The sequence below is a fragment of the Pontibacter saemangeumensis genome (genome assembly GCF_039541895.1).
Classification (GTDB): domain Bacteria; phylum Bacteroidota; class Bacteroidia; order Cytophagales; family Hymenobacteraceae; genus Pontibacter; species Pontibacter saemangeumensis.
In genome coordinates this window covers 1-115,343 of record NZ_BAABHC010000029.1, presented here as the reverse complement: position 1 = coordinate 115,343, position 115,343 = coordinate 1, and the positions used below count along the sequence as shown (strand labels likewise).

General features: G+C 50.9%; 89 protein-coding genes (1 of these 89 running past the window's edge). 56 read left to right on the top strand and 33 right to left on the bottom strand.

Going from position 1 to position 115,343, the window contains the following annotated elements; genetic code table 11:
* Nucleotides 1-964 carry the 3' end of a valine--tRNA ligase gene (locus ABD920_RS18865; RefSeq protein ID WP_345161127.1) on the top strand. 1,673 nt of this gene lie to the left of the window's left edge, so the window shows 964 of its 2,637 coding nt (coding positions 1,674-2,637); the start codon falls outside the window, past its left edge; the stop codon is at nt 962-964.
* Between the two features lie 116 nt (nt 965-1,080).
* On the opposite strand, the gene ABD920_RS18860 is transcribed toward ABD920_RS18865, so the two are convergent.
* Complete coding sequence (locus ABD920_RS18860) at nt 1,081-1,686, bottom strand: hypothetical protein (RefSeq protein WP_345161125.1); 606 nt, start codon at nt 1,684-1,686, stop codon at nt 1,081-1,083.
* Between the two features lie 228 nt (nt 1,687-1,914).
* Between ABD920_RS18860 and ABD920_RS18855 the strand changes: the two genes are divergently transcribed.
* Entirely contained in the window at nt 1,915-2,646 is a 732-nt protein-coding gene (locus tag ABD920_RS18855) for an ROK family protein (RefSeq protein WP_345161123.1), read from the top strand.
* Nucleotides 2,647-2,866: 220 nt separating this feature from the next.
* Here the strand turns inward: ABD920_RS18855 and ABD920_RS18850 are convergent, their stop codons facing one another.
* The 3 genes from ABD920_RS18850 to ABD920_RS18840 all read right to left on the bottom strand — a co-directional run bounded on the left by ABD920_RS18850 (nt 2,867) and on the right by ABD920_RS18840 (nt 6,349).
* Nucleotides 2,867-3,382, bottom strand: a complete 516-nt coding sequence (locus ABD920_RS18850) for a hypothetical protein (protein ID WP_345161121.1) — start codon at nt 3,380-3,382, stop codon at nt 2,867-2,869.
* A gap of 180 nt (nt 3,383-3,562) precedes the next feature.
* Complete coding sequence (locus ABD920_RS18845) at nt 3,563-4,942, bottom strand: dihydrolipoamide acetyltransferase family protein (protein WP_345161119.1); 1,380 nt, start codon at nt 4,940-4,942, stop codon at nt 3,563-3,565.
* A gap of 147 nt (nt 4,943-5,089) precedes the next feature.
* Nucleotides 5,090-6,349, bottom strand: coding sequence for a competence/damage-inducible protein A (locus ABD920_RS18840; protein ID WP_345161117.1), 1,260 nt, complete (start codon nt 6,347-6,349; stop codon nt 5,090-5,092).
* Between the two features lie 66 nt (nt 6,350-6,415).
* Between ABD920_RS18840 and ABD920_RS18835 the strand changes: the two genes are divergently transcribed.
* Together ABD920_RS18835 and ABD920_RS18830 are read left to right on the top strand one after the other, a co-directional pair.
* On the top strand, nt 6,416-7,147 hold the full coding sequence (locus tag ABD920_RS18835) for a DUF4197 domain-containing protein (protein ID WP_345161115.1): 732 nt from the start codon (nt 6,416-6,418) through the stop codon (nt 7,145-7,147).
* A gap of 146 nt (nt 7,148-7,293) precedes the next feature.
* Complete coding sequence (locus ABD920_RS18830) at nt 7,294-8,574, top strand: erythromycin esterase family protein (protein WP_345161112.1); 1,281 nt, start codon at nt 7,294-7,296, stop codon at nt 8,572-8,574.
* Nucleotides 8,575-8,820: 246 nt separating this feature from the next.
* Here ABD920_RS18830 and ABD920_RS18825 read toward each other — a convergent pair whose 3' ends face one another.
* The 8 genes from ABD920_RS18825 to ABD920_RS18790 form a co-directional block, all read right to left on the bottom strand.
* Entirely contained in the window at nt 8,821-9,786 is a 966-nt protein-coding gene (locus tag ABD920_RS18825) for a calcium/sodium antiporter (RefSeq protein WP_345161110.1), read from the bottom strand.
* A gap of 129 nt (nt 9,787-9,915) precedes the next feature.
* Entirely contained in the window at nt 9,916-10,623 is a 708-nt protein-coding gene (locus ABD920_RS18820; RefSeq protein WP_345161108.1) for a YebC/PmpR family DNA-binding transcriptional regulator, read from the bottom strand.
* Between the two features lie 238 nt (nt 10,624-10,861).
* Nucleotides 10,862-11,494: an ABC transporter ATP-binding protein gene (locus tag ABD920_RS18815; protein ID WP_345161106.1), complete on the bottom strand. Its 633-nt coding sequence runs from the start codon at nt 11,492-11,494 to the stop codon at nt 10,862-10,864.
* Nucleotides 11,484-12,275 carry an acyl-ACP--UDP-N-acetylglucosamine O-acyltransferase gene (lpxA, locus tag ABD920_RS18810; RefSeq protein WP_345161104.1) on the bottom strand — a complete coding sequence of 264 codons (792 nt, stop codon included), beginning with the start codon at nt 12,273-12,275 and terminating at the stop codon, nt 11,484-11,486. The genes ABD920_RS18815 and lpxA overlap by 11 nt, the downstream gene beginning before the upstream one ends.
* Nucleotides 12,272-13,666 carry a bifunctional UDP-3-O-[3-hydroxymyristoyl] N-acetylglucosamine deacetylase/3-hydroxyacyl-ACP dehydratase gene (locus ABD920_RS18805; RefSeq protein WP_345161102.1) on the bottom strand — a complete coding sequence of 465 codons (1,395 nt, stop codon included), beginning with the start codon at nt 13,664-13,666 and terminating at the stop codon, nt 12,272-12,274. Before ABD920_RS18805 ends, lpxA begins: the two co-directional genes overlap by 4 nt.
* A gap of 184 nt (nt 13,667-13,850) precedes the next feature.
* On the bottom strand, nt 13,851-14,882 hold the full coding sequence (lpxD, locus tag ABD920_RS18800) for a UDP-3-O-(3-hydroxymyristoyl)glucosamine N-acyltransferase (RefSeq protein WP_345161100.1): 1,032 nt from the start codon (nt 14,880-14,882) through the stop codon (nt 13,851-13,853).
* Between the two features lie 296 nt (nt 14,883-15,178).
* Nucleotides 15,179-15,997, bottom strand: a complete 819-nt coding sequence (locus tag ABD920_RS18795) for a DUF2971 domain-containing protein (RefSeq protein WP_345161098.1) — start codon at nt 15,995-15,997, stop codon at nt 15,179-15,181.
* Nucleotides 15,998-16,246: 249 nt separating this feature from the next.
* Nucleotides 16,247-17,479 (bottom strand): HD domain-containing protein, encoded by a 1,233-nt coding sequence (locus ABD920_RS18790; RefSeq protein WP_345161096.1) that lies wholly within the window; start codon nt 17,477-17,479, stop codon nt 16,247-16,249.
* A 202-nt stretch (nt 17,480-17,681) separates the two neighbouring features.
* Between ABD920_RS18790 and porX the strand changes: the two genes are divergently transcribed.
* Genes porX through ABD920_RS18775 form a run of 3 tightly spaced genes read left to right on the top strand, consistent with a single transcriptional unit; the run spans nt 17,682 to nt 20,911 of the window.
* Nucleotides 17,682-19,244: a T9SS response regulator signal transducer PorX gene (gene porX, locus ABD920_RS18785; RefSeq protein ID WP_345161094.1), complete on the top strand. Its 1,563-nt coding sequence runs from the start codon at nt 17,682-17,684 to the stop codon at nt 19,242-19,244.
* Nucleotides 19,237-19,683 (top strand): tRNA (adenosine(37)-N6)-threonylcarbamoyltransferase complex ATPase subunit type 1 TsaE, encoded by a 447-nt coding sequence (gene tsaE / locus ABD920_RS18780; RefSeq protein WP_345161092.1) that lies wholly within the window; start codon nt 19,237-19,239, stop codon nt 19,681-19,683. The genes porX and tsaE overlap by 8 nt, the downstream gene beginning before the upstream one ends.
* Before the next feature lies 1 nt (nt 19,684).
* The gene (locus tag ABD920_RS18775) at nt 19,685-20,911 is read left to right on the top strand and encodes an alanine dehydrogenase (protein ID WP_345161090.1); all 1,227 of its coding nucleotides are present in this window, start codon (nt 19,685-19,687) and stop codon (nt 20,909-20,911) included.
* A 200-nt stretch (nt 20,912-21,111) separates the two neighbouring features.
* Here ABD920_RS18775 and ABD920_RS18770 read toward each other — a convergent pair whose 3' ends face one another.
* Complete coding sequence (locus tag ABD920_RS18770; RefSeq protein WP_345161088.1) at nt 21,112-22,011, bottom strand: flavin reductase family protein; 900 nt, start codon at nt 22,009-22,011, stop codon at nt 21,112-21,114.
* A 611-nt stretch (nt 22,012-22,622) separates the two neighbouring features.
* On the opposite strand from ABD920_RS18770, the gene ABD920_RS18765 reads away from it, so the two are divergent.
* The 23 genes from ABD920_RS18765 to ABD920_RS18655 all read left to right on the top strand — a co-directional run bounded on the left by ABD920_RS18765 (nt 22,623) and on the right by ABD920_RS18655 (nt 65,934).
* Nucleotides 22,623-23,408 carry a polysaccharide biosynthesis/export family protein gene (locus ABD920_RS18765; protein ID WP_345161086.1) on the top strand — a complete coding sequence of 262 codons (786 nt, stop codon included), beginning with the start codon at nt 22,623-22,625 and terminating at the stop codon, nt 23,406-23,408.
* Nucleotides 23,409-23,420: 12 nt separating this feature from the next.
* On the top strand, nt 23,421-25,757 hold the full coding sequence (locus ABD920_RS18760; RefSeq protein WP_345161084.1) for a GumC family protein: 2,337 nt from the start codon (nt 23,421-23,423) through the stop codon (nt 25,755-25,757).
* 74 nt (nt 25,758-25,831) lie between these two features.
* On the top strand, nt 25,832-27,328 hold the full coding sequence (locus tag ABD920_RS18755; protein WP_345161082.1) for a lipopolysaccharide biosynthesis protein: 1,497 nt from the start codon (nt 25,832-25,834) through the stop codon (nt 27,326-27,328).
* Between the two features lie 145 nt (nt 27,329-27,473).
* Nucleotides 27,474-28,448, top strand: coding sequence for a glycosyltransferase family 2 protein (locus ABD920_RS18750; RefSeq protein ID WP_345161080.1), 975 nt, complete (start codon nt 27,474-27,476; stop codon nt 28,446-28,448).
* 560 nt (nt 28,449-29,008) lie between these two features.
* Entirely contained in the window at nt 29,009-29,905 is an 897-nt protein-coding gene (locus tag ABD920_RS18745; RefSeq protein WP_345161078.1) for a glycosyltransferase family 2 protein, read from the top strand.
* A gap of 18 nt (nt 29,906-29,923) precedes the next feature.
* Entirely contained in the window at nt 29,924-31,063 is a 1,140-nt protein-coding gene (locus tag ABD920_RS18740; protein WP_345161076.1) for a glycosyltransferase family 4 protein, read from the top strand.
* 14 nt (nt 31,064-31,077) lie between these two features.
* Complete coding sequence (locus ABD920_RS18735) at nt 31,078-32,340, top strand: O-antigen ligase family protein (RefSeq protein WP_345161074.1); 1,263 nt, start codon at nt 31,078-31,080, stop codon at nt 32,338-32,340.
* Nucleotides 32,341-34,148: 1,808 nt separating this feature from the next.
* Nucleotides 34,149-36,125, top strand: a complete 1,977-nt coding sequence (locus ABD920_RS18730) for a T9SS type A sorting domain-containing protein (RefSeq protein ID WP_345161072.1) — start codon at nt 34,149-34,151, stop codon at nt 36,123-36,125.
* Between the two features lie 1,096 nt (nt 36,126-37,221).
* Nucleotides 37,222-39,873, top strand: coding sequence for a Kelch repeat-containing protein (locus tag ABD920_RS18725; protein WP_345161069.1), 2,652 nt, complete (start codon nt 37,222-37,224; stop codon nt 39,871-39,873).
* A gap of 462 nt (nt 39,874-40,335) precedes the next feature.
* Nucleotides 40,336-44,289: a malectin domain-containing carbohydrate-binding protein gene (locus tag ABD920_RS18720; RefSeq protein WP_345161067.1), complete on the top strand. Its 3,954-nt coding sequence runs from the start codon at nt 40,336-40,338 to the stop codon at nt 44,287-44,289.
* Between the two features lie 681 nt (nt 44,290-44,970).
* Nucleotides 44,971-49,566, top strand: a complete 4,596-nt coding sequence (locus tag ABD920_RS18715; protein ID WP_345161065.1) for an InlB B-repeat-containing protein — start codon at nt 44,971-44,973, stop codon at nt 49,564-49,566.
* 326 nt (nt 49,567-49,892) lie between these two features.
* Complete coding sequence (locus ABD920_RS18710; protein ID WP_345161063.1) at nt 49,893-50,765, top strand: hypothetical protein; 873 nt, start codon at nt 49,893-49,895, stop codon at nt 50,763-50,765.
* Nucleotides 50,766-50,838: 73 nt separating this feature from the next.
* Nucleotides 50,839-51,861: a glycosyltransferase family 4 protein gene (locus tag ABD920_RS18705; protein WP_345161061.1), complete on the top strand. Its 1,023-nt coding sequence runs from the start codon at nt 50,839-50,841 to the stop codon at nt 51,859-51,861.
* A 307-nt stretch (nt 51,862-52,168) separates the two neighbouring features.
* Nucleotides 52,169-53,209, top strand: coding sequence for a glycosyltransferase (locus ABD920_RS18700; RefSeq protein ID WP_345161059.1), 1,041 nt, complete (start codon nt 52,169-52,171; stop codon nt 53,207-53,209).
* The gene (locus ABD920_RS18695) at nt 53,175-55,370 is read left to right on the top strand and encodes a bi-domain-containing oxidoreductase (protein ID WP_345161057.1); all 2,196 of its coding nucleotides are present in this window, start codon (nt 53,175-53,177) and stop codon (nt 55,368-55,370) included. The genes ABD920_RS18700 and ABD920_RS18695 overlap by 35 nt, the downstream gene beginning before the upstream one ends.
* A gap of 45 nt (nt 55,371-55,415) precedes the next feature.
* Entirely contained in the window at nt 55,416-56,528 is a 1,113-nt protein-coding gene (wecB, locus tag ABD920_RS18690; RefSeq protein WP_345161055.1) for a non-hydrolyzing UDP-N-acetylglucosamine 2-epimerase, read from the top strand.
* Between the two features lie 193 nt (nt 56,529-56,721).
* Entirely contained in the window at nt 56,722-58,572 is a 1,851-nt protein-coding gene (locus ABD920_RS18685) for an alginate lyase family protein (RefSeq protein ID WP_345161053.1), read from the top strand.
* A gap of 4 nt (nt 58,573-58,576) precedes the next feature.
* On the top strand, nt 58,577-59,836 hold the full coding sequence (locus ABD920_RS18680; protein ID WP_345161051.1) for a glycosyltransferase family 4 protein: 1,260 nt from the start codon (nt 58,577-58,579) through the stop codon (nt 59,834-59,836).
* A complete protein-coding gene (locus tag ABD920_RS18675; protein WP_345161049.1) occupies nt 59,830-60,483 on the top strand; it encodes a sugar transferase in 654 nt (217 codons plus the stop codon). The genes ABD920_RS18680 and ABD920_RS18675 overlap by 7 nt, the downstream gene beginning before the upstream one ends.
* 172 nt (nt 60,484-60,655) lie before the next feature.
* Entirely contained in the window at nt 60,656-61,330 is a 675-nt protein-coding gene (locus tag ABD920_RS18670; protein ID WP_345161047.1) for a PglD-related sugar-binding protein, read from the top strand.
* A gap of 233 nt (nt 61,331-61,563) precedes the next feature.
* Complete coding sequence (locus ABD920_RS18665; protein ID WP_345161044.1) at nt 61,564-62,211, top strand: acetyltransferase; 648 nt, start codon at nt 61,564-61,566, stop codon at nt 62,209-62,211.
* Nucleotides 62,212-62,222: 11 nt separating this feature from the next.
* Complete coding sequence (locus ABD920_RS18660) at nt 62,223-63,374, top strand: DegT/DnrJ/EryC1/StrS family aminotransferase (RefSeq protein WP_345162361.1); 1,152 nt, start codon at nt 62,223-62,225, stop codon at nt 63,372-63,374.
* 610 nt (nt 63,375-63,984) lie between these two features.
* Complete coding sequence (locus tag ABD920_RS18655; protein ID WP_345161042.1) at nt 63,985-65,934, top strand: polysaccharide biosynthesis protein; 1,950 nt, start codon at nt 63,985-63,987, stop codon at nt 65,932-65,934.
* 106 nt (nt 65,935-66,040) lie between these two features.
* Here ABD920_RS18655 and fahA read toward each other — a convergent pair whose 3' ends face one another.
* The 3 genes from fahA to ABD920_RS18640 all read right to left on the bottom strand — a co-directional run bounded on the left by fahA (nt 66,041) and on the right by ABD920_RS18640 (nt 68,874).
* On the bottom strand, nt 66,041-67,312 hold the full coding sequence (gene fahA, locus ABD920_RS18650) for a fumarylacetoacetase (RefSeq protein WP_345161041.1): 1,272 nt from the start codon (nt 67,310-67,312) through the stop codon (nt 66,041-66,043).
* A 183-nt stretch (nt 67,313-67,495) separates the two neighbouring features.
* The gene (locus ABD920_RS18645) at nt 67,496-67,765 is read right to left on the bottom strand and encodes a NifU family protein (RefSeq protein WP_345161040.1); all 270 of its coding nucleotides are present in this window, start codon (nt 67,763-67,765) and stop codon (nt 67,496-67,498) included.
* 5 nt (nt 67,766-67,770) lie between these two features.
* Nucleotides 67,771-68,874, bottom strand: coding sequence for an Mrp/NBP35 family ATP-binding protein (locus ABD920_RS18640; RefSeq protein ID WP_345161039.1), 1,104 nt, complete (start codon nt 68,872-68,874; stop codon nt 67,771-67,773).
* A 312-nt stretch (nt 68,875-69,186) separates the two neighbouring features.
* Between ABD920_RS18640 and ABD920_RS18635 the strand changes: the two genes are divergently transcribed.
* The 4 genes from ABD920_RS18635 to ABD920_RS18620 all read left to right on the top strand — a co-directional run bounded on the left by ABD920_RS18635 (nt 69,187) and on the right by ABD920_RS18620 (nt 73,908).
* Nucleotides 69,187-69,603: a hypothetical protein gene (locus ABD920_RS18635; RefSeq protein ID WP_345161038.1), complete on the top strand. Its 417-nt coding sequence runs from the start codon at nt 69,187-69,189 to the stop codon at nt 69,601-69,603.
* Between the two features lie 93 nt (nt 69,604-69,696).
* Entirely contained in the window at nt 69,697-70,224 is a 528-nt protein-coding gene (locus ABD920_RS18630; protein WP_345161037.1) for an O-acetyl-ADP-ribose deacetylase, read from the top strand.
* A gap of 231 nt (nt 70,225-70,455) precedes the next feature.
* Complete coding sequence (gene dnaG / locus ABD920_RS18625; RefSeq protein WP_345161036.1) at nt 70,456-72,372, top strand: DNA primase; 1,917 nt, start codon at nt 70,456-70,458, stop codon at nt 72,370-72,372.
* A 267-nt stretch (nt 72,373-72,639) separates the two neighbouring features.
* The gene (locus tag ABD920_RS18620) at nt 72,640-73,908 is read left to right on the top strand and encodes a bifunctional 3,4-dihydroxy-2-butanone-4-phosphate synthase/GTP cyclohydrolase II (protein WP_345161035.1); all 1,269 of its coding nucleotides are present in this window, start codon (nt 72,640-72,642) and stop codon (nt 73,906-73,908) included.
* A gap of 102 nt (nt 73,909-74,010) precedes the next feature.
* Here ABD920_RS18620 and ABD920_RS18615 read toward each other — a convergent pair whose 3' ends face one another.
* Nucleotides 74,011-75,528 (bottom strand): hypothetical protein, encoded by a 1,518-nt coding sequence (locus tag ABD920_RS18615; protein WP_345161034.1) that lies wholly within the window; start codon nt 75,526-75,528, stop codon nt 74,011-74,013.
* A 232-nt stretch (nt 75,529-75,760) separates the two neighbouring features.
* Here ABD920_RS18615 and ABD920_RS18610 point away from each other — a divergent pair, with 232 nt between their 5' ends.
* From ABD920_RS18610 to ABD920_RS18595, 4 genes are all read left to right on the top strand, one after another.
* Nucleotides 75,761-76,486 (top strand): hypothetical protein, encoded by a 726-nt coding sequence (locus ABD920_RS18610; RefSeq protein WP_345161033.1) that lies wholly within the window; start codon nt 75,761-75,763, stop codon nt 76,484-76,486.
* A 99-nt stretch (nt 76,487-76,585) separates the two neighbouring features.
* Nucleotides 76,586-77,113, top strand: a complete 528-nt coding sequence (locus tag ABD920_RS18605; protein WP_345161032.1) for a Riean_0653 family protein — start codon at nt 76,586-76,588, stop codon at nt 77,111-77,113.
* A gap of 111 nt (nt 77,114-77,224) precedes the next feature.
* Nucleotides 77,225-77,830, top strand: a complete 606-nt coding sequence (locus tag ABD920_RS18600; protein ID WP_345161031.1) for a hypothetical protein — start codon at nt 77,225-77,227, stop codon at nt 77,828-77,830.
* A gap of 263 nt (nt 77,831-78,093) precedes the next feature.
* Nucleotides 78,094-78,765, top strand: a complete 672-nt coding sequence (locus ABD920_RS18595; RefSeq protein ID WP_345161030.1) for a hypothetical protein — start codon at nt 78,094-78,096, stop codon at nt 78,763-78,765.
* Between the two features lie 15 nt (nt 78,766-78,780).
* On the opposite strand, the gene ABD920_RS18590 is transcribed toward ABD920_RS18595, so the two are convergent.
* Together ABD920_RS18590 and ABD920_RS18585 are read right to left on the bottom strand one after the other, a co-directional pair.
* The gene (locus ABD920_RS18590) at nt 78,781-79,551 is read right to left on the bottom strand and encodes an ABC transporter permease (RefSeq protein WP_345161029.1); all 771 of its coding nucleotides are present in this window, start codon (nt 79,549-79,551) and stop codon (nt 78,781-78,783) included.
* Nucleotides 79,551-80,447 (bottom strand): ABC transporter ATP-binding protein, encoded by an 897-nt coding sequence (locus tag ABD920_RS18585; RefSeq protein WP_345161028.1) that lies wholly within the window; start codon nt 80,445-80,447, stop codon nt 79,551-79,553. Before ABD920_RS18585 ends, ABD920_RS18590 begins: the two co-directional genes overlap by 1 nt.
* Before the next feature lie 121 nt (nt 80,448-80,568).
* On the opposite strand from ABD920_RS18585, the gene ABD920_RS18580 reads away from it, so the two are divergent.
* The 4 genes from ABD920_RS18580 to ABD920_RS18565 all read left to right on the top strand — a co-directional run bounded on the left by ABD920_RS18580 (nt 80,569) and on the right by ABD920_RS18565 (nt 83,592).
* Nucleotides 80,569-81,318 carry a DUF72 domain-containing protein gene (locus tag ABD920_RS18580; protein WP_345161027.1) on the top strand — a complete coding sequence of 250 codons (750 nt, stop codon included), beginning with the start codon at nt 80,569-80,571 and terminating at the stop codon, nt 81,316-81,318.
* Nucleotides 81,319-81,500: 182 nt separating this feature from the next.
* Entirely contained in the window at nt 81,501-82,130 is a 630-nt protein-coding gene (locus ABD920_RS18575; protein WP_345161026.1) for an HAD family hydrolase, read from the top strand.
* A 46-nt stretch (nt 82,131-82,176) separates the two neighbouring features.
* A complete protein-coding gene (locus ABD920_RS18570; RefSeq protein ID WP_345161025.1) occupies nt 82,177-82,761 on the top strand; it encodes a DUF3267 domain-containing protein in 585 nt (194 codons plus the stop codon).
* A gap of 39 nt (nt 82,762-82,800) precedes the next feature.
* Nucleotides 82,801-83,592 (top strand): YdcF family protein, encoded by a 792-nt coding sequence (locus tag ABD920_RS18565; protein WP_345161024.1) that lies wholly within the window; start codon nt 82,801-82,803, stop codon nt 83,590-83,592.
* 109 nt (nt 83,593-83,701) lie between these two features.
* Here the strand turns inward: ABD920_RS18565 and ABD920_RS18560 are convergent, their stop codons facing one another.
* Nucleotides 83,702-84,223, bottom strand: a complete 522-nt coding sequence (locus tag ABD920_RS18560; RefSeq protein WP_345161023.1) for a cupin domain-containing protein — start codon at nt 84,221-84,223, stop codon at nt 83,702-83,704.
* 278 nt (nt 84,224-84,501) lie between these two features.
* On the opposite strand from ABD920_RS18560, the gene ABD920_RS18555 reads away from it, so the two are divergent.
* Nucleotides 84,502-84,915: a Dabb family protein gene (locus tag ABD920_RS18555; protein ID WP_345161022.1), complete on the top strand. Its 414-nt coding sequence runs from the start codon at nt 84,502-84,504 to the stop codon at nt 84,913-84,915.
* Between the two features lie 96 nt (nt 84,916-85,011).
* On the top strand, nt 85,012-85,800 hold the full coding sequence (locus ABD920_RS18550) for a PhzF family phenazine biosynthesis protein (protein ID WP_345161021.1): 789 nt from the start codon (nt 85,012-85,014) through the stop codon (nt 85,798-85,800).
* 83 nt (nt 85,801-85,883) lie between these two features.
* On the opposite strand, the gene ABD920_RS18545 is transcribed toward ABD920_RS18550, so the two are convergent.
* Nucleotides 85,884-87,641, bottom strand: a complete 1,758-nt coding sequence (locus ABD920_RS18545; protein WP_345161020.1) for a M14 family zinc carboxypeptidase — start codon at nt 87,639-87,641, stop codon at nt 85,884-85,886.
* 365 nt (nt 87,642-88,006) lie between these two features.
* Here ABD920_RS18545 and ABD920_RS18540 point away from each other — a divergent pair, with 365 nt between their 5' ends.
* Nucleotides 88,007-89,152, top strand: coding sequence for a DUF3800 domain-containing protein (locus ABD920_RS18540; RefSeq protein WP_345161019.1), 1,146 nt, complete (start codon nt 88,007-88,009; stop codon nt 89,150-89,152).
* Nucleotides 89,153-89,335: 183 nt separating this feature from the next.
* Here the strand turns inward: ABD920_RS18540 and ABD920_RS18535 are convergent, their stop codons facing one another.
* From ABD920_RS18535 to ABD920_RS18525, 3 genes are all read right to left on the bottom strand, one after another.
* Nucleotides 89,336-90,499, bottom strand: a complete 1,164-nt coding sequence (locus ABD920_RS18535) for a glycoside hydrolase family 43 protein (protein WP_345161018.1) — start codon at nt 90,497-90,499, stop codon at nt 89,336-89,338.
* A 256-nt stretch (nt 90,500-90,755) separates the two neighbouring features.
* Nucleotides 90,756-91,211, bottom strand: a complete 456-nt coding sequence (locus tag ABD920_RS18530) for a DoxX family protein (protein WP_345161017.1) — start codon at nt 91,209-91,211, stop codon at nt 90,756-90,758.
* Nucleotides 91,212-91,251: 40 nt separating this feature from the next.
* A complete protein-coding gene (locus ABD920_RS18525) occupies nt 91,252-91,866 on the bottom strand; it encodes a mechanosensitive ion channel protein MscS (RefSeq protein ID WP_345161016.1) in 615 nt (204 codons plus the stop codon).
* A 116-nt stretch (nt 91,867-91,982) separates the two neighbouring features.
* On the opposite strand from ABD920_RS18525, the gene surE reads away from it, so the two are divergent.
* Complete coding sequence (gene surE / locus ABD920_RS18520; RefSeq protein WP_345161015.1) at nt 91,983-92,759, top strand: 5'/3'-nucleotidase SurE; 777 nt, start codon at nt 91,983-91,985, stop codon at nt 92,757-92,759.
* A 134-nt stretch (nt 92,760-92,893) separates the two neighbouring features.
* Here surE and ABD920_RS18515 read toward each other — a convergent pair whose 3' ends face one another.
* From ABD920_RS18515 to ABD920_RS18475, 9 genes are all read right to left on the bottom strand, one after another.
* Nucleotides 92,894-93,205, bottom strand: coding sequence for a GIY-YIG nuclease family protein (locus ABD920_RS18515; RefSeq protein ID WP_345161014.1), 312 nt, complete (start codon nt 93,203-93,205; stop codon nt 92,894-92,896).
* A gap of 140 nt (nt 93,206-93,345) precedes the next feature.
* The gene (locus tag ABD920_RS18510) at nt 93,346-94,614 is read right to left on the bottom strand and encodes a TonB family protein (protein ID WP_345161013.1); all 1,269 of its coding nucleotides are present in this window, start codon (nt 94,612-94,614) and stop codon (nt 93,346-93,348) included.
* A gap of 348 nt (nt 94,615-94,962) precedes the next feature.
* Complete coding sequence (locus tag ABD920_RS18505; RefSeq protein ID WP_345161012.1) at nt 94,963-95,439, bottom strand: energy transducer TonB; 477 nt, start codon at nt 95,437-95,439, stop codon at nt 94,963-94,965.
* Nucleotides 95,440-95,550: 111 nt separating this feature from the next.
* On the bottom strand, nt 95,551-96,915 hold the full coding sequence (locus ABD920_RS18500; protein ID WP_345161011.1) for a TonB family protein: 1,365 nt from the start codon (nt 96,913-96,915) through the stop codon (nt 95,551-95,553).
* A complete protein-coding gene (locus tag ABD920_RS18495; RefSeq protein WP_345161010.1) occupies nt 96,899-97,297 on the bottom strand; it encodes a BlaI/MecI/CopY family transcriptional regulator in 399 nt (132 codons plus the stop codon). The genes ABD920_RS18500 and ABD920_RS18495 overlap by 17 nt, the downstream gene beginning before the upstream one ends.
* 141 nt (nt 97,298-97,438) lie before the next feature.
* Nucleotides 97,439-98,860 carry a RagB/SusD family nutrient uptake outer membrane protein gene (locus tag ABD920_RS18490; protein ID WP_345161009.1) on the bottom strand — a complete coding sequence of 474 codons (1,422 nt, stop codon included), beginning with the start codon at nt 98,858-98,860 and terminating at the stop codon, nt 97,439-97,441.
* Nucleotides 98,861-98,882: 22 nt separating this feature from the next.
* A complete protein-coding gene (locus tag ABD920_RS18485) occupies nt 98,883-101,969 on the bottom strand; it encodes a SusC/RagA family TonB-linked outer membrane protein (RefSeq protein WP_345161008.1) in 3,087 nt (1,028 codons plus the stop codon).
* Between the two features lie 293 nt (nt 101,970-102,262).
* Complete coding sequence (locus ABD920_RS18480; RefSeq protein WP_345161007.1) at nt 102,263-102,868, bottom strand: phosphoglycerate mutase family protein; 606 nt, start codon at nt 102,866-102,868, stop codon at nt 102,263-102,265.
* A 62-nt stretch (nt 102,869-102,930) separates the two neighbouring features.
* On the bottom strand, nt 102,931-103,518 hold the full coding sequence (locus ABD920_RS18475) for a GNAT family N-acetyltransferase (protein WP_345161006.1): 588 nt from the start codon (nt 103,516-103,518) through the stop codon (nt 102,931-102,933).
* A 251-nt stretch (nt 103,519-103,769) separates the two neighbouring features.
* On the opposite strand from ABD920_RS18475, the gene ABD920_RS18470 reads away from it, so the two are divergent.
* The 10 genes from ABD920_RS18470 to ABD920_RS18425 all read left to right on the top strand — a co-directional run bounded on the left by ABD920_RS18470 (nt 103,770) and on the right by ABD920_RS18425 (nt 115,260).
* The gene (locus tag ABD920_RS18470; protein WP_345161005.1) at nt 103,770-104,474 is read left to right on the top strand and encodes an SDR family oxidoreductase; all 705 of its coding nucleotides are present in this window, start codon (nt 103,770-103,772) and stop codon (nt 104,472-104,474) included.
* Between the two features lie 43 nt (nt 104,475-104,517).
* Nucleotides 104,518-105,636, top strand: a complete 1,119-nt coding sequence (locus tag ABD920_RS18465) for an NAD-dependent epimerase/dehydratase family protein (RefSeq protein WP_345161004.1) — start codon at nt 104,518-104,520, stop codon at nt 105,634-105,636.
* Nucleotides 105,637-105,681: 45 nt separating this feature from the next.
* Nucleotides 105,682-107,739 (top strand): GDP-mannose 4,6-dehydratase, encoded by a 2,058-nt coding sequence (locus ABD920_RS18460; RefSeq protein ID WP_345161003.1) that lies wholly within the window; start codon nt 105,682-105,684, stop codon nt 107,737-107,739.
* Between the two features lie 2 nt (nt 107,740-107,741).
* Nucleotides 107,742-108,752: an MDR/zinc-dependent alcohol dehydrogenase-like family protein gene (locus ABD920_RS18455; protein WP_345161002.1), complete on the top strand. Its 1,011-nt coding sequence runs from the start codon at nt 107,742-107,744 to the stop codon at nt 108,750-108,752.
* Nucleotides 108,753-108,754: 2 nt separating this feature from the next.
* Complete coding sequence (locus ABD920_RS18450; protein WP_345161001.1) at nt 108,755-109,798, top strand: Gfo/Idh/MocA family protein; 1,044 nt, start codon at nt 108,755-108,757, stop codon at nt 109,796-109,798.
* A gap of 34 nt (nt 109,799-109,832) precedes the next feature.
* Nucleotides 109,833-110,903: a glycosyltransferase family 4 protein gene (locus ABD920_RS18445; RefSeq protein WP_345161000.1), complete on the top strand. Its 1,071-nt coding sequence runs from the start codon at nt 109,833-109,835 to the stop codon at nt 110,901-110,903.
* Nucleotides 110,904-110,986: 83 nt separating this feature from the next.
* Nucleotides 110,987-112,129 (top strand): CgeB family protein, encoded by a 1,143-nt coding sequence (locus tag ABD920_RS18440; RefSeq protein WP_345160999.1) that lies wholly within the window; start codon nt 110,987-110,989, stop codon nt 112,127-112,129.
* Entirely contained in the window at nt 112,119-113,225 is a 1,107-nt protein-coding gene (locus ABD920_RS18435; protein ID WP_345160998.1) for a CgeB family protein, read from the top strand. Before ABD920_RS18440 ends, ABD920_RS18435 begins: the two co-directional genes overlap by 11 nt.
* Nucleotides 113,222-114,322, top strand: a complete 1,101-nt coding sequence (locus ABD920_RS18430) for a CgeB family protein (RefSeq protein WP_345160997.1) — start codon at nt 113,222-113,224, stop codon at nt 114,320-114,322. Before ABD920_RS18435 ends, ABD920_RS18430 begins: the two co-directional genes overlap by 4 nt.
* Nucleotides 114,323-114,435: 113 nt before the next feature.
* Entirely contained in the window at nt 114,436-115,260 is an 825-nt protein-coding gene (locus ABD920_RS18425) for a TIGR04290 family methyltransferase (protein WP_345160996.1), read from the top strand.
* Nucleotides 115,261-115,343: the final 83 nt, after the last annotated feature.

Genomic DNA, 115,343 nt, shown 5'->3' with positions numbered 1-115,343 from the left:
TGGCGTGCGCGCCGGCATGCTGTTCAGCTCGCCAGCTGGCAATGACCTGCTCTTTGACGAAAAACTGGTGGAGCAGGGCCGTAACTTCACTAACAAGATATGGAATGCCTTCCGCCTCATCAAAGGGTGGGAGGTAGACGAAAGCCTGCCGTGCCCGAACGAGACGGCGATCAGCTGGTTTGAGTCCCGCTTCAACGAGGCGTTTGTGCAGATCGAGGACCACTTCAGCAAGTTCCGCATTTCGGACGCGCTGCTGGCGGTATATAAACTGGTGTGGGATGATTTCTGCTCGAACTACCTGGAGATGATCAAGCCAGCCTATCAGCAACCCATCGACAAGCGTACGGTGGATGAAACCGTGCGGCTGCTGGAGAATGTGCTGAAGGTGCTGCACCCGTTCATGCCGTTCATTACCGAGGAGATATGGCATGAGCTGAAAACGCGCAAGCAAAAGGAGTTCCTGATCGTGGCTGCCTGGCCCAAGAAGGATAAATTCGACAAGGACATCATCCAGAAAATGGAGCACGTGCTGCATGTGGTGGGTGCGGTGCGCAACACCCGCAACTCCAAGAACATCCCAAACAACAAGCAGCTCGATTTATATATGAAAGTGGCGAACCAGGAAAGTTATATCTCCTTTATGCCTATCCTGCACAAACTGGGCAACCTGAACGAGGTCCGGTTTGTGGAAGAGAACCTGGAGAGCGGCGTGATCAGCTTTGTAGTGGGCAGCGACGAGTTCTTCATCCCGATGGAAGGCAACATTGACGTGGCCGCCGAGCGCGAGCGCCTCACAAAGGAGCTTGAGTACACCAAAGGTTTCCTCGCCTCGGTAGATAAAAAGCTGAGCAACGAGCGCTTCGTGAGCGGCGCGCCGGAGGCTGTGATATCTGCCGAGCGTAAAAAGAAGGCTGACGCCGAGGCCCGGATCAGCGCCATTGAGCAGAGCCTGGCGGGGCTGTAAAATAGACGCGAGATTCCGAAAGAGAAAGTGCGTTCTCCTATATGGCAATGGCCGCTCCCAATCCGGGGGCGGCCATTGTCATATAGGGTGCTATATAAAAAAGGGCAAGTGAAAAGCTACAGCTTGGTTTCTGCCTCCCGCAGCAGTTGAGCCACCTCCTTTTTATATCCCTCAATCACATCCGTTAAGCCTTCCTTTTTTGCAGCGTAGTTGATCTCCACCTGCTTCTCGCCCAGCCGGTAAGCCAGCAAGCCTTGCTCAGCCTCAGTCAGGTAATATAGCTTTAGGGGGGCATCCGCAGTTGAAACGGCATAGCTTCTGAAGGTAAAGTTGTTGGTGATATGCTGCTGCGTGGGTGTGCGGTTGTCGAGGTAACGCTGCGTTATTACGGTGTCTAAAAGAATGTTGCTCTCAATTTGGTAGATGGATTTGATCTCTCCTTCCTCAAAGCGCCATATATCAACCCGGTGCTCTCCTCTGCTTTGGCTGCTGTGGGCGGCGTTCGATAGGTCAAGATCGGCAGCGAGCCGGAAAAGTTGCAGGTCATTTGCCACCGTTTGCACCGACGGGGTCTGGGTGCTGTTGTCGCTGATGAAGTAGCGGCTGTCGCCGGTTAAATGGGCGAGGTCCTTTTCAAGGTCCTGCTGCAGGCGCAGGCCGGGCGCAACAGCCAACGCGTAGAAAAGGAGCAGCGGAAGCAGGGTGGAAAGAGATGAAAGCATGGCCATAGATCGTTTGCTTCCTGATACTCAAATGCTGTGCCTATTGTTATTCTGATAGAAGTTCCCCTATCATCCTGCCGCGCCGGAAAGTCGCCTGGCAAAAGTTTCTCCGCAACCTGCCATTTTTTTTCTTACATTGACTCTCTATCTACAGGCGCTACGCGTGGCACGGCACCGCCCTCAGCCTGGCTTTTGTCCCTTTACCGCTTCCTTTGCGTAAATCATCTTATGATGGAAACTATAGACCAACTCAGCATATTAAGTATCGACATCGGCGGCTCACGCATCAAGGCTACTGTTCTAAACCAGGCGGGGGAGCTGCAGACAAGCTATATAAAGACGGACACCCCCTCCATCGCCTCACCGGAAAATGTGCTGGACGCGATCAGCTACCTGGTAAAGTCTTTTCCTACTTATGATCGGGTGTCGGTAGGATTTCCGGGCTACGTGAAGGACGGCATCGTGATGACTGCCCCGAATTTGGGCACGCATCTCTGGCGGCAGTTCGACCTGCGGCAGGAGTTGGCAGCCCTGCTGCAGAAGCCGGTGAGGGTGGTGAACGATGCCGACCTGCAGGGCCTGGGGGTCGTGCGGGGGAAAGGGCTGGAGATCGTAATCACCCTGGGTACCGGCTTTGGCTCAGCGCTGCTGCATAACGGCTTCCTGCTGCCCCATCTCGAGCTGGCCCATCATCCCATAACCAAGCGAAAAGACTATGACCAGTACGTTGGCGAACTAGCTTTTAAAAGTGCAGGGGTAGAGAAGTGGAACATGCGGGTGCAGCGTGTGCTGCAGATCCTGAAAACCGTTTTCAACTACGACTATTTATATATAAGCGGCGGGAATGCCGATGAGATTCTCTTTAAGCTGGATGAGAACATCACGATCGTATCCAATGTAGATGGCATCAAGGGAGGGGCGATGCTATGGCAGGATGAATTCCTGGTGGCAAGTAAGTAAAAATTATTACTGCTGGTTCAAATCAGTCCCTGTCGGCTTAAAGTGAGTACAGGGGTAGCAAAGAGGCGTCTTCTTCTTCTGGCGCGCCATAACCAGTAAATGGGCCAAATAAAACCGCTTTGGCTCATCGTTCTCATAGCCGACTATATGCCGCTGAAGCCTATCCTGCTCTTTGATGCACGGTTATGTGGTTTAAGAAGGTACAGGATAGAAGATGCCCCTATAAAGGTGAGTTATCCACCACCGTCCAGTTGATGTTGCCGTTGCTGACCGCGTACTTCAGCAGCATATAGCCGCCGTTATGGCCGTCTTCATAGTACGCCATGGCGTAGCGGTCGTTCAGGATGCGGCTGTCGCGGATCGTCATGGTGCCGCCCATGGTGCCTTCTACAGGTATTAGCTCGCGCTGCTTGCGGCTCAGGTCGTTCATTAGATCTGTTTCCGGGTTTTTCAGCCCCTTGCGCTTCAGGCGCTGTATATCCGACGCACTCAGCGTGCCCAGTTCATCCACAAACGCTGCGCCGCCCGGAGGCACCAGGTTCATCGTGTCGGGAGGCAACACCATCTCTTCTAAGGAATCAGCCGCTTCGTCCTTCTGCGCCAGTTCCTCGTCAATCGCTTCCACCTGGCTGTCGGCAATAGCCAGGCGCCCTTCAGCCTCGCGCTGCTGCCAGTAAAAATAAAGGGCGAGGAAAAGGAAAAGGCCTGCCAGTATCCAGGGAAAAATGCGTTGCATAGGTTCAGCGGGTTTGTGAGTCAGTTTATAGATCGTTTCAGGTGGTGAAGATAGGCAAATGGGCAGGTTTTAAAAGGTGGGGAAACCAGAATTAATTTTGATCTGCCTCTAAAACAAAACTGCCTGCCCCTCTAAAGGAACAAGCAGTTTGTATACAAAACCAGTACTCTCTTATCCAGCTTATATCGCCTGGTTCACGTCGAAGTTCTCCAGGTAATCCGCCACGCGGCGCACGAACATGCCTCCCAGCGAGCCGTCTACGACGCGGTGGTCGTAGGAGTGCGACAGGAACATGAAATGGCGTATGCCGATCAGATCCCCTTCGGGCGTCTCAATCACGGCTGGCTTTTTCTTGATAGCGCCCACGGCCATAATCGCGACCTGCGGCTGCATGATAATCGGGGTGCCCATTACGTTTCCGAAAGAGCCCACATTGGAAACAGTGTAGGTGCCGCCTGACAAATCATCCGGCGTGAGTTTATTGATCCGGGCGCGGTTTGCCAGGTCATTGACTTTCTTGGCAAGCCCGCTCAGGTTCAGTTGGTCGGCATTCTTGATGTTCGGCACAATCAGGTTCCCGCTTGGCAGCGCCACGGCCATCCCAATGTTAATGTCCCGGTGGCGGATGATGTTGCCCCCGTCTACCGACACGTTGATCATCGGGAAGTCCTTGATCGCTTTTGCGATGGCATCGATGAAAATCGGCGTGAAGGTGAGGTTCTCGCCTTCGCGCTTTTTGTAGTCGTTCTTCCACTTGTTGCGCCAGTTCACCAGGTTGGTCACATCCGCTTCCACAAAAGAGGTCACGTGCGGCGCAATGCGTTTGCTTTCCACCATGCGGTCGGCGATCATCCGGCGCATGCGGTCCATCTCGATAATCTCGCTGTTGCCGCCGACAGAGGCCGCAGGCTTCACGGAGGCGGCCTGTGGCTGTGGTGCCGGTGTTGCGGCCGACGCAGTTTGCGCTGGTGCCGCCGGCTGCGGTGCAGGAGTTGCGGCACGGGGCTGGTCGGTTGCCTGCTGCGGCGTGGCTGAGCGGCTCTCGACATACGCCAAAATGTCTTTTTTAGAAACGCGGCCCTCACTGCCGGTGCCCGGTATATACTCCAGTTCCTGCATTGGGATGCCTTCCTCACGGGCGATGTTGAGCACGAGCGGGGAGTAGAAACGTCCGATGGCGGGCTGATCGAGGCGGGTCACTGCGCTGGGACTTTCTGTAGGCGCTGCGGCGGCGGATGCCACTGGGGCGGCTTCGGGTGTGGTGGCTGGCGCTGGTGTTTCGGTGGCAGCAGGGGCGGCAGGAGAACCGGTTTCCTCGCCGTTGGTTGCGATCAGGGCAATGGGGGCGCCCACGGCTACCACGTCTCCTTCCTTTACCAGGATCTCCTGCAGCACACCACCTTCCAGGGCGGGTACCTCGGTGTCCACCTTGTCTGTCGCCACTTCCAGCACCGACTCGTCCTGCTCTATGGTGTCGCCCACGCTCTTAAGCCATTTCAAAACGGTCCCTTCCATGATACTTTCGCCCATCTTGGGCATCACCATTTCTACAAGTGCCATATATGTCGTTGTTCGTTAATCGTTTAAGTTTTTCAGGCATGGAGGCAAAAAGCCCGGACCTGATTTTTCCGTTTTTTGAGAAGTGAGTCGTCACTTATTAAAAGCTGATTCCTCCTTCAAAACCCGAACAAAGTTAGAAAAATTAGCCTATTCCTCAACGGCAGCCGTTAAACTTTGGCGCACCAGGTTCAACACAGCCGTGCCGGTGTACTCAATGTTGAGCAGCCTGTCCTTGTTGAAGTGGAGCAGCCTCGTGACGGTTCTGTCCTTGTCGGCATAGGCAATCCAGATAGTGCCCACGGGTTTCTCGGCCGTGCCGCCGTCCGGGCCGGCAATTCCGCTGGTCGCCACGCCGATGTCAGTGCCGAACTTCTCCCGCACATGCTCGGCCATTTCCCGCACAGTGGCCTCGCTAACGGCCCCATGCAGCTGCAGGGTTTCCGGCTTCACGTGCAGCTCTCGTATTTTAACCTCGTTATGATACGCGATCACGCTGCCCCGGTAATAGGCCGAGCTGCCGCTGACGCTGGTGATCTTGTGTGCCAGGTAACCGCCTGTGCAGCTTTCGGCGGTGGCAATGGTAAGCCCCTGTTCCTTGAGCAGCTGCCCGACAGCCTCCTCCAGCTTTACCTCGCCATAAGCAAATATGTTGTTCGGAATGATGTGCGCCAGCTTGTTTACCTCTGCCTGCAGCTCCTGGTCCAGGAGCGCGGCATCGGTACCGGTGCCGGTCAGGCGCAGGCGCACGCCCCCCAGGTGCGGCAGGTAAGCCAGCTTTATATGTTCGGGCAGGCTGTATTCCCATTCTTCCAGTTTATCTGCGAGCATGGATTCTGCTATCCCCACCGTCTGCACCACTTTGTGGATGATGTGTGGTGTCCTGAAATAGGCCTTCAGCTGGGGCAGCACAATATCCGTCATCATGCGCTTCATCTCGAACGGCACTCCCGGCATCGACACGAACACTTTGCCTTCCTGCTCAAACCACATCCCCGGCGCAGTGCCCAGAACATTCCGGACCGGTGTGCAGGCCTCCGGGAGAAACGCCTGCTGGCGGTTCAGTTCGGTTACTTCGCGGCCCCGGTGTCTGAAGATTTCCGTCACGTCCGCCAGCGACGGTTCGTGCAGCTTCAGGGTGGTGTGGAAGTACGCCGTCAGCACGTGCTTGGTCAGGTCATCCCTGGTCGGGCCGAGTCCGCCTGTCATCAGGATGATGTCGGCTCTTGTGCGGGCGGCGTCCAGGGCCTGCACAATATGTTCGGCGCTGTCGGAGATTGAGGTGATCTGCTTCACCCGAACCCCGATCTTCGTCAGTTCCGTGCCCATCCAGGCAGAGTTGGTGTCCACGATATGGCCGAAGAGGATTTCATCCCCGATGGTGATGATTTCAGCGATAACTGCTTTCATGTTTAATTTGGTCTGATTTATGCGTAGGTTTGAAAAACTGCTTTAAGCTAAAGATGTTCCGCTGATATGAAAAAAATACTTTACACTTCTTTTATCGCCCTCACCCTTGGCGCCTCTGCCTGCACGGTGGCCGAAGTACAACGCACCGTGGATGGCGTGCTTGCCGGTACCACCGGCGCGCCCGTTACGCAAAGCGAGGTAGCCTCCGGCCTGAAGCAGGCGCTGGAGGTCGGCATCCGGAATGGCTCCGCCCAGGCTTCCCAAACCGACGGCTACTATGGGAACTCCCTCATCCGCATCCCCTTTCCTGAAGACGTACAGCGCGTGGAGAACACCCTGCGGAAGGTAGGGCTTGGCAGCGAGGTCGATAAATTTATTCTTACGCTGAACCGGGGCGCCGAAGATGCCGCCCAAAGCGCGGTGCCTATTTTTGTGAGCGCCATCAAGCAACTGACCATCGCGGATGCCTGGGCAATTCTGAGGGGAGACAGGGATGCGGCGACCCAGTACCTGAAGCGCACCACCTCGCAGCAACTCTATACTGCGTTCAACCCGATTATGGTTAAGTCGCTGGAGAAGACCAACGCCACCCGCTACTATACCGATATCGTGAACCAATACAACAAGATTCCGCTGACGCAGAAGGTGAACCCGGACCTGGACGATTACGCAACTCAGAAAGCGATTGATGGCCTGTTTGTGCTGGTGGCGCAGGAAGAAGCCAACATCCGTGAAAACCCGATTGCCCGCACTACCGAACTGCTGCGGAGGGTCTTTGCGAAAGAAAACCAGTCATAAGCCAAAAAAGCGTACTGGCCTCAGCGCCCGCTTTGCTTCTCTGAAGCAGGGCGGGCGTTTTTTTATGGAACATAAAGCCCAGATTGAAAGTACAATACAGCAAATCGCGGAACACAGCCCCGGCGCTACATTTAGCGGACACTACTATGGAAAACACATCTTTTAACTTTACGCGGATTACCAAGGAAAAGGACCTCGACGTGTTGATGGAGGAGATTGGCGATGCCCGGGTAGTGATGCTTGGGGAGGCCTCGCACGGCACTTCCGAGTATTATACCTGGCGCACGGCTATCTCGAAGCGGCTGATCCACGACAAAGGCTTCAACTTTGTGGCGGTGGAGGGTGACTGGCCGGAATGCTATGCCGTGAACCGCCTGGTAAAGGGCTATCAGAACGCTGAGAATAAAATAGCGGACGTGCTGCAGGTGTACAAGCGCTGGCCATCCTGGATGTGGGCCAACTGGGAGGTAGCTGCTCTGGTGGAGTGGCTGCGCGACCACAACCATATGAAGAATGTGCAAGAGAAAGCCGGCTTTTATGGCCTGGATGTATATAGCCTGTGGGAGTCGCTGGACCAGATCGTCAATTACCTCGAACGGACGGACGGACAGGTCGCCGAGGCTGCCCGCACGGCCATCAATTGCTTTGAGCCCTTTAACCGGGACCCGCAGGTATATGCGCAGGCCACCGCTTTTGTGCCGACTGACTGCGAGAAGGAAGTCATTGAGATGCTGAAGCGGGTGCAGTCGCACCGGATATACAGCGATGACCCGGAGAACGAGTTTAACACCAGGCAGAATGCCATCGTGGCCGTGAACGCGGAGAAATACTACCGGGCCATGGTACGGGGCGGCGGCAGTTCCTGGAACGTGCGCGACAGCCATATGATGGAGACCCTGGAGCGGCTGCTTGAGTTTCATGGGCCGGAGTCAAGGGCGATTGTGTGGGAGCATAACACGCACATTGGCGATGCCCGCTATACCGATATGGCAGACGATGGCATGTTCAACATCGGCCAGCTGGCCCGGGAGCGGTTCGGAAGAGACCAGGTGAAGCTGATCGGGTTCGGTTCCTACCAGGGCACCGTGATAGCCGGCAAATCGTGGGGGGCGCCTATGCAGAAGATGGATGTGCCGCCGGCTGTGGAAGGAAGTTGGGAAGATATGCTGCACCGCATCAGCACCGACGACAAAATCATCCTCTCCAAAGACCTGCGCGATGTGCCGGAGCTACAGCAGCGCATCGGGCACCGGGCCATCGGGGTGGTATATGATCCAAAGTTTGAGGCCTACGGCAACTATGTCCCCACCCTCATTCCGGAGCGGTACGATGCCTTCATCTACTTCGATGAAACCGATGCTGTTCACCCGCTCCGCATGAAATCACGCGGCGCCACAGAGCCGGACCTCTATCCCTGGAACTACTAAGGGCGGCGCAGACTCTCAATCAGGAAGCACATGCCAGGCACCGGTTGAGGGTGGCGGCTTTGATCAACTTGCAGCAGATAGCTTTTATAAAGAGCATCAGGCTATATATAATGTCACATCATATATAGCTACAGTAAAACGCCACTCCTCTTTCGTACAAAAGGGCGAAGCCATATATGGAAGAAGGTTTAGGCGAGCTGGTATCAGAACCAAGTGCTCAGGAAGCTTTGTCCCGGCACTCAAGGATTATCCCCTCATCACGAGGTATACCAGATAGGCCAGGTAAATGAGCAGGAATATCACCCCGTTCAGGCGGTCGATGGTGTTTCTCCTGCCGAAGGGCATCGCCAGGATGAGGAGGGTACTCGCAAAGATCATCATCACGATATCGGAATTGCTCATCACGTTAAACGGGAGCGGGCGGATAAGGGCGCTGACACCCAGTATCCAGAGAAGGTTAAAGATGTTGGAGCCAACCACATTACCCACCGCTATGTCGATATTGCGCCGGTAAGCGGCCATGGCTGAGGTGAACAGCTCCGGCAGCGAGGTGCCGATGGCCACCACAGTAAGCCCGATAAACGACTCGCTGAGCCCAAACGACTCGGCCATATATACAGCACCGTCTACCACCCATTTTCCTCCCAGAAACAAACACGCGATCCCTAATAGGATGAGCAGCACCGACTTCCAGACCGTCATAACAGCCGTTTCGGAAGAATGTGCCAGCACTTCCTCTTTATTTGTCTTGGCGACGTGGTAGATGTAGACCATAAACAGCACGAAGAAGAAGAGCAGGATGCCTCCGTCCAGGCGGCTTATATATAACTCTTCGCGGTTATGCAGCAGGGTGGCATTCGCAAGAAACCCTACCAGCAGCGTCGCGATGAGGGAAAAGGGCAACTCGTTTAAAATAGTGGCCTTCCGGATGGGCAGCGGGCAGATGATAGCAGAGACCCCTAGTATGAGCAGCAGGTTGGCCACATTGCTCCCGAACACATTTCCTATTGCCAACTCAGACTGCCCCTGCACACTTGAGAGAATGTTGACGATGAGTTCTGGCATGGAGGTGCCAAGTGAGACGATTGTCAGACCCACCACCATGTCGGAGATGCCGAAACGCTTTGCGATGGAAGTGGCGCCTGTCACCAGCACATCGGCCCCTTTTATCAGTAAGATGAACCCAACAATGAACAGGAAGTATATAAGCATAGCAGGAAGCCGGCATATCCGGCTTGATTATGTATGAAAGGGATGTGCGAAAGGTTTAAAAAAGATGGCTGCCCATCGCCTGAAGCTCTGAGCAGCCATATATACCGTAGGTACAGCGCGGTTGTAGAACTACTGCATGTTATGATAAACCGCCTGTATGTCGTCGTCTTCCTCGAGGCGCTCGATCAGGTTCATGACCTCCTCTTCCTGCTCCTCGGTCAGCTCGGTTCTGGTGGTGGGGATACGCTGCACATCGGCACTAATAACCTCCAGGCCTTTCTCCTCCAGCCCTTTCTGCATGTTCCCGAACTCCGTGAAAGGCGTTTCGATGATGATCTCGCCCTCGTGCTCATATATCTCCTCGGCGCCGAAGTCAATCAGCTCTAACTCCAGGTCCTCGAGGTTCACGCCCTCCGCCGGGATCTTGAAGATGCCCTTGCGCTCGAAAAGAAAGTCCAGCGAGCCGGTTTTGCCCAGCGAGCCGTGGCCTTTGGAGAAGTGCATGCGCACGTTGGCAACGGTGCGGTTCAGGTTATCGGTGGCGCACTCTATCACCACCGCAATGCCGTGTGGAGCATAACCCTCATATACTACTTCTTCGTAGTCTTTCTCTTCTTTGGAGGAGGCTCTCTTGATGGCCGCCTCAATGCGGTCTTTCGGCATGTTCACGCCTTTGGCGTTCTGGATGGCCGTGCGCAGGCGGGAGTTAGTGTCGGGGCTTGGGCCGCCTTCCTTCACCGCCATCACTATCTCTTTGCCGAGGCGCGTGAAAGCCTTCGACATTTTGTCCCAACGTTTAAACTTACGGGCTTTTCTGAATTCAAATGCTCTTCCCATGGTATGAGTTACGTGTGTAGTGCAAAGTTAGGCAGCTTCCGGGTAAATTGGTAGCGGTTTGATTGTTGATTGCCAGTTGTTAGTTGTTAAATGGCTAATTGTTTAATGGCTGAGCTTTTAAATTACTGCTTTCTGATTGTCTGTTTAGTTGATATAGCATTGTTAAAGAGCATGATGTATAGCCGCCTAACAATTTGACAATCAACAACCAGCAATCACCAAAACAACAAGCTAACGCTTACTTCCTGGCTGGAGGGTGAAAGTCAGTGATGTGCAGGCGATGCTGGCAGAAGCTGTACTCGTGCAGGATGTTGGAGGCTACAATGATGAGGCGGCCTTCCTGGTTCTGCGCCACGTGCTCCTGGTACCAGGCCACCCCTTCCTGGTCCAGGTTGGTGGTAGGCTCGTCGAGCAGCAGGAGCGTGGTGTCAGAGTAGATGGCCAGCCCCAGTTTCAGGCGCTGCTTCATGCCGGAGGAGAAATCCTTTACAAACTTGTTGCGGGACTTCTGCAGGCCCATGCGGTCTACCAGTTCGGGGTGGGAGAGGCGGTGACGCAGCGGCTTGAACCGGGTGTGGAAGTCGATGAGCTCCAGCAGCGTGAATTCCTCCACCAACTCCAGGTACGGGGCCGTGAGCGACAGGTGGCGGTACGCCTCTTCGGCTGCGATTGCCTGGCCGCCTGCTATATATAGGATTTCGCCCTCGCTGTGCAGGTTGTGCCCGGCAATGGTCGTAAGCAGCGTGGACTTCCCGGACCCATTATGCCCTAAAATAGCATAGGAGGTGCCTGCCTCAAATTTGTAAGTCAGGTTCCGGAAAATCCACTCGTAGTTATAGCGTTTACCTAAGTTGCTTAGGTTAATTTGCATCTTTGGCGAAGTAGCTCTTGATGATACCGCGGCCGGAGTTGCGCACAAAATTCAGTATCTCGTCGCGCTCTTTGCTTGGGGCGAGTTCCAGTTCGATCTTGTCGAGGGCTTCGGTATAGTTCAGGCCGCTCATGAACAACAGGCGGTACACATGCTGAATGTCGTTTATCTGCTCGCTGCTGAAGCCCCTGCGGCGTAACCCGATCGAATTGATACCGGCGTACGTAAGCGGCTCGCGCGCTGCCTTCACATAAGGCGGCACGTCTTTACGGATCAGGGACCCGCCGGACACCATGGCGTGCGCCCCGATCTTCACGAACTGGTGTGCAGCACTGGAACCGCCGATGATGGCATAGTCGCCCATCTCCACGTGCCCGCCCAGCTGCACGGCATTTACCAGGATGCAGTTGTTGCCGATGATGCAGTCGTGCGCAATGTGGGCATAGGACATGATGAGGCAATTGTTGCCCACAACGGTGCGCATCTTGTCGATGGTGCCGCGGCTGATGGTGACGCACTCTCTCACCACCGTGTTGTCTCCAATCACGGCGGTGGTGTCCTCGCCGGCAAACTTCAGATCCTGCGGCACAGAGGAGATAACCGCGCCCGGGAATATCTTGCAGTTCTTGCCGATGCGCGCCCCTTCCATGATGGTCACGTTCGGCCCGATCCAGGTCCCTTCCCCAATCTCCACGTTTTTGTAGATCGTGGAAAAAGGCTCCACTACAACGTTATGCGCGATCTTAGCCTCTGGGTGTATGTATGCTAATGGCTGGTTCATGCGTCTTTTTTTACTATGCTTGCCGACATTTCAGCTTCCATCACCAGTTGGCCTGCCACAAAGGCCTGACCGCTCATTTTGGCAATGCCGCGCTTAATAGGCGCCAGCAGCTCACATTTAAAGATGATTGTATCGCCCGGAACCACTTTGCGCTTGAAGCGGCACTTGTCTATTCCCAAAAAGTAGGGCCAGTAATCTTCCGGGTTTTCTACGGTGCTCAACACCAGAATACCACCCGTCTGAGCCATGGCCTCAATCTGGATGACGCCGGGCAGCACAGGGTTCCCGGGGAAGTGCCCCTGGAAAAACGGCTCGTTCAGGGTTATGTTCTTAACGCCGGTGACGGTGGTTTCGTCTAAGTGGATGATTTTATCGATCAGCAGGAAAGGGTAGCGGTGTGGCAGCGTGGCCGCAATCTGGTTAATGTCCATCACCGGCTTTTTCTTCGGATCATAGGTAGGCACGTTCTTGATGCTCGCCTCGCGTATCATCTTCTTCACCTTCTTGGCAAAGGCAATGTTCGCGGCATGGCCTGGGCGCGCTGCCAGGATCTGCCCTTTAATTGGCCTTCCGATCAGGGCGAGGTCGCCCATCAGGTCCAGAAGCTTGTGGCGCGCGGGCTCATTTTTGAATCGCAGGTCCGTGTTGTTCAGCACCCCCTCTTTTTTCACCTGCACCTTCGGCTTCTTCAGCAGCTCCGACAGGTAGGAAAGCTCTTCGTCCTTCACTACACGGTCCACGATCACGATGGCGTTGTCCAGGTCGCCGCCCTTGATCAGGTTCTGTTTGTAAAGCGCCTCCAGCTCATGCAGGAAAACGAAAGTGCGGCAAGGGGCAATCTCGCCCTCAAACTGCTCCATGTTGGTGATGGAGGCGTGCTGGCTGCCCAACACGGGGGAGTTGTAGTCTACCATGGCGGTCAGGCGGTAATCGTCTAACGGCAGGGCCACGATCTCCACGCCACGGCTCTCGTCTTTGTAGGTGATACCAGAGGTGATTTCGAAGTAATTGCGGAGCGCATTCTGCTCCTGCATCCCAACGCGTTGCAGCGCCCGCACAAACTCAATGGAGGAGCCATCCATGATCGGGGGCTCCGGGCCGTCCAGTTCAATCAGCACGTTGTCGAGCTGCAGGCCAACCAGCGCGGCCAGCGTATGCTCCACCGTGTTCACGCGCGCGCCGTTCTGCTCAATGGTAGTTCCCCGCGATAAGTCCACCACGTAGTCTGCATCGGCAGCCACAGTCGGCTGCCCGGGCAGGTCAATGCGCTGAAACTTGAAGCCGTGGTTAACGGGGGCAGGCTTGAAAGTCATGTTAGAAACTACGCCTGTGTGCAACCCAATACCCGATACGGTGACCGGTGCTTTAATGGTATGCTGTTTATCGTTCATGCACGTATCTTAGTCGTGTTAAGTGCTTGCCTCAGAATAACAACAGCGGCAGCCAAACTGCTGCCGTCGTTATAAAAAGCAGGGAAGGGGCTGTTAAACCCATTACCGTTGCAAACTTAAGATTTTATATAAGCTATTACCACTTTTTATTCGGAAAGTAGCTTTGGAAGGAGAGCCTGGCAGGTTAGTTGGTGCTTTTATCTTTCAGGAGGAGGTCGAGGTCGCGCTGCAGCTCCGGCAGTTTGCGGAAAACCGTCATGGCGCGCAGATTCTGCTTGTAATCGAAGGCCGGGGACCCCTGTATGATCGTGCCTGTCTCTTTCACGGATTTTGAAACGCCTGACTGTGCGCCCACGGTTGTTTTGTCGGCAAGGGATATATGGCCCACGATGCCCACCTGCCCCGCAATCACGCAGTTGTTGCCTATTTTGGTAGAGCCGGAAATACCGGTCTGCGAGGCGATCACGGTATGGCGGCCCACCTCCACGTTGTGGGCAACCTGCACCAGGTTATCAATCTTCGTGCCCTTTCGGATGAGCGTGGAGCCCATCGTGGCGCAGTCTATGGTGGTGTTGGCTCCCACCGAGATATCGTCTTCCAGCACCACGTTACCTATCTGCGGAATGGCTTTGTAGGTCCCGTCCGGCTGCGGCGCAAAGCCAAAGCCGTCGCTGCCCAGTACCGCGCCCGCATGTATGGTGCAGTTGCTGCCCACCACGGTGTTGGTATATAGCTTAACGCCGGCGAACAGGGTGGTGTTGTCGCCTATCTGCACATTATCGCCTATATATACCTGCGGGAAAATACGCACATTGCTTCCTATTTTGCAGTTATGGCCTATATATGAAAAAGCACCGCGGTAGTGGTTATCGCCTATCTGGCTTCCATCTCCCATAAAACATGGCTCTTCAACCCCGGTTTTGGAGGCAATCAGGGCCGTCTGGTAATACTGCAGGAGCGTAGAGAAGCTCGAATAGGGGTCTGTAACCCGTATAAGCGCGGCGGAAACGGATTTCTTCACTTCCAGCTTATCCGATACAATCACAGCGCTGGCGTTAGTGGAATACAGGAAGTGCTCATACTTTGGGTTCGATAGGAACGCAAGCGCACCCGGCCCTGCCTCTTCAATTTTGGCTAAAGTGCTGACTTTAGATAAGTTGTCTCCTTCTATTGTGCCCTGCAGCAGGTCAGCTATCTGTTGAACAGTAAATTCCATTTTGTAAAATTAGGGCAAAAACTTAAAAGGCTAATGCTTTGGGGCTGCAAACTTAACAAAAAACTCTGCCGCATTAACAGTAAGACAGCTTATATCCTATATAGGGTTGCAAGGGCAGGGGTAATCTTTAGAAGGTTTATATCTGAAAGCTAATGCAAGAGGCATTTGGGGCGGCACAGAGTGAGGCTCAGAAATAAATGCCAGCAGATTAATAAATTGCTATATACCGTAGGCACGAAGCCAAAGCTTGCAACATAAGCAGAGGGTAAACTATAACTTCCTAAGCTCATGACTTTTCAAAATAATGCATTGGGTTTCAGGAACCCATAGTCACTTCGGTTTGCTACCATGTTGAATACTTTTACATTCGAATACTGATTTATATGCAAAGCTGAAATAATTTTATCTTTGTCTTCTTCAGATACCCTGATGCCGAAGTGTAAAGTTAACAAGCAAGACTTTTCAAAAGGAATCAAGTTATCTGGATATTCTCTCATATTGAAATATATAGCCCTTATCTCTTTTTCATACTTCCAAACACTTGATTTCAAATAAGCCAAGTATATAAGCGGCTCAACGTTTCTGTCAAAGTGGTTAACAAAAATCTTCTTCTTAGTATACCTGACGGGCATAGGTAAGTACCCTGAGAAAGTATTGTATCTAAAGCCTATACAGACTCCTGTATGGTTTTTAGCATAGTGACTCCACAGCAGGTAATTTTTGTAGTCCTGAGAAAAACAGGCTACACCAAAATTTTCTCTATATTTTATCAAAGTGCGAGAAGCAATGTCTTGAAAGTGCTTAGGATTGATTGCTACTCTTCTGTTATACATGGACTCAAGTTCAACCTTATCAAGGTGCGGTCTACTCCTAAGCAGAAAGTTGATGAAGGCTTCGCGGTCACAATCAAAGTTGATGATTGAAGTATCCATATCAAACGGGTCGTTGAATGAAGATGGATTACTAAACCTTAACTTAGCTCCTTGTAAAATCAGTAAAGCAGATTCTGCTGACGTGTAGTGATAATGAGTTGTGGGTATCATAGAATTCAATAACCCTAACCTGCTGAAGCTCTCCTTAACTCGTTCAAAATGTTGATCGTTATTGTAAGCCATAGCTAATATTTCATCCTGCTTAACTTAATATGAACATATATGATTTACAGTTAATCAGTACACAAATTTTGCTTTATTTCAAGGCAAGTGTTTACAAAGTCCTACTTTAGCATATGCTGCATAATGTAAAGTCGAGCTTATGAGGTTAAAGGTTGTTAACGAGCTTGAATCCCTAACTAATATTTTAGCTTTAGGAGCAAGAAGGCCCTAATTATAAAATGGGGTGTAAGTGTAAAACAGCTCAACAGATTACAGCGCGGCCACCTCTTTTGGGTAACACACGTAGTATTTCTCCACCTTCGTGCTCAGCGCCCGGATGCTGGGCAGGTCAGAGGCCTCGGCCACATCCACCACATAGCCGGATTTGGTGAGCATGTTGATCGTCTGGCCTTCCACATCGTATGCGTTATTGCCTATTTTGCCGGATATCATCAGGTACTTTACCTCCTCCTCGTTTACCCCAAACCGCTCCTGCACCAGCTCACTTATGCCCAGCAGCATTTCCTCTTCAATGGGCTTACTGGAGATAATCACCTTAAAGAGCCGCCGGTTCAGGATGCTGTTTGCCAGGAAGGACAGCACCTTGTCGGGGTGCGAAGCCCAGAGTTTGATCCCACCCCATATATCATGGTCGTCCAGGCTCACGAAGCGTTCCAGGATGGTGTTATCCTGTTCAAAGTCCTGCATGGTGAGGTCGGAGGCCAGGAAAAAGCGGAGACAGGGGCTGGCAGCTACCTCCACGCCCTGCTGAAGCAGCTCGCGGGCCCGCTGCACGGCCCGCAGCACCATGTTCTCTGCGCTGATCACAGTTTTGTGCAGGTACACCTGCCAGTACATCAGGCGACGGCTCACCAGGAAATTCTCGATGCTGTAAATGGCTTTCTCCTCGACCACCAGTTGGTCATTGGCCACATCCAGCATCTTAATGATACGGTCGGCCCCGATCTTACCCTCGTATACGCCGGTGTAAAAGCTGTCGCGGTTCAGGTAGTCCAGGCGGTCCACATCCAACTGGCTCGATACCAACTGGTGGAAGAAGCGGCGCTCGTACTGATCGGTGAAGATAGCGATGGCTAAACTCAGCCTGCCGTCGAAGGCATCGTTCAGCATATGCATGATGTGCAGCGAGAGGTCCTCGTGGTGCACGTTTTTGAAGATGGCTGTTTCCAGCGCGTGCGAGAAAGGACCGTGTCCGATGTCGTGCAGCAGGATGGCGATCAGCGACGCCTCGAGTTCTTTATCGCTTATTTCGTTATTCTTACTTTTCAGCGTCTGCAGGGCCGTGTTCATCAGGTGCATGGCCCCCAATGCATGGTGAAAACGCGTGTGGAGTGCCCCCGGGTACACCATTTCCGTTAGCCCCAGCTGCTTAATACGCCGCAGCCGCTGGAAGTAAGGGTGGTTGATGATATCGAAGAGAAACTCGGAGGGCACGGTGATGAAACCGTAGACAGGGTCGTTGAGTATTTTTTTCTTGTTCACGGAAACAGTTGGTTTGATTGTTGAGTGCTATGTGTAGCTGGGCTGGTGCAGTATTTAACTGTATCTTTGGCGTATGGCCGGCCTTGTCCGGCGATATTAAAGTATACCAGAATGGCATCTGTTGCTGCCTTTTCCGTAAGTCTAAGTATATACACTTAGCGTTTCAACCGGGTGGCCATCTAACAATCAACTAAATTAAACTATGCAAAGATACGATATTTTATGGGCGGATGACGAGATAGATTTGCTCAAGCCACACATACTGTTCCTCGAGGACCGTGGCTATAACATCACGCCTGTCAACAGTGGCACCGATGCCATTGAGGTGTTTCAGGAGCGTACCTTCGACCTTGTGTTTCTGGATGAGAATATGCCCGGCATCAGCGGACTCGAAACCCTGACCGAGCTCAAGAACATCCGTCCGATGGTGCCTGTGATCATGATTACCAAGAGCGAGGAGGAGCACATCATGGAAGAGGCCATCGGTTCGCGCATTACTGATTACCTCATTAAGCCGCTTAACCCGAACCAGATTCTGCTATCGGTGAAAAAAGTGCTGGATAACAAGCGCCTGGTATCAGAGAAGACGAACATGAGCTACCAGCGCGACTTCCGCACGCTGGGCATGGCTTTTGGCGAGCGCCTCAGCCCGCAGGAGTGGGCCGATATATATAAGAAACTGGTATACTGGGAGCTGGAGATTGACGAGACGGAGAACAAGAGCATGGCCGACGTCATCAACATGCAAAAGGACGAGGCAAACTCCAATTTCGCCAAGTTCATAATGGAGAACTACGAGGAATGGATAAATAATGACTCGGACGACGCCCCGCTCATGTCGCACCAGCTGTTCAGGGAGCGCGTGTTCCCGATGATGAAGGAATCTGACCGGCCAGTGTACTTCCTGCTGATCGATAACCTGCGCTACGACCAGTGGAAAGTACTGGAGCCACTCATTTCCGATTACTTCACGGTGGACCAGGAGGAGATGTTCTACTCTATCCTGCCTACCACCACTGCCTACGCCCGAAACGCTATCTTCTCGGGCATGCTCCCCACCGAGATCGCCAAGAAATACCCGAACATGTGGGTGGGTGACGACGAGGAGGAAGGCAAGAACCTGCACGAGGCTGATTTCCTGGATATCCAGTTCCAGCAGAACCGCATGACGGAAAAGCACAGCTACCACAAAATAACCAACCCGGCCGCCGGAAAGGACCTGCTCTCCAAGTTCAGCAACCTCGACAACAACAAGCTGAACGTGATCGTGTACAACTTCGTGGATATGCTCTCGCACGCCCGCACCGACAGCAACATGGTGCGTGAATTGGCGCCGGACGAGTCGGCTTACCGCTCCATCACGAAATCCTGGTTCCTGCACTCGCCGCTCTTTGAGACGCTGAAGATGATTTCCGAGAAGAAAGGCCGCCTCATCATCACCACCGACCACGGCACGATCCGGGTAAAGCGCCCGTTCAAGATCATCGGCGACCGTAACACCAATACCAACCTGCGCTACAAGCACGGTAAAAACCTGGGCTATACCGATAAGGACGTTTTCACGGTGCGCAAACCGGAGCGATTTTTCTTGCCAAAGGCCAACGTTTCCACTACGTTTGTGTTCGCAATCGAGGATTATTTCTTCGCTTACCCGAATAACTATAACTACTACGTGAATTTCTACAAGGATACCTTCCAGCACGGGGGCATTTCACTGGAGGAAGTCATTATACCGTTTGTCACACTTTCTCCGAAGAATGGCTAGCACCGGAACGCATAAAGCAGAATTCAAGATGTCGTCGTTGGCTGATGTGCCGGCGGCGGCTTCTGTGCTTATAGCGGCAGCCGGGCAGGAGCTTATTCTCCTGTTTGAGGGTCCGATGGGTGCGGGCAAGACAACTTTGATCAAGGAAATTTGTTTGCAGCTGGGTGTACAGGAGAACGTCAGTAGCCCTACCTTTGCGCTTGTGAATGAGTACGAGGCCGCAGGCGGGAAACTTATTTACCATTTTGATTTTTATAGGATAAATGAGGAACGGGAGGCGCTTGACATCGGCGCGCCCGAATATTTCGAGTCGGGCAGGCTGTGCCTGATTGAGTGGCCCTCGATGATACCCCATTTGTTGCCGGAGCATTACCTGCTCGTAAAGCTGCAACCTGCTCTTGATGGCGAGGTGCGCACCATGACCATAAACCAAGTATAGTATGACGGAGAAGTTAGCCGTGGATTTAGCGAAGTTAGCTACAAGCCGCGCCCTTTACCCAAAGGAGTCGATGCTGGCAGTAGAAGAGAGGCGCCGCAGCTTGTTTATCGGCATTCCCAAAGAGTCTTCGTTCCAGGAGAACCGCATTGGCCTGACGCCCGACGCGGTAAAGCAGCTTACTGACCAGGGCCACCGCATCTTGCTGGAGACAGGCGCCGGCAGCCCATCCAAGTACTCCGACCATGAGTATTCCGAGGCAGGCGCCAAAATCGTTTACTCCCCCGAGGAGGTTTACGAGGCGAACATCATCCTGAAGATAGCGCCGCCGACCTACGAGGAGGTGGAGTACCTGCGGGCGGGGCAGACGCTGATCTCGGCGCTGCAGTTCGGCAACCTGACAGTAGACTATATAAACGCCCTGCTCAACAAGAAAATCAACGCTATCTCCTTCGAGCTGATCCGCGACAAGTCGGATGCCAAGCCGGTGGTGCGCGCCATGAGCGAGATTGCAGGCAGCACCGTGATGCTGGTGGCGGCGGAGTACCTGAGCAGCAGCAGCGACGGCAAAGGCGTTATACTGGGCGGCATTACCGGCGTGCCCCCCAGCAAGGTGGTGATACTGGGGGCAGGTACGGTGGCAGAGCATGCTGCGCGCGCCGCTTTTGGCCTGGGGGCCGAAGTAAAGGTGTTCGACAATCATATATATAAACTGCGCCGCCTGAAGCAGAACGTGGGTACGCAGCTGTTCACCTCCACGCTGGACAAAGCAGTGCTCTACCACGAGATAAAACAGGCCGATGTAGTAATTGGCGCCCTGGTGGCGGAAGAGGGGCAGATCACCTATATGGTGGAGGAGAGCATCATTGCGCAGATGAACCCCGGCTCTATTATAATTGACGTGTGCATTGACCAGGGGGGCTGCTTTGAGACTTCGGAGCTTACGTCTCATTCCCGCCCGGTTTACCGCAAATATGACATCATCCATTACTGCGTGCCGAACATTCCCTCTCGCGTGCCCCGCACAGCCTCGCAGGCGCTCAGCAACATCTTTACCCCCATCTTCACAGAGTTCTCCAAATACGGCGGCATCAACGAGGTGCTGTTCATGAACGAGCACTACCGCAGCGGCGTTTATATATACAAGGGCAGCCTCACCAATGGCCATATTGCCAAAAGATTTGGCATGCGTTATAAAGAGCTCGGGCTCATGATCGCGGTAAGAAATTAAACATCCTAAAGACACAGGACACCAAACTTATCTCTACACCCGCCCCGGTGGGTGTTTGTGTTTAACTGCGTAAATTAGCGTCTTTAAAATTGGCTAAGATCAAGGTGCATAAGGGAGCAGCATCAGAAGCCACCAAGTTGTAGGTCTGCTCCAGGGGGCCTGAAAGCTACAAAGCTATATAAGTCGCCAACTGTAAGAAGCTATATATAGCTGCTGAGCAACAGTACTTTCCATGCGTCCTGTACCTGGTTCTCATCCAAAAGTTTTTTTCCAAGCATTTCCAGCTCCTGCCGCAGTACCACCGGTTCGTGGCCGTGCTTTGCGAGGATATAAGCTACCAGCGGGTTTGTCCTGAAAGCGTCCACTTCCTGCCTTGCAGGTATTTTTTCAGTGTTGCCGAGCCGACCCAGGTTGTTGCCGGTAAGCAGGCTGCTGTTGCGGATAAACTCGGGAAGCTGGTCTACGCCCATACCCTTGGTGCGAAGCGGCTTAGGCAGTTCAAAAATGGCCTCTTTCGTGGCATGTAAATAGTAATCGCCGCCCATGCGGGCCACAGCATCCAGTTTAAAAGGATCGACTTTCCCGTGCTCGTCTAAAATACGCTCGTTTACGTGCAGCAGCAGCACCTCGCACAGTACCAGGTTGCCTGCGCCGCCCTCCGAGCCGAGTTTTAGCACGTCCGTTACTTTGCATTCGAAGGCAGCAGGGGCTTCTTTTATCCGGGGGGGCTTGACGTGAACCGACTTCTCGGGAGTCAGGCCTGCTTTCAGGAATTCATTCACGCCTGCGCCATACTCCGTGCTAGCCAGCGACATCTGCTCTACCATCTCGTAGTTGCCGATGTTAACGACTACCTCTTTCGTGGCCAGTATGTTTTGCAGCGTGTGCTTGCTGCTATTGTCGCGCATGCGGCTCAGGGGCGAAAAAACCAGGACAGGCGGCTTCGCGCTGAACAGGTTGAAGAAGCTGAACGGGCTCAGGTTTACATTCGCATCAAGGTCAATGGTGCTGGCAAACGCGATGGGGCGGGGTACGACGAGGCCGGACAAGAGTGCGTACACTTCCGATGCCTGCGCCTGCTGCGGATCTATTGTTTTCATCGAGGAGACGGATGCTTATAAAATGCCATCAAAGCAGGTTTGCTGGCAAAGGTATAAAACTATACATCATTTCGCTATAGCAGAAGCTGCTGCTGCTGTCCGATGGTTTGATTATCAATGAAATAGAGGAGAGATGCCTGAAGCTGTTGCGGTATTCAAGCCTTTTTTCGTTTTGCTCATTCGGCTGTAACAAAAGATGAAGGGAGCGAAGGAATAAATTCCCTACTTAAACAACTTGCACCTGAATTTTCCATTTTATGCGACTTCAACCATGCTTAAACATTGGTTTTCCCTCTGCTTCCTTTAATCGTTCATATAGATTTGATAAAGTATTTTATTTAATAATATCCTGACTATTAGGAGATAATATATTTTTTAACAATAACATTGTTGTTAACAGGCTGTATGTCAAATATTTATATTATGCTTGTGTTATTCTTTAATTTAATTTAACATTACATATATACTTTAAAGAATGTATTTCGTAAGATATGGTTATCTCAAGGATTTTATTAATTAATTGTCTTTAGATGCCTTTAGAGAAAAAACTGCAAATCAAACCTAACTATGCTTGCACCACTTTCACTAATGTTTATCCTATAAACTAACGAATGAAAAGAATCTTATTCTACGCTCTAACTCTATTCACCCTGTTTTCTTGCAACAAAAGGAATTTAGCCTATTTCAGTGACGTACCGGAGCAGGCAATATATAGAGAGAATATCAAGAACACTATAGAACCCACAATACAAACAGACGATATTTTAGGAATCACTGTCAGTAGTTCTAATCCGGAGTCGAATGTGCTGTTTAACACTTCTGGTGGCGGGCGGTCTGTTGCGCGGGCCATGGGTGGCGCTATGACGTATGAAGAGAATGCTGTCAATTCCGGCTACTTGGTTGACGCAAGCGGCTATATAGATTTCCCGGTGCTGGGGAGAGTGAAGGTGGGGGGGCTGACTAAACAGCAGGTAAAAGCGAAACTGATCAGCGAGCTCAACAGGTATGTTAAGGAACCAACGGTGAACATTCGTTTCCTGAACTTCCGGGTTACGGTTATCGGAGAAGTCAAGAACCCAAACACGTTCACCATCCCATCAGAAAAGATCAATATGCTGGAGGCGCTCGGCCTTGCCGGTGATATGACGCCATATGGGAAGCGAGACAATGTATTGCTGATAAGGGAAGTGGATGGTGTCAGGAGCTTAACCAGAGTCAATCTGAATTCGAAGGATGTACTCAATTCCCCTCATTTCTACCTGCAACAGAATGACGTATTATATGTAGAGCCAAACAAGATTAAGGAGGCGCAGGCTACCACAAATACAAGGATTGTGTCTTATATTCTGTCAGCCATATCCGTTACAACACTCATAATCTATAGGTTATCAAATTAAACTTCTGTGGGCATGGATCAAAGAGAAATTTCTGCTTTTGAGTCAGATCAAATTGATTTGAAGAGTATACTCACCGGGTACCTGAAATACTGGTACTTGTTTATAATCACTACGCTACTATGCGTGGGTGGAGCCTATGTATACCTGCTTCATGCTACACCTGAATACTGGGTGAGCAGTACCTTGCTGCTGAAGGATGAAGAGAGTGCCCGCCCAACATTCGATTTGTCAGACCTTACCGGTGCAAACATACTCCAGCCGAACAAAAAAGTCGAAAACGAGATTGTAGTGCTGAAGGCAAAGAGCCTGATGCAGCGCACCCTGGAAGAGCTGGAACTGTATACCAGCTATTTTGTGGAGGATGAGGTGAAGTACGTAGAGATATACGGGGAGGAACTCCCGGCAAAGGTGATCGTGAGTAAATTAGATGAAAGTGCTTACAACAAAGTCGTCACCCTGCATATAAAGGACAACAGTAGCTTCGAACTGGTAGAATTCGACGGGAGCAGAACTTCGCACAAGTTCGGTCAGGAAGTCAACAAACCATATGGCACCTTTACGGTGGTGATGGCGGCGGCGGCTGTTACCCCTGATTCCCCAAAGAATATTCTGGTCAGGTTCAACGACATGAGAAAGATGGCCATCTCGTATAGCGGCAGACTTGACATAGCACCCGTGAACAAAGAAGCTAACGTTATACGGATCGGCTTGATAGATGCCGTGCCGGAGAAAGGAAAGGACATTATTAATAAACTCATTGAAGTCTATAACAAGGAGGATGATGAGGAAAAGAATCTGATTGCCGCGAATGCCATAGACTTTATAGACGAGCGCCTAAAATTGCTTACTGCCGAACTGACTGATGTCGAGAAGAACGTGGAGCAGTACAAACGCAAGAATGAGGTGACTGACATAGGCTCCCAGGCGAAAATGTACCTGGAGAAAGCCAGCGACTATAACAGGCAGCTCACGGACTGGGGCATCCAGATTGATGTGCTTGAGTCGATTGAAAGGTATCTTAGCAACCAGCAAACGCAGAATGAGTTGGTGCCAAGCACGCTGAATATCCAGGACCCAACGCTTTTAGGGCTGATTAACAAATTTAATGAACTGCAGCTGGAGCGTCAGCGGATGCTAAGGACAACACAGCCAGACAACCCTCTTGTACAAGGCATGAACGACCAACTTGCGAACCTGCGCCTGAACATCCTTGAGAACCTGCAGAACATTAAAAACAGCCTTATCATAACACGAGACCAACTGCAGGCAAATTACGCGCAGTTCGAGTCGAGGGTGCAGGAAGTACCGTCTATTGAGCGCGATTTGCTGGAGATAAACCGGCAGCAGGGGACAAAGCAGGAGCTCTACCTGTACCTGTTGCAGAAGCGGGAAGAGTCTGCCTTGTCGTTGGTGGCAAACGTTTCAAACTCCAGGGTTATTGATGCCGCTACCGCCGAAGAGGAGCCTACTCTGCCTAAAACAAAGCTAATATATTTGCTCGCTGTTTTACTGGGCTTAGGCTTGCCGTTTGCCGGCATCTATCTGAAGGGTGCCCTGAACGATAAGATACAGGGTGTCCGGGATATAGAATTGGCAACTTCTGCCCCTGTATTAGGGGAGATCACCTACAAGAAAACACGTCATCCGCTTGTCGTGACCCATGATAGCAGAACGACTGTGGCGGAGCAGTTCCGGCAGATCCGGGCAAATCTACAGTTCGCTTTCATTGGCAAGGAGAACAGGGTGATTCTGATAACGTCCAGTATGAGTGGCGAAGGCAAGACATTCTTCAGTTTGAACCTGGGTGCCAGCCTGGTACTGACTGGCAAGCGAGTAGTCGTGCTTTGTTTTGATTTAAGGAAGCCTTCGCTGTTGCAGAGCCTAGGTCTGCCAAACGACGAAGGCATTACGAATTACCTGATGACTGATACGGTGGCGATGGAAGATATCATATATCCTTCCGGCACACTACCTGATTTGTTCGTGATTGGTTCGGGGCCTACACCGCTAAATCCGGCAGAACTGATGCTGCTCCCGAAAGTAGGTAAGCTGTTGGAAGAACTTAAAGAAGTGTTCGACCATGTCATCATCGACACCTCGCCAGTCGGGCAGGTGGCGGACGCGCTTGCCTTAGCGCCATATATCAACTCCACCATCTACGTGGTAAGGAACAACTACACGTATAAAAAGCAGATCAGGATTATAGATGACATCTATAAAAATCAGAAGTTTAAGCACCCGATGATTGTGGTGAATGGGGCTAAAGTTGAAGCCGGTTATGGTTATGGCTATGGCTATAAGCAGACACCCTCATCAAACCAGAACCGCAGCAGGAAAGTAGAGGCATAAGATTGCAGAGGCCTGGTGTTCCTTAGAAACTTCTCCAAGGACTTATACCCCGGCTTCATCAGGTTAGGCTTAAATTGATTATTAACAGAACTATCGACAATCGTCAGACACAAATGGGGCCTCATAATATCAAAGGGAAAATTGTAAGTGGCGTATTCTGGAATGTGTTGCAGTTAATCATCAACAAGACTTTTTCCTTTGCAATAAAGTTGGTCCTGGCTAAGTTTCTGTTCCCGGAGCAGTTTGGCCTGGTGGGGATGGCGGCTGTGTTTACTAGTTTTGTTCAGGTTTTTAACGAACTGGGTATCGGAGCTGCGCTCGTGCAACGCAAGGATGAGCATCTGCGCGACTCTCATTTCTATACCGCTTTCTGGACAGGCGTTGTATGGTCAGTTGGTATTTTCCTGCTCATTACCTTTGTTGTTGCGCCCTTAGCGGCTAATTTTTATAATGAGCCTTTGCTCAGGAGCATTATCCCTGTTCTAAGCATTGGGGTGTTGTCAAGTCCGGTCAACTTGGTGCACAGGGCCCAACTTACCAAGAAGATGGATTTCAAGAAGTTAGCCTTTATTGGCAATGCCTCTACTATTTTTGCCGGTGCAGTTGCCCTTGTACTCGCTTTACAGGGAGCTGGGGTATGGTCCCTGGTGTTCAATTCAGTGGCGTCATTTGTCATTGCCATGCCGCTTTATTTCAGGGCTACCGGTTGGATGCCGAAGTTGATATGGGAGAAGCAGGCTTTTAATGATATTTTCGGATTTGGCATCTATACTACCGGCACGAGCATTCTGAACAACCTGTTGTATAACTTAGACTACCTGCTGATCGGTAAACTTGTCAGTGCCAGCGCCCTGGGTGTTTACACCTTCGCTTTTGTACTAACGGATACATTCAGGAATCAATTCACAATTATGATGAATAAGGTGATGTACCCGGTATATGGCAGGCACCAAGACGACCCTGGGCTGCTTAAGAAATATTACCTGAAGGTAGTGACCTACAACAGCCTGATTATATACCCGATCATGGTGCTCCTTATCATTCTGGGGGAGCCGCTGATTCTTAACTTCTTTGGGAGCAAGTGGGAGGAGTCTATACTGCCTATGAAAATCCTTGCTCTGTCTGTTATGGTCCACATGTTGGTGAGTGGGCACGCCTCCCTGCTGAGAGGACAGGGCCGGCCAAAGCTGGAACTGAAGCTGCAGTTTTTCAAGGCTGTTTTCTTATATGCTCCGCTAATTACATTAGGTATATATAAGTACGGCATCGTTGGGGCATCTTGGGCCTGTGTGGCCTACAAAGTGCTGGAGGTTATTCTGATCCAATACTATCTGAAAAAGGTTGTGGATATATCCATCAAAGACATCCTCACGCACCTAAAAGTGCCTTTCATCGCAAGCGCTGTGTCTTTTGTGTTAACAAGCATGCTTTATCTTGCAGGTGTTCATTATTTAATATGTGCTATGGTGCTGGGGCTTACTTACACAGGCATTGTTGTAATGTTGATGCACGAAGAGTTAATGCTTCAGTACAGGGAATTAAAGAAAGGTAGGGTGAAGCAGGTCGCCTAAGGTATACCGTGCAGCAGCAATTATATGCCTAATTGTGATTTGCCTCCTCCACTTAAAAGCAAAAGGCAGTTTTGCAGGAAGGCTTTTTTATAAAAGGAAGTTTTAAATAGAAACATGGATGAGCTTACAGAGTAGCAGTATACCCTTGGTTTCAGTTGTTATACCCTGTTATAACTGCGAAGAGTTTATTTGCAGGGCCGTCACAAGTGTTTTAGGCCAGGCATACCCGTCCGTTGAATTGCTCCTAATTGACAATAACTCAACAGATGGGACTTATGCGCTTCTGAAGGATTTGGAGAGAAAGCATCCGGATAAGATCACTGTCTATTCAGAGAAAAGCAAAGGGGCCTGTGCCGCCAGGAACCACGGGTTATTTAAGTCTCGAGGTGAATGGATTCAGTTCCTGGATGCCGATGATCAGTTGCTCCCTTCAAAAATTGAGTCCCAAATGCAGGTGGTTTCTGTTGGGAAAACCGATGTTGTAGTCAGCGATTATCTCAAGCTCGGTGCTAAAAGCGGGCAGAGTACTCCCAAAGAAGTTATTATTGAGGACGACCCATGGCTTGGTGTCATTAACTCCACGCTGGGGGTAACCAGTGCGCTCCTATGGAAAAGGGAGAAATTAGTAGCTGCGAACGGCTGGAGTACGGAGCTTAGTTCTTCGCAGGAATATGACCTGCTCTTCAGGTTGATGAAGGAAGGAGCCACTATACATGTTCTTCACCAGGCGCATACGGTTATATATGGCCGCCCAGAATCAGTGTCCAGAACTGCAAGTGCCGGTAAGTTGTTCCAGATACTTTATAACAGGTATGATCTAAGGTGCAGGATATATACTTTTCTGAAAGAAAACAACCTCTTGAAAACAGAGTACAAGCAACAACTGCATGCATACCTATACTACCACCTGTTGCTGATCAGTGAACTGAACATGCCTTATTTTAAGGAGCAGGTGAAGAGCAAAGGCTTTAAAGAAATTGGTTTAGTTAATAAAACAAAAGCTTTTTTGAATTTTATCAGGCACAGTTCTAAACGTAAACATGGTTATTCAAACGCGTTCCTGAAGATAGCTGAATGGCAGTACTTTTTCTGTAAGAATCTTTATCTTTTAAAGTTTTGATGCTTTATGCAGGACCTAAATTGCAGGCAATCACTATAAAGAACTCATATTTTAAAGTATTTTAGATTATACGAAGACAATATACAAGCTTTTTACGAATTGGCTAATCAATTGTCTGATACCAAATGAATCAAGCCTGTTGTTGGAGAGGTTGTGGTAATCAAAATGCGTTTAATAAGGGGAAAGTTAAAATCCGCTGATGTTATATAGAAGAGATATTGTAATTTTTCGCAAAGCATCAGATGTTTGCATGGTAGACTCGATACTCCTTGCAAAAGCGCTTCAATAGACTTATGAATTATTCGTCAGTATTGATTTTATGCTACCGAAAGAGGTGCTGTTTTTGAAGAGTTCACACTTGCGCCGGGTTCTTGTAATTTTCACCCCAGAGGCTGACAAAATGGTCACCTATTACTGAGATAAATCGTGTAGAGGCATGCCATGCAATAAGCGCAGCAATCTGCATTGAGACGACGGTTTTTTCCTTAACATTTAGCGCCAAATCGCATATCAGAAAGTACTCGATAAATAACGCAGTATCTGTCCTTTAATTTTACCCTATGACTTACCAGCCATTTGTTTCTATCATAATCCCGACCTACCATGATTGGGCGAGGTTAGCCCTGTGCATACAGGCGCTCCATCACCAGACATACCCTAAAGATCGTTTTGAGGTGATCATCATCAACAACGACCCTGGTGATCAGGTGCCTGAAGGGTATGCTCTGCCGGATAATTTCAAACTGATCGGCGAAGGCAAACCAGGTTCTTACGCCGCCAGAAATGCAGGGCTAGCGCTTGCAAGGGGAGAGGTGGTTGGCTTCACTGATTCAGATTGTATTCCCCATCAGAACTGGATAGAAAGTGCCGTCGACATGTTCAGTACTGGTAATGTTGACAGGATTGCCGGTAAAATAGAGTTGATATATGCAGACGAGAAGGCGAAAACCTGGGTCGAATTATATGAAAGCATATATAGCTTCAATCAGAAAAGGGCCGTGGAGGTGCTTAAGGCTTCCGTTACCGCAAACCTGTTTGCCAAAAAGGAGCTGTTTGAAAAGGTGGGTGGGTTCGATTCAGATAAAAAGTCCGGTGAGGACATTGGCTGGAACAGAAGAGCCAACGCTTATGGTTTTAATCTAATATATGGAGACAAGGTTATCATTAATCACCCGGCACGGAGCACCTTTAAGGAGTTCAGAAACCAAAAGCTTAGGGAGTTTGGCGGGAAAAAGGAGTTTAGGCTCAGGAATGCAAAGGGAATAGTCAAAAATCTGCTATTTCTCCCTTACCTGTTTTATAAAATTGTGATCCATAAAACGATTGGTCTCTTCTCACAGACAAAGCAGCTTTCTGTGGTGGAGAAAGTAAAGGTAGCTGGAGTGAACCTGTATCTTTACCTGATTATTGTACCTGAGTTCTTCAGACTGCTATTCGGAGGTAAAAGAGTAAGATAAAATTAAAACGATGGGAACATGAGGATTTTAAAAATTCTATTCAGCAGTGACAAGGGCGGTGTGTTGGCATATGAGGTTCAATTTATCAAAGAATTTAAAAAAAGGGGTATTCAAGTTGATGCTGTCATAATTGGAGAGGAAGAACAGGCAAAGGTCTACCAGGGCATTTGCGATATAATCTATACTGTGCCTTACCTTGACGCACAGTTTGCCGGGTCTCCCTTTCATATCATGAACTCACTCCTAAAAGCTTACACTTACGGTTACAGGTATTCTAAGTATCTGATCAGTCAATTCAGCAGTGACGTAACATATGATGCCATCATCTACTGCAGACCAAATGCAATCCATTTAGCAGGGTTATTAGCGAGGCATTTTAGCTGCAAAGGGGTATGGCACCTCCCGAACACTGTTAACCGTAGAGTGGCTAAAAGCTATTATAAGCTGTTTTGTGAAAAATATAACATCATCTCGGTCGGGAACAGCGCTTATACAAAAAATACGCTGGGGAAGCAATGCAAGCACATCGTGTATATGGGGTACGATGAGAAAAGGGTGCAGGCAAGCAGTCTTAGCTTTAGGACAGAATTAGGTATCGCAGAAGACGCGCTTGTTTATGGTATCGCGGCAAGGCTGCACCGGGCTAAAGCCCAGGATATAGTAGTAGAAGCTTTTGTTAACTCCCATATACCAGAAAACGGCGGCCATTTGTTAGTCGCGGGAGGGCCGCTGGATTCTGAGTTTTCAAAACAGGTATATAAAGCGGCTAAAAATCTGGCAGGCAAGCAAGTACATTTCTTAGGGGAGGTAAACGACCTCCCGAAATTTTACTCCAGCATTGATGTTGCGATCAACGGGAGAAGAAATGTGGAGCCCTTTGGTATAAGTGTGGCTGAAGCATTAGGTGCCGGTAAACCTGTGCTAGCTTACTACCTGGGTGGGCCGTCTGAAATGATACAGCATGAAAAGAACGGCTGGCTTGTTGATGCCCCAACGGTCGAGGCATTTAAGAATGGCTTTAACAAATCGTTAGAGCAGAAGGCCAGTTGGATCGGGATGGGGGTATATGCAAAGTCATGCGCTAAAACATATAGTGTTGCAGAGAATGTAGATCGGCTTCTTGACATCGTAGCCTCTGAAGATATCCTAACTCATTAAATATAGGAAGCCTTATGTTGATTAGCAAATTTAAGATCTACAGCACGTCTTTCTTTACTGCCATTTTTTTTTCCTTTTCGGGTTATTATGTACTGCTCATGCTGTGCAGCAACTTGCTTGGACTTAGTTATTCACAATATTTCACTATCCCGGTTAGAATATTAATAGTGCTTTTGTTTTTTATATGCTTTATACTGATTGGCCGGCAAGAGCAAAGCAAAAAGCCGGTTTTTTTAGCCTTTATCGCATTCTCGATAGCTTATATTGTCAGAATAACAACAGAAACGTTGGGTGGTGTCCATAACCACATGAACAATGGTGCTTTTCTGCTCTACTATCTGTCTTTCTGTTTTCTGCCTTTCCTGTTCCTGCTCTTAAAGAAGGAATTGCCTACCGATCTGAAATTATATAAGTGGGCCATATTGTCATCGGGGTTTATATTAGCGTTACTATCTTTCGTGTTTTATAAAGATATTATCGGAACAGTTGGAAGAATATCTTTAGCTGTGTCAAAGGATGAGAACTATATATCACCACTGGCGTTGTCATACTCTGGCTCGCTTACAATGGGAGTGGCGCTGCTGCTGCTGCTTACAGAAAAGAACTCTAAATTCACAAAACTGACGCTGTGGTTAATCGCTGGCGTGTCTTGCATACCCTTTTTCTTAGGGGCTTCCAGAGGATCTGTTCTATCTCTCGCGGTTCCTTTTATTCTTTTTATACTAAACCACCGCAGCAAGCTTACAAGCATTTATTTAATGCTCGCTTTCGTTCTGTTTTCTTTTGGGGTGGTGGCCCTGAGTGAGCAATTTGGCAGTTCTGTAATAAGCAGATTCATGGGGATTGAAGAGGACATCAGCTCTGGAAGTTCCTCTGCCTCCAGAATCGGGATATGGGAGTACGCACTGAACCACTTTTATGATTCTCCGCTGTTTGGTAGTAGCTTAGAGGTGCCTGAGACTGGTCATTATCCGCATAATATTTACATTGAAGTGCTGATGACTACGGGTATAGTGGGCTTTATACCATTTATGTTCATAATAGTTAAAACAATGCTGCAATCCCTGTACATCTTCAAACACAAGCCGGAGCTTTCCTGGATAGCTGCCATCTTCTTACAGAACATTATCCAAAACAGTTTTAGCGGTGCAATATATGGCGCCAGCTGGTTATTTGTCTCTATGGCGATGGTATTATGTGTGGACTTCAGATCTGAAGTTGCCACTACTCAACGTGTGCAGGTATTTGGGCGTAAACGAGTTGGAGCCGGAGCATGATAAAGTCTCTCCAAAGAGATATTAGCCTACCCATAACCAGTTTTTCATACACCCGCTATTTTAGTAAGCAAAAAAATCAGCTATTTTGCATCGATTTTAGCAGGGCCGGCTGACTCATTTAAGATATCCTCCTTCTCCTGTATTGTTCCTTTTGATGCGCCTTTAATATGTTGTCTCATTTCAGAAGGCAGCTTATTCAAATCAAATGCCCCATACCCCTCAATAATGATTTGATGAAGCCATTATTGAGGGGTATGGGGATATTTTAATATAGAGCATTAGGATATTATACCGTTGTTGTTAAAAAGTCCTATAAGCTGTTCTGACTTTCCGAGCAAGTGGACCCCTTTACCTAATCAGGCTTAAGCAGTTTGCGCCAATCGCAGCGCCTTTGCAACCCGTTTCTATTGCTTTTCCCAGCTCTGCATAACTTTGGATATATAGCTTCCTTAGAGAGTTGTTGAGGCACATGAAGTTATACTCAACCTACTGGAAACAGTAACATAACCTGTACTTTTTAAGGTCTTGCAGTTACCAAAGCCTATGTGCCCTTGTTTAGCAATAGGCTGTTTTAACTATAGTTGCACTATGAGATAATGTTGAAGCAGCGGGTAGGCATTTTGGAGGAAATGTATCACAGTTTGTCCCTAATTTCTACAAAGTGTGGAATAGTTCTACATTATATATAAATCCTAATTTATATATAAAATGCTGATTGTTAATGACTTAATGGTAAAAGTGTGTTTGGTACGGTTATGACTTTAGCAGATGCATTACGTTACCCTAATAAAGTGAAAATGCCTTCTATTGCATCTTTATACTCTTTTACAGCAAGATGGTTCCCAATTGCTGAAAGTTCCAAGCATCACACCCTTAAGTATACTTGTTTTAAAAATAGGCATTCTAATAATTTAGAGCCTTTTGAAGGAGTGCAATTTCAATGAAGCACATAATGGCATTTGTTAAATTGATAAAGTGCAAATGGTTTGTAATGTGGTAAGTTGTTAAAAATTAAATTCTGAGGTAATTATTTGATTTGAAGATACCTATTCCTCTTCGTGTTATTTGTATATATATAATTTTGAATTTATAATTATATATATTGAAACATATTGGATTATTTTTAGTGATTGATTTTGAATAAAAATTTAAGATTTGATTTTTTCTAAGTTTCCGCACGCGTTTTTATAGCTTTATTAAAATCCTTGATGTTTCAGATAAAATGGATATAGGTTTCATTATATAGTAGATTTTCATTTTAGCTGTAAGTAAATAATAATATAAAGATCTATGTTGCAGCATTTAGTTCTTGCTGAATGTTTTCCTCTCTCCCATAGTCTAATGTCTTTTAATTATCTTTCAAGCCATTGATTAATAAGGTATTTTAACTGATTCTAATGAATCGGCTAAATAAGGTGCTTAGCTTGTTTGTTATCTGTCTCAACAGTGCGTTTTAATAATTATGCAATAATTAGAAACTTAAAAAATTAAATGATATTTACAGGTTATATAAATTTTAAAAGAATTTAGTAAGTGTAGTTTGCAACTATGTTTTTTTGTATAGTTTTGATTCGAAACGAATTATAAACTACTAACAATTGAACGTTTATGAGAAATCAACTTTTAGCCGAGGATTTTTCTTTAGTCGTCTGTCAGCATTTGAGGCGCAGAGGCCACTTTATTTGCAAAGCTGATCGGCATGATCGGCTGACCAAGAAGAAAAGCTACTGAGACTGGCTTTATTCCTTAATACTAGACTATAAATTTTAGAAAATCCTCAAAAAAAAACAATAATGTTACTACCAGACATGAAGAGAATTTTATTCTTTGTTCTTGCAATCATAGCCTTTTCAGCACAATCTTTTGCGCAGGTTGCTCCGAATTTTAATATTTACATGATCGAAACCCGTTTTAATGGCGATGCGATGGAAGATTATTTCGCAAGCAGTGGCTATGATCGGGACAATGTTCAGATTATGATGGCAAGTTCTTTTGCTGAATACCCTGAATACACTACTATCAGCCGATCGAAAATCAGAGACTTCCTTAATAAATATTACCCAAGTTCCACCAGCAAAGGGTGGTTAGTGCTTGACTGGGAAGAAGAGCCATACACTGACTTAAGAAACTATCCGGTAACAGACAGCCGTTTTAAAAACGCAGAAGCCAAAATTCTTCAACTGATAAGTGAAGTAAAGAGCTATAGGCCAAATGTTAATGTAAGCATGTACGGGATTACATACCGTACTTGGAATACCTGGCAATATGAGAACTATAATCCGGCTGGGAAATATGACAGGATAGTTTCTAACCTGGACTTTCTGACCCCTTCTGTGTATAATGTATATGCTGACGAAACTGTAGGGCATGAGCGTAACCTCCGTTATCTGCGTGAAAACCTGACAACAGCTTTAAAATATGGCAAGAAGCACAACAAGCCGGTTCTTCCTTTTTTCTGGCACAGAATTCACTTCAACGATCCTAATTATGGGCGTGAGATCATGAAGAAAGAAACTTTAGCAAAATATGTGAAGCTCATCCAGACTTTTTCATATGATGGTTATAAGGCTAGCGGTGCTTTCTGGTGGGATAACGTTTCCGGCAGGCTCGAAAACTTGAAAGGCATTAACGGGCACCTGAATGGCACTGTATATAACGAAGCTACTTATGATGCAATGATCATAAACTATGCGAAACACATTAAGTATGTTCTGAACGATGGTGCTTCATCTTCTCCTGACCCTTCCCCAACAGCGCAGAAGGTGGTGAGCTATACGCTCTTCGATGCCAGCACCAAAAAAGATATACGGACGCTTGAAAATGGCGCTACCCTGGACTTGTCTACTCTGCCAACTAAGAACCTCAACATCCGTGCAAACACTTATCCGGCTACAGTAGGCAGTGTTAAGTTCTCGTTGAGCGGGTCAGCCAGCAAGTCAGCCACCGAGTCCAATCCTTCTTATGACCTTATGGGCGACAACGGCGCCTGGGTGCCTTCTGCGGGAAGCTATACCCTCAAAGCCACGCCTTATACTTCTTCCGGTGGAAGCGGAACGGCTGGAACAGCCCTGAGCATTGGTTTCAATGTGGTAACGAGCGGCGCATCTTCTACCGGATCAAGAGGAGAGAGCTTTACCCTGATAAATTCTGATACCAACCGGGATATTATCACCATTGCTAACGGCGCAACTATTAATCTGTCATCTTTGCCGACCAAGAACCTGAACATCCGTTTCAATAAAGGCACTATCAGCATGGCAAGCGTGAAATTAACCTTAAGCGGCGCTCAAAGTAAAAGCATCGTTGAAAACATAGCACCTTATGCCTTGTATGCTGATAACACAGATGGGAACTACTATGCCTGGACTCCTCCCACTGGAAGCTATACCCTTAAAGCAACGCCTTATTCCGGCACAAAGGCTAGCGGCACTGCAGGTACATCTTATAGCATAAACTTTACTGTGTCTAACAGCCTGTCGGCTACTTCTTCAAGTAACCTGTCTGCGGACTCTGCCTCTCTATCCTTCAAAGCTATCGATGGAGTTGTTGCCTACCCTAACCCTGCGACTTCACTGATCAACGTTGAAGCAAGTGAGACGGGCGAAGGCGTTTCAACCATAAACATCTATAATTTAGATGGCAAGGTAATGATTACCCAGGAGGAGAAAACAACTGCTTCCGGGTTGAAAACAGCGGTCGATATAAACAGCCTCCGTCAAGGATTATATATACTGGAAGTAATAACTCCTAAAGGACGCTCATCGCAGCGTATCGTTGTGGAATAAACCACGCTACCCCTCCACTCATAGTTCTTCGATTGAGGAACTAATGATTCCCATACCCCCTGTAAAAAGAGAGGCCGGCACTAAGTCCGGCTTCTCTTTTTACAGGGGGTATTGTATTAGGGACGCAATAAGCCATATCACATATTCCATAATTCCTTCCAGCGCTACATTAAAAATGCAGCCCCCCTTTCATTTAAAAGGATAAAGAGCCATATATAAATAAAGGTATAGGCGACGTGGTATCATGTATCCAAACAGAATGTTTGATTCCCAAACCAAACGGAATAGTTTCACCCCGTTAATCAACCATTCAAGGGACTGGTACATGGAATTTGCTTGATTATAGATTCGATTTTTTTCTGAAAAAAAGCAACTGTCTGCTTATTACATCATATAATTATCATGAGTGCGCGCCAGAAATACGAGAGGGGGGAGGGCAGATCATGAGGCTCTGCTATGCAAGGTCGCGCATTCCCTGACTAAAATTACCGGATGCATACCGCAAAGTTAACTGCAAGCCCATTTCTAAAACAGACGTTGCACTGGTTGCCGTTATCTTTAGAACCTCCTGATGAATTTCAGAAATCACAACTTAATAATTGCATGCCTTCTTCTAACAGACATACTTAGAAATTTATCCTACATATGAATATCTATAATATTTAAAGGTTATGTTTTTTAACTTTTTTGCGAAACAATTTAAATATATTACGTATAAATAATTTACCTTGATAGAATATGCCAGTTATAACAAGGATTGTTTCAAAACCTTTGCTTTCGATTAATAAGCCTCATAGTCAAAATAATGAGTGGATTTAGGAATCAGAAGGTGGAGGAAATACAATTTACATGAAGTTGAAGCAGTAAAAATCATTATAGCGACGTAAGGCGGGAATAAAAATCTGTTTTCTGCATACCTCATGAAAAATGCGCTGCGCCTATGGTCTCACTATTTAGCCAATTAAATCAACAGGTTCAGATGAAACAGAATTACATTAACCTTACTCAGTTCTGCTTTTCTTCACTTGGGGGCAGGATAACCCTTCTGTTGGTTGTATTAATCATAAGCGTTCAAGCAAGCGCTACTTCCCGTCTCATGGTTGATCCTGAAAGTCGAAGCATTACTTTCGACAAGGCTGCAGGGGCAGCTTATAGCGGAGCGGGTGCTACGATCTCAGACGGTGATGGGATAGCAGCATCGTCATTCACCAGTATTACGTGGGGCACCGCTGCTAGCCAGCCTTATACCGTCACAGAGGGACAAGGCAAGGTAGTGAACGGCAAACTTTATACCTTCGGGGGGTTTGACAGCCAGAAATCCACCTTCACACCGACAAGCCGTGCTTACAGGTACGATCCGATTGCGAATACCTGGACGCCTATTGCCCCCATGCCACCTATGAATGGGACAAGTTACGGTGGTGTTACACATGCCGGCTTTGCCACAGATGGCACCAACATTTACTTTGCCGGCGGTTATACTTCCAACTCCTCCGGAACCGGACAGATTTTTGGTACAAAGGAAGTATGGAAATATGTAGTCTCTGATGGTACTACTCCTGATCGGTACGAGCGTTTGCCCGACTTGCCAATAGCGGTAGCCGCAGGGCAGTTAGAATACCTGAATGGTAGGCTCCACCACATAGGCGGCACGAACGCCGCCCGTACATCGAATCTGGGAAATCATTATGTGCTTCAGTTGAATGACCTTGCTGCGGGCTGGAAAACGCTGGCAAGCCTTCCGTCTCCTCGCCACCACGCCGGTTCTGCCGTTCATGATGGCAAGATTTATTTCATCGGCGGGCAAACAGGCCACGACAGCAACCTGACTACCTCGAAGCTGGTGCATCAGTATGACCCTGTGACAAATACCTGGAAACTAGTAGCCGACCTGCCTGTCCCCACCGGGGCAAATGGCAGAGGGCATATATCTTCAGCTGTAGTTGTAGTGGACGAACGCATAATAGTGTTAGGCGGTGAGACGGAACACGTAACCGGCAGAACTAACATGGTATCTGCCTACACGCCTTCAACAAATACCTGGGAGAATATTACGCCGCTACCAAAGTCGCGTTATTCCGGTGTGGCCGCATTATTAGGAGGAAATATTTATTATACTGGCGGTTCCAATTCAAGCACCACCTATAAAGGTATACCTGGAGAGCAGGCCGGAGAGCAACAGGTGTTAAGCTTTACCTTGATGAACGCTGATACGAAAAGTCAGATACAAGCACTCACGAACGGGGCAACCCTAAACTTGGCTACTTTGCCTACCAAGAACCTGAATATTCGCGCCACTACAAGTCCTGCTACGGTAGGCAGCGTGGTCTTTGCCTTGAGCGGCACCCAGAGCAAAAGCGCGACAGAATCCAGGGTCCCTTATGACCTGATGGGAGATGATGGTGCCTGGACACCTGCCGTTGGCAGCTATACCCTGAAAGCCACGCCATATACGAATTCAGGTGGAGGCGGCTCTGCGGGTACATCCCTATTGATAGCGTTCAATGTTGTAAATCAGAGCCCGGATACGAACAACCCCTTGATTACCAATATTGCGGCTACTTCCGGCAGGAGCTACGTGCTGGCGGAGCTTACGGTGGGTGTGAGAGCTTACACGGACCGCACCTATGAGGTGACGAGCGTGCCGGCCTCTTTGGCGGGGGCGTCGATGATCCGCACGGCCAACGACGACAAGCGCAACACGAGTTCCTCGCTGCTCTCCTTCACCCTAAGTCAGCAGGCGACGGTGTATGTCGCCTACGACCCGCGGGCCACGGCGCTGCCCTCCTGGCTGAGCGGCTGGCAGAAACTCACCGACCGGGTGGGGGTCAACGACTCGAAGATCAGTTACATGGACCTCTACAGCAAGAGCTTCCCGGCCGGGGCGGTGAGCCTGGGCGGCGGCATGCAGAGCCCGGCCGCAGGGGCCGAGAATAATTATTTCGTGGTGGCGAAGGCCGCGCAGGCACCATCTACAGGCTTGATCAGTAATGTAGCTACCACAAGTGGCAAAAGTTATGCTTTGGGAAACCTTGCAGTAGGTGTTACCCACTACACGGACCGCACCTATGAAGTGACGAGCGTGCCGGCCTCTTTGGCGGGGGCGTCGATGATCCGCACGGCCAACGACGACAAGCGCAACACGAGTTCGTCGCTGCTCTCCTTCACCCTGGGCGAGAGCGCCACGGTGTACATCGCCTACGACCCGCGGGCCACGGCGCTGCCCTCCTGGCTGAGCGGCTGGCAGAAACTCACCGACCGGGTGGGGGTCAACGACTCGAAGATCAGTTACATGGACCTCTACAGCAAGAGCTTCCCGGCCGGGGCGGTGAGCCTGGGCGGCAGCATGCAGAGCCCGGCCGCAGGGGCCGAAAACAATTATTTCGTAGTGGCGAAGGCCGCGCAGGCAACACTTTCTTCAAGTATTACCAAGGATATGAGAGCAACCACTTTTGACATGGCTCTGTCAGAAGCAGAAAGCAACAACCGCTCATTAACAGTTTATCCTAACCCCGCTTCTGGGGGGGCGGTTTTTTTGGAGGCGGCTAATTTCGGTAAGCAGGAGGCTTTATCCATTACAGTGCATGATATGCTTGGACGAATTGTCGCAAGTGCGAATGCCGTGACTGACAATCTGGGTAATGCGCAAACTGAGGTGCCGGGGCACAAGCAACTACTTCATGGTTTTTTTATTATCAGAGTAAGTGCTGCAAGCGGAAGAGCCCAAACCAAAATCCTTGTAAAGTAATCGTATTAGCAAAGTATGTTGAGATAATCCTTAAGGTTTTACTACTGTAGGATGCGTTTAACTCATTACAAAGAGTCATGAAGTCTAAATGATATAGTAAAGGTTGCAATGGAAGGGATACATTATATGAAAGTAGCTCAATATACCCATACCAGTTGGTTCAAGCGCCTTGCATGTCACCTGCCTGGATCTTCTCCTCTGTGGAGGGGCAGGGGTGGGTTCTGAAGAACAGCTTCATGCGCAGTATGCAGTTGATAGGAATAGTATAAGATAACTGAGAAATAAGTGTGGCCTACGGCCAGAACATCATGCACATGCAAAATACTAAGCCATTCATGTGTTCGGGGCACAAACTTCAATCCATGCTGTGCGCAGTCCAGTGAAGGCTACTGGGCGCGACCTTTTCATTAAATAACTGATTTAACCATATAATATATAGTTTAAAAGTTACAATTGGCACAAATGAAAAAACAATATACAACCTATCTTAATGGCACCTTATTATTGAGTATCAAGTGGCTGTTGCTGCTGGTTATCAGCATTACTTATGGTAATGCGGCATATGCTGTAGAAAAGCAGACGCAGGACGCCAGTCTTGTGTCTAACATCACTGCCAGCAGCGGGCGGAGCTATGTCTTAGGAAACCTGGCAGTAGGTGTTACCCACTACACGGACCGCACCTATGAGGTGACGAGCGTGCCGGCCTCTTTGGCGGGGGCGTCGATGGTCCGCACGGCCAATGACGACAAGCGCAACACGAGTTCGTCGCTGCTCTCCTTCACCCTAAGTCAGCAGGCGACGGTGTATGTCGCTTACGACCCGCGGGCCACGGCGCTGCCCTCCTGGCTGAGCGGCTGGCAGAAACTGACGGACCGGGTGGGGGTCAACGACTCGAAGATCAGTTACATGGACCTCTACAGCAAGAGCTTCCCGGCCGGGGCGGTGAGCCTGGGCGGCAACATGCAGAGCCCGGCCGCAGGGGCCGAGAACAATTATTTTATGGTGGCGAAGGCCGCGCAGGCAGCGACGGGGGGGGTGATATCTAACATCACAGCCAGCAGCGGGCGGAGCTACGCGCTGGGAAGCCTGGCAGTAGGTGCTACCCACTACACTGACAGGACCTATACTGTCACATCCGTACCGACGTCCTTAAGTGGGGCGGCTTTCATCAGAACAGCCAACGACGACAAGCGAAGTACGGCTTCGTCGCTGCTCTCCTTCACCCTGGGCGAGAGCGCCACGGTGTACATCGCCTATGACCCGCGGGCCACGGCGCTGCCTGCCTGGCTGGGCGGCTGGCAAAAAATCACGGACAGAATTGGGGTGGACGATTCACAGATCAGCCACATGGAGCTCTACAGCAAGAGCTTCCCGGCCGGGGCGGTGAGCCTGGGCGGCAACATGCAGAGTCCGGCCGCAGGAGCCCAGACAAACTACTTTGTGATTGCGAAGGCAGCTGCGGCAAATACAGGTGAGGAAGTGAAGGTGAATTTTCAATTAGCGGCATCAACTACGCCTTCAGGCTATATCAAGGACAGCGGCTTGCCTTTTGATGCGGGCAGGGGATATGGATGGATAAACCCTTCCACAAAACAACCCCAAGACCTCACTGCAAACATGCGCGAAAGATCAGGCACCTTGGAAGCTCGCCTGAGGACGTTAGCACAGATGCAGGCTACAAACAGCGGTCAGGTACCGGGCACCTGGGAGTATGTCGTTCCGAACGGAAGTTATAATGTGTCAGTTAGTGCGGGAGATCCGAGCTACACAGATAGCAAGCATCAGATAAATGTAGAGGGTAAAGCAGCTATCGCTGGTTTTGTTCCTTCTTCGCAGCAAAAGTTCCAATCAGCAACAGTTGTTGTGAGTGTGGGTGACGGAAAACTGACTGTAGATGCGACAGGCGGTACTAATACGAAGATAAATTATATTATCATCAGTCCGGCAACGACTGGAGAGGATATAGTTCCACCTGTGGCTAGTGTTAAGTTTACTGGCACCGAACAATCGTCAGGTGTTTACAAAAATGAGGTTTACGTATCTGTAACAGCTTCAGACGAAGGCGGCTCTGGGCTTGCATCCGTACAGTACAGCCTAAATAATGGTGCTTATACTGCCTATACATCGCCAGTCAAGATATCAAACCCAGGGAATTATACTTTCAGGGCCAAAGCCAGAGACAATAGCGGTAACGAAACGATCACACAATTGTATAGCTTTAGTGTTGTCACAGCCACAGAAAGCAATACCTACATGGTCATCGAAAACCAGGACTTTTTCCCTGCTCCCGACCAGTTGACATTCTCGCTGGTACAAATACCCTGGAGGCGCACCAATAGTGACGGCACCTACACACCGTATAACGAGAACCATAATAAAGTAAAGCTTCGCATTCATAACAAAGGAACAGGTGCTCTTGTGGTTAGCAGCCTGGTGTTATCAAACCCGGCGGCCTGGAAAATAGCTCAGATCAACGGTGTAGATTTCAATGCTTCCGCCGCTCTTCCGCTATCCATCAACTCGAAAGCATATGCTGAGCTTTTAATAGAGTTCATTGCCGTAGACCAGGCAACAGAGGTGAAGGTGTTAGAGGATGTCCTGAAGATCTACTCCAACGATGATTTAACTCCTTATAAAGAAGTTAAACTGAGGGGCCTGTGGCAAAAGCAGGGAGAGGGTGGCTCAGAGCCGCACGCGCAGCAAATCATCAACGCACTTGGCTTCCGTTCTAGAACTGGGTTTAATTCGAACGATGGCGTCTCAGACGGTTCCTACATAATGCCCAACTCAGATGAAATTCTCTCTGCCTATTTCCTGAGGGTAGACCCAAGTAAGCCTGTGCACGTTGTTCAAATGGCCGCTTACCATGGTTGCTGCTCACAGACCGAAACCTTTCAGTGGTATGACAAAGGCAGTACAACTAGTAAAGTGCTGTTTACACACGAAAATCTGGACGCTCAGTCGTTGCTGCCGAGAAGGAACGGATCTACCCGGCTTGCGGAAGGCTCCTTCACTCCGACGGCAACTACGGCTAACCCGACAGCAGCCTTTGGCTTTAGGGTGTTCTATTCTTACTCTGACAGAGAGAAGAACTATCAGGATAAAATAGCTATGCGCATCTGGAAAGCTGTGGATAGCAATGGCAACATTATACCGAACGCTTACCTGCTGGGCATGGATTACTTAGGTACACAGTACACGAACTACGATTACCAGGACAATATATATTATGTCAGCAATGTGAAGCCAGAGGCGGGGCCGGTTCATTACTCAGAATTGGGTGCTACTCCAACAACCGATTTTGATTTTGGCGCTGTAATGGCGGGGTCAAGTAAAACCCTAACTGTGAACATCAAGAACCTGGGAGGCACGTACTCCGGTGGCAGCGATCCTGCTGTTCAAATCCAAAAAGTCGAGATTGTGGGGCCAAACCTGGCCGACTTCTCAACTACTGCCCCTGCCACCACTACCCTTGCAGCGCAGGCTTCTACTAGTGTTTCGGTAAAGTTTTCACCAAATAGCCGCGGCATCAAAAACGCCGCACTGCTAGTATACTACAATAGCGCGGCTTCGCCGCTACGTGTACCGCTATATGGCATTGCGAACGACAATACCGCAACAATATCAGCTATCAAACGCATAAAAGGCGCTGCTGATGCCAGTGTTACCATTGGCGGTAAAGTGTGGGAGGCAGACATCAACTACCGTAAGGGCAGCATCAAACTGGATAAGCAGCTAGTAACGACGCCTGTAGCTGCCACGGACGATGATGTGCTATACCAGACATATCTGTCTGCAAGTGCCAACCTGGCTGAAACAAGATATGAGATTCCGATCGCTAATGGCAGTTATATGGTCAGAATGCACTTCGTAGAAAACTACTTCTCGGCAGTTGGGGCAAGGGTGTTCAATACCACCATAGGAAATCAGTTGCGCCTTTCAAACTTTGACATCTACAGTGAAGTAGGGTACAGAAGTGCGCTTGTGAAGGATTTTGAAGTAAACGTATCGGATGGCCTTTTGAACCTCAAGTTTAACCCGACAGCAGATCGATTGGCAATAGCGGGATTGGAGATATTCAAAGCTACATCAGCAAGTGCCCTAGCTTCATCTCTTAATGTGGAGAATGCTGCTGTGCTGCAAGAAAACGCGGGGGCAGCGCTGCTTGTATACCCAAATCCTACCTCCGGCGGGAAGATATATGCTGAAGTAACCAGTTTCGGAAAGGAAGAGGCGATAACAATTACAGTGCATGATGTGCTGGGGCGAGTTGTCTCTTCTATGGATGCAAAAACTGACAGCCAAGGCTCTGCACAAGTCGAAATGCAAGGGCACAGCCAAATGAGGCGGGGCATGTATATCATCAGAGCAAAGGGGCCACACGGTAAAGCCCAGACCAAACTCTTGGTTTACTAATTTCCGCAACACATGTTATTATAGGGCGCTGCAACTTTGCAGCGCCTTTGCTTTTATTAGGAGTGGGTTCGGCTACAAGATTGAATGTTTAACCATATAATTTAAAAATTATCTACTGTTTAGCTATTTATTAATGACTCTGTTTAGTGTTTTACGTATACTATTTTGAGATAAATTAAAATAATTTCAATTATATACTTTGATAGTCAACTGTTTAGCCCTTATTCCATTTTAGATAATGCCAGACCGATTTAACACCTTTCACTCTGACAGGGATCAGTTAATGTTGGTCACACCTTCCAATCATTTATATACTGTGAACCAGCCTTTACATCAATGACATACCAGCATAACTGCGGCAATACTAGTTGTTTGATGCGTTGACAGCAGTTAACCCAAAACTTTACTATGAAAGCACAATACAACTTTACTAGATTCCTTACCCTAGCATTCATACCCCAGAGGCTGACACTGCTGCATACAATTCTGTTTACCGGATTCTGTTGGTTTTCTAGCTTAACCTATATATATGGTGCAACTGCTCTGAACACCTCGACGGGTACCGCAGAGTCTTTACCTAAAGAAAAAAATATAAACACTCCGAACAACTTGCTTGGTTTGACCGCTGAGACGCCCTGTTCACCCCTGAGTATGCTGCCCTGCGAGCAGCTTGCCGTTGCTATGCCATTGAAACTGGATTTCGATGGTAGTGAAGTCGGTATTCCGGATGTAAACGGTTTAGGTACTGGTTTCACATTAGTAGATGCCTACTCTGGTACCCGGCTCACCCCAGACGGCCCTACTTCCGATCCTGCAGTTCCTGGGTATGAATCTACCAAGATGGTCATCGTCTCCGGTAGGCTAAAACTTACTTCAAACAAAGGAATTGCCTACCAAAAGAATAACAACCAAATAAACTCATTAGGGGTGCGGGTAGATAGCCGCGGCAAACTGCAGATAGAGACGGTGCTTCTAAATCCTTATGCCGGAGCCAATGCTGAGCAGGCAGGCCTGTGGATCGGTCTGAATGATAAGACCTTCATCAAGCTAGCGGTATCTGCAAACAGAGTAGAATTGCGTAGAGAATTGAATGACATTTCAGCGGGTTCAGGTTCCGCTGATCAGCGTATCACAGGCACTATCATCGGCCTAAATACACAGGTGGTACGGCTAAGGTTGTTGATAGACCCAGCTCAGGCCACAGTGGAGGGCTATTATTCCACTGACGGAACTACCTATAAAAACGTAGGGCAGGCATATAACTCACCCGCGCTGAGCATAGCAGGAATGGGGCTTACCAGCAGCACAGCCCATACAGGCATATACGCCACGCATCGCAATGGCTCAACCCCTGTCACTTATACGTTTGATAGTTTTTCTGTTGATGTTCCCGGTGTTTCTGCAGACCCCGGTGTTTCTACACAAATTATCAGTAACCTGACATCTACTACGGGCAGGAGCTATACGCTGGCGGAAGTGGCGTTGGGTGTAAAAACTTACACAGACCGCACCAATCAGATAACCAGTATACCCTCCACGCTTTCGGGGGCAGCCATCGTGCAGACAGCCAATGATGACAAATGGAATACTACGGGTACCTTGGTTAGCTTTGACCTGAGCCAGCAGGCGACGGTGTATATCGCCTACGACCCACGGGCCACGGCACTGCCCTCCTGGCTGAGCGGCTGGCAGAAGCTGGCGGACCGGGTAGGGGTCAACGACTCGAAGATCAGCTATATGCAGCTATACAGCAAGAGCTTCCCGGCCGGGACAGTGAGCCTGGGCGGCAACATGCAGAGCCCGGCCGCAGGGGCACAGAACAACTATTTTATCATAGCGAAAGCAGCAGAGGCAGGACAGTATACTTTATCTGTCTCTACAACGGGCAGCGGGTCTGTGAGCAAGAGCCCTAACCAGACAAGTTATGCCGCAGGCACTAGCGTCAGCCTGACAGCGACAGCGGCCTCTGGCTACCAGTTCAGCGGCTGGTCAGGCGACGCCTCGGGCACATCAAACCCATTGTCGCTGACAATGAACAGTAACAAGACCATCACCGCGAACTTCACCCCGGTACAAACCTCTGGTCTGGTTAGCAACTTAGCAGCAACAACAGGCAGAAGTTATATTTTAGCAGATTTAGTGGTGGGTGCCCTCCACTATACAGACCGCACCTATAAAATCACGAGTGTGCCTGCTTCTCTGGATAAAGCAAAACTTATCCGCACGGCCAACGACGATAAGCGCAACACGAGTTCGTCACTGCTCTCCTTCACCCTGAGCCAGCAGGCGACGGTGTATATCGCCTACGACCCGCGGGCCACGTCGCTGCCCTCCTGGCTGAGCGGCTGGCAGAAGCTGGCGGACCGGGTAGGGGTCAACGACTCGAAGATCAGCTATATGCAGCTATACAGCAAGAGCTTCCCGGCAGGGACAGTGAGCCTGGGCGGCAACATGCAGAGCCCGGCCGCAGGGGCCGAGAACAATTATTTCGTGGCGGTTCAGGGTACGGCCTCCAGCACGATATGCTCACCGATCAGTATGCTTTCGTGCGATCAGCTTCAGGTGAGCCTTCCGCTTAGCCTAAGCTTTAGCTCCAGCGTTAGTAACAGTGTGCCAGACAAAAATGGAGTGGGCACAGGTTTCACCATGGTGGATACCTACTCAGGCACGCGCCTCGCTGCAGATGGAGCCCCCACAAATACAAATGTACCCGGCTATGAAACCTCCAAGCTGACAGTAACGGGGGGGCAACTGCAAGTGGTAACCAATAAGGGCATTGCATATTTGAGTAATAACAATCAGCTTAACACGCTGGGGGTGCGGGTCAACAGCCGTGGACAGTTGAAGGTGGAGACGACACTAATCAACCCTTATTACGGCACAGCCTCAGAACAGGCAGGGCTTTGGTTTGGCCTCAACGACAAAAGCTTTATAAAATTGGTCGTGTCGGGCAATAAAGTGGAACTGCGGAAGGAGCACAATGATGCTTCCGCAAACTCAGAGATGCGGATTACAGGTACAATCAGCGGGTTGAGCAGTAAGACAGTGCGGCTGCGGCTGGAGGTGGATCCCACCTCAGGAACAGTGCAGGGCTTTTACTCTACCGACGGAAGTACCTACCTCAACGTAGGGGCCTCGTATAGCGCCCCGGGTGTGAGCATCGCCGGCATGAACCTAACCAGTTCGACCGCCTATGCAGGCATATTCGCCACCCACCGCAACGCCACCAGCCCCGTCACCTACACCTTTGACGACTTTACCATCAAAACATCACTGCGGCCATATGTAACAGCGGTTCGCCCTGCCGACGGCGCTGCTTACGTGCCACTGGATCAATCTATCTCGGTTGATCTGGCGTATCCGAGCGGTAAATCTATAGATGGGAACACTGTTAATACCAGTACAGTGAAACTGCATACTGTAGCGATAGGAGGCGGGACGGAAGTGACAGGGACAGCGGTAAACGCGACTGCTGCCGGCGATGCCATTACCCTTTCTGCTCCTCTTAAAGCTGGCACCACCTACGAGTTCTCTATCTCTGACCAGGTTAAGGATGGCAACGGATATGCGATGGTCCCGTTTACCTCCCGTTTTACAACCACCAACTTTTATCCGGAAACACCCACTGATTTACAGGGAGTATCCTTTACAGAGCAGACACTGATTGATAACACATTCGGCACTGTTGGCTTTACGAGCCTGGTGATAGGGCCGGACCGCCGACTTTATGCGGCCTCAGCCGACGGCAAGATTGAACGCTGGGATATCAGGGCAGATGGGACATTTGCAAACCATATCACCATCGCTCCGTTCGGGGCAACTAAACGCCTGCTGATCGGTTTTGAGTTTGATCCTGCGGCCACTGGAGCAAACCTGATCGCCTGGATCAGCCACTCATCCGGTGAATTCAACAACCCGCCGGAGTGGTCGAGTAAAATTTCTAAGATAAACCTGAATAATCCTGCCAGCCCACAGGTTGTGGACTATGTCATTAACCTGCCGCGTTCCTATAAGGACCATACCGTAAACTCCATTGATTTCGGTCCGGATGGTGCGCTCTATATTGTGCAGGGAAGCAACACGGCGATGGGTGATCCAGACCTTGCCTGGGGCGAGAGGTCAGAGCGGCTTTTAACAGCTGCCGTGCTTCGGCTGGATATCACAAAAGCCGATCAGCAGTCACTGCCGATAAATGCGCAGACTGCTGATGGGGGCACTTATAATCCATATGCTTCAACGGCTCCACTAACCATATATGCCACAGGCGTGAGGAACGCCTATGACCTTGTTTGGCACTCTAACGGTGAACTGTATGTGCCTACGAACGGGTCCGCCGCAGGTGGAAATACGCCAGCGCTATTATCCGGGACAAAATGGTCGAATGGGCAGGTGTATTCAGGCTCAGACATTCAGGCAATGTCTGATGTACGTGCCTCCCAAAATGATTACCTGTTCCGGGTACAGAAAGGGGGGTATTACGGTCATCCGAACAAACTGCGGAATGAGTATATCATGAATGGGGGCAATCCCACAGACCGGCAGGACCCGGGAGAGGTCGTATGGACTGAAAATGGGGCAAGTTATGGTTACCCTGTAGGCACGCCCATAGAGCCTAACTATCGGGGATGGGCCTATGACTTTGGCCTGAACATATCTCCCAATGGCATCATAGAGTTTAAGAGCAATGCCTTTGGCGGAAAACTGCAGGGTAAGCTTTTGGTTTGCCGGTTTAGTGGAGGTGATGACGTAATGGTGCTTGAGCCAGGGGCTACTAACAAAGACATTATCCGAGCAACTGAAGGAATCAAAGTTCCTGGCCTTCGCCGCCCTTTTGCGAACCCGCTGGATGTAGTGGAGGACGTGCGGACAGGGAACCTATATATATCTGAGTATTATGACGGTAATGGGGATGGCAAGCCCCGCATCACGCTCCTCAAGGCAGACCAACCGGCAACAACGACCGCTGCCATTTCTACTGCGACTATCAGTGCTTCTAAAGCGGGGGGTGAAGTGAGCAGTAGCCTGGAGATATATCCCAACCCTACACCTGGTGGTAAACTGTTTGTGAACCTAAAGGACTTCGGCCAGCATGAGCCGGTGGAAGTCTCTATCACAGATGTCTCAGGCCGCATTATTCAGTCCCGTACCCTCGTAACAGACGCCGGCGGAGCAGGGAACATAGAGCTTACCATCGGTAAAGGTACTAACCATGGCTTGTATATCATCCGGGCAGTGTCTCCAACTGTCACTAAAGTTGGAAAGCTTATCGTTCAGTGAGCAGTTATGGGCACGGAATTTTTATCACGCATCATCGCTGGGTGCCTTTTTGTGCTGCACTCCAGCTTAAGGTTGGAACCTACGTCTCTTAAAATGTAATTCCCCGGTGCGGGGGGCTATATAATTCACCATGAATAATGTCATGACCGAGAGCTGTATAAATTTTTGAACATGGCATGAGAATGCATCTAATGTATGGGTGTTTATAGTACAAAAAATTGTTTCATAAAACCTATATATAGTTTTAACGTTCTTGATATAAATTATAAGTTTATAGCGTTTTGTTGAGAAAAATAGGTACTGCTTTACGATTAGCTTTTTGCTGCTTGGTAACCTTAACCAGCCTTGGTCAGGGAAACGAAAAATTTTCAATCTATGCGTACCCTAGCAGGTTTGATGTAAGGGCAGAAAGATATTTTGAGGAGAATGGGATCATAACAAAGGATATAGACATCATGACGCAAGGTAGCATCGTCTATCCCAAAGACCCCACAAACTTTGATCCTACCCGAGTAAAGCGCTTCCTTGACATAAGATTTCCGGATAGAGAGAGTGAGGGGATGCTGGTGCTTGACTGGGAAGCAGGCCCTTATCAGGACCTTCGGAACTTTGCCGCCAGTGACAGTAACTTTCGGATTGCGGAGGAGAAGATGATCGCTCTCCTGGAAGAAGTAAGAAAACACCGCCCGAACTTACGGCTGTCCTTTTACGGGATTCCTTATCGTACCTGGAATAAATGGCAGATCGAGAACTATAACCCGACTGGGAAGTATGACAGACTTTTATCTAATGTAGATTTTATAGCGCCGTCTATGTATATGGTACATGCAGACGAGGATGTGGGGCATGAGCGAAACCTGCAGTACCTGAAGAATAACTTAGATGCGGCTCTAGTATATGGGAAGAAGTTTAATATCCCTGTCACTCCTTTCATCTGGCACAGGATACACTCAGGAGATAAGAAATACGGACGGGAGATAATTCAGAAAGAGGTGCTTGCCAACTATGTCAAATATATTTCGACTTATGCATTAGATGGTTACGGAGCCGCTGGTATTTATTGGTGGGATAACGCAAAAAACAGATTGAGGAATCTCCAGGGAATTGATAATCATTTGAATGGGAAAGTGTATGATGCTGCCACTTATGATTCTATGCTTGTTGAGTACGCGAAGGAGCTAAAGCAGGCAATCAATTAGTAATGGGCTCAAAGAATTTAATAGGGTGTCTCTATATGATGTTAAATAACCTCTCTAAAAAAAGCACGATCTAATGAGAGTATTATTTATTCAACCAGATTGTCGACAATACAGGGTTAAGTTATTTGAAGAACTGTCGAGGTCGCTCAAAGGAACTGAATTGCTCCACTTTGGCCCAAGAAAATTTTCGGAGAGCAAGGAATTGCAAGAGATTAATGCTTCGAAATTTAATTTCAGGAAATTTCATTGGGTGTCAGGACTCTACAAAATTGTCAAAAACTACGACACAGTTGTAGTAGGCTTTGATCCACACTGGCTGAACATTTTCTTTCTGTCAGTCTTCTTCCGTAAGAAAATTATCTATTGGGGACATGGAACAAGCAAGACCCAATACCTTAATTCGCTGAGGCGTTTTGTGGGCAGAAGAGCAAGGGCCATAGTTACATATGATGAAAACGGAAAAGCAGATATCATAAAATTGGGTATTGATCCTGATAGGGTTTTTGTAGCCAATAATACGCAATTTGTCTCGAATAGTGAAAACCTGTCTTCGGAGACTAAGGATTGTTTTGTATTTGTTGGGAGGATACAACCTCGAAAGAGAATTGAAGATTTTATAGCAGCCTTTGCTTTGGTAAGGCATAAATTACCAAAACAATTACGCATAGTGATAATTGGGGACGGTGATCATCGCTCTGTGCTAAAATCTATAGCTATCAAATTGGGAGTAGAAAATTATGTTGAATTCGTAGTTGGAACAACAGAAGAAGAAGATTTAAAAACTTACTTTTCAAAAGCATACGCTTATGTATCGCCTGGTCACGTAGGGTTGGGGGTTCTGCACAGTTTTGCTTATGGCGTTCCAGTCATCACCTATAAAGGTGATCATCATGCTCCTGAATACTCAAATATACTTCAAGCAGTGACAGGTATACTTGTTAGACCTAATGTGCCCGACCTTGCGGAGGCTTTGGTTTCGGTAGTCAAGGATGAAAACTATAAAATGTTAGGACACAATGCTTATGTACACTATCAAGAAAACAGAAAAATTTCACAAATGGTAAATGCATTTCAAAATGCTATTAATACTGGTTAAAAAAAATACAAAATTTGCTTCTTCTAAAATGACTATAGCTGTACAACTAGTTATTAAAATCGTGAATTTTAGATCTTCACTATTTAAGATACCAGGCCGTCTAAACCTTCTTCCATATATGGCTTTATTGTTTTGAATGACAGTGGTATTTTTAAAACGTAAGGAAGTATTTAGGACCCGCTAATATATAATTATTTCAAACATTTTTTTTATATTATAGGTATAGCTTGATGTAAATGTCTATCGCAATTGGGACTTTTAGATATCCTTCTGAGAATTTAGCTCCACTAAAGAAATTAGATACACTATGGCTGTTTTAGTAGACTCACTTTTTGTGAACAACAGTGGAGGTAAAATTTTATTAGATTATTTAGTTGAAGAATTAGAGAGTAGAGAAGTAGATGTCTTCTACGTTTTTGATGAAAGGTGCAGAGATAGTTTTAGCACAATTCCAGCTGGCAGAAGAGTTTTTTTAGAGGGAAATATAAAACAAAGGCACTTTTTTTACAAAGCGAATCAACTTCAATTTACTAAAGTTTTATGTTTAGGCAATATACCCCCTACTATACGCCTAAAAGCTGAGGTTTTAACTTATCTACAACAACTTCTCTATTTTAATCAACCTTTAGATTTAGGTTTCAAAAAAAAATGTAAGTTATATCTAAAAATATGGCTTGTTAAAAGATTACTTCAAAACACAGACTATTGGGGTGTACAATCAGAAAACGTTTCAAGCTTAATGGAGAAGAACTGGGGCGTAAGCAAAGATAAGATTAGGGTTTTGCCTTTCTATCCTCCTTTAAGCGATCTAGACAAGGTAATCAAATGTGAGAATAAATATTTATACGTTAGCGGAGGAAATTCTCATAAAAACCATTATAGGCTAATCGACGCTTTTGAGAGATTTAACAGAAAGTATCCTGAGGTTGAGCTTCATTTAACAATATCTGAAAAGTTTCCTGACCTGCTTAACTACATGAAGGCTAAAACCCATAATGGTGTGAAGATTATTAACCATGGCTTTATTCAGAGGCACAAATTGGCAAATCTTTACAAGTCTTCAAAATTCGTAATCTACCCTTCACTAGCAGAAAGTTTTGGTCTAGGGTTGGTAGAAGCTATTGAATTGGGCTGTAATATTATTGCATCTGATTTGCCATTTGTGCATGCAGTATGTGAGCCATCATTAGTGTTCGAACCGTTAGATACAGATTCTATCTTTAAGGCTTTAATAGCAAGTAAGATATCTCAAATACAGCCCTCCTCCCTGAAAGCAGACAACAAAATTGATACTATCATTTCTTTTTTAGCTCATGAAACAAATACTACAGTCATTCAAAACCGGTGAAACGACTTTGGCAGATATACCTGCTCCACAGGTAAGGAAGGGGCATGTGCTGATACAGACCACCTGTTCACTTGTCTCGCTGGGAACAGAGCGCATGCTGGTTGAGTTTGGGAAGGCAAATCTGTTTGAGAAAGCCCGCCAGCAGCCCGACAAGGTAAAGCAGGTCTTGAATAAGATCCAGTCAGACGGCTTAAAGCCGACAATGGAGGCTGTATTCAATAAATTAGATCAGCCGTTGCAGTTAGGCTACTGCAACGTGGGTAAAGTTATAGCGGTTGGGGAAGGCGTTGGCGAGTTCAGGGTTGGTGATCGCGTTGCTTCTAACGGTTCACATGCGGAGGTGGTTTGCGTGCCTAAGAACCTGGTCGCTGCTATTCCAAATAACGTTAGCGACGAGGAGGCTGCCTTTACAGTGGTCGGTTCTATCGGACTGCAGGGCGTCCGGTTGCTTAACCCGACCTTTGGCGAAACAGTGGTGGTAACGGGCCTTGGGTTGATAGGCCTTGTGACAGCCGAAATACTGAAGGCAAATGGATGCAAGGTCATTGGCATAGACCTGGACGAGCAGAAACTCGCCATCGCTAAGGCAAAAGGGGTCATTCCTGTCAATCCGCTGACAACTGACGTCGTAAAGTTTGTTGAGAACGAGACAGGCGGTGTGGGTGCTGATGGCATACTCATTACAGCATCAGCCAAAACAAACGATATTATATCGCAGGCGGCGCAGATGAGCCGCAAACGCGGCCGCATTGTGCTGGTAGGCGTAATCGGGCTGAATATCAGCCGCGCTGAGTTTTATGAGAAAGAACTGACTTTCCAGGTTTCCTGTTCCTACGGCCCAGGTCGGTATGATGAGAATTACGAACAACGGGGGCAGGATTACCCGCTGCCGTTCGTACGCTGGACTGAAAAGAGGAACTTCGAAACCATCCTGAATGCCATTTCCAGCGGTAACCTGGAGGTAAAGTCCCTTATAACGGAGAAGGTACCCATCCGGGAGTATGACAAGATATATGGGCAGATTGGGAAAAGCCGCGCAATTGCCTCTATTCTTACCTATGACGGAAGCAGTGAAATAGATATGAGTTCCACCGTGCGGCTCGGTGAGAGAAGCTTTACAGGTTCCAAAGGCGTGATAGGCATTATTGGGGCGGGTAATTTCACGAAAATGACAATGCTGCCGGCATTGAAAGATACAGGTGCCAATCTAAAATATATAGCCAGTGCAGGCGGCGTAACGGGTACGGCTCTTGCCAAAAAACACGGCTTCACCCATAGCACCACCGATTATAAGGAGTTGTTACGGGACACCGAGATTGACCTGGTGATGATTACGACGCGACATGGTCAGCATGCAGCCTTAGTGCAGGAGACTCTGGCGGCGGGCAAGCATGTATTTGTAGAGAAGCCTCTTGCCCTGACGCGGCTGCAGCTACAGGAGGTGCTTGCCGCCTACGGGCATCATGCAGAGCAGGCAAGCCTGACGCTTTCTGTAGGATTCAACAGGCGGTTTTCCCCACACATCCGCAAGATGAAGGAACTGATCGGCAACGCGCAAGACCCGGTGAATATTGTCGCTACCATGAATGCCGGTTTCATACCGGACAGTATGTGGGTACACGATATGTCCTCCGGAGGGGGCCGCATCATAGGGGAGGCCTGCCACTACCTGGACCTGATGGTGTACCTGACAGGCAGCACAATCCAGTCAGTTTGTATGAGTGCCCTGGGTAAAAACCCGGCAGAAAACACCGATAATGCGAGCATCCTTGTGAAATTTGAAAATGGCTCAAATGGTGTGCTGAATTACTTTGCCAATGGGCATAAGAGTTATTCCAAGGAACGGGTAGAATTGTATTCACAAGGCAGAACCTTAATCATGGACAATTTCCGAAAGACAGAAGGATATGGCTTTAAAGGCTTTACAAAGCTGAAAACCAACCAGGACAAAGGCCACCGTTACCAGTTTACAAAATTGATAGAGACCCTGCAGCAGGGCGGGGCGCCGCTTATTCCTTTCGGTGAAATAGTGAACGTAACGCTTGCTAGCATCGCCGCGATAGAGAGCCTCAAATCCGGCGAATGGGTAGATGTTGCGCTAACGTCCCAGCCCGGGGCGTCAAAGCCCCAGGAGACCCTGGAAGAGACAATGGTAGTTTGATAGAAAGCTGCCATACCTGATTTTGTCACACCTAAACTTACCCTTATGCTTGTAACCATCATTGCCGGAGCCAGACCGAATTTCATGAAAATCGCTCCTATCATAGAAGCGATACAACTGGCGAGTCAAGAAGGCCGCGACATTTCTTACAGGCTGGTCCATACGGGGCAGCATTACGATAAAAAAATGTCCGGAGACTTTTTTGAGCAGTTGGGAATCCCGGAACCGGATGTGAACCTGGAGGCTGGCGGCGGTACACAGGCAGAGCAGACGGCCGCAATCATGGTCCGGTTTGAGAAAGAGCTGGTAAGCCAGCGGCCGGATCTTGTGATAGTGGTGGGCGATGTTACCTCTACTATGGCCTGTGCCATTACCGCGCAAAAACTCAGCGTGCCTGTGGCGCACGTTGAAGCGGGTATCCGCTCTGGGGACTGGAGCATGCCTGAGGAGATAAACCGCATGGTGACGGACAGCATCAGCAATTATTTCTTTACTACCTCGGAGGTGGCCAACCAGAACCTGCTGAACGCCGGGGTGGGCCTCGACAGGATTTTCTTTGTGGGGAACACCATGATAGATACCCTGCTAAAACAGCAGCCAAATTTCCGGGCACCGCAGTTCTGGGATGAGCTCGGGCTGAAGAAAAAGGAATACCTGGTCATGACCCTGCATCGCCCTTCGAATGTGGATGACCCGGAGCAGTTAGCAAGACTATTAAACGTGCTGGAAGAGGGAACAGAGCAGCTGCCGGTAATCTTCCCTGTTCACCCGCGTACCCGCAACAACATGCAGAAATTCGGCATCAGCACCAACTACGTGAAAGGGGTAGAGCCCCTCGGCTACCTGGAGTTTAATTACCTCGTGCAACATGCCAAGGGAGTGATCACGGATTCTGGCGGTATAACCGAGGAGACTACCGTGATGGGCGTCCCCTGTATGACACTAAGAACCTCCACTGAAAGGCCGGAGACCTGCACGATCGGCACGAACGAACTGCTTGGGACGGACAGCGAAGCTCTTAGGAAGGCTTTGCAAGTGCTTTTCGCCGGCGAATGGAAAGAAGGAGGTATTCCGGACCTGTGGGATGGAAAGACAGCCAGTCGTATCGTGCAGGCTCTGTTACAACTGCATCAACCCCAGGATGTAGCCTTGGTTTAAACAAATAGAGATTGCCTTGTCGTAATGCCAAAGCCTTGCTGCGAACGAGAAACATATAGATGGCTTGGCTGCGGTTATTTATCATTATCAAATTATGAAACAGCACGGTTGCATTTTGCAACTACTACCGACAGAGCTAAGATTAACCTGAATGGTCAATATAGGAACAGGAGTTGTACACCTTTTGAAGAACATGGGGCCGCGTTATGTGGCCTATAGGGTTCGGCACGAGCTTGAGAAAAAGGCAGGGGTTTTAAAACGCCGCTTCCCTGAGAATCAGCCGACTAAATATTTTATACCGCTGGAGCAGTGGCGTGCTAGTGCCGGCACTTTCCTTTTTAAGGATAGACAGGATATAAAGCTGGAGAAGAACCCCATACCTGCGCTGAAGGAGAAAGCGCAGCATATTTTCGAAGGTAGGATTACCTTTTTCAGTTCCCGTCAGTATGAGTTGGGGAAAGACTATGACTGGCTGACGAACCCTGATTCAGGCTTCCGATACGACAATACAAAGCACTGGTCCCAGATCAGCGATTTGAACTCTGCCGCGGGGGATATAAAGTATGTGTGGGAAAAGTCAAGGTTCAGCTACCTGCATACTATCCTGCGGTACGACTATCATTTTGAGCAGGACAGTGCCGAGTGGGTCTTCTCCGAAATAGATAGCTGGATTAAGGCCAACCCTGTTAACTGCGGGCCAAACTTCAGGTGTAGCCAGGAGATCTCGCTGCGCCTGTTTAACTGGTGCTTCGCGTTACATTTCTACAGAAAGTCTTCTGCCCTGACGGAAGAAAGGTGGCGCAATTACCAGCATTATATATTCTGGCAGTTGCATCACGTGTATTACCACATTGATTTTTCGCGCATCGCTGTACGGAACAACCACGCCATTACGGAAACAACCCTGCTTTGCCTCTCGGAGTTCTTGTTCCCGTTTATTCCGGAGGTAAAACAATGGGCAGCCCAGGGCAGGAAATGGCTGGAGGAAGAAATCAGTTACCAGATTTACGACGATGGCACTTTCATACAGAACAGCATGAACTACCACCGTGTAGTTGTGCAGGTGCTGACATTTGTGCTCTCACTCACTGAAAAGAACGGCAAGCCTTTATCCGGTAAAGCATATGAGGGAGCCTATAAGTCGGTGAACTTCCTGCTGCAGTGCCAGCAACTAACAACAGGAAGGCTTCCCAACACAGGAGCAAATGACGGGGCGCTTTTCTTTCAGTTCTCAGGCAGTGACTACACGGACTACAGGCCGCAGCTTAACGGGCTGCATCTGCTGCTGACAGGTAAAAATCTGTATGACGGAACGGGCGCGTGGGAAGAGGAGGCGGCTTGGTACGGCATCCACAAGCAGCCAGGCAAGCGCTTTGCTGTGTTGCAGCAGGAGCAGGGTATTATAGCGTTCCCGAAAGGAGGGTATTTCCTGATCAGAGACGGAGACACGCTGAGCCTGATCAGGTGCGCTAAGTTCAGGAACAGGCCCAGCCACGCTGATAACCTACATCTTGATGTATGGGTGGGAGACCAGAACCTGTTACATGATGCGGGCAGCTTTAAATATAACACTGGGCAGGAACTGAAGCGGTATTTTAAAGGAACACAATCTCATAACACTGTGATGGTGGATGACCTTGATCAGATGCTAATGGGAGAAAGGTTTATCTGGTATCACTGGTCGGAGGCGACAGACGTGAAACTATCGGAAGACGACGAGCACTATATTTTTAAGGGAGCCATCAAAGGCTTTGGACATCTTTCAAAAGACATAAGGCACGTTCGCACAGTAAAGAAGAAGAAAGGGATCAACAGCTGGCTCGTGCAGGATGAGTTGCTGGGCCTGCCGGAAGGCCATCTGATAAAGCAACTGTGGCACACAGCTTTTCCCGAACAGACAGATATACAGGTACTAACCAGCGAAGCTCACCTTACAACCAGGCAGGGCTGGCAATCTACACGTTACGGCACGAAAGAGGCCTGTACAGAACTAATGATTACAAGTAATAACAGACAAATTCAGACCTTAGTAAACAAGAAATAGCGTTATGAGAATTCTATATTTTCACCAATATTTCAAGACCCGGGAAGGATCTGGCGGTACAAGGTCTTATGAAATGGCTAAGCATTTTGTAGAGCAGGGCCACCAAGTGACGATGGTATATGCGCTTTCTGACAAAACGAAGTCTCCATTGTCGGGCCCCTACATAAACGGTAAAAGAAGAGGGAGTGTAGAAAACATCGACTTGATAGAATTCAATTTGAATTACTCGAACAGGCTCAATATTCTACAGCGTGCCCTGGTATTCCTATCTTTCTCAGTCAAGAGTGTCAAAGTAGTGTTTCAGGAAGATTTCGATATTGTGTTCGCCACATCTACGCCATTGACGGCTGGTATACCAGGAATTTTCATGAAACTGTTTGGCAAAAAAAAGCGCTTTGTGTTTGAGGTGCGCGACCTGTGGCCTGAACTGCCAAGAGAGATGGGCGTGATTAAAAATAAGTTTGTACTGTGGGCGATGGGTGTGTTAGAAAGCCTATCCTATAACCAGGCTGATGCCTGTGTAGCACTTTCACCTGGCATACAGGATGGAATCCGAGCAAAGCTGAAGGATAAAAGCAAGCCCGTGTACCTTGTGCCCAATGGCTGTGATCTGGATTTTCTGGTACCTGGGCATGAGCCAAAGACAAATATCCCATCGGTAAAGGAAAACGATTTTGTTGCGATATTTACCGGCGCACATGGTATCGCCAACGGGTTGGATGCTGCCTTAGATGCTGCAAAGGTGCTAATTCAGAAGGGACATGGGAAACATATAAAATTAGTCTTTGTGGGTGACGGCATGATGAAAGATCATTTGGTAAAGCGTGCTGAGGCTGAACAACTGCATAATTGTATTTTTATAGAGCCAGTGTCCAAGCAACGTCTGCTTACATACCTGCATGCAGCCGATGTAGGACTGATGCTGCTGGCAAATATTAAGGCTTTTTACTTTGGAACATCGCCTAACAAGTTCTTCGATTATATATCCATGGGTATGCCTATCCTAAATAATTATCCAGGATGGCTGGCAGGTATGATTCGGGAAAACGACTGCGGTACTGTTGTGCCGCCGGATGACGCTGTTGCATTCGCGGATGCTCTCATCGAAATGTATAACAACAGAGAGCTATTGCCTGCGATGGGTGAAAATGCGCGGGTGCTGGCAGAGAGAAAGTTCGACCGTAAGGTTTTAGCAGATGAACTGCTGGAGGCATTGGTTGTGAGTAAGGGCAAATTTGTAAAAGATGGACTGGTAGAATGCTAAAATTATTTTTCGACAAGACCGTTTCACTCATCCTGATTGCCATTTTACTACCTGTTTTAATATTTGTGGGTGTGCTGGTGCTGGTTTTTATGGGATATCCGGTGTTTTACAGGCAAAAGCGACCGGGTTTGCATGGTAAGGTTTTTAATATGTATAAGTTCCGGTCCATGACAAACGCCACAGATGCAAATGGTGTACTCTTGCCAAATAAAGATCGCTTGACTGCCTTTGGGAAATTTCTCAGGAGGAGTAGTCTTGATGAACTGCCAGAGTTATTGAATGTGCTGAAAGGAGATATGAGTCTAGTGGGCCCCCGACCACTTTTGGTGGAGTACCTGTCTTTATATTCTGCGGAACAAGCCAAGCGCCATCAGGTTAAGCCTGGTATTACGGGTTGGGCACAGGTAAATGGCAGAAACGCCATCAGCTGGGAGCAGAAATTCGCTTATGACGTCTGGTATGTGGAGCATCATTCCTTTATGCTTGACATCAGAATTCTGTGTAAAACACTCTTGAAAGTGGTGAAAAGTGAAGGGGTGAATGCAGCGGAACATGTCTCCATGCCACCCTTCAGAGGCGCAGCAACTGAGAAGGAGGGGCAGCAAGATATTTATTATACTAAGCATAAGTTAACAAACAGAAGCTAAGCGGCAGCTTTATACTATTTGTAGGTGGACGTCAAAAAACTCCTTTTACCAATCGTATTGTCATCACATAGCGTTAAATATTAGAACAGATTACTGCGGTCTTATATTATCAACCACCACATAAGATGAATGAATTATCTACTTGAACTGGTAAAGTGTAATTTTAAATTATATGTCTAAGAAAAGGTTGCTCATTTTCGGGTGTGGTAACGTTGGTGGTTTTATTGCCAATAATCTGGAGGAGTTTACAGGGGAGCAGTACATAATAGAGGGCTTTCTTGATGATGACGTTCAGAAAATAGGGCAGCTACTTTTCGGCCATCGAGTAATTGGAGACATAGACAAAATAAGCCAGTATGTTACAGAAGTTTCAGTTGTTATATGCGTCTCAAATCCCATTCATAGGAAAAGCATTTATGAAAAGCTCTCCTCCCTCCCTAATGTTAATTTTCCTGCGTTTGTCTCCAGGCATGTATGGATTTCCAATAAGGTAGAGATTGGGAAGGGAGTGATTATTTACCCAGGTGTGGCCATAAATTACAACACTAGGATCGCCGATTTCTGTATCATTAACATGAACTGTTCCATTGGGCATGATTGCACCATCTCGAGGTGCGCTACGCTGGCACCCGGCGTGTCTTTAGCGGGTTTCACTTATTTGGAGGATTGTGTTGAAATGTGCATCAACTCAGCTACTGTGCAGGGCACGCGGGTTGGGCAGAACAGCATTGTAGGCGGAATGGGCATGGTAACCCGGAACATTCCGGCAAACTGCACGGCCGTAGGCGTTCCTGCCAGGCCTATTAAGCAACATTGCGGGTATGCCTCGATGAAAAATGAAGGATAGAAAAGCTGAAGGTGATGGAGAACCTTTAAGCTGCAGCCCCGATTGTGGCAACCAAGACTTATAGATAAGCCATAGCCCAAGCAGGCATGTAGAAGGCTGCAACAAATGCTTGGGAAGCAGCAGTAAGTAGAGGACTAAAACTTGCGTTAGAACATGCAAAGTTTTCGGCTATCCGGATTTTGTTGCTTTACTTAGCAGATTCAATACAAGACGGGATCTGTTAAAGGGAAATAATGAAAAGAATTGCTGTTTTTGGCGCCGGAGGGTTTGGGAAAGAAGTGGCGATGCTTATTGAGCATATAAATGCGTCAGCGCCTGAATGGGATTTGATCGGTTTTTTTGATGACGGCGTTCCAATGGGCAGTGTTGTGAATGGTTATACTTGCTTAGGAGGGATAGCGGAGGTAAATAACCTGCGCGAGCGCACCGGGATGGTTCTGGCGGTTGGAAACCCTGTAATCAAAAAAAGTATTGAGGGACAAATGCACAACCCAAAGGTATACTATCCCGTGCTGGTGCACCCAAACGTGCAGATGGGGGACCGGAAGTATATCACGTTCGGGGAAGGATGCATCATAACTGCAGGTAACATTCTGACGGTAAATATAAGCTTAGGAAAACACGTAATTCTAAACCTGGCCTGCACAGTTGGGCACGATGCGTACCTGGGAGATTATTCCTCTGTAATGCCGGGAGTTAATATATCGGGCGGGGTAAATATAGGTGAAGGCGTATACATTGGCACCGGTGCGAAAATAATCAACCATCTCGAAATAGGCAAGCGCGCTATCGTGGGCGCTGGCGCTGTTGTCATTAAATCGCTCCCGGCTTACTGTACGGCAGTGGGCGTGCCTGCACAACCGATTAAGTTTCATGCGTAACACAGGAAATGATGGATCAGAAAATATGGCTGTCGTCCCCGCACATGGGCGAGAACGAGTTTAACTTTGTAAAAGAAGCGTTTGAGACAAACTGGATAGCACCGCTGGGCCCAAACGTAGATGGGTTTGAGCGAGACATCGCGGCATTTTTAGGTAACGGCACCCATGTGGCAGCGCTAAGTTCAGGCACAGCGGCCCTTCACCTTGCTTTGATCTTACTGGGCGTGCAGCACGGGGATGAAGTGCTGTGTCAGTCCATGACTTTCTCCGCATCAGCTAACCCAATCGTATACCAGGGCGCCACGCCTGTGTTCGTGGACAGTGAGGCACAGACCTGGAACATGTCCCCTGAATTTCTGGAGATAGCCATTCAGGACCGTTTGAAGAACGGCTCCAAGCCAAAGGCTATTATCGTGGTGCATTTGTATGGCATGCCTGCCGATATGGACCGGCTTATGGCAGTGGCAGAAAAGTACGGCATACCTGTAATTGAGGATGCCGCGGAAGCGTTGGGCTCAACCTACAAGGGACGGCCCGTGGGCACGTTTGGCGCACTGAGTATTCTTTCCTTTAACGGAAATAAGATCATCACTACCTCTGGGGGAGGGGCGCTCGTTTCTGCAAAAGAGGAGTGGATCAAGCAGGCACGGTTCCTGGCGACACAGGCCCGGGATGCGGCCCCTCATTACCAACACTCCCATATAGGATATAACTACCGGATGAGTAACGTTTGCGCGGGTATAGGGCGAGGCCAGATGGAAGTACTGCCACAGCGCGTGCAGCAACGTAGAAACAATTTTGAAATGTACAGCCAAGCCTTGAGCACGTTCGCTGAGGTGCAACTGCAGGAAGAGCCAAGCAAAGATTACTTCTCCAACAGGTGGCTCAGTACATTACTTATAGACGATTCGAAGGATGCAAACGTCAGCCGCGAAAGCATCAGGATTGCTTTGGAAAGCAGGAACGTCGAATCGCGCCCATTGTGGAAACCGATGCACCTGCAACCAGTTTTTGCAGATGCTCCTTTTTATGGTGACGGCACCTCCGATTGGCTTTTCGACCAAGGCCTCTGCCTTCCGTCCGGTTCTAATCTGTCAGAGGCTGAACTCAGGAAAGTCTTGAGTATTGTGCAAGCCTGTTTCAGACTTACTGAAAACGTATAATTTTAGTCTTTTCCCCCAATATTACCAAGTCGCCTAAACTTTCTTCCATATATGGCTTCATTCTTTTGAAGAGGTAAAGAGGGAATGCCATTTTTACTTTGATCATGGAAGAGTGTAGATATGATCTGGTATAACTCAGCGCTTAAAGTCTTTTCATTAGGCAGCAGCCGTTGCCTGCTCTTGTATCTATTACCCTGTTTTTGAAAACACTGCTTTTATCAAGCGTGAGCCATGTTGCGACCTTTCTTCAAGGAAAAAAATTTTAACCATAACGCTAAAAATATTGAGCAAAAATTGACTCTGTTTCTCATGCCATTTAAGCATTCTAAACTCTTCTTTTATATAATAATTTTAATATATATTGTTTTTATTAAGGTTTACCATTAAAATTTTACTTCTTTTTTTTAAGGAATCTTTTCATAAAAAGGCCCTTCAGGAGCAGGATTGAAGCCCTTTTAAAAAAATAAACAATTTGAATATTTTATATAAGAAAAAATATTACGTTTTCAAAAATTCGGCGTATACATAATTCCTATATCGAATAATGATAATCATCATTGATTCTTTTATGTTTTGTATGGGATTTTAAAATTGATCACAGAAGAATAGTATGAAAATATTTCTACTAAAAAACTCTCTCCCGAACTGGATCATCCTGTTAATTGATCAGGTGATCACAAGTTGGTCTTTTGCGCTGTCCTATTTGCTTATCTGGCAGTTCGAGTTTACTGAAATCCTCAGAGGGCACTTCTTGATTTTTATTGGCCTTTATGGCATTGTATCCCTCAGCATGTTTTACTTTATGCGCCTCCATACGGGCTTGATCCGGTATTCCAGTACGGTTGACATATACCGGATTTTTGTGGCGGTGCTTTCATCAAGTGTACTTTATGGAGCGCTTGTGGCTTTGGTCGTGGCCCCTATGTACCAGATTAGTTCCAATAACATCTACCTGGCACTGCTGGTGAACTTCTTCATTTCCTCCTCTTTGCTAATTATGCTGCGGATCGGTACCAAGAGCATCTTTTTTTTTGTGAAGAGGAACACGAAGGATAAAAAGGAAAGCGTGCTTATATATGGGGCCAACAGTAGCTCCATCCTGGTGAAAGAGGCGCTTGAGGCCAGTGGCATGGGCAAGTTTGTGGTTGTCGGGTTTGTGGACGAGGACCAGGCGAAAGGCAATAAAAGCATACACCACATACGGATCTACCACACCAGCGAGATTGAGAAGCTACACCGCAAGGCGCAGGTAGATAAGATGATTATGATGAGCGAAGACCTTCAGGAAGGGAGCCGGAAGCAGCTGATCGATAAGTGTCTTGAACTCAATATCAAGGTGTTGACTGTTCCGCCAACCGCGCACTGGATGTCCGGGCAACTGCGGATGAACCAACTCAAGGACCTGAAGATCGAGGATTTGCTGCAGCGGCCCATGATTAACCTGGAAAGCCAGATGGTGGCGGATGATCTGAGAGGCAAGCGGATACTGGTAACCGGTGGAGCCGGCTCCATCGGGTCCGAGATCGTGCGGCAGGTGCTGAGCTACGCACCTGAAATGGTAGTGGTCTGTGACCAGGCGGAGTCCCCTTTGCACCAGCTCCAGCTCGAAATGGAAGAGAAGTTCCCGTCCGCTGATATCAGAATCTGTATAGGCGACATCAAGAATTTTGACAGGATGTACACGCTCTTCAAAGCCTATACCCCTGAAATAGTATACCATGCGGCGGCTTACAAGCACGTGCCCATGATGGAGAACAATCCCTCAGAAGCCATCCTAACCAATATCCTGGGAACGAAAAACCTGGCCGACCTAGCCATTAGCTGCGACGTGGAGAAATTCGTGATGCTCTCAACAGATAAGGCTGTAAACCCGACCAATGTGATGGGAGCGTCCAAGCGTATCGCAGAAATATACATTCAGTCGTTAAACGGGGTGGACCTGATCGATACAGAGACGGAGGGGCTCAAAATATGCCAGTCGCCCAAAACCAAGTTTATAACAACCAGGTTTGGTAACGTGCTTGGTTCCAACGGTTCAGTGATTCCGCGCTTCCGCTCTCAGATAGAGAAAGGAGGCCCCATCACCGTGACGCATCCCGAAATCACCCGGTACTTTATGACCATTCCCGAGGCAGTACAACTGGTGCTGGAGGCGGGGACGATGGGCAACGGTGGCGAAATCTTTGTTTTTGATATGGGGCAACCGGTGAAAATTATAGACCTTGCGAACAAGATGATCCAACTTGCAGGTCTCACGCCCGGTGTTGATGTAGAGATTGTCTACTCGGGTCTGAGACCGGGTGAGAAACTGTACGAAGAGCTACTGAACAAAGAAGAACTTACCATACCCACACATCATCACAAGATCAAAATCTCACGGGTGAGGAAATACCATTATTCTAAAGTCGAGGATGACATCAAGGAGCTGTTGGCCCTTAACAAAGGCAATGACGATTACAGCTTTGTAAGTAAGATGAAAGAGATGGTGCCGGAATTTATCAGCAAAAACTCCAGGTATGAAGAACTAGACACTGCTGACAAACTCAAAAGCCAGCTGTAACCTTATATGAACGTTTTGTATCCGCCCTTGTCTATGCAGACTAGTATTTCGCCATAGACAAGGGCGGATTATATATACCTGTATATGTATTTTTCCTTGATAACAATCAAACAGTGGGAAGCACCTGGTTTTTCAATTCCCCGAACCCGATGCGTATGCCGTCAAACTCTCCATAGCCGCGCATCACCACCGTGTCAAAATCCTTCAAAAATTTGCGCTCAGTGCCATCTTGCAATTGCAGTGGCTGGGTGCCGCGCCAGGTAAGCTCCAGCAATGAGCCGTAAGATCCTTCGTCCGGGCCGCTGATGGTGCCGGAAGCATATAGATCGCCTACCTGCAGGTTGCAGCCGTTGCTGCTCTGGTGCGCCAGTTGTTGGCCCATGCTCCAGTAGAGATGCTTGAAATTGGAGTGGCTGATGCTGCTCAGTTCTCCACCGTGCGGCTGTAGCAGCACCTCCAAGTGTATGTCATAGTGGCGGCTGCCCAAGAACTCGAGATAGGGCAGTGGCCTGGGGTCCTGCTCTGGCCCCTTTACCCGGAACGGCTCCAGCGCATCCAGTGTCACAACCCATGGCGAGATAGACGAGGCAAAGCTTTTCCCCAGGAACGGCCCCAGCGGCATATACTCCCACGCCTGTATATCGCGCGCCGACCAGTCGTTGAACAGCACAAGGCCGAATATGTAATCCTCCGTTTCATAAGGGGTGATGCTCTGCCCGAGGGCCGTTTCCTTGCCCGTAATAAACGCCACCTCTAATTCAAAGTCCAGCTGATTGGTGGGGCCAAAGGCTGGAGCTTCAGCATCAGGTGCCTTGGTCTGCCCCTTCGGCCGGTGGATGCCTGTGCCCGAAACGACAATTGAGGAGGCGCGGCCGTGGTACCCCACCGGCAGGTGTTTCCAGTTTGGCAGCAGCGCATGCTGCGGGTCGCGGAACATGGAACCTACGTTTGTGGCGTGCTCCTGGCTGCTATAGAAGTCGGTGTAGTTTGGCACCTTCACGGGCATCAGCATCTCTGCTTCGCTTTGCTTCACCAGGCATTCCCGGATCAGGTTGCTGTTGCCGCTGATCTCATCGTTGTCGTTGCGCAGGAGTTCAGACACCCGATTGCGCACAGCCCGCCAGATAGGCTTGCCCAAGGCGATGAAATCGTTCAGGGCTGGGCGGTGGAAAACATTCGGGTCCAGGTCTATCAGCTCGAAAAAGTTCTGGCGGCCCAGCACACACATATCCAGTATATAATCCCCTATGGCCACGCCCACCCGCGGGTCCCGGTCGGGGGTGCTGAAAATGCCGAAGGGCAGGTTCTGGATCGGGAATTCGCTGTCAGCGGCTATCTCTATCCAGGAGTGGAGCGCTGGATCGTTGGCTTTGATCATGTTGTCCGTGCATCAGGTTCTGTAGGTAAATATACCTTTTTTGCATTGGATAGGAAATAATCAGCGCAGTGGTTGAGAGCCCGCTTCTTTTGTATCTATCATAAATGATAGATACAAAAGAAGCGGGTATGGTCTTGTCCATACCCGCTTCCGCTTAAATAAAAAATGGTATTGGTAAAATCGTCAGACTGACAAAGGCAGCACATTTACGGCTTCCACGGCCCTAATCTCCGGTACCGCCTTCAGCACCGACTGCTCCACACCAGCTTTTAGCGTCATCGTAGACATAGGGCAGGAGCCACAGGCGCCCAGCAGTTCCAGCTTCAGCACCATATCATCCGTTATCTCCAGCACTTTTACATTGCCTCCGTCAGCCTCCAGGTAGGGCCTTATCTGGTCGAGGGCACCTTCTATGCGGAGCATGAAATCTTGATCTACGTTTATGGTTGCCATTGTCTTTAGCTTTTAATTTCTACAGGTTTTGTTTTGGCCAAGGTGGCGTTGCGAACAGACACCTGCTGCGCCACAGCCTGGGCTAACTCTCTGAAAACACCCGAAGCGGGAGAATCGTTCTGCAAAACCACGGGAGTTCCGTCATCGCCACTCTCTCGGATGCTCTGCACGAGCGGCACCTGGCCTAAGAGTGCCACTTCGTACTTCTCCGCTAGCGCTTTTCCGCCGCCCTCCCCGAATATATAATACTTGTTATCCGGAAGCTCAGCAGGTGTAAAGTAAGCCATATTCTCCACAACGCCAAGCACCGGCACGTTTATCTGCGGCTGCCGGAACATCTGCAGGCCCCTTACAGCATCGGCCAGCGCCACTTTTTGGGGCGTGGTCACAATTACAGCGCCGGTTACAGGAAGTGCCTGCACCATCGTCAGGTGAATGTCGGAGGTGCCCGGGGGCATGTCCAGCAGCAGGTAGTCCAACTCCCCCCACTCAACATCCGAAATGAACTGGCGCAGGGCAGAACTGGCCATCGGACCGCGCCATACCACAGCACCGTCGGATGGAGTCAGGAAGCCGATGGACATCATCTTCACGCCATACTGCTCCACCGGCACGATGTAATTCTTGCCGTGGTCGCCCTGAATCATCTGCGGGCGCTGCTGCTCCACGCCGAACATGGTCGGGATAGACGGGCCGGAGATATCGGCGTCAATCAAACCCACCCGGGCACCGGACTGCGCCAGCGCGATAGCCAGGTTGGTGGTAACCGTAGACTTACCGACACCGCCCTTACCAGACGCCACTGCGATGATGTTCTTTACACCTTTCAACACCTCGGAGGTATCGCCGCGGCCCGAGGTCACGCGCGAAGTCATGTTCACGGTCACGTCGGCCTCTTTGTCCACCATCGTGTGGATGGCGGTCACGCAGGCGTTGCGGATCAGGTCTTTCAGCGGACAGGCGGGCGTGGTGAGGATAACGGTGAAACTTACGTCCTTGCCGCTCACCTGCACGTTCTCCACCATGTTCAGCGTAACGAGGTCTTTACCCAGGTCGGGCTCCTCCACGTAGCTGAGGGCTTTCAATACATCTTCTTTTGTGATAGCCATATATAAATGCTTTGCGATTCGCCTTGCAAAGATACTGAACAAAAACTGCTATTCATAAGCGAAGGCCTTTAGAGTGCAACAAGCCACAGCCTATATAAGTTTGCCTTTGGCTTTCATTGCGTGATATCCCTCCCGCATGCAACGGAATACAGACAGTGTGGGTCGTGAAGTTGGTAGCGGAAGCTTTTTCAATTTCCCTTCGGTCGATTTTACAAGATTTAACCACGCTATATGAAAATCTCCTTATTGCTCTCCTTATTTCTTTTTGCAGCTATTGCGAACGCGTTCTCTCAGGAAGCAAAGACATTTTATATGTCAATCAACATGTTTGACAAGGACTGTACTTATATAGTGGACGGCGTGATTTCACCCGCAACTGTTGAAGTCCCCATACCGCTTGCACATTTCGAGCAGGCTGCCAGCAAAGAGAAGCTGGAGGAATTCGGGGTGGCTGACAGCCCATGCGTGATGGTCAAATCATCTTCTGATCTTGCCATCGAGAATTATATATACCGGCAGGTACACGAGGAGGTGCAGCAGATTGGCATCCAATATAAAATACCGATTGCCTTAAACGGAAAGCTGGAGCATTTCTTCATTGAAAGGCGAAGCCAGCTTAGCAAGGTTCGGGAAGAGCAGATAAAGACTGTCCGATTCCTGAATAAGGCAGCAGCCCAGGCTATCTATGGGGATAAGGTGGTTTTTGGTCTGATAGAAATTACGATATGAGGGAAGCCAACCTGTAGAACTCGTAACGCAAGTATAGTAGTTTCTCCGCCTTTGCTGGCCTTTTGACGTAGTTGATAGGAAACTATATAGGCTATGGCAGACACTAAAATTGAAGTACAGCAGGGCGATATAACGAAGATAGAAGTGGACGCGGTGGTGAATGCCGCGAACAGCAGCCTGCTGGGCGGGGGCGGCGTGGACGGTGCCATCCACCGTGCGGGCGGGCCCGCCATTCTGGAGGAATGCAAGCAGATTAGGGCGCGCCAGGGCGGCTGTGATACAGGAGAGGCCGTGATCACGACAGGCGGCAACTTGCCGGCGCAGTACGTGATCCATACAGTGGGCCCGGTGTGGTCTGGGGGCAATAGCAGAGGACCGGAACTGCTGGCAAATTGCTACAATAACAGCCTCCGCATCGCCTCCGAGAAGCAGTTGCAAAGCATCGCCTTCCCCAACATCAGCACCGGTATATATGGCTACCCCAAACCCAAAGCCGCGCAGGTGGCGGTGCAGGCGGTAAAAGATTACATAAAGAACAATGTAACGAGCCTGCAACGGGTAATTTTCGTTTGCTTCGACGCCGAGAACCTAAAGCTGTATGAGAGGCTTTTGCATGAGTGACAAACAGGCCGGCAGGTGCTCTGTCTGCGTAAGCCTGTATTCTGTTTCAGGAGTATGTAAATGAGAATTCTGGTTGACTGATTACGCGTGCGGACAGGTGGCGACCTGACCCTATGATGCGCTTGCAGAGATTATTTAATCATTCAAATTTTTCATCCACGCATTCGCTTATTCACTCCTTCGAAAATTCCCCGGAACCCTTATCTTTGCCTTCCGCTGATATCCTTGCCCATGTCCCTGATCCCGAAAGAAGCCGTTGACCAAGTTTTAGCCTTAGCCGATATAACGGAGGTGGTGGGCGATTTTGTGTCGCTGAAGAAGAAGGGGCAGAACATGTGGGCCTGCTGCCCGTTCCACCACGAGAAGTCGCCTTCGTTTTCCGTTTCGCCGGCCAAGGGGATATATAAATGCTTTGGCTGCGGCAAGGCGGGCAACTCGGTGCAGTTTATCATGGATGTGGAGGGCACCAGCTTCCCGGAGGCGATCAAGTACCTGGCCAAAAAGTACAGCATCGAGATTCCGGAGGAGCACCCGAACCCGGAGTACGCCAAGGAGCAGAGCGAGCGCGACAGCCTTTTCATCGTTTCGGACTTCGCAAACAAGCATTTCCAGCACAACCTGCATCAGCACGAGCAGGGCGGCATCGGGATGTCGTACCTGAAGCAGCGCGGCCTGAGCGCGAACACCATCAAAAAGTTTGAGCTCGGCTACAGCGTGGACGAGTGGACGGACCTGACAGACACGGCGCTGAAGGCAGGCTATCAGCAGAAATACCTGGAAGCCACCGGCCTCACCATCGTGAAGGAAGACGGCAAGAAGTACGACCGCTTCCGGGGCCGCGTCATGTTCCCGATCCACAACGTGTCAGGGCGCGTGGTGGGCTTCGGCGCCCGCACGCTGAAGACGAACGACAAGAAAAGCCCCAAGTACCTCAACTCCCCGGAGTCGGATATCTACCACAAGAGCAACGTGCTGTACGGCCTGTTCCAGGCGAAGCAGGCACTGCGCATGCAGGACATGTGCTATATGGTAGAAGGCTACCTCGACGTGCTGTCGCTACACCAGGGCGGCATCGAGAACGTGGTGGCCTCCTCGGGCACTTCGCTCACCGAGGGCCAGATCAAGCTCATTGGGCGCTATACCCAGAACATCACGGTGTTGTACGATGGCGACGCGGCCGGTATAAAAGCCTCGTTGCGCGGCATCGACCTGATTTTAGAGAACGGCCTGAACGTGGACGTGGTGACGTTCCCGGAAGGGGAGGACCCCGACTCCTATATACAGAAAGTGGGTGACACGGCTTTTAAGGCCTATATAAAAGAGCACGCGCAGGATTTTATCTCCTTTAAAACCAGCTTATATGCCGCTGAAACCAAAGGCAGCCCGGTAAAGAAGGCCGAGGCGATCCGGGAGATCGTGGCCTCCATCGCCAAAGTCCCGGACGCTATCAAGCGCACCGTGTTCTTCCGGAGTTGCAGCCTCATTTTCGATATAGATGAGCAGGTGCTGATTTCGGAGTACAACAAAATGCAGCTGCAGGAGCGCCAGCAGCCGCAGCAGCAGAACCTGCCGGAGGGAATCATTCCGCCACCGCCCGCCGAAATTGCGCCAGAGAAGCCGGTGTCGGATGTGGACCTGCTGAAGCGGTACGAGCGCGAAATCGTGCGCATGCTGCTGAACTATCCTGACCGGGTGCTGGAAGACGGCCTGAACACCTGCCAGTATATGCTGGAGCAGCTGGAGGACGTGGAGTTCAGGACGCCGCTGTACGCCCGCCTGATGGAGCTGATAAAAGAAAAGCTGTGCGACGGCAACCTGGCTACTGTCGAGGACTTCATCAATCACCCTGACCAGGAGATACGCACAGAAGCCACCAACCTGCTCTCAGACCCGCACGAGCTGAGCCACAACTGGGAAACCCACCAGATTTTCGTTCCCTCCGAAACCGACCTGCTGCCCTACGGTGCCGAGCGTGCCGTGCTGCGCCTGAAGTGGCGCAACGTGGAGCTGATGATAAAGGGGGAGATGGAAAAGCTGCGCCTCGTCACCGATCCGCAGGAGCAGATACAGCAGCTCACCTTTATCCGCAACCTCAAGACCCTGCACTGCCAGCTCGGCGATATGTTGGGCATTGTAGTGAACAGGTAGAAGACCTTGCAGAGTCCGAAGGGCTTGCGGGTGACTGACATAAGAGGCGTTGCTATAGATAGACCAGACGCTCGCAGGAGCTGCGCACGCTGCGAGGTCAGCACTCCCATATATAAGCTTCAGCATCCTCAACTAAATCCGCTTCTCAGGTGTTGTTTAAATAAAAGCAGGATTGCGGTGTAATCTTTTTAATTTTGCACGGCTTTGCTGAAGCACCAACAGCCACAGCACCTTTTTTTAAGGCAGCTGTGGCCCAAATAACATAACATGGAATCCAATACAACTAATGACCTCAGGCCCTTAGATGCCATCGAGGCTGCAATAGAGGACATACGGCAAGGGAAAGTAGTGATTGTGGTGGATGATGACGACCGCGAGAACGAAGGCGACTTTATATGCGCCGCCGAGAAAATCACGCCCGAGATCGTCAATTTCATGGCGACACACGGCCGTGGCCTTATCTGCACGCCGCTCACTGAAGAGCGTTGCGATGAGCTTGGGCTGGAGCTGATGGTAGGCCGCAACACGGCGCTGCACGCCACGCCTTTCACCGTGTCGGTAGACCTGCTCGGGCATGGCTGCACCACTGGCATCTCCGCTTCCGACCGTGCCAAAACGATACAGGCGCTCGTAGACCCCGCCACTGATCCGCACTCGCTGGGTAAACCGGGGCATATTTTTCCGCTCAAGGCCAAAAAAGAGGGTGTGATTCGCCGTGCCGGCCATACCGAGGCAGCCGTGGACCTGGCGCGTTTGGCGGGCCTGGCACCGGCTGGCGTTTTGGTGGAGATCATGAACGAAGACGGCACCATGGCCCGCCTGCCCGACCTTTTCCGGGTGGCAGACCGGTTCAACCTGAAGCTGATCTCCATTAAAGACCTCATCAAGTACCGCCTCCAGAAGGAGAGCCTGATTGACCGTGAGATTGCGGTGCAGATGCCGACGGATTACGGCAACTTCGATCTATATGCCTTCACCCAGCGCAGCAACGATGCAAAGCACCTGGCCCTGGTAAAAGGCACCTGGGAAGAGGGAGAGGCCATTCTGGTGCGCGTGCACTCGTCCTGCGTCACCGGCGATATCTTCGGCTCGTGCCGCTGCGACTGCGGTCCGCAGCTGCACGAGGCCATGCGGATGGTAGAGGCGGAAGGCAAGGGCGTGATCGTCTACATGAACCAGGAGGGCCGCGGCATTGGCCTGATCAACAAGCTTAAGGCCTACAAACTGCAGGAGCAGGGCCGCGATACCGTGGAGGCGAACATCGAGCTTGGCTTTGGCATGGACGAGCGCGACTATGGCGTGGGCGCCCAAATCCTGCGCGACCTGGGCGTGACAAAGATGCGGCTGATCTCCAACAACCCGAAGAAGCGATCCGGGTTGATGGGGTACGGCTTGGAGATCGTGGACAAGGTTCCGATCGAGATTTTCCCAAACGAACATAACCAGCGCTACCTGACCACCAAGCGCGACAAACTGGGCCATGAAATCCTCAAGGATGTCACCCTCAAGCACCAGACCAACACCAACTACAAATAAACAAAGTCCCGGGTAGAACGCATCAACCTGCTTCTGCCCGGGATTTTTGTTTTCAAGCCCACAGACCTGCTTGGGCCACAATTATATATGGCTCACATAGATTTACAGCTTGCTCTGGGCCAGCTCTAACAGCACCTCGTAGTAAGGGCGCCGCAGCATCTTCGATTTGAGCCAGGCGTAGAAGCTCATGGCCTGTATGTCGGTATTCTCAAAGGAGGTGAACTCCAGCTTGTTTTCCACGCTCTGCACAAATTCGGGCCGGTACACCTCGTCCGGGTGATCCAGCATATGTCGGATGAGATCCAGGTAGTGCCGCACGTTCCGGTAAGCAGGCTCCTGCAGCAGCTCCCGGAAGTTGCGCCCGAAGGCCCTGATCCGGTGCAGCACCAGATCCTCGTTGCCCAGCTCATATTGTATCAGCAGCTCGCCCAGGTTCTTTTTCAGGAGCCATTCGCGCCCCATTTTGCCCTCGCACCACTTGTCGGAGTGGCCGATGCTCTGCAGCACTTTGTTCGCTTTGGAGAAGTTTCCCTGCGCAAAATAATTGAAACTCAGGCCCAGCTGGGCGGTCAGCAGATCCTTCGCCCCGAGCGCCACGGGCTGCTTGTAGAGCAGGTTTTCCATCAGTTCGTTGGCTTCCTGCAGCCGGAACAGGAACACCAGGTTGGCGACCATCAGAAACGTGTAGCGCGGGAAGAAGTGCACATAGTGGCTTTTGCCTTCCCCGCCGAGGCACGCGTGCAGCAAGCCCAGGTAGTGCATCGACTCCCGGAACTTCTTATTGCGGTACAGCACGTGGGCTATCATATATAACAGGCTCGCCTTGTAATACTGGTGGGCTTTCCGGAAACCGTATTTCTGCTCGGCCTCGTGGTACTGGGCGATGATGTAGGGCTCAAAAGAAAGAAAATCCTTGCGGGCCAGCACCGCGCTTCGGGCAATGGAGAGCAGCTTGTAAAGGAGGGAAGGGCGCTTGCTCACCGCTTCAGCCAGGCCATATGCGGTCAGCACCTCCTGGATGATGTTGTCGAAATGCAGGTCGCTGCCCTGGCGGCGCACGGCCTGCAGGCGGTGCCGGATAAGGCTGCTGGCAATGTTGGCCCGCTCTTCTTCGTCGGCGGCCAGTTTGTTCTGGTTCCGTTTGCTGATGATCTGGTCCAGGCTGTCGGCAAACTCGCTGTCCGCTTTCTCAATCTGGAGGTTATACACCATGTTCAGCAAATCGAACTGCTCGTTCGCCTGTGCCAGTTTCGCGGCTTTGCGCAGGTAGTCCCAGGCTAGTTTCTCGGCCCGCACATCAAACAGATAGTGCGCCAGCGACAGCATCCCCATAATCGGGGAGGCGGCCGTAATGTCCTGTTCTGTGCGCTTCAGCAGGATATAATTGGTGATATGGCGCATCAGCCGCTTCCGGAGCGCATAGTACGCCACCGGGTTGGGCTCACCGGGGTACAGGCGCTGGATGAGCTGCTCCGAGGAGTAGTTTTTCTGCTGCTGCAGGAGCTGGAAGAGCGCCAGGTCTTTCCGGTGCTTCTTCTTTTTCTCCCGCTGAATAAACACAGCCAGTTCCCGCCTGTCGTCCTCCGAAAGCGTTTCGAGGGTCATCTTCAGGTCATCCATCGGGTGCGCAGCATTATTAGAGGTGTCATATATAAAGCTACCATATATAAATGTTTTACAAAGTCTGATTTTAAACCTATATATAATTGATATGCAGCTAAATGTAATGATTATATATAGTATATAAAAGTCTGATTGGACAGAATGTTGGCTTTTGCTGCGTCGGTAGTCAGCCTATCTTTAGTACATAAAATAAGGGATATCCTCTTATATACCTCTAAAATTTGCAGCCATGAAAAAGCTTTTGTTAACGCTGAGTGCCCTGTGCCTTTTTGTCCTGTGCCAGGCGCAGGATGTCCTGACAAAACGAAACGGGGACGAACTGCAGGTGAAAGTGCAGGAGATAACGCCCGCCGAAATCAAGTACAAGCGCTACGACACCCTGGAGGGGCCGCTGATCTCCATTTCAAAGGCCGAGGTGTTTATGATCAAGTATGAAAACGGCACCAAGGAAGTGTTTCAGGAGGAGGTGAAGCCAGCGACCCGTGCGCCGCTGTACCGCCCGGTGCAGGTGCCCGGGGAGCAGCAAACCCTGAAACTCTCCGGCCCGCGCCTCGGCTTCACTATTCTGAGCGGGCGCTATACCGACAGTATCCGGGAGGACTTCGACCGGGATATAAACCCCTTCATCACGCAGTTTGGCTGGCAGTTCGAGACGCGCATTTTCACGCTGGACAGCGGGGTGTCCGGGCTGTTCGAGTTCGTGCCGCTGATTGGGGGGCTGGAGCAGGGCAAGTTTCTGCCGAGCCTGAGCGGGCTGGTCGGCATCAGGGGTGCCAAAGGCTTTGAGTTCGGGGTTGGCCCGAACGTGTCGCTGAGCGGTGCGGGGCTGGTGCTGGCCGTGGGCACCAACTTCCAGAGCCAGGGCATTAACTTCCCGGTAAACTTCGCGGTGGCTCCCTCCAAAGACGGTGCGCGGTTCAGCCTGCTGTTCGGCTTCAACTCCCGCAAGTATTAGGTGAAGCTATATATAGAAAAGCGTAGCAGAACTTATATTTTACTATAGTAACTACAGAACCATTAATAACCATCCATTATTTATATCAGCCCTTTATTTATGAGAATGTTAAACCTATCCATCTTTCTTTTACTCACCCTTCTTTCCTTTTCATCCTGCAAAAAAGACAACGTAGAACCTGCACTTCCAGCCGCCACCATGGAAGGGAAAAATACTTTCGGAGCAATGGTGAACGGAAAAGTGTGGGTGCCGAAAGGAAGGCCAAGCACGTTCGAAAATAATTATGATGTTGTGTATGATCCTAATTATTCAGGAGGTTCCTTTGATATTAGAGCTTTTAGAAAAACAAAAGATAATCCTGCGTTTTATGAGTACTTCTATATCTATATGACACAGGTAGACCATGTGGGTGTCTATACTCTTGGAAACCCAGACATTGGCACAGTGACATTTAGTTCGGAGAGTTGCGAATATCAGAGGGAAGATGATGTTCAGGGCACGCTTGAAATCACGAAGCTGGACATGCAGAACGGCATCATCGCTGGCAAGTTTGAGTTCACGGTTGCCAAGCCCGGTTGCGACACCATCCGTGTCACCGAGGGCCGGTTTGATAAGAAGCTGTTCTGAGTTTAATAAAAAAGTAATTATAGGAATCAACGCTGCCAACTGAGCAGATAAGTTGGGGTCCGGCTGATGCCTTGTCCCTTGCGTTATATATCATCCTCTTAACCTCATCCCATGAAACGTAACCTAATGATTATCATGCTTACCCTTGTGCTGCAGGGAGCGGTGGCGCAGGATTATATCGTAAAGCTGAACGGAGACGAGATTCCGGCGCGGGTGCTGGAAGTCACGCTCGAGGATGTGGTGTATCACCATCCGGATTCAACGGAAACACTTACCTCCCGCATTCCAAAGGCAGAGGTGTTCATGATTCGGTTTGAGAACGGGACGAAGGAGGTGTTTACGCAGAACCTGCCGGAGAATGATACTGCAACAGCGGGAGTGCTGTCGCCTGTAGAGTTACATCAGTTGGGCACGCAGGACGCTATCCAATATTACAAAGGGAACGGCGTAATGTGGGGTTCTGCAGCCAGCACAGCGGTGGTCTTTCCGTATGGCCTGGCGGGAGCGGTGATACTGGGTATAATGCCTCCGGACGTGCATCCGGATAAAGTTTCGGATCCAGCGCTTCTTGCCTACCCGGAATATGTCATGGGCTATGAGAAGCAGGCAAAAAAGAAAAGAAGAAGGAAAGCGCTGGCTGGGGCAGGCATCGGTTCTGCTGTCGCAGTGACGGTCATTAGCATTGCATTCGTGTCTTTAATGAATAATTTCCAATAGGGCTGTTAGCATGTTTCAAAACTCACAAAATCGTTTCTCAGCCCTGTTTTGGATTCAACGGATGCCTGAAAGCTTTTTATCGTATCCACTGGCTGTCCTCTGGCAGCAGAATGACTACGGCGAATACATACTATTTTTTTTTGTTTAAATACTTAAAATCAATGGGTTAAGTAACTTTTGAAAAGATAAACCATACAAATAATTAGAGGTTATATATATAAACTCTGGTTTAATTATGGTGTCATCAAAAATTACCTTAACTCATGAAAACTTTAAAAGCGATACTCGGGGTGTTGGTTGCTGCGGTTGGTGTCTCGCTGAATGCCTGGGGCCAGCAGAGCGCAGCCCTGGAAATGCAGCAGTGGCCTGAGGGAAAGGTCGTGCTGACGGACGGCAGCATCATCTACGGCCCGCTTACCCTCTACCAGTCGAAGGATGTGATAAACGTGCAGAACGAGGACGGCAGCATCAGCGCGTTCTCGCCCGTGCATGTGCAGTACTTTGTGGCGCAGGACCAACCAAGCGGGCGTTCGTACCTTTTCCGGACCTTGCCCTGGGACATGGGCCGCACGAATTCTGATTTCAAGAAGCCCACTTTTTTCGAGCAGCTGAACCAGGGGCCGCTGACGCTGATGCGGCGGGAAGTGCCGATGAACCCTGAACCTAATTACCCGTCCAGCCTATATGGCAGAAACAGCTACGCTGCCCCCGGTTCGTACCCCGTTGGCTATGCCCCCACGGAGCAGGCCCAGGAGGTTTACTATATGCTGCTGCCCAACGGGGAGATTGTGGCGCTGCACAATGTGCGGCGCGACCTGTACAAGCTTTTCGGCAAAAAAGCAGGGAAGGTAAAAGCCTATGTAAAAGAGCACCGCCTCAGCTTCGACCGCCCTTATATGCTGATCGCCATCGTGAACTACTTCAACTCGCTTTGATCCATAAAACCCCCCTTACAGGTCGCGCAGTTTAAGGGTGTAGTAGCTCAGCAGGCAGAACAGCGTGATATACCCGATTGCCGGCAAGGTAGCCCAGGCGGGCGAGAGCAGTTCGGTGGGTGTGGTCAGTTGGTCCAGCATTTGCTGGCCCGGCATCGGGGTGAGGCTTCCCAGCACCTTCATCGGCATGTACTTATCCACTGCATCAGGCAACCGGAAGTGCAGAAGCGGTTCCACAATCTTCGCGTAAGCCATAAAGGCAATAATAGCCAGCCCGCTCTTCTTGATCAGGAAGCCGAACAGCATGGCCAGCGTCATATAGCCCACCGCCTGCACAAAATAGTAAGAGAGCGCGTCGATGTGGCCGAAGATGGCGCTCAGCGAATGGTCGGTGCTGTGGAGCAGGCCGAAGTACAGGCCCAGCAGCAACAGGAACACCGTGCCGAGCACACCCAGCGCCAGCACCACATAAAACTTTGCCAGCACCAGTTCGGCCCGGGAGAGGCCGTCAATCACCTGCTGCCGCAGGGTCCGGAAGCTGTATTCATCCGACACCAGCACGATGATCAGGATGCCGAACAGCAGGTTGAAAAAGCTGGCGATATAGGTCAGGCGCAGCCAAAAGGCAGGCAGGTCGTACATCTTCTCCCCCAGCTCGCTGCCGTTAATCGTGACCTTGCTGCTGGCATATAAGATCAACAGGAGCAGTGCGGCATATATGGCCAGTATCACCCACACCGTGCGGTAAGGCAGAATTTTATGCAACTCAATGCGGAGTAGGTTCATCAGGCTTGTTGTTTTATGATTTCCAGGAATTGGGCCTCCAGGCTTTTGCGGCGCACCGTGAGCTGCGAAAGCACGATGCCTGCCTCAAACATGGCCCTGTTCACGTCCATGCTGCTGTAGCCGTCCTGCAGGGTCAGGTGCACCAGGTCCCGCTCCGTGTGGTGCGTAGCCACAAAAGGCAGCTGCTGCACAACCTCCAGCAGGCGGGCGGTGCCGGGGGCACCGATGATGACCTGGTCTTTGGCGGAGAGAATGGTGCTGACCGGGCCTTCCGCGCGCAGCTCCCCCCGCTGCAGCACCGCCACATGCGTACAGACTTTCTCCACCTCGTCCAGCAGGTGGCTGGCCAGCAGGATCGTCTTGCCCTCGGCGGCAATTTTCAGGATCAGCTCCCGCACCTCGGCAATGCCCTCGGGGTCCAGCCCGTTGGTGGGTTCGTCCAGCACGAGCACCTCGGGGTCGTTGAGTAGCGCGGCGGCAATCGCAAGCCGCTGCTTCATGCCCAGCGAATAGCCTTTGAAGGTGGTGTGCCTGCGCTGCGACAGCCCCACCAGTTGCAGTACATGCCCGATCTGGCTGTCGCCTACGCCTTTTATATCGGCTACAATCCGCAGGTTTTTCTGGGCGGTAAGGTACGGGTAGAAGTTGGGTGTTTCGAGGAGTGCCCCAATACGGCGCTTGGTGTCGCGGCTGACCGGCTGGCCAAACCAGGAAAAGCTGCCGCCACTTGGCCGGATCACGTCCAGCACCATGCCCAGCGTGGTGGTTTTGCCGCTGCCGTTCGGCCCCAGCAGGCCGTAAATGCTGCCCTGCTCCACTCTTATCGTAAGCCGGTCCACGGCCTGAATGGAGCCGTAGCGCTTGGAGAGGTTATTGATGTCCAGAATGTCTGCCACGCGTGTGTCTTTTGTGCCTGCTGCAATACAGCTTTACCTGCATATATAAATCAGGTGATGCAAATAAAAGCATTCTGCCGTAATAAACACTAGTGCCGCGGTCTTACGTACAGCCATATCCATGGCACTACATGACAACCTATATATAGGCACCTCGGGCTGGAGCTACCGCTGGCAGGGCATCCTGTACCCCGAGGAACTCAAATCTGCGGAGCGGCTGCGCTACTACGCCACCCGCTTCAACACCACTGAGTTGAACAGCAGTTTCTACCACTTCACGATGGCTAAAACCATTGAGAAATGGCTGGCGGAGACGCCGCCCTCGTTTAAGTTTGCGGCCAAAATGCACCAGGAGGTCACGCACAAGCGCCGCCTCGTGGATGCAGAGGAACCTGTGGAGAAGTTTATGTCGCGCTTCCTGGCGATGGGCGGGCGGCTGGGGCCGGTGCTGGTGCAACTGCCCGGCAGCCTGCACTTCGACTATGGTGTGGCGGCGGATTTTTTCAGGATGCTGCGCGATAAATACCCGCAGCCTGTCTTTGCGCTGGAGGCGCGGCACAAGTCGTGGTTCACGGAACAGGCCCAGGAACTGCTGCAGGGCCATGGCATCACGTGGGTGATCACGAGCGCCGGCAAACGGTTCCCCGGCTTCGAAACCACCACCACCGACACCGTGTACCTGCGCCTGCACGGTGAGGAGAAAATATATGCCTCTCCTTACACCGACGAGCAGCTGGAGCGCTACGCCTATATGGTGCACGATTGGCTATTGGACGGCAAGCAGGTGTGGGTGTTCTTCAACAATACCATCCTCGGGAACGCCGTGTTCAACGCCGACAGGCTGCGGGAACTGGTTACTAATCTTTCATAAGCTATAGAATCATTCTTCTTTTAAAAGAGAAGGGGGTGGAGGGGCATATAGGGAAGAATTTGAAACAGGCTTCCGCGTTCTGAAATATAACTTACCTTTGCAGAAGGATACGGCAAGCGCTTTTCTACTTTGATGCGCCCTGTCTTTTAATGCATTACAAGGGAATCAACCCTCTTTTATATATGAACCAGACAACAGACGGAATAATATTTGACCTTGACGGGACGCTGTGGGACTCGACGCAGGCGGTGGCGGATGCCTGGCAGGCCTCCATCAGCAAGCTCAGTTACGTGGACCGGACCGTGACGCAGGAGGATGTGCGCGCCATTGCCGGCATGCCCTACGATGCCATATATGACAAGCTGTTCCCGAACCTCAATGCGAGCCAGCGGCAGGAGTTGATGGCGCTTTGCGGCGAAGAAGAGCTCCGGCAACTGAAAGCGGAGGGAGGCACGCTGTATGAGGGGCTGGAGGAGACACTGGCCTCGCTGCAGGAGAAGTACAAGCTGTTCATCGTGAGCAACTGCCAGCTGGGCTACATCGATATCTTTCTGGAGTTCCACAACATGCAGCGCTTCTTCACCGACCACGGCTGCTTCGGTGACAACCACAAGCCCAAAGGGGAGAACATCAGGGCCCTGATAGAGCGTAACAACCTGAAGGAAGCCGTTTATGTGGGCGATACCAAAGGCGATTACGACGCGAGCCAGCAGGCCGGGGTGCCGTTTATATATGCCCGGTACGGCTTTGGCGAGGTAACGGCAAACGTGCCCTATATCGATCGGTTTGAAGACTTACGGAAGTTATTCTGACAGCAGCCATGTGGCTGTAATGCGGGAACCATAGTCTGCACGCCTTATGGACAATCCATCCTATCAGCGCATCGAGCTTTCTGCCACCGCCACACAGGCCAACGTGCAGGCGATCGCTTTTGCCTTACCTGTGCTGGTTTTGCTGGCGGTGCCTTACCTGCTGCTGTGGCCGGAGCAGTTCTCTGACCGCAACCTGGCAGCCATTGTGGCGGAATACGGCAGCCGCATCCTGTTTTTGCCCCTGCTGGTGCTGCTGGTGTTTATTCCGGGCGCGGTGGTGCACGAACTGCTGCATGGCCTTACCTGGGCGATCTTCTGCAAGCGCGGGATCAGATCCATCAAGTACGGAGTGCACTGGAAAGCCCTCACGCCCTATTGCCACTGTGAGGAAGTGCTGCCGCTACGGCCTTATATGCTGGGCGGTATGATGCCGGGCGTGGTGATGGGCCTTTTGCCTGCGGTGGCGGGTATAATCCTGGGAAATCCGTGGGTATTCTTTTTCGGGCTCTTCTTTACGGTGGCCGCCTCCGGCGATATGCTAGTGCTCTGGATGCTGCGCCACTGCCGCGCCACGGACCTGGTGCAGGACCACCCGGATAAGATCGGCTGTTACGTGCTTCGCAAAGCATGAGCGCTGAATTTTGAATCTCCTGATCCTATATATACTGCGATGCAACCAAGCCAACACCACGTCTCCCTGTTCAACATCCTCATTCCCTTCCTGGCGAAGCGCGACATTGGGAGCTTAGCAGCCCGGGACCTGCAACGCATATCTAACCGCCCACAGGCTGACCTGCTGATTCTGCTCGGCAACAGTAGCCTGTATGTGGCAGAGCAGGCGGCGAGCGCCTATCGGCAGGGCCTGGCAAAGGAGCTCCTGATCTGCGGCGGCATCGGCCATTCCACGCACTACTTAGAAGCCAATATCCGGCAACACCCCGTATATAACTCTATCGAAGTAGGTGATAGGCCCGAGGCGGACATGCTGCGGGATATATTGGTAAAGCACTGGGGTATTGCGCCGGGTGAGATCCTCCTGGAGAACCGCTCCACTAACTGCGGCGGGAATGCCACGGAGGCCCGCAAGGTGCTGGAGCAGCTGCACAAAAAGCCGCAAACGATTCTGCTCCTGCAGGACCCGGTGTTGCAGCGCCGTACGCAGGCGTCTTTTGAGAAGGCGTGGGAGCCCCTGAAGGTGCAGTTTATCAGCCATGCGGCATTTGTGCCCTTGCTGCAGCTGAAGGGAGGCAAGCTTGCCTTTGCCAACGAGGCGCACCGTGCGTTTTGCGGAATTGACAGGTTCCTTTCCCTGGTGATGGGCGAGATCCCGCGGCTACGGAACGACGCCAAGGGCTATGGCCCCAATGGCAGCGGCTTTATCACCGCAGTTGACATTCCGGCGGAGGTGGAGGAGGCATATACGGAACTGGCCGACATCTATGGCTTGTTTGTGCGGGCATAAACGTTTTGGGCTATCTGGATGCAATGCACAGGAACAGTTTCTGCTGCTAGCCCCTGTATATCCGCTGATGGTGTTGATGGCAGCCAAGGTGCCGCGACCCTGGGCTATTTTAACTGACCTGGTGCCTCCAGTACTGCATGGCGGGCCCTTCCGGCCCGGCTACGGGGTCTAACTCCGGCAAGGGAACACGGGCAATGCTGGCCATCTTTTCTTCCGGCTTGTCCTTCTCAGTGCAGATGTCGTAATTTTCCTGACCTGGAGGGTAGGCGCCCACCACGCTAAAATCGGGGGAGGCGCTTTTGCGGCAATGGCCGGTGCCTGCCGGCAGCACCACCATATCACCCGCTGTTACGTCCACTTCCTTTCCGCCCGGCCCGCCGAAGATCAGGGTAGCCGAGCCGGCCGCCACCCCCAGCACCTCATGCGATTTGCTATGGTAGTGATGATAGTCAAATACGCCGTTCGTCCAGCTGCCGCCCCAGTTATGCTGCCTGAAAGCCTCTTTAAACTGCCGCTCAAGAGCATGGGGATCCCTGAACACCTGCCGGTAGAGGAGCAGGGGGAGGCGCGGGTTGTTCGGGATATGGCCGTGGGGCCGGAGCATAATCGGATTTACGGATAGATCTTTCATGGCTGCTGTTTATATATGGCCTTACCGGTGTATAGGAGTTTTGGTTTTTGTGGCGCTAATTTTCCTGCAATCGTTTTTCTGCTGTACAAGCCTAATTGCAGATATACATCCTCAATTGCGGACGTTGCTATAAGCTCCTGTTGTAAAGCCAAGCTTAGTAGTATTATGTTGATTTAAGGAGAAATGATTACCTTCAGGGCTTTGGAGTGGGATTGAGTGCGCAAGCCTTAGAAAGTGCGTACGCTGGTTTATCCACTCATATATAAAAGATAGCCTATATGAAAAAACTTTCCAGACGATTATTCCTCGGCAACACTACCGCTCTTTCGCTTGCCGGGTTCTTTGGTTTGATGCCTGCCGCAGACAAGAGCAAGCAGAACAAAAAAGGTGATTTTGTGCACCATGTGTACTTCTGGCTCAAAAACCCGGAGTCTGCCGCAGACAAAGCAAAGCTGATAGAAGGCCTTACGACCCTTAAAAAGATCAAGCCCATACGCCTGGCGCGGATCGGGGAGCCTGCCAGCACCAACCGCGATGTGATTGAAAGAGGTTACCAGGTGTCGTGGCTGCTGTTCTTCGACAACCTCGAGGACCAGGAAGTGTATCAGAAGCACCCGGTTCACCTGAAGTTCGTGGAGAACTACTCCAACCTGTGGGACAAGGTGATTGTATATGATTCAGTGGACGTGTAAATCAGATTACAGAGAAGCGTAACAGGAAAAGCCACTGATCAGGTGGCTTTTCCTATTTGCTGTTATTGAAGGCACTCAAAGCTTCCGGTCAAAACTATGAGCAAAATTAATATATACCAGATAGACGCCTTCACAGACAAGGTGTTTCATGGCAACCCTGCCGCGGTTTGTGTGCTGCCCGAATGGCTGGGGGATGAGAAAATGCAGCAGATCGCTGCTGAAAACAACCTTGCGGAAACAGCCTTTGTCCTGCAGACAGGGCCTGATTACGAGATAAGATGGTTTACCCCCACCGTGGAGGTCGATTTGTGCGGGCACGCTACCATGGCGTCGGCCTATGTGCTCTTTCACTTTTACAACCACCTATCCGACAAAATCAATTTTAAGTCGCGCCGCAGCGGGCTGCTGACGGTGGAAAGAGAAGGGGAGGCGCTTACGCTGGATTTTCCTGCGGATGTTTACCAGCGGGTGGAGGCCCCACAGGCGCTGGTGAGCGCCATTGGGCGTACACCCCTCGAAACCTACAGAGGCAAAACCGATTATATGCTGCTCTTCCGGAGCGAGAAAGAGATACTGGATTTAACCCCCGATTTCAGAAAGATGGCAACTGTGGAAGCCCGTGGCGTGATTGTGACCGCCCCCGGCGAGGACGTCGATTTTGTGTCGCGGTTTTTCGCGCCGCAGTCGGGCATTGATGAAGACCCGGTTACAGGCTCTGCCCACACGACCCTGATCCCTTTCTGGAGCCAAAAGCTGAATAAAAAAGTAATGAGCGCCAGGCAGGTTTCGGAGAGGCAAGGCGACCTGAAGTGTGAGTTCCGGGGCAGCCGTGTGAAGATAACCGGCCAGGCCGTAGCTTACTTAACCGGTGAAATCGAGGTGTAGTAATGGCGTAACAAGATTTAATTCGCACCAGCAAATCCGCGGGTGGAAGCCCGAAAAGTCCCCGGTACCGGGGCCTTTTCGGTTTACAGTGGCAGCTTCACGTCCTGCATCAGCCTGCCCACCGGGTACATCTGGTGCGTGTACTCGTAATGCGGGGTGTTCCGGTATATAAAATCGAGCTGGGCGCGGGCGTCCTTGGCGAAGTCCCGGTCCTGCTTTTTGCGTGTCTCCAGTTTTTGGCGCAGCGCCGGGTCTTGCTTCAGGTACGCTGCCGCCAGGTCCTCGAACACATAGCTCGAGAAATACTCTTTCTGCATCAGGATGGAATCGAAGAAATTCCAGTTAAAGTAAGAGTCCACGGCCTGCGGCTCCAGCACCTCCACCAGAAACCGGTTGGCCGGCTGGTTCAAATAGACCACGTAATCTCCCTTAAAGAACTGGCGCGGCATTCGCTTCGTCTCCACCTGCACATCCGAGTGCAAATAGTGCCCCTCATATGGCCGCTGCCCCGTTTTGTAGTCGGTTATATAGTAGGTGTCGAGCGTGAGGATGGTGTCTTTTTGCAGTTGCTGCAGCTGTACCTGATCGGTTTTCAGGCGATCAATCACCTCATGCCAGGCCTGCGGGATGATATAAGCAACAGGTTTTTCCACCGTCACGGTCGGCGCGAACTCATTGTAGTAGTTAATCATCCGGCTGTACGGCGACTTCCGGTCATAATACAGGCGGTCGAGGCCGCTTACGTCGCTTGGCTTGTATTTGGCTTCGTAGCCCAGAAAAGGAATCTGGCTGACCTGGGTGGTGTCCAGTTTCCAGTCGAGCGGGAATTTCTGCTGCTGCAGGGTCTGCTGCTTGGCTTTAGCACGCAGTTCGCCAATCTCTTTCGCGTCGCGGTGCACCGTCTCAATCATGTTCTCCATCAGCTTGTAGGTAGCCTGCACGCGCTGGTCGAATGGCTTCAGCATATGCGTTTCGGGCACGAAGCCGATGGTGTTATAGAGCGTGGTGTAGCCCGTGGCATAGCGCGGCGACTCCATGAAGCCGATAATGCCTTCATCGGGTGTGTCGCCCGCGTGGTTCATATAGGGCACCATCGGGAACTTGTCCTGCTTCATGCCCGCATACAGCGCAGGTACCATTTTGCCATTCAGGTAACTGGCCAGCGTTGGGTTGAGTTTATTATGCTGCGTGGCGATGAGAGTCATCACGTGCTGGTAATCGGCGCCGTTGGAGGTGTGGTTGTCCATGAACACGTCCGGGTCCCACTCCCTGAAAATTTCATGAAAGGTCTGCGCGTTGCGGGAGTCGGTTTTGATATAATCACGGTTCAGGTCGAGGTTGCGGGCATTGCCCCGAAAACCGTAGCTCTCCGGGCCGTTCTGGTTGGTGCGGGTGTGGCTGTTGCGGTTCAGCGCCCCGCCGATGTTATAGACAGGTATGATGGCCAGCACCACGTTATCGAGCTGCTTGCGACGTTTCTTGTCCTGCAGGTAGTCGCGCACCAGCAGCATGGTGGCGTCAACACCCTCCGGCTCCCCCGGGTGAATGCCATTCTGGATCAGCAGCACGCGCTTGTTCTTCTGGTGAACAGAGGCCGGGTCAAAATCCCTGTCGGTAGATACCACCACGAGGTGCAGCGGGCGGCCTGCATCCGTTGTGCCGTACGGCATCATTTTCACTTCCTCGTAGGCGGCGTCCAGGCGCTGGTACCAGGCGATGGCCTCGGCGTAGGTGGCGGTCTGGTTGCCGTTTCCTTTTTCGTAGGGGGTTTTCAGGTCGGGCTTGTCTTGTGCGGGAGCTCCTATGGATAACAGCGCCGCTAAGAGAAAGGTAGTGAGCATGTGTCGGGTTGATGATAAGACTGCAATGTTACCAATTTTTGCGCCAAGATGGTAGTGGGTTGTGCTGTAAGACATAGGCGATTTATGTATGGCAGGAAAAGGTAAGGCAGCAGTTTTTTTACTGTCTATATAGGAGAAGAATATATAGGTGGTTTCATTAGGAGCGTTAGCTGATGCTTTTTATCTTGGTTGGAAGTGCATTCGGGTTGATATACATATTGTGCTTTGCGAAGCGGAGATACTTAGGAAGGCTGAAATATAGGTAAGCAATTCCCATATATAGCGCAGATAATAATATGTTCACGCATCTCTAGAGTTAGGTTTTATTTAAAATCATATTTACTATCTCAACTTTATTAAGAATTATGGAAAAAATGGAAGAAGGAACTAATAAAACAAATCAAGAGATAGAAGGGCATAACGAGGAAATAGAGGAACAAGATATCATAAAACTTGAAAAGCTTGAAAATGAAAGGAAAGAACTCTTAAATCGCGTTGTTAGCGGAAATATTATAAATATCCGTGATAGAGTTGCTTATATTTTAAATAATTCAATTGATGCAAGAAATTCTGATATAGACTTAGCTTGGTCTTACTGGAAATGCTTTGAATCAAATAAGTTTGATGGAGTGCATATCACTAAAGAGCAGTTTGGTAATCTTACAAGACTAAGCTCCTTATCGCGAATAAGAGCAAAAATACAGAATGAATATAAATTGTTCCAAGCTGATGATACTGTAAAGCGATATAGGGGTGTGCTTGAAGAAGATAAGAAAAATCAAGCTATAGAAGACAAACCAAGAGGCTTAGGTATGTATTCAGTATATATTGATGAAACTGGAAAAACTCAAAGTTATCTTTCTGTAGGCTCACTTTGGATCTTGGAAGCAGGGGCATCGCTAATATTATCGAATATGGAATTGGGTGATTGGAAGAGAAGTAAAAAAGTAAATTATGAGTTTCATTTTGCCGAACTAGATAGGTTTCGAGTAGCGCTTTTTAAAGACTTCTTTACAAAGTTTCTCACATTGCACCCAGCAATAAGCTTTAAACTCATAGTTGTCAACAATAAAGGTTTTTCAGATAAGAATGCAGCAATTACAGACTTAACTTATCATTTGTTGAGCAAAGGTGTTGATCATGAAAACGAAACCGGACGAGCACCTCTACCTAGAGTACTTCAAGTTTGGCTTGACGAAGAAGAGAAAGGTAGTGATGAATTGAAAATTGAAAACATTAAAGAACGTATAACTAGTCAGAAAATAGAGGGACTGCATCTCGGCGATTTTCAATCTGTTTCTTCTGATGAAAATTTTTATATCCAAGTAGTTGATTTATTTACAGGAGCAATAAATAGAAAACTCCACAATCCTAACGGAAGCAACTTTAAAGACGATTTTGCTGATTACGTTATAGATTCGCTTGGCTTTGATATGAGCTCCATCAATAAAGAAAATAATCAAGTTGACCATTCAACTGTATTTAACCTAAGACAGCAAGAAGTAAAATAAATTTTATTAGAACTCAGTACTTAACCTTCGGCTACACCTAACACACCTCATGCTCTAGCACGTTTACGGCAATTAATTGAACTTTACTAAAGGAATGGGATCACTTCATCCACCCTATTGGGTACCTCAGGAGCATTGGCTTTGTTATATATGCTGTTTCTATAATATATAGCGTATAGCCTGTCATTTCTTACTATCCGTCCCAACCCCCGAAGGAAGCTTATGCGGGGTAGTGGTAGGTCCTAGGACCTTTATTATTCCATCTCTCACCTCCATGCGGTCAATAAATACCACCCGTTCGTCGCCTGTTTCGGTTGTTCTGGCGTGGTAGACGATGAACATTTCCTTGCCGTCCGGGGAGTACGTGATGCTGTTGTGCCCCGTGCCCGTTACGGTGCCGCCTTTGGCCGTGTTTTTCTGCAGCACCGGGTTATTCGCTGCTTTCTTAAAAGGACCTAAGGGCGAAGAGGAGGTGGCGTAGCCAACGGCGTAATGCTGGCCTCCGAAATAATTGGCCGAATACATGATGTAATACAGGCCGTCTTTTCTGAACGTAACGGACCCCTCTGTCCAGCGGCGGTTCACTTCGTTGGCCGTTACGGACCTGCTTTCCCACTCGGCCTGCTTGTCGGTGAGGCTGACGGGCGGGCGCAGCAACAGCACCGGTTCGCCGATGACGCCTGAAAAATCGGATTTAAGCTCAACGCCATATACCCAGCTTTCTTCAATCTCCATGAACCAGCCTTTCTTTCGGGCCAAATCCGCTATCTCACTTTCCACGGGGTGCTTGTAGGCCGCGCGGGAGTAATATAGATAGACTTTACCATCGGTATCAAAAAACACATTGGCATCAATGATAGGGTAACCGGGGTCAAAAACAGGGTGGTTGGCCATGTCAACGAAAGGCCCCGTAGGCTTGTCGGCTACCGCCACCCCGATGCGGAAATTCTCCTCCTGGTTGGTCGGGTTCTCCTTCCATTGGGCACTGTAAAACATATAGAACTTCCCGTTCACCTCATATACCTCGGGTGCCCAGTAGGCCCCGCCCCAACCGGCATTGGGGTCGCTCCAGCCGTTTTTGTTGTCATGGAAATATACCTGCCCCTCCGGCTTCCAGTTCACCAGGTCTTTGGAGGAGTAGGCGGCAAATCCCTTTTCCGCACCGCCGCCCGTGCCATACATATAATACGTGCCCCCGGTGTGCAACACGTAGGGGTCCCCGAACTGCACATCCAGGGGATTGGAATAGGTGGCTTTGGCAGATTTAACGCGCTGTGTTGTCTGAGCCTCCGCAGGATGCATAGACAGTCCGGTGAAGAAAAGAAATGACAAGAGTATATATTTCATGGGAGCGGTTGATTTCTATAGCGTAAATTTAGGCGAATTATCCCTGTTAACAATTATGCTTATATAGCCGATTTCAGGGCAGACACACGTTGGAAAAATTGCGCCGGTTTACCTAAAAACGAAAGGCTGTTTTGTCAAAGGTTGGTTTCCTGCTGATATGATGTAGGGCGTGAGATCCGTAAATAAACGGGAAATTTACACTGGAAGCTTACTGAAACACACGGCGCATCCCAGGGTTATCTATAGTCTGTGGATCTCACACCACAATTCTTTTGAACCGACTGCGGTATTTGTCGCTTGGGAAAAGTTTGCTGTCGAGGCTGTACTTGCCGGGCCCGATGAAGAGAAGTGCGAAGAACAGGATGGCCGCCTCCAGCGCGTGGGAATAATCATTGAACGTGTCACCGCCTTTGAGGTGCCCGGCTGTGGCGATCAGCATCGTGAGGAGAAGCAACAGGCAGGCAGGGCGCCAGAGTAGCCCCAAGAGCAGCGAGAGGCCACCCACTGTTTCTGCGAAGCCTGCCATAAATCCCCAGAAAGCCGGGGCAAACGTAATCCCTACCACCTCCATGGCCTTCCCGACCTGCTCCCAATAGGCAACGCCGCCAGCCAGCTTCGGCCAGCCGTGCAGGATAAACGCTATGCCGATGCCGATGCGCAGCAGCAGCAACCCAAAGGATTTATAGGAGTAGTCTGAACGAAGGAATGCCATCACAGCAATAATACGTATTAGTACTTAATATCGCAACAGGCTAATACAGCATTACGCGTGTCACCAGGGTGTTGTCCGGAATGTTGCCCGGGTTATACCGTCCCATATCCTTGGCATCCTGCGGAAGCTGCGTGTCGTCGAGTTCAAAGCTCATGCTGGCCGTGTCAGAAACCGCCACGAAATTGCCTTCCTCAAACGCCACTGTTGAGATGGGGTACGCCTGTTTCACCTCTCCGTACTTCGATCCGACGCCGATGCCTTTGGCCGTTTTATACTCAGGGCTGAGCACGCTGATGCGCCACACCTTGCAATCCGGGTCGCACACCTGTTCGATCAGGAGGCCTTTGTCCCGGTCATCCTGGTGCAGCACGTACGCCGTGGACTGCTGCCCTTCCAGCATCAGCAGCGTATCTTTCACTGCGGTGCCATCGACAACCTGCTGGCGCACCTCTTCAATGGGCATGCCCAACTTTATATTACCGGCCCGTCCTTTCTCTAGCACGAATGCGGCGGGAGCCGGGGTAGTTTCTGTGGCTGAGGTGGCGGCGGTACCATCCTCTGTTTCGCTCTCTGTGGCCGCTTCGTCGTTCTGTGACAGGCAGGCGGCCATGCCCGCTCCTAATAATATAGCATATAGTATGTTGCGTATAATCATATTGTCTTCTCCTTTTGTTTATTAAGTTAAACCTTGTAGTGCAGGAGGAGGTTGTTGTATATTAGCACGATTAACCAATTCGTTTGTTTTATCATACGTCAACTTAAAATAATAAAATGGCTAAACCATTAATTCTGGTCTCGAACGACGACGGCATCACTGCCCCCGGCATACGCACACTTGTAAAAGTAGCGATGCGGGTGGGAGAGGTTGTGGTAGTAGCGCCTGACAGCCCGCAGTCGGGCATGGGGCACGCCATCACCATCGGGAACACGCTCCGCTTAGACAGATCCATCGCCTTAGCTGATCTGGACGTGGAGGCCTATGAGTGCTCCGGCACCCCGGCCGATTGCGTGAAACTGGCCAAGCACCACGTGCTGAGGGAGCGCAAGCCCGACCTGGTGGTGAGCGGCATCAACCACGGCTCCAACTCCAGCATCAGCGTCTTGTATTCCGGCACCATGTCGGCGGCTATTGAGGCTGCCATCGAGGGCTTGCCTTCCATCGGCTTCTCTTTGTGCGATTATGGCCATGAGGCGGATTTCTCCCATACCGAAGCGTTTGTGGAGCAGATCATCCGGCAGGCCCTGGAGCACCGCATCCCCGAGAACACCGCCCTGAACGTGAACCTGCCCAAGAAGAGCGAGGAGGCAATCAAGGGAATTAAGATCTGCCGGCAGGCGCACGCCAAGTGGCAGGAGGAGTTTGATGAGCGCCTGGACCCGCGCAACCGCAAGTATTTCTGGATGACGGGCAGCTTCGTGAACTACGACAAGGGGGAGGACACTGATGAGTGGGCGCTGGTGAATAACTATGTGTCCATTGTGCCCTGCCAGTTTGATATGACGGCCCACCACGCCATCGCCATGCTGAATGAGGGATGGCAGTTTTAGAAGAAGTGCTGTATAGAGATTAAGTAGGTTTATATCTTGACAGAACGCCCCGGCTATATATGGCTGGGGCGTTCTGTTTACGATTGGTGGATAGCTTTGGGAATGAACAATTGCTCTGTTCGCCTTGGTAAAGATCAGTTTTCTTTATCTTGAATTTGAAGATTTAAAAACTCCCAAAATGGATTTGTACTACAGATTAGTGTTTCCTTTTTTACTCTGCTCCACTTCTTTATCTCCTTCTCCCTCTCAATGGCGTAATTTATTTGCGAATGCCGTTCAAAGTAGATCAAATTATAACAATAATACCTGCCGGCGAAGGTGGAAGGATTTCCACTGTTCATGAAGTGCTCCTGAAGTCGGCGCTCCAAATCGTTTGTGACACCAACATATAAAGTCGTTTTTCGCGGATTGGTTGTGATGTAAACGAAGTAGTTATGAGAGGTCATTTATAGGAGTACAATTTATAGGATTACAGTTGTTAACGCTGCTCCGTCTGCTATAAATTTCTTGTCATCTCGAACGTAGTGAGAGATCTTTAAAGAATTCCGGTTAGATTTCTCACTGCGTTCGAAATGACAAGTTGAATTTATTTTCCCTTTACCACCACCACATCGGCAGGAGCAGTGTCCGGGGCGGATGCTTTGTGCTTACCCGCTGCCGTTACAAATTCAACTGTCAGTTCCTGAGAGGCCGCAACGGGCTGTGTGTTTTTCTGGGCCGGAACCCATCTGCCTTCTGCCAACTTAAATACGCGTTTGATTTCAGCTGCAATTGCCTGCTGTTCCTCCTCGCGGTATATCATTGGGCCGATGATACCTCCGTCAAGCTGTACGATATAGAATAATTTCACGCGGCCTGAGAAATCAGAGCCCTCCGGGTAGCGGAGGTTCTCTGCCAGGAATTTGTAAACGGGACCGTCTTTCAGAGTTGCGCTAACATCTACTTCATTCTCCTCATATATGGTTTTCTTGTCGTAAGCGTCCGACTGATAAGCCAACTGCATCATTTCTAACTGCTTCCCTGTATCGGGTTTCCCTGCGCCTGAAAGCAGCACCGGAAGGATTACCTCCGCCACCACAGGCTTGCCGTGCTGCAGGCCCGGTTCCCACATGCCGCTGGTGTGCTTAATGGCACCAGCAGCTGCCTCGGTAAGTTGAGCAAGCACGGACATATCCTGAAGTTTGAAAGTGGAGGCGTCCATATAATCCATATCGGCACCGGCGCCCACGGAGCGCTTCAGTTTGGTGCCGGCAATGGCCACGTTCGACACGCTGCCATCTGCCTCTATATTAAACTTCACATCCACCCGGGCGTTCACATTCTCTTTGCGGGCAGCGGCAGGCATTTGGAGGTGCTTATTTATAGTGCTTACCATCGCTTCCGGACCTCCTTTGAATTGTGGCATTTTACTCAGCACCGCCGCACTGCCGTCTTCGGCCAAACTAAACCTGACCGGGAGCGTGTACTTTACCCGGAGAGGCTTCCCGTGCTGCCTGCCTGTGCTCCATTTGCCGGCTGTTAAGGCTGCCAGGCGCTTTGCCTCTGCATCCGTGCTCTCCGACAAGCCTTTCAAGGTATCAATTCCCGTAATGGAGCCATTCGTCTCTATGATCATCGAAATAATAACAAGGCCCTCCACACCTGCTGCCCTGGCATCCTGTGGGTACTGCATGTTGCCGGACAGGAAATTCATCAGCTCCGTGTCGCCGCCTTTAAAAGCGGGCATTTGCTCCACATAGGTATATACCTGTTCGTCTGGGGCTGTAGCCTGTGCCGAGGCTTCAGGAGCGAAAAAAGCGGCTGAAGCCAGAAGCGCTGTAGTGGCCAGGTAGGTAAGCAGGTTCTTGTTTTTCATAGAGGCGGAGGTAAGGTTATATATAAATATAACAGGATTGTTTTAAAGTCATACTGTTTTGGCTTGGTTTTGTTGTTGCTACACTGTTCAGGGCCAGCATTGGGGCATCGTCTGTACCGTTTCAGGCTTGATTATCTAACTATAGTTGGGGGCGATATGGCTGGTTAATTTTTTGATGCCTGAAAACTCACCCCTGCCAAAAGGTGAATCTTCCTCAGGAGCAGTTTATTCCCTTCCCCGGAGGGGTAGGACATGTTTTGGCAAAGTGATTAAAACGTTGCTTGAGTTATATACAGCAGGCGATGAGGAAGGTGCTTTGATAGCTGAGGCCGTCAAAGCACCTTCTCCCTATTGATTCATAGAAAACCTCAGGGGTAAAGTATATTCGACGCGCACGGGCTGTCCGTTCTGTAAACCGGGTTCCCACTTTTCATCTGTCATTTTGATGACACGCATGGCCTCCTTGTCAATTTCCGGGCTGAGGCTCTTAACGGTTTTTATAGTAGAAACCGAACCATCCTTTTCCACAACGAAGCTACAGACTACTAACCCTTCTATGCCTGCTTCCTTGGCCGCCTTCGGGTATCGGACACTTTCACCTAAAAACCTGAACATTGCCTCATCACCCCCTTGAAATACAGGCATTTGCTCTACAACTTTATATGGCTCAGCTTCCTCTTTTTCAATAAGAACAGGAGCCTGCTTTGCATCTTGCTGCAGGTTAAGTGTAATCGGTTCATCATCCGTAGCGCAGGCGAAGGCTATGAAAGGCAGCGCCAGCAGCGGCATTCGGAAGAGTGGGCGGAATAACTTGTTCTTTTTCATGTTTATATATGTTTAAGTGTGATAAATATTTTTTGACAGGCAATAGGAATCCAGCCCCAGCTTTTTAGCTGGCGTAAGAGGCAACTCTAATAAAGTTTTTGATGCTGTACTTTAGTTTTTCAGAGTGAAGCGCACGGGCAAAGTATAATTAACCGGCACGACCTTACCGTCCTGTTTGCCTGCCTGCCATTTGCCGTCCATGAGTTTCACCACGCGGAGCGCCTCTTCGTCTGTGCCCGCCCCCAGTCTCTTTATAACCTGGAAGCCACTCAACTTACCATCGGGGCCCACCACAAAACTAAGTACCACAAGTCCTTCTACGCCTGCCTCCTGTGCCTCCTTCGGATAACGGACATTCATTGCCAGGAACTTCATCATTTCTGCCTCGCCGCCCTTAAACTGCGGCATTTGCTCTACATAATTGTAGGGCTTTAAATACAGGAGATTGTGTATTTCATCATTGGAAGGCTTACTTTCCTTGACTGGTGACTCGGTTGTATCTTGCTCCGGCAAAGGCTCTTGCGCAGCATCTGGGTTTGCTGCTCTATCCATAGGCGTAACCGGCGCGTTAAACGGATTCGCGAAGTCGGTAGCCGCTTGCTGCCCGGATAGCGATACCAGCAGTACGAACAGCAGGGGCAGCGTGAGCAAAGGCCTCATCCAGCCAGCCTGCTTTCCCCGCTGCTGCAGCATATAGAGCCGGCGCAGCACCTGCGGCTTCTGAAAATAGCTCCCCACAGGCAGGCCCATGTTAAAGAGCACCTCTTTGGATAACAGGGAAACATACTCCTGTGGCTGGTGCTGCTCCAGCACCCGGGCATCGGCCTGAAACTCATGCACATTTCGCAGCTCCTGTTTCAGCAGCCAGATGAGCGGGTTAAACCACAGCACGGCAGAGAGCAACTCGTAGTACAGCACATCGTAGGTATGGCCGAGCTGCACGTGCGCCAGTTCATGGGCCAGCACCTGTTGCCGTTCGCGCGGGCTCAGCTGCTCCTGGTTGCTCAGGTATATATGGTTGAGGAAGGCAAATGAGGCGTGGGGCTGCTTTAGCTGGAGTATATGGACGCTCCCCGTTGCCTGCTCCACCGGTATGGCGTCAGATCTAAGGCGGCGGATATGCCAGAGCTGGCGGCAAAGCCGGAGCAGGAGAAATACTGCCACCAATCCATATATAGCCAGCGCAATGCTGACAGGCGTCATGTAACTCGCTAAAATGCTACCGGATGGCCTGTAGGCAACTACCAGCACTTCATTCAGCTGTATCGTCTGCAGTGCCTTTGCCACGGCAGGGGCAGTGGTAAACTGGACGGGCCACGTTATCAGCGGGAGCGCGAGCGCCACCAGCGGAGCCAGCAGCAGGTACAGCCTGTTGAACCGGAAACTGGTCTGGCTCCGGAGCAGGGCATAGTAGAACAGGTACAAAGCCAGCAGCCCTATGCCGGATTTGAGTACGTAGTTAAGTATTGCTTCCATGTTGCTGGTCCTCCTGATTGGTGTCTATATCCTGTTTTACCTGCTGCAGCAGCTGGTCCAGTTCCTGCACGTTCAGGTTGTTGTCCTTGGCGAAAAAGGAGACCAGTTTCTCAAACGAGCCCCCGAAGTAGCCGCTCATGAAGTTTTTCAGGAAGTAGCTTTTGTACTTGTCCTGGGCCACCAGCGGGTAGTACTGGTGCGACTTGCCAAAGGCCTCGTGGCCCACAAAGCCCTTGCTCTCCAGAATCCGCACGATGGTGGAGACGGTGTTGTAAGCGGGCTTCGGCTCCGGCAGCTCCTCCAGCACATCCCGGACAAACGCCCGCTCCAGTTTCCAGAGTACCTGCATAATCTCTTCCTCGGCTTTGGTCAGTTCTTTCATATATAAGGTGTTGGTAAGGCAAGGTTTAACGAATATATAACTAAATACTTAGTTTTAAAACTAAAGGTTTAGTTTCATATATAAAAAATAAAAAAGGCGGCCCCTCATACAGGGGCCGCCTTTTTTAAAGGTATATAATGTTTAGTAACCCGGGTTTTGCGTCAGGGCCGGGTTCACTTCAATCTGCTGCAGCGGAATAGGCCAGAGGTTGCGGAACGCCTCGGCATCCTCCTCGCAAAACTCGAGCAGGTCGCAGGTCAGGTCATAGCGCTTCAGGTCCATGAAGCGCAGGCCCTCGCCCACAAACTCCAGGCGGCGCTGCTCCAGAACCTCCGCCAGGGCCTCTATATTGGTGAGGTCCTCTACGGGTAGCAAGCCCGCTCTTTCGCGTATGAGGTTGATGTCTGCTATCACTTCCTCGCTCGCGGCCGCAGCTGCGGCTGCCATCCGTGCGCGGGCCTCTGCCCGGATCAGGTACATCTCTGCCAGTCGGAGCACGATCACGTTGTCGGCATTGTTGGTGACATCATCGTATTTGATGAGGCGGCGGCGGTTCCGCTCAATGCGCGATGTGGCCTCAAAGCGCTCGTCGGAGTAAATGGTCGTGTCCTTCACCGTTGTCCCTTCTTCCGTCACCCTGTCGATCACGACGGTGTCAGCCTGCGCCGAAAAAGCCTCATATACTCCTTCGCTGACATAGAACCGCTGGCCGGAAGAGGTAGGGTCGGAGGCAGTGCCCAGGGCGTTGGCGTCATTCAAAGTGAAATTAAGTTCGAAGATCGCCTCAGCGCCTCCTTCCTGTGTAAACAGGGTACCGAAGTCTTCTACCAGCTCATAGGCGCCGCTGTTGATCACCTCAGAGGCCGCGGCCTCTGCTGCTTCGTTGTTGCCCTGCTGCAGGTAAACGCGGGCCAGTAACGCGGTGGCAGCCATGCCTGTAGCGCGCTCGTTACCTTCTGTGCCTTCCAGCGCGGTCGCTGCATCCTGCAGGTCCGCGATAATGGCCGCGTATACGGCTTCTTCCGTCGCCCTCGGCAGGCTCTGGATTTCCCCTATTGTCGTTGTCGGACTTGTCACGACCGGTACGCCACCAAATGCTTTCAGCAGGTCGAAGTGCGCCAGCGCACGCAGAAACTTCATTTCTCCTACAATCTGCGCACGCCCCTTTTCCGTAATCTCAGACTCCCCCGAAAGGCGTTCCGCGTCCCGGATCACGATATTGGCCCGGTTGATCGCGGTATATATGGCCGCCCATGTGCTGGAAATCTGCAGGTTGGAGGCATTGATGCGCTTGCTGGCCACTTCACGGTCAGTGGTGAAAGTACCCGCAAAGGTCAGGTTATCGGCATACAGGCCCTGGTACAGCAGGTAGCGGAAGCCATAATAATCCTCATCCTGCAGGGCGCTGTAAGCACCAAGCGCGGAACGGTCCAGCGTGGTGAAATCCACGACGGCCCCTTCTTTCTCGATGGCAGTGGTTGGCTCCACCTCCAGCACCTCTTCGCAACCCGTGAAAGTGAAAAGGCCAAGTGCGGCTATTAATATAATTCGGTATTTTTTCATGATATGTCTTTCCTTTTTCTCTTTAGAAACCAACGTTTACTCCAAAAGTGATTGTCCTGGTTTGCGGGAAGGTGTAGAAGTCAACGCCCAGGGTCGTGTTTGATGTTCCGGCGTAGTTCACCTCCGGGTCGAAGCCGGGGTAGTCAGTAAACGTAAAGAGGTTCTGCGCCTGGGCGTACACGCGCAGGCTTCTCAGTTTAACGCGTTCCGTTACAGTGGAAGGCACGGTGTAGCCCAGCACCACGTTTTTCACGCGGGTGTAGGAGCCGTCATATATAAAGCGGGAGGAGTTGCTGCGGTTGTTGTCGTTTAAATCGTCCACGGTCGCTCTCGGAACGTCGGTAACATCGCCCTCTTGTTGCCAGCGGTCTCCTACCAGGGAGAGCATGTTGTCGTCCAGGAAGTCGTTGCCCAGGTGCTGCTGGTACTGGTGCGCGGGGTTGGCGATCTGGTTGCCGGCAGAGAACTGCAGGAAAACGCTCAGGTCAAAGCCACTGTATCGGAAGGTGTTCGTGAAACCTCCCACATAGTCAGGCTGTGCATTCCCGATGATGGTCAGGTCGTCGTCCGTGATGATGCCATCGGGCTCCCCGTTGGGGCCGCTGATGTCGCGGAAGTTCACGTCACCGGCCTGGGCACCCTGCTCCTGGCGGGAAACGGGGACCTCGTCCGTTGTGCTATATATGCCGTCCGTCTGGAAGCCGTAAAAGGTGCCAATCGGCTCGCCCTCACGCAGTACCAGGGAATTGCCGCCGAAGCCGTAGAAAATATCCTGGCCTTCGTACAGCTCTGTTACCTTGTTTCTGTTGAAAGCGATGTTGAAGTTTGATGACCAGTTAAAGCCGTCGGTCCCGCCATCGATGTTCACTGTGTTGAGCGCCAGCTCAAATCCCTTGTTCTCGGTGGCGCCAATGTTCGATTGGTAGCTGGCAAAGCCGTTCTGCGTCGCCACCGGGCGGGAGAACAGCAGGTCATCGGTCTGCTTGATGTAATAGTCCAACGCCAGGTTGATCCTGTTATTCAGGAAGCCCATGTCGGCACCCACGTTCAACTGGCTTGTCGACTCCCATTTCAGGTCCGGGTTCGGGATCTGGGTGAGGGCGATGCCAGGCAAGTCCTGGTAGTTTGCGCCCGTTACCAGGGCCTGGTAACTGAAGTTACCGATTTCCTGGTTACCGGTGATGCCGTAGGAAGCACGCAGTTTCAGTTCGCTCAGCACATCGATGTTCGACATGAACTCCTCTTCGATCAGTCTCCAGCCGGCTGACACAGACGGGAAGTAACCAAAGCGGTTGTTCTCCCCGAAACGGGAGGAGCCGTCGGCGCGGAAGTTGATCCCCAACAGGTACCTGTCCTGGAAGCTGTAGTTCAGGCGGCCGAAGTAAGACAGCAGCACGCTTTCAGTCAGGGAGCTGGATCCGTCATTCACGCGGGCGGCGCTTGCCACATACCGGAAGCGTTCCCCCGGGAAGCCCTGGCCCGCCACGTAGGAGGCCTGCAGGTCATTTTTCTCCACACTGGTTCCGATAACGGCAGAAACGTTGTGCACCTCGTTATATGCCTTGTTATAGCTGAGCGTGGACTCTAAGAGCAGCTTGGTAGCCGTTGTCGTCGCATTGGTCGCCTCGCCTCCACTGGCTGTGGCAAAGGAGCCGGGATAATTAGTAGGAGTGTAGCGGCGCTCATCTATGTTCAGGGCATCGTAGCCGCCTTTCACCTGCAGGTCAAGGCCCTTTGCCAGCGTGTAGCGGGCAAAGATGTTGCCCAGAGCGCGCAGGTTCGTGGTCACGTCATCGTTCTCGGTGCCTTCTGCCACCGGGTTGGTGTAGAAATAGTTGGGTCGGGTATAGCCGCCGTCCTCATAATAAACAGGCCAGACAGGAGAGGCCGCCAGGGAGTTCGCGAACGGGCCGTAGAGCGTGTTGTCGCTTACGATACGGTTGTTCTCAGAACGGCTCAGCTGTATGCTGGCCCCGATAAGCAGCTTGTCATTCACGTTGTGGTCCAGGTTCAGGCGGGTGGAGTAGCGCTTGTACTCGCTGCCGATAATGATGCCTTGCTGGTCGAAGTAATTGCCCGAGAGGTAATAACGTGTTTTCTCATCACCCCCGCTCAAAGACAGTTCATAGTTCTGGATGCTGGCGTCCCTTGTTACCTCATCAATCCAGTCGGTTTCAGTGAGATCAAAGTCAACACCACCATAGTACCACTCCGTAAAATCCTCGAAGCTGGCGCCTGGGTCTAAGTAAGCATCGTTTACATAGGCCTCCACCATGATTTCCTTGTACTCGTCCGCCTCCAGGAAATCAGGCTTTTTCCACATGCTCTGGGTGCCTCCATACGCGTTGAAGTTAATCTGTGTCTTGCGGTTCGCCCCGCGCTTCGTCGTGATCAGCACCACCCCGTTGGCAGCCCTGGAGCCATAGATGGCGGCGGCAGAGGCGTCCTTAAGAATGTCGATGGAGGCGATGTCATTCGGGTTAAGGTCGGCGATGGCGTTCACCGTCTGGCCTCCGTAGCCCAGCTGCGAATAATCGCCTGTCGTCATCGGCACACCGTCCACAACATACAGCGGCTGGTTGTTGGCAGAGATAGAGGTGGCACCGCGCACACGCACACTGATACCCGCACCCGGCGTGCCGGAGTTCTGGGAGATCTGCACACCGGCGGCACGGCCCTGCAGCGCCTGGTCCACGCTTACGACAGGGATGTCTTCCAGTTCTTCAGCGGTTATCTTGGCGGTGGCACCGGTTACCTCGCGGCGTTCCTGCGTGCCGTAGCCTACTACCACCACTTCCTCCAGTTGTCTATTATCTACCGGAAGGGCAACATCGATGGTGCTGGCGTTTCCGATGGCACGCTCTATGGTTTCATAGCCTATAAAGCGAAACACAAGCGTGGTTCCGTCAGCAGGCACGTTCAGTGTGAAAGCCCCGTCGAACCCTGTTGTCGTCCCTACAGTGGTGCCTTTCACAATCACTGCCACACCGGGAAGCGCCTGCGAAGTACTCTGGTCGGTTACCGTACCAGAAACTGTTCTGCTCTGTGCATATGCATATTGTAACAGCGTAAGCATCAGAACAAAACTAAACAGTAAAATTTTCTTCATGTTAGTTGTTGGTTTTTGAAAAAAAGTAAAAGGTAAGGAATGGAATATGAGTTGCTTTTTTAATGAAGCCAGATCAGTACGGGGTGCAAATTAGTGAACAGTTCGCCAATAAAAAAGCCGCTGTACCAACAGTAATTGATAGTATAAGCATATCCTTTGAAAATCTTATAGATTTCATTCGCTTATCCGCTCATCCGAATAAAACATAAATGAGAATACTGTGCAGCAACAGGTGTAAAGCCCCGTCTGCAGCGTGTTCTGCTATGTTTTTGGTTTGTTCCCTGTAGCCGAAGCTATTCCTGCGCATTTTTAACAAGCACGTGAACTGCCAGGAAGCTGGTACTACCGTTGACGCTGAGATGCCATCCCATTCGCTTTAACTCCCAACGGATGAAATTGTTCAGAAGGCCGTGGGCCACCAGCACCGTGGTACCTCTTGCGGCTGCATCCTCCGCCAGCAACTCTGCACATCTGCGGGCCCTTTGCCTCGCTTCCCTGAAGGTTTCGATGCCCTTGTTGTTAAGGCCCAGGAACCAAAGGACGCGCGCTGTTACCAGCCAGAACCGGATGGGCAGGCGCAGCAGCGGCAGGGAGAAGATCTTCCGCTCAAACTCCCGGAAATTATGGTTCACCTTCAGCAGCACCTGCTCCCCGAAAATGCCTTTGGCCGTCAATTGCGACCGGATCAGGGTGCTGCAGAATACCTCCTTGATCTCTTTGTAGGGGATCGCCTCGTGCTGCAGCACAAATTCCTCTACCTGGGCGGCGTCGTAGTCTGATATATACTGGCGGGCGGACACGGCATTGGGGAGTCCTTTCAGGGTAACCATCGGGCGGGCGTGTCGGATCAGGAAGATCTTTTGCTGGGGATAGAATTTATGAGGCGGACGCGTTTCCAATCGGTAGTGGCTTGTTTATATATAGCTGTGTATTCTGCCTGTATACGAAACCCGGTGTCGATTTATCCCTCTAAGTCTCCGAAGATGGTGCGCCTGGTGTGTTCCCACTCCGGGCGCAGGATGCTGTAGTAAACGGTGTCGCGGCGTCGGCCGTCGTGCATCAGCGTGTGGCTGCGCAGGATGCCTTCTTCCGTGGCCCCGATCTTCTGCATGGCCCTGCGGGATCGGGTGTTCAGCGCATCGCCCTTCAGCTCCACCCGTTCCATCTGCAGTTCCCTGAAGGCGTAGCGCAGCAGCAGGAACTTGCAGTGCCGGTTCAGGCCGCTCCCCCGGAACTCACGGCTCAGCCAGGTCCAACCGATCTCGAGGCGCTTGTCAGGCAGGGAAATGTTGCCGTAACTGGTGCTGCCTGCCAGCTTTCCGGTGGCTTTGTCCACAATCATAAACGTGTAGCGCGTGCCCTGTGCATACCCGTTGGTCACGGTCTGCACCCAGGCCTCCAACTCCTGCTGGTTGCTGATGCGGGTAACCATATAGCGCCATATCTCCTCGTCCAGGGCGATGGTGGCAAGTTCCGCTATGTCCCCGGCCTGGAAGGGGCGGAGCAGCACACGGGCATCCTCCAAAACAGGTATCTGTTCAAAATCCATGAAATCGATTATAAAGCTGCAAGTCGCTCTAAAAGTACGACAGAAATGTAAATGCAGGCCCGGTCACTCAAAATTTCCTTTGCATTTTGTAACGAATGCAAAAACCTAATAATAGGAGGTTTACCATAAAATAGAGCAGTTTTAACATATGCATGCTGCAGCATCTACAACCCTCCCTGCCTCTCCTACGTTTTAGCTACCAACAAAGGATATTACAATTTATATATAGGGAGTCGAATTTTACAGGCAGAGTGCAGCACATAAAAGGCAGGAAGGCAGTAGTGAGCGGTGGAGGTTCCGGCATAGGCCGGGCCATAGTGGGCAGGCTTTCTGCCGCCGGCGCCCATATAGCCGTTGCCGACCTGCACCTTCCCCCTGGCCTGCCCGCCAGCACCCACCCCTTTATGTGCAACGTTGCCTCGGCAGCGGATATAGACGCACTTTTTTCAGGCGTGCAGGAAAAGGTAGGTACTCCCGATATACTCATTTGCAGCGCGGGGCGCGGCATCCACGAGAAGCTGACAGAAGGCGACCCGGAGAAGTGGCGCGAGATCATCGACACCAACCTGTTGGGCGCGCTCCGGATGATACGGGCCTTTGTGCCGGGTATGCTAGCCGCCGGCGCCGGCGATGTGGTGCTGATTTCCTCTGTGTCGGCGGGGCAGGCGTACCCGTACGGCGGTATATATGCCGCCACCAAATCAGCCCTGGAAGTGGTGGCCGAAACGCTGCGGCAGGAGGTGTTGCCCATTGTGCGCGTAACTGTAGTGGCGCCAGGGGTGACGGATACGCCTTTTTTCAAGAATACCATCTCGGGATTCCATACGGCTGAAGACATCGGCTACGGTGCCATTGCTGCGGACGACGTGGCAGAGGCCGTGTTGTATGCCTTAAGCAAGCCCCCGGGCGTGTCCGTGAACCATATCACCCTCCGGCCTACCGCCCAGCCCTTTTAAATTTATATATACCGTCTATTTATAAACCATCTATAAACAAGCTATGAAAGGAAAGATTCTGATTACAGGAGGTGCCGGCTTTATCGGGTCACATCTGGCCGACGAACTGCTGCGCCAGGGATATAGCGTTAGGGCCTTGGATAACCTGAGCGAGCAGGTGCACGGCAAGGACTGTGTGCGGCCGGAGTACCTGCACGAGGAGGTGGAACTGCTGGTGGGCGATGTGCGCAACCCCACCGATGTGGAGCAGGCGCTGGAAGGCGTGGAGTATGTTTTTCACCTGGCCGCCATGGTGGGCGTGGGGCAGAGCATGTATGAGATACGGGAATATACGGATGTGAACAACATTGGCACCGCCGTGCTGCTGGAGGCACTCATCAAGCAGCCGGTGAAGAAACTGGTGGTGGCCAGCAGCATGAGCATATATGGCGAAGGACTCTATAAGAACGCGGCTGGTGAGTTGGTAACTGCGCAGGAGCGCCCGCTGGAGCAACTCAAAGCCGCGGATTGGGAACTGCATGATGCCCAGGGGCAAACGCTACAGGCTATGCCTACGGCAGAGTCTAAAATCCCGTCGCTGTCTTCGGTATATGCCCTTTCCAAGTACGACCAGGAGCGCCTTTGTCTGATGGTGGGCCGCGCCTATAACATCCCGACGGTGGCGATGCGCTTTTTTAACGTGTACGGCACGCGGCAGGCGCTATCCAACCCCTACACCGGCGTGCTGGCTATCTTCGCCTCCCGCCTTTTGAATAACAATTCGCCCATGATTTTCGAAGACGGATACCAACAGCGGGACTTTGTGCACGTGCGCGACGTGGCGTTGGCCTGCCGCCTGGCAATGGAAAGCGAGGAAGCAACCGGCAAAGTCTTCAACGTGGGCAGCGGCAACAACTACACCATCCAGGAGATCGCTGAAAGGCTGGCCACCGTGATGGACAAGCCGCACCTGAAGCCGGAGGTAACCGGCAAGTACCGTGTAGGCGATATCCGCCACTGTTACGCCGACATATCGCTGGCGAAGGAGGTGCTGGGTTTCTATCCGCAGGTAGAGTTTAATGCCGGTTTAGAAGAACTGGCGAACTGGCTCGAGGGCCAGATTGCATATGACCGGGTAAACGAGGCAAGCGCCGAACTGGCGGCCCGTGGCCTGACAGTATAAAAACAGAAGCACCCCATTTTATGATATATAACAAGGATTCACATCATGATGGATAGAAAGAACGCTAAAAAGCAAAAATCACTACCCGTAGTCGGACTGGTGGAATGGTTCCGGGTAGGAGAGTATGAGCGTGTGGAAAAGGTGCTTGCCGATTTGAAAGAGTTGGGTGTCACGGAGCTGAGAACAGGCGTGTCGTGGGCTGATTATTACACGCCGGAGGGCAAAAGCTGGTACGACTGGCTCATTCCCACGCTGGCAAACGAAGTGAACGTGCTGCCTTGTTTTCTTTACACACCACCTTCCATCGGAGAGAAAAAAAGGACCTCTGCCCCGCCAAAGGACCGCAAGGCATATGCCGATTTCCTGGACGTGTTCATCACCGATATGGGGGAGCACTTTGAGTGGGTGGAACTTTGGAACGAGCCGAACAACCAGGTAGAGTATGACTTCACGCTGGACTACGGCTGGAACAAGTTTGCCGAGATGGTGGGCGGGGCGGCCTACTGGTGCAGGCAGCGCGGCAAGAAAACCCTGCTGGGCGGCATGAGCCCCATCGACCCGAACTGGCTGCAGATGATGTTTGAGCGCGGCGTAATGCAGCACATCGACGCGGTGGGCATCCACGGCTTCCCGTTTGTGTTCGACCAGATGTGGGACGGCTGGCAAGATAACATCAACGCGGTACGGGAGGTGATGCACCAGAACAACTGCACGGCAGAGCTGTGGATCACGGAGGCGGGCTTCTCCACCTGGCAGCACGATGAGTTTAAGCAGGTGCAGGAGTTTAAGGAAGCCCTGCACGCGGATGCCGCCCGGGTGTACTGGTACGGCATGTATGATTTAAATGCGAAGCTGCCCACCGTGGGTGGTTTTCACCTGGATGACCGGGAATATCATTTTGGCCTTAAACACGCCGACGGCACCTCCAAACTGCTGTACCGCCTGTGGGCAAAGCACGGCATAGACGGGTTATATCACCTCGATTACATCAAGCGCACCATCACCGAAGACACAGCGCCTTACACGCTGATAACGGGTGGCGCCGGCTTTGTGGGTACTAACCTCGCGAAGCGCCTGCTGGAGGAGGGCAAGCGGGTGCTGGTGTTCGACAGCCTTTCGCGCGACGGGGTGGAGCAAAACCTGCAGTGGCTGCACGAGACCTATCCCGGGCAACTGGAGGTATATGTGGGCGATATCCGCGATTTGCAGACCGTGCGCTATGTCATGCAGCGCGCCGAAGCCGTGTATCATTTCGCTGCCCAGGTGGCGGTCACTACGTCGCTGGATTTTCCCATCAACGACTTTGAGATAAATGCCCGCGGCATCATCAATGTGCTGGAGGCGATACGGGAGCAGGAGAACCCGCCGCCCCTGGTGTTCACCTCTACCAACAAGGTATATGGCAGCCTGGAGGATTTGGAGTTTGTCTCCAACGGTTCCCGCTACTACCCGGCCAACAAGGCTATCAAGGAGCACGGCATCAGCGAGTCGCGGCCACTGGATTTCCACAGCCCCTACGGCTGCTCCAAAGGCGCCGCCGACCAGTACGTCATCGACTACGCCCGCACCTACAACCTGCCGATGACGGTATTCCGGATGAGCTGTATCTATGGCCCGCACCAGTACGGCAACGAAGACCAGGGCTGGGTGGCGCACTTCGCCATAAGGGCCATTGAGGGGGAGCCGGTGAACATATATGGCGACGGCAAGCAGGTGCGCGATATCCTGTTTGTGGAGGATTTGGTGGATGCCTTCCTGCTGGCCAACAAGCATATAGACCGCATTACGGGGCAGGCCTTCAACATCGGGGGCGGACCAGAGAACACGGTGAGTCTGCTGGAACTGCTGAAGACCATTGGCCGGTACCGGGGCGACGAGATACCGCTGAAGTTCGGCGACTGGCGCCCCGGCGACCAGCACTACTATGTGTCCGACACGCGCAAGTTCCGGGAAGCCACCGGCTGGTACCCGAAGCACAACGTGCAGGAAGGCATGGCCAAGCTGTACCAGTGGCTGTGCGAGAACCGGGGCTATAAAGTGCCGCTTATCCTCACATCAAAATCCTATCAAGAAGAACCTGCCCAAAAGGCAGCAGTAGCCTGATTATGCACGAAATATTGACAACTGAAGCGAAAGCTGCCGCCGACACCCAGGCGACAGCCATGAAAGCCGCTGTGCTGACAGCACCAAAACAGGTAGAAGTACAGGAAGTCCCGTTGCCGGAGCCGGCCTCCGGGCAGGTGCGCCTGCGCCTGGAAGGCTGCGGCCTCTGCGCCTCCAACATCCCGGTTTGGGAAGGCCGCGAGTGGTTTACCTATCCCATCAGCGCTGGAAACCCGGGCCACGAAGGCTGGGGAATAGTGGATGCCGTGGGCGAAGGGGTGACGGATGTGCAGGTGGGTGACCGTGTGGCCGCCCTTTCCTATAACTCTTATGCCGCCTACGATATAGCAGATGCTGACAAAGTGGTGAAACTGCCGGACGCACTGGCCGGGAAGCCTTTTCCGGGCGAGCCACTGGGCTGCGCCATGAACATCTTTAAGCGCAGCGATATATCCGAAGGCCAGACAGTAGCCATCTTAGGCATCGGTTTTCTGGGGGCGCTGCTCGTGCAACTGGCCAAAAACGCAGGTGCCAGGGTCATTGCCATATCACAGCGGGCGTTCTCGCTGGAGATGGCGAAGGACTGCGGTGCGGATGAAACCATCCCGATGGACGACCATTACCAAATCATCGAAAAAGTAAAGGAACTCACCAGCGGAGCTTTCTGCGAGCGCGTGATTGAGTGCACCGGGAAAGAATGGCCCCTGAACCTGGCGGGTGAGCTCACCGCCGAGCGCGGTAAGCTCATCATCGCCGGCTTCCACCAGGACGGCATGCGGCAGGTGAACATCCAGCTCTGGAACTGGCGCGGCATCGACGTCATCAACGCGCACGAGCGCGACCCGCAGGAATATATAAAAGGGATGAAAGCAGCGGTGGAAGCCGTGGCCAATGGTACCCTTGACCCGGAAAAGCTTTACACGCATACCTACTCCATAGACAACATCAGACTTGCATTCGATAACCTCACAAACCGCCCCGACGGATTTGTGAAAGCCCTCATAACCTACTAACCATGGCAGAATCTATACTGGATAAACAGCAGGAAAAAACAGCAGCTTCTTCTTCCAGCGGTACCCCAAAGCTCGGCTTCCTGGGCGTGGGCTGGATTGGCCGCAACCGCATGGAGATGATAGCCAGAAATGGCGCGGGCGAGGTAAGCTATATAGCCGACACGGCCACCCAAAACCTGGAGGAAGCCCTGAAAAGCGCCCCTGAAGCAAAGCAGGCCCCTTCGCTGGAGGCGATGCTGCAGCAGCCTGGGGTAGACGGAATTGTGATTGCCACGCCAAGCGCCTTCCATGCCGAACAGAGCGAGCTGGCGCTGGAGGCGGGCAAGGCTGTTTTCTGCCAGAAGCCGCTGGGCCGCAACGTGGAGGAGACAAAGCGCGTAGTGGAGGCAGCCCGCCGCAACAACAAACTGCTCGGCGTTGATTTATCGTACCGCCACACACAGGCCATGCAGCAGGTATATAGCGTGGTGCAGAGCGGGGAACTGGGAACTATATATGCCATTGAGCTGGTGTTCCATAACGCCTATGGCCCGGACAAGGCCTGGTTCTACGAACCAAAGCTTTCCGGTGGTGGCTGCGTCATCGATTTAGGCGTGCACCTCGTAGACCTCGCTTTATGGGCGATGAGCTTCCCGAATGTGCGGCAGGTGCAGAGCCAGCTGTTCGCCAAAGGCAAGCCCATCGGGATGTCTGAAGGGAAGGTAGAAGATTACGCCACGGCCAGCATTGAGCTGGAAGGCAATACGCATATACAGCTCAGCTGCTCCTGGAACCTGCCGGCCGGCCAGGAAGCCATCATCAGCGCCACTTTTTATGGCACAGGTGGCGGCGTGGCATTGAAAAATGTCAACGGTTCCTTTTACGATTTTGTGGCCGAGCGCTACCATGGCACCAGAACCGAGACGCTTTGCTCCCCGCCGGATGAATGGTCGGGCAGGGCCGGTGTGGCCTGGGCCGAGCGGCTGGCGAAAGGGGAGGGCTTCCATGAGGAGGCCGAGGAGTTTGTGAAAGTAGCACAGGTATTAGACAGAATTTACGGCAGATAACAACATGGAAGCACATCACCCTAAAAAAATATTTATGACGGCGGACACCGTGGGCGGTGTCTGGAACTATGCCCTGGAACTGGTGGGCGCCCTGGCCCCGTTTGGCACACAGGTCACCCTGGCAACTATGGGCGGGCCGCTCAGCGAGGACCAGCGCCGGCAGGTGGGGGAACTGAACAACCTGACCGTGCACGAAAGCAGTTACAAGCTGGAGTGGATGGAGAACCCGTGGGAGGATATAAAACAGGCAGGTAAGTGGCTGCTGGAACTGAAGAACGAGGTGCAGCCGGACCTGGTGCACCTGAACGGCCTGGGGCATGGCGACCTGGACTGGGGTGTGCCGGTGGTGACGGTGGTGCACTCCTGCGTGCTGTCGTGGTGGCGCGCCGTGAAAGGCGAGGAAGCTCCGAAAGAGTGGGACAGGTACAAAGAGACGGTGACGCGCAGCTTGCAGGCCGCCGATATGGTGATTGCGCCCACGCAGGCGATGATGAACCAGGCCGAGTCGCTCTACGGTCCGTTCAAAGCGCGCACCGTTATATATAATGGGCGCGCGCAGGACAGCTACCGCTTCGGCAAAAAAGAGCCCTTCGTGTTCAGCATGGGGCGCGTCTGGGACGAGGCCAAAAACATTTCGATGCTGGCCCACATTGCCTCCGATTTATCCTGGCCGGTATATATAGCCGGCGACGAAAAGCACCCGGCCACCGGCAAGTCTGTCGAGCTGGAGAACGTGCATTTCCTGGGGCAACTGACGGAGAAAGAGGTGGTGGACTGGCTTTCGCGCGCATCTATCTATGCCCTTCCTGCCAAATACGAGCCTTTTGGACTGACCATGCTGGAGGCGGCCATGTCGGGATGTGCGCTGGTGGTGGGCAAAACCGAGAGCCAGGCAGAGATTTGGGGAAACGCCGCCCGTTACGTAAACCCCGAGAGCGCCGACGAACTCCGCGATACCATCAACGGCCTGATAAAAGACGAATTTGTGCGCAACATCATGGGCTGCCGCGCCGTCAAACGCTCCCACGGCTACACCGCCGACCCGATGGGGCAGGACTATGACCACGTGTACCGGCAGCTGATGCAATCATCCGTCGCGATATAAATTTTTTTAATAGCTGAATTCTGAATGACTGACTCATGTCAATTATTCAGAATTCGGTTATTCAGTGATTCAAAACCGTAAAAATGAACATAACCCTTTTCTATCACTCTATTCTCTCTGACTGGAACCACGGCAACGCGCATTTTCTGCGGGGCGTGGTGCGCGAACTGGAGGAGCGGGGCCACCGGGTAGCGGTATATGAACCGGAGAACGGCTGGAGCCTGCAGAACCTCGTGGAGGGATATGGAGAAGAAAAACTGGAAGAACTGCAACAGTATTACCCCGGCATCCGCACCAACTTTTACAATCTTGACTCCCTGGATTTGGATGCTGTCCTGAAAGAAGCGGACCTGGTGCTGGTGCACGAGTGGAACGAGCACGAACTGGTGAAGCGCATCGGGGCACACCGCGCCCAAACCGGCCATTACAAACTGCTGTTCCACGACACCCACCACCGCGCCGTAACAGCGCGTGAAGCCATGGCCAACTACGACCTGACGCATTACGACGGCGTGCTGGCTTTTGGACAGGTGATCCGCGATTTGTATCTGCAGGAGAACTGGACGCGCAAGGCCTGGACCTGGCACGAGGCCGCCGACACCTCCGTTTTTTACCCGCATGAGCGCAAGGATTATATAGGCGACCTGATCTGGATTGGGAACTGGGGCGACGAGGAGCGCACAGCAGAGCTGCACGAGTTCCTGATAAACCCGGTGAAGGAGCTGGGGCTGAAGGCCAGGATATATGGTGTGCGCTACCCCGACCACGCCCGGCAGGCGCTGGCCGAAGCCGGTATCGAATACGGAGGCTGGCTGCCCAACTACAAGGCGGCGGAAGAGTTTGCCAAATACAAAGTAACCGTGCACGTGCCGCGCAGGCCTTACGTAGAGGCGCTGCCGGGCATCCCGACCATCCGGCCGTTTGAGGCGATGGCCTGTGGCATACCGCTTATCTCGTCGCCGTGGCAGGATGCCGAGCAGCTGTTCACACCCGGGAAGGATTTCCTGGTGGCCCGTACCGGCGAGGAGATGATAGACCAACTGAAATTAATCCTCAACACTCCTTTTAAAGCGAAAGAAGTGGCCGGGCATGGCCTGCAAACCATCCGGAGCCGCCATACGTGCGCGCACCGCGTGAATGAACTCGAGCAAGTGTGCGAGGAACTGGGTATCTCCTCCTCCAAAATTTTCCCCACCCCAAAAGAGCAAGTGCTGCATGAAAGATAAGAAACTCAGGATTGCCTTCTTCGGCTCCAGCCTCGTATCGGCGTATTGGAACGGCGCGGCCACCTACTACCGGGGCATCGTGCGGGCCATGAGCGAACGCGGCCATAAGGTAACTTTTTATGAGCCGGACGCCTATGACCGGCAACAGAACCGCGACATGGAGGACCCCGACTGGGCGAAGGTCGTGGTGTATGAGGCTACAGAGGCAGCGGTTTATGAATGCCTGGAGCAGGCGGCGGAGGCCGACATGGTGGTGAAAGCCAGCGGCGTGGGCGTGTTTGATGAGCTGCTGGAGCGCGAGGTGCTGAAGCTGCAGACAGCTGAGCGGCTGGTGGCGTTCTGGGATGTGGATGCACCCGCCACGCTGGACCGCGTGCATCAGAACCCGGATGATCCGTTTCACAAGCTGGTACCGCATTACGATATGATCCTGACCTACGGGGGTGGCGACCCCGTGGTGAACGCGTACGAGGCGCTGGGTGCCAGGCAATGCGTGCCGATATATAACGCGCTCGATACGGCCACCCACTACCCGGTGGCGCCGGATCCGAAATTTGCCTGTGACCTTGCTTTTCTGGGCAACCGCCTGCCGGACCGGGAAGCGCGGGTGGAGGAATTTTTCCTGAAGGCTGCGGCGCTGGAGCCAGGCAAAAAGTTCATGATCGGGGGCAGCGGCTGGGGCGACAAGCAAATGCCCGGTAATGTGACCTATATCGGCCATGTGTACACCAACGACCACAACACCTTTAACTGCACGCCCAAAGCCGTGCTCAACATCAGCCGCGAGAGCATGGCCCGCTACGGGTTTTCACCGGCCACGCGCGTGTTTGAAGCCGCCGGGGCGGGTGCCTGCATCATCACCGACTACTGGGAAGGCATCGATTTTTTCTTTGAGCCGGGCCAGGAAATACTGGTAGCCCGGGACGGGGCAGAAGTTGCGGCGATTTTAGCGGATTTAACGGCAGAAAAGGCAAAGAAAATCGGGGATTCTGCGTATGCAAAAGTGCTGTCGGCCCACACCTACAGCCACCGTGCAGCACAACTGGAAAAACTGCTGTACTCCCACATTAAAAAATCTAACGCAGCATGGGCATGAACATCGTAATACTGGGTTTATCGATTACTTCGAGCTGGGGCAACGGCCACGCCACCACCTACCGTGGCCTGGTGCGCGAGCTGAACAAGCAGGGGCATCAGGTGCTTTTCCTGGAGCGTGATGTGCCCTGGTATGCCGGTCACCGCGACCTGCCCGCTCCCGATTATTGTGAGACGGAGCTATATGTCTCCCTGAAAGACCTGAAGCATTTTACGGAGCAGGTGCGGGAGGCGGATATGGTGATCGTGGGCTCGTATGTGCCGGAAGGCGTGCAGGTGGGCGAGTGGGTGATGGAGACGGCGCAGGGCATCAAGGCCTTCTACGACATCGACACCCCGGTTACCCTGGCCAAGCTGAAACGCAAAGACTATGAGTACCTGCACCCGACCCAGATACCCAAGTACGACATGTACCTGTCGTTTACGGGTGGCCCCACCCTGGAGCTGCTCGAGAAGGAGTACGGCTCCCCAATGGCGCGGGCGCTGTATTGCTCCGTGGATCCTTCGTTATACTATCCTGAGTTGCGGGAAGCCATTTGGGACCTGGGCTACCTCGGCACCTACTCCGACGACCGGCAACCGCCGCTGGAGAAGCTGATGCTGGACGCGGCCCGCGCCTGGCCGGGCGGGCGTTTTGTGGTGGCCGGCCCACAGTACCCGGAAAGCATCGAGTGGCCTGCCAACACTAAATACATCCACCACTTACCGCCTGACGAGCACCGGAAGTTTTACAACAGCCAGCGTTTTACCCAGAACATCACCCGTGCCGACATGATACAGGCGGGCTATGCGCCAAGCGTGCGGCTGTTTGAGGCTGCGGCCTGCGGCACCCCGATTATCTCGGATTACTGGGAGGGGCTGGATTCGATCCTTAAAATCGACTCTGAGATTTTGGTGGCTTATTCCGCGAAGGATACGCTGCGTTTTTTGCGCGAGATCTGTAAGTCGGAGCGCAAGATGATCGGCGAGCGTGCCCGTAAAAAAGTGCTGTCCCATCATACGGCTGCCCACCGGGCAAAGGAACTCATTGGCTACGCCGAAGAGCTGATGACGCTGGATGGCAACCAAGAAGCGTATGGGTACGAGGTAGTGGTATAATCCTGCCTGTTGTGTTATGCCGGACCTGCGTCACTTAGGTCTGCCCACTTGTGCGCGCCATTCAAAACAAGAAAATTCTTTTATTTACTAATTCATAGCGTAAGAAATATTTTATGCAGGACATGCAGGAGATAGAGCAGTTAGGGCCATGGTTTCATAATTTACATTTACCCAATGGGGCGCAGACCGCCCCCCACCATACCTTAGGCGATTTCCCTGCTTTCAAGTGGCAGCAACTGGAAGCCCATATACCTGCTGATCTCTCGGGCTGGGAGGTGCTGGACATTGGCTGCAACGCCGGCTTTTACTCGATAGAACTTGCCAGGCGCGGCGCCAACGTGCTGGGCATCGACGTGGACCCGCATTACCTGCGCCAGGCCGAGTGGGCGGCAAAGCAATTCGGGCTGGAGGATAAGATCGAGCTGAAGCAGATGCAGGTATATGATGTGGCGCACCTCGACCGGCAGTTCGACCTGGTCTGGTATATGGGCGTGCTTTACCACCTGCGCTACCCGCTGCTTTCCCTCGATATTCTCTCCCAGAAAACCCGCCGCATGATGGTGTTCCAGACGCTGACCATGCCCGGCGGGGAAGCTGCCGCCACGCCCGACGACTTTGAGATTAACGACCGCGGGCGCATGCTGGAGGAAAGCTGGCCGAAAATGGCTTTTATTGAGAAGAAGATGGCCGGCGACATCACCAACTGGTGGGCGCCCAACCATGCTGCCATCGAGGCGATGCTGCGTACGTGCGGCCTGCGCGTAACCGAGCGCCCCGGCCATGAACTATACATTCTGGAGGTGGACGAGGAATTGCGGAAAAGCCAGCAGTGGAACCAGTCGGAACTGCTTTCGGCCACCGGCCAGCAGTGGCTTCAGGCGGTAGGGGAGAAAGTGGCGGCCAAAAACCCGTACATGGTGGGGCAGAACGGAAAGTAGGCAGTCAGCAGTGATTAAAATCAACAAGCAAGATTATATATAAACGGCCGGGCCCGCTACAGCATAGCGGGCCCGGCCGTTTA

Excerpts from the sequence above, each read along its gene's own strand:
- lpxD (WP_345161100.1), bottom strand. The coding sequence starts at position 14,882 with ATGGAATTTACTGTTCAACAGATAGCTGACCTGCTGCAGGGCACAATA.
- ABD920_RS18455 (WP_345161002.1), top strand. The coding sequence starts at position 107,742 with ATGCACGAAATATTGACAACTGAAGCGAAAGCTGCCGCCGACACCCAG.
- ABD920_RS18490 (WP_345161009.1), bottom strand. The coding sequence starts at position 98,860 with ATGAAAAAATACCGAATTATATTAATAGCCGCACTTGGCCTTTTCACT.
- ABD920_RS18655 (WP_345161042.1), top strand. The coding sequence starts at position 63,985 with ATGAAAATATTTCTACTAAAAAACTCTCTCCCGAACTGGATCATCCTG.
- ABD920_RS18565 (WP_345161024.1), top strand. The coding sequence starts at position 82,801 with ATGCAACCAAGCCAACACCACGTCTCCCTGTTCAACATCCTCATTCCC.
- dnaG (WP_345161036.1), top strand. The coding sequence starts at position 70,456 with ATGTCCCTGATCCCGAAAGAAGCCGTTGACCAAGTTTTAGCCTTAGCC.
- ABD920_RS18665 (WP_345161044.1), top strand. The coding sequence starts at position 61,564 with ATGAAAAGAATTGCTGTTTTTGGCGCCGGAGGGTTTGGGAAAGAAGTG.
- ABD920_RS18715 (WP_345161065.1), top strand. The coding sequence starts at position 44,971 with ATGCCATTGAAACTGGATTTCGATGGTAGTGAAGTCGGTATTCCGGAT.
- ABD920_RS18720 (WP_345161067.1), top strand. The coding sequence starts at position 40,336 with ATGAAAAAACAATATACAACCTATCTTAATGGCACCTTATTATTGAGT.
- ABD920_RS18540 (WP_345161019.1), top strand. The coding sequence starts at position 88,007 with ATGGAAAAAATGGAAGAAGGAACTAATAAAACAAATCAAGAGATAGAA.
- ABD920_RS18515 (WP_345161014.1), bottom strand. The coding sequence starts at position 93,205 with ATGACCTCTCATAACTACTTCGTTTACATCACAACCAATCCGCGAAAA.
- ABD920_RS18545 (WP_345161020.1), bottom strand. The coding sequence starts at position 87,641 with ATGCTCACTACCTTTCTCTTAGCGGCGCTGTTATCCATAGGAGCTCCC.
- ABD920_RS18615 (WP_345161034.1), bottom strand. The coding sequence starts at position 75,528 with ATGGATGACCTGAAGATGACCCTCGAAACGCTTTCGGAGGACGACAGG.
- ABD920_RS18805 (WP_345161102.1), bottom strand. The coding sequence starts at position 13,666 with ATGAACGATAAACAGCATACCATTAAAGCACCGGTCACCGTATCGGGT.
- ABD920_RS18740 (WP_345161076.1), top strand. The coding sequence starts at position 29,924 with ATGAGGATTTTAAAAATTCTATTCAGCAGTGACAAGGGCGGTGTGTTG.
- ABD920_RS18550 (WP_345161021.1), top strand. The coding sequence starts at position 85,012 with ATGAGCAAAATTAATATATACCAGATAGACGCCTTCACAGACAAGGTG.
- ABD920_RS18440 (WP_345160999.1), top strand. The coding sequence starts at position 110,987 with ATGAACATAACCCTTTTCTATCACTCTATTCTCTCTGACTGGAACCAC.
- ABD920_RS18765 (WP_345161086.1), top strand. The coding sequence starts at position 22,623 with ATGAAAAGAATCTTATTCTACGCTCTAACTCTATTCACCCTGTTTTCT.
- ABD920_RS18830 (WP_345161112.1), top strand. The coding sequence starts at position 7,294 with ATGGAAAACACATCTTTTAACTTTACGCGGATTACCAAGGAAAAGGAC.
- ABD920_RS18600 (WP_345161031.1), top strand. The coding sequence starts at position 77,225 with ATGAAACGTAACCTAATGATTATCATGCTTACCCTTGTGCTGCAGGGA.
- ABD920_RS18840 (WP_345161117.1), bottom strand. The coding sequence starts at position 6,349 with ATGAAAGCAGTTATCGCTGAAATCATCACCATCGGGGATGAAATCCTC.
- ABD920_RS18670 (WP_345161047.1), top strand. The coding sequence starts at position 60,656 with ATGTCTAAGAAAAGGTTGCTCATTTTCGGGTGTGGTAACGTTGGTGGT.
- ABD920_RS18745 (WP_345161078.1), top strand. The coding sequence starts at position 29,009 with ATGACTTACCAGCCATTTGTTTCTATCATAATCCCGACCTACCATGAT.
- fahA (WP_345161041.1), bottom strand. The coding sequence starts at position 67,312 with ATGATCAAAGCCAACGATCCAGCGCTCCACTCCTGGATAGAGATAGCC.
- ABD920_RS18860 (WP_345161125.1), bottom strand. The coding sequence starts at position 1,686 with ATGCTTTCATCTCTTTCCACCCTGCTTCCGCTGCTCCTTTTCTACGCG.
- ABD920_RS18525 (WP_345161016.1), bottom strand. The coding sequence starts at position 91,866 with ATGATTATACGCAACATACTATATGCTATATTATTAGGAGCGGGCATG.
- ABD920_RS18630 (WP_345161037.1), top strand. The coding sequence starts at position 69,697 with ATGGCAGACACTAAAATTGAAGTACAGCAGGGCGATATAACGAAGATA.
- ABD920_RS18435 (WP_345160998.1), top strand. The coding sequence starts at position 112,119 with ATGAAAGATAAGAAACTCAGGATTGCCTTCTTCGGCTCCAGCCTCGTA.
- ABD920_RS18855 (WP_345161123.1), top strand. The coding sequence starts at position 1,915 with ATGATGGAAACTATAGACCAACTCAGCATATTAAGTATCGACATCGGC.
- ABD920_RS18595 (WP_345161030.1), top strand. The coding sequence starts at position 78,094 with ATGAAAACTTTAAAAGCGATACTCGGGGTGTTGGTTGCTGCGGTTGGT.
- ABD920_RS18605 (WP_345161032.1), top strand. The coding sequence starts at position 76,586 with ATGAGAATGTTAAACCTATCCATCTTTCTTTTACTCACCCTTCTTTCC.
- ABD920_RS18530 (WP_345161017.1), bottom strand. The coding sequence starts at position 91,211 with ATGGCATTCCTTCGTTCAGACTACTCCTATAAATCCTTTGGGTTGCTG.
- ABD920_RS18555 (WP_345161022.1), top strand. The coding sequence starts at position 84,502 with ATGAAAAAACTTTCCAGACGATTATTCCTCGGCAACACTACCGCTCTT.
- ABD920_RS18575 (WP_345161026.1), top strand. The coding sequence starts at position 81,501 with ATGAACCAGACAACAGACGGAATAATATTTGACCTTGACGGGACGCTG.
- ABD920_RS18835 (WP_345161115.1), top strand. The coding sequence starts at position 6,416 with ATGAAAAAAATACTTTACACTTCTTTTATCGCCCTCACCCTTGGCGCC.
- ABD920_RS18770 (WP_345161088.1), bottom strand. The coding sequence starts at position 22,011 with ATGAAAACAATAGATCCGCAGCAGGCGCAGGCATCGGAAGTGTACGCA.
- ABD920_RS18820 (WP_345161108.1), bottom strand. The coding sequence starts at position 10,623 with ATGGGAAGAGCATTTGAATTCAGAAAAGCCCGTAAGTTTAAACGTTGG.
- ABD920_RS18425 (WP_345160996.1), top strand. The coding sequence starts at position 114,436 with ATGCAGGACATGCAGGAGATAGAGCAGTTAGGGCCATGGTTTCATAAT.
- ABD920_RS18475 (WP_345161006.1), bottom strand. The coding sequence starts at position 103,518 with ATGGATTTTGAACAGATACCTGTTTTGGAGGATGCCCGTGTGCTGCTC.
- ABD920_RS18560 (WP_345161023.1), bottom strand. The coding sequence starts at position 84,223 with ATGAAAGATCTATCCGTAAATCCGATTATGCTCCGGCCCCACGGCCAT.
- ABD920_RS18445 (WP_345161000.1), top strand. The coding sequence starts at position 109,833 with ATGACGGCGGACACCGTGGGCGGTGTCTGGAACTATGCCCTGGAACTG.
- lpxA (WP_345161104.1), bottom strand. The coding sequence starts at position 12,275 with ATGAACCAGCCATTAGCATACATACACCCAGAGGCTAAGATCGCGCAT.
- wecB (WP_345161055.1), top strand. The coding sequence starts at position 55,416 with ATGCTTGTAACCATCATTGCCGGAGCCAGACCGAATTTCATGAAAATC.
- ABD920_RS18725 (WP_345161069.1), top strand. The coding sequence starts at position 37,222 with ATGGTTGATCCTGAAAGTCGAAGCATTACTTTCGACAAGGCTGCAGGG.
- ABD920_RS18505 (WP_345161012.1), bottom strand. The coding sequence starts at position 95,439 with ATGAAAAAGAACAAGTTATTCCGCCCACTCTTCCGAATGCCGCTGCTG.
- ABD920_RS18845 (WP_345161119.1), bottom strand. The coding sequence starts at position 4,942 with ATGGCACTTGTAGAAATGGTGATGCCCAAGATGGGCGAAAGTATCATG.
- ABD920_RS18495 (WP_345161010.1), bottom strand. The coding sequence starts at position 97,297 with ATGAAAGAACTGACCAAAGCCGAGGAAGAGATTATGCAGGTACTCTGG.
- ABD920_RS18610 (WP_345161033.1), top strand. The coding sequence starts at position 75,761 with ATGAAAAAGCTTTTGTTAACGCTGAGTGCCCTGTGCCTTTTTGTCCTG.
- ABD920_RS18640 (WP_345161039.1), bottom strand. The coding sequence starts at position 68,874 with ATGGCTATCACAAAAGAAGATGTATTGAAAGCCCTCAGCTACGTGGAG.
- ABD920_RS18730 (WP_345161072.1), top strand. The coding sequence starts at position 34,149 with ATGAAGAGAATTTTATTCTTTGTTCTTGCAATCATAGCCTTTTCAGCA.
- surE (WP_345161015.1), top strand. The coding sequence starts at position 91,983 with ATGGCTAAACCATTAATTCTGGTCTCGAACGACGACGGCATCACTGCC.
- ABD920_RS18590 (WP_345161029.1), bottom strand. The coding sequence starts at position 79,551 with ATGAACCTACTCCGCATTGAGTTGCATAAAATTCTGCCTTACCGCACG.
- ABD920_RS18685 (WP_345161053.1), top strand. The coding sequence starts at position 56,722 with ATGGGGCCGCGTTATGTGGCCTATAGGGTTCGGCACGAGCTTGAGAAA.
- ABD920_RS18535 (WP_345161018.1), bottom strand. The coding sequence starts at position 90,499 with ATGAAATATATACTCTTGTCATTTCTTTTCTTCACCGGACTGTCTATG.
- ABD920_RS18815 (WP_345161106.1), bottom strand. The coding sequence starts at position 11,494 with ATGCAAATTAACCTAAGCAACTTAGGTAAACGCTATAACTACGAGTGG.
- porX (WP_345161094.1), top strand. The coding sequence starts at position 17,682 with ATGCAAAGATACGATATTTTATGGGCGGATGACGAGATAGATTTGCTC.
- ABD920_RS18620 (WP_345161035.1), top strand. The coding sequence starts at position 72,640 with ATGGAATCCAATACAACTAATGACCTCAGGCCCTTAGATGCCATCGAG.
- ABD920_RS18485 (WP_345161008.1), bottom strand. The coding sequence starts at position 101,969 with ATGAAGAAAATTTTACTGTTTAGTTTTGTTCTGATGCTTACGCTGTTA.
- ABD920_RS18775 (WP_345161090.1), top strand. The coding sequence starts at position 19,685 with ATGACGGAGAAGTTAGCCGTGGATTTAGCGAAGTTAGCTACAAGCCGC.
- ABD920_RS18825 (WP_345161110.1), bottom strand. The coding sequence starts at position 9,786 with ATGCTTATATACTTCCTGTTCATTGTTGGGTTCATCTTACTGATAAAA.
- ABD920_RS18705 (WP_345161061.1), top strand. The coding sequence starts at position 50,839 with ATGAGAGTATTATTTATTCAACCAGATTGTCGACAATACAGGGTTAAG.
- ABD920_RS18700 (WP_345161059.1), top strand. The coding sequence starts at position 52,169 with ATGGCTGTTTTAGTAGACTCACTTTTTGTGAACAACAGTGGAGGTAAA.
- tsaE (WP_345161092.1), top strand. The coding sequence starts at position 19,237 with ATGGCTAGCACCGGAACGCATAAAGCAGAATTCAAGATGTCGTCGTTG.
- ABD920_RS18660 (WP_345162361.1), top strand. The coding sequence starts at position 62,223 with ATGGATCAGAAAATATGGCTGTCGTCCCCGCACATGGGCGAGAACGAG.
- ABD920_RS18675 (WP_345161049.1), top strand. The coding sequence starts at position 59,830 with ATGCTAAAATTATTTTTCGACAAGACCGTTTCACTCATCCTGATTGCC.
- ABD920_RS18460 (WP_345161003.1), top strand. The coding sequence starts at position 105,682 with ATGATGGATAGAAAGAACGCTAAAAAGCAAAAATCACTACCCGTAGTC.
- ABD920_RS18500 (WP_345161011.1), bottom strand. The coding sequence starts at position 96,915 with ATGGAAGCAATACTTAACTACGTACTCAAATCCGGCATAGGGCTGCTG.
- ABD920_RS18795 (WP_345161098.1), bottom strand. The coding sequence starts at position 15,997 with ATGGCTTACAATAACGATCAACATTTTGAACGAGTTAAGGAGAGCTTC.
- ABD920_RS18580 (WP_345161027.1), top strand. The coding sequence starts at position 80,569 with ATGGCACTACATGACAACCTATATATAGGCACCTCGGGCTGGAGCTAC.
- ABD920_RS18760 (WP_345161084.1), top strand. The coding sequence starts at position 23,421 with ATGGATCAAAGAGAAATTTCTGCTTTTGAGTCAGATCAAATTGATTTG.
- ABD920_RS18850 (WP_345161121.1), bottom strand. The coding sequence starts at position 3,382 with ATGCAACGCATTTTTCCCTGGATACTGGCAGGCCTTTTCCTTTTCCTC.
- ABD920_RS18465 (WP_345161004.1), top strand. The coding sequence starts at position 104,518 with ATGAAAGGAAAGATTCTGATTACAGGAGGTGCCGGCTTTATCGGGTCA.
- ABD920_RS18695 (WP_345161057.1), top strand. The coding sequence starts at position 53,175 with ATGAAACAAATACTACAGTCATTCAAAACCGGTGAAACGACTTTGGCA.
- ABD920_RS18450 (WP_345161001.1), top strand. The coding sequence starts at position 108,755 with ATGGCAGAATCTATACTGGATAAACAGCAGGAAAAAACAGCAGCTTCT.
- ABD920_RS18430 (WP_345160997.1), top strand. The coding sequence starts at position 113,222 with ATGAACATCGTAATACTGGGTTTATCGATTACTTCGAGCTGGGGCAAC.
- ABD920_RS18645 (WP_345161040.1), bottom strand. The coding sequence starts at position 67,765 with ATGGCAACCATAAACGTAGATCAAGATTTCATGCTCCGCATAGAAGGT.
- ABD920_RS18635 (WP_345161038.1), top strand. The coding sequence starts at position 69,187 with ATGTCAATCAACATGTTTGACAAGGACTGTACTTATATAGTGGACGGC.
- ABD920_RS18735 (WP_345161074.1), top strand. The coding sequence starts at position 31,078 with ATGTTGATTAGCAAATTTAAGATCTACAGCACGTCTTTCTTTACTGCC.
- ABD920_RS18570 (WP_345161025.1), top strand. The coding sequence starts at position 82,177 with ATGGACAATCCATCCTATCAGCGCATCGAGCTTTCTGCCACCGCCACA.
- ABD920_RS18680 (WP_345161051.1), top strand. The coding sequence starts at position 58,577 with ATGAGAATTCTATATTTTCACCAATATTTCAAGACCCGGGAAGGATCT.
- ABD920_RS18510 (WP_345161013.1), bottom strand. The coding sequence starts at position 94,614 with ATGAAAAACAAGAACCTGCTTACCTACCTGGCCACTACAGCGCTTCTG.